General features: G+C 74.2%; 99 protein-coding genes, 2 pseudogenes and 1 riboswitch (2 of these 102 running past the window's edge). Of the genes and pseudogenes, 17 read left to right on the top strand and 84 right to left on the bottom strand.

All coding sequences use genetic code 11. The annotated features are described in order from the left end of the window. The 3 genes in view from CBP52_RS04635 to CBP52_RS04625 are tightly spaced (at most 9 nt apart) and all read left to right on the top strand, a layout consistent with a single transcriptional unit that may run on beyond the window. Positions 1 to 1,008, top strand: partial view of a ferric reductase-like transmembrane domain-containing protein gene (locus CBP52_RS04635; protein WP_094180020.1) — the 3' portion only. Its footprint begins 375 nt before the window's first position; the window shows 1,008 of its 1,383 coding nt (coding positions 376-1,383); the start codon falls outside the window, past its left edge; its stop codon occupies positions 1,006 to 1,008. Then, on the top strand, positions 1,005 to 1,547 hold the full coding sequence (locus CBP52_RS04630; protein WP_094180019.1) for an FMN-binding protein: 543 nt from the start codon (positions 1,005 to 1,007) through the stop codon (positions 1,545 to 1,547). Before CBP52_RS04635 ends, CBP52_RS04630 begins: the two co-directional genes overlap by 4 nt. Before the next feature lie 9 nt (positions 1,548 to 1,556). After that, the gene (locus CBP52_RS04625) at positions 1,557 to 2,291 is read left to right on the top strand and encodes an FAD:protein FMN transferase (protein ID WP_232514655.1); all 735 of its coding nucleotides are present in this window, start codon (positions 1,557 to 1,559) and stop codon (positions 2,289 to 2,291) included. On the opposite strand, the gene CBP52_RS04620 is transcribed toward CBP52_RS04625, so the two are convergent. Both CBP52_RS04620 and CBP52_RS04615 read right to left on the bottom strand, forming a co-directional pair. Beyond that, positions 2,254 to 3,498, bottom strand: coding sequence for a sensor histidine kinase KdpD (locus tag CBP52_RS04620; RefSeq protein ID WP_094180018.1), 1,245 nt, complete (start codon positions 3,496 to 3,498; stop codon positions 2,254 to 2,256). The two genes, CBP52_RS04625 and CBP52_RS04620, sit on opposite strands and share 38 nt — an antisense overlap. Next, the gene (locus tag CBP52_RS04615) at positions 3,495 to 4,169 is read right to left on the bottom strand and encodes a response regulator transcription factor (protein ID WP_198303526.1); all 675 of its coding nucleotides are present in this window, start codon (positions 4,167 to 4,169) and stop codon (positions 3,495 to 3,497) included. Before CBP52_RS04615 ends, CBP52_RS04620 begins: the two co-directional genes overlap by 4 nt. Before the next feature lie 148 nt (positions 4,170 to 4,317). Here CBP52_RS04615 and CBP52_RS04610 point away from each other — a divergent pair, with 148 nt between their 5' ends. From CBP52_RS04610 to CBP52_RS04595, 4 genes are all read left to right on the top strand, one after another. After that, positions 4,318 to 6,789 (top strand): FAD-dependent oxidoreductase, encoded by a 2,472-nt coding sequence (locus CBP52_RS04610; protein WP_094180017.1) that lies wholly within the window; start codon positions 4,318 to 4,320, stop codon positions 6,787 to 6,789. 139 nt (positions 6,790 to 6,928) lie between these two features. Beyond that, complete coding sequence (locus CBP52_RS04605) at positions 6,929 to 7,282, top strand: VOC family protein (protein WP_094180016.1); 354 nt, start codon at positions 6,929 to 6,931, stop codon at positions 7,280 to 7,282. Between the two features lie 18 nt (positions 7,283 to 7,300). After that, positions 7,301 to 7,816 (top strand): VOC family protein, encoded by a 516-nt coding sequence (locus CBP52_RS04600; protein WP_094180015.1) that lies wholly within the window; start codon positions 7,301 to 7,303, stop codon positions 7,814 to 7,816. A gap of 57 nt (positions 7,817 to 7,873) precedes the next feature. Beyond that, complete coding sequence (locus CBP52_RS04595) at positions 7,874 to 8,335, top strand: hypothetical protein (protein WP_094182149.1); 462 nt, start codon at positions 7,874 to 7,876, stop codon at positions 8,333 to 8,335. A 3-nt stretch (positions 8,336 to 8,338) separates the two neighbouring features. Here CBP52_RS04595 and CBP52_RS04590 read toward each other — a convergent pair whose 3' ends face one another. After that, the gene (locus tag CBP52_RS04590) at positions 8,339 to 10,618 is read right to left on the bottom strand and encodes a cellulose binding domain-containing protein (protein WP_094180014.1); all 2,280 of its coding nucleotides are present in this window, start codon (positions 10,616 to 10,618) and stop codon (positions 8,339 to 8,341) included. A 226-nt stretch (positions 10,619 to 10,844) separates the two neighbouring features. Between CBP52_RS04590 and CBP52_RS04585 the strand changes: the two genes are divergently transcribed. Together CBP52_RS04585 and CBP52_RS04580 are read left to right on the top strand one after the other, a co-directional pair. After that, positions 10,845 to 11,348, top strand: coding sequence for a hypothetical protein (locus tag CBP52_RS04585; RefSeq protein WP_094180013.1), 504 nt, complete (start codon positions 10,845 to 10,847; stop codon positions 11,346 to 11,348). A 193-nt stretch (positions 11,349 to 11,541) separates the two neighbouring features. Next, the gene (locus tag CBP52_RS04580) at positions 11,542 to 11,886 is read left to right on the top strand and encodes an RNA polymerase-binding protein RbpA (RefSeq protein ID WP_048341874.1); all 345 of its coding nucleotides are present in this window, start codon (positions 11,542 to 11,544) and stop codon (positions 11,884 to 11,886) included. An 80-nt stretch (positions 11,887 to 11,966) separates the two neighbouring features. On the opposite strand, the gene CBP52_RS04575 is transcribed toward CBP52_RS04580, so the two are convergent. The 10 genes from CBP52_RS04575 to CBP52_RS04530 form a co-directional block, all read right to left on the bottom strand. Continuing rightward, positions 11,967 to 12,758, bottom strand: coding sequence for a polyprenol monophosphomannose synthase (locus CBP52_RS04575; protein WP_094180012.1), 792 nt, complete (start codon positions 12,756 to 12,758; stop codon positions 11,967 to 11,969). Beyond that, on the bottom strand, positions 12,755 to 14,323 hold the full coding sequence (gene lnt, locus CBP52_RS04570; RefSeq protein ID WP_094180011.1) for an apolipoprotein N-acyltransferase: 1,569 nt from the start codon (positions 14,321 to 14,323) through the stop codon (positions 12,755 to 12,757). The genes CBP52_RS04575 and lnt overlap by 4 nt, the downstream gene beginning before the upstream one ends. A gap of 527 nt (positions 14,324 to 14,850) precedes the next feature. Beyond that, positions 14,851 to 16,467: an amidohydrolase gene (locus CBP52_RS04565; protein ID WP_094180010.1), complete on the bottom strand. Its 1,617-nt coding sequence runs from the start codon at positions 16,465 to 16,467 to the stop codon at positions 14,851 to 14,853. A 28-nt stretch (positions 16,468 to 16,495) separates the two neighbouring features. After that, positions 16,496 to 19,405: an RNA helicase gene (locus CBP52_RS04560; protein WP_094180009.1), complete on the bottom strand. Its 2,910-nt coding sequence runs from the start codon at positions 19,403 to 19,405 to the stop codon at positions 16,496 to 16,498. 29 nt (positions 19,406 to 19,434) lie between these two features. After that, complete coding sequence (locus CBP52_RS04555; protein ID WP_094180008.1) at positions 19,435 to 20,352, bottom strand: diacylglycerol kinase family protein; 918 nt, start codon at positions 20,350 to 20,352, stop codon at positions 19,435 to 19,437. Next, complete coding sequence (gene tatC / locus CBP52_RS04550; protein ID WP_094180007.1) at positions 20,349 to 21,134, bottom strand: twin-arginine translocase subunit TatC; 786 nt, start codon at positions 21,132 to 21,134, stop codon at positions 20,349 to 20,351. The genes CBP52_RS04555 and tatC overlap by 4 nt, the downstream gene beginning before the upstream one ends. 46 nt (positions 21,135 to 21,180) lie before the next feature. Then, entirely contained in the window at positions 21,181 to 21,519 is a 339-nt protein-coding gene (tatA, locus tag CBP52_RS04545; RefSeq protein ID WP_094180006.1) for a Sec-independent protein translocase subunit TatA, read from the bottom strand. An 87-nt stretch (positions 21,520 to 21,606) separates the two neighbouring features. Next, positions 21,607 to 21,942 carry a hypothetical protein gene (locus CBP52_RS04540; RefSeq protein ID WP_232514653.1) on the bottom strand — a complete coding sequence of 112 codons (336 nt, stop codon included), beginning with the start codon at positions 21,940 to 21,942 and terminating at the stop codon, positions 21,607 to 21,609. Further along, positions 21,935 to 22,936, bottom strand: a complete 1,002-nt coding sequence (locus CBP52_RS04535; RefSeq protein ID WP_094180004.1) for a YafY family protein — start codon at positions 22,934 to 22,936, stop codon at positions 21,935 to 21,937. Before CBP52_RS04535 ends, CBP52_RS04540 begins: the two co-directional genes overlap by 8 nt. After that, positions 22,929 to 23,951: a YafY family protein gene (locus tag CBP52_RS04530; protein ID WP_094180003.1), complete on the bottom strand. Its 1,023-nt coding sequence runs from the start codon at positions 23,949 to 23,951 to the stop codon at positions 22,929 to 22,931. The genes CBP52_RS04535 and CBP52_RS04530 overlap by 8 nt, the downstream gene beginning before the upstream one ends. A 35-nt stretch (positions 23,952 to 23,986) precedes the next feature. Here CBP52_RS04530 and CBP52_RS04525 point away from each other — a divergent pair, with 35 nt between their 5' ends. After that, positions 23,987 to 25,123 (top strand): DUF3866 family protein, encoded by a 1,137-nt coding sequence (locus CBP52_RS04525; RefSeq protein WP_094180002.1) that lies wholly within the window; start codon positions 23,987 to 23,989, stop codon positions 25,121 to 25,123. Between the two features lie 20 nt (positions 25,124 to 25,143). Here CBP52_RS04525 and CBP52_RS04520 read toward each other — a convergent pair whose 3' ends face one another. From CBP52_RS04520 to CBP52_RS04395, 26 genes are all read right to left on the bottom strand, one after another. Further along, the gene (locus tag CBP52_RS04520) at positions 25,144 to 25,569 is read right to left on the bottom strand and encodes a PH domain-containing protein (protein WP_369826293.1); all 426 of its coding nucleotides are present in this window, start codon (positions 25,567 to 25,569) and stop codon (positions 25,144 to 25,146) included. After that, positions 25,569 to 26,417 carry an ATP phosphoribosyltransferase gene (gene hisG, locus CBP52_RS04515; RefSeq protein ID WP_094180001.1) on the bottom strand — a complete coding sequence of 283 codons (849 nt, stop codon included), beginning with the start codon at positions 26,415 to 26,417 and terminating at the stop codon, positions 25,569 to 25,571. Before hisG ends, CBP52_RS04520 begins: the two co-directional genes overlap by 1 nt. A gap of 69 nt (positions 26,418 to 26,486) precedes the next feature. Continuing rightward, positions 26,487 to 26,750 carry a phosphoribosyl-ATP diphosphatase gene (locus tag CBP52_RS04510; RefSeq protein WP_094180000.1) on the bottom strand — a complete coding sequence of 88 codons (264 nt, stop codon included), beginning with the start codon at positions 26,748 to 26,750 and terminating at the stop codon, positions 26,487 to 26,489. Then, positions 26,737 to 27,489: a nicotinamide riboside transporter PnuC gene (gene pnuC, locus CBP52_RS04505; RefSeq protein ID WP_094179999.1), complete on the bottom strand. Its 753-nt coding sequence runs from the start codon at positions 27,487 to 27,489 to the stop codon at positions 26,737 to 26,739. The genes CBP52_RS04510 and pnuC overlap by 14 nt, the downstream gene beginning before the upstream one ends. Then, positions 27,486 to 27,962 carry a 6,7-dimethyl-8-ribityllumazine synthase gene (gene ribH, locus CBP52_RS04500; protein ID WP_094179998.1) on the bottom strand — a complete coding sequence of 159 codons (477 nt, stop codon included), beginning with the start codon at positions 27,960 to 27,962 and terminating at the stop codon, positions 27,486 to 27,488. The genes pnuC and ribH overlap by 4 nt, the downstream gene beginning before the upstream one ends. After that, the gene (gene ribB, locus CBP52_RS04495) at positions 27,959 to 29,314 is read right to left on the bottom strand and encodes a 3,4-dihydroxy-2-butanone-4-phosphate synthase (protein WP_094179997.1); all 1,356 of its coding nucleotides are present in this window, start codon (positions 29,312 to 29,314) and stop codon (positions 27,959 to 27,961) included. The genes ribH and ribB overlap by 4 nt, the downstream gene beginning before the upstream one ends. Next, positions 29,311 to 29,910, bottom strand: coding sequence for a riboflavin synthase (locus CBP52_RS04490; RefSeq protein WP_094179996.1), 600 nt, complete (start codon positions 29,908 to 29,910; stop codon positions 29,311 to 29,313). Before CBP52_RS04490 ends, ribB begins: the two co-directional genes overlap by 4 nt. 1 nt (position 29,911) lies before the next feature. Beyond that, complete coding sequence (ribD, locus tag CBP52_RS04485; RefSeq protein ID WP_094179995.1) at positions 29,912 to 30,964, bottom strand: bifunctional diaminohydroxyphosphoribosylaminopyrimidine deaminase/5-amino-6-(5-phosphoribosylamino)uracil reductase RibD; 1,053 nt, start codon at positions 30,962 to 30,964, stop codon at positions 29,912 to 29,914. A gap of 80 nt (positions 30,965 to 31,044) precedes the next feature. Continuing rightward, positions 31,045 to 31,186: riboswitch (FMN riboswitch) on the bottom strand. A 76-nt stretch (positions 31,187 to 31,262) separates the two neighbouring features. After that, positions 31,263 to 31,925 carry a ribulose-phosphate 3-epimerase gene (gene rpe, locus CBP52_RS04480; protein WP_094179994.1) on the bottom strand — a complete coding sequence of 221 codons (663 nt, stop codon included), beginning with the start codon at positions 31,923 to 31,925 and terminating at the stop codon, positions 31,263 to 31,265. A 57-nt stretch (positions 31,926 to 31,982) separates the two neighbouring features. After that, a complete protein-coding gene (locus tag CBP52_RS04475; protein ID WP_094179993.1) occupies positions 31,983 to 33,578 on the bottom strand; it encodes an RsmB/NOP family class I SAM-dependent RNA methyltransferase in 1,596 nt (531 codons plus the stop codon). Next, positions 33,575 to 34,564 carry a methionyl-tRNA formyltransferase gene (gene fmt / locus CBP52_RS04470; RefSeq protein WP_094179992.1) on the bottom strand — a complete coding sequence of 330 codons (990 nt, stop codon included), beginning with the start codon at positions 34,562 to 34,564 and terminating at the stop codon, positions 33,575 to 33,577. The genes CBP52_RS04475 and fmt overlap by 4 nt, the downstream gene beginning before the upstream one ends. A 93-nt stretch (positions 34,565 to 34,657) precedes the next feature. After that, on the bottom strand, positions 34,658 to 36,742 hold the full coding sequence (locus tag CBP52_RS04465; RefSeq protein WP_094179991.1) for a primosomal protein N': 2,085 nt from the start codon (positions 36,740 to 36,742) through the stop codon (positions 34,658 to 34,660). A gap of 82 nt (positions 36,743 to 36,824) precedes the next feature. Beyond that, entirely contained in the window at positions 36,825 to 38,027 is a 1,203-nt protein-coding gene (metK, locus tag CBP52_RS04460) for a methionine adenosyltransferase (RefSeq protein ID WP_094179990.1), read from the bottom strand. A gap of 37 nt (positions 38,028 to 38,064) precedes the next feature. Continuing rightward, positions 38,065 to 39,261 carry a bifunctional phosphopantothenoylcysteine decarboxylase/phosphopantothenate--cysteine ligase CoaBC gene (coaBC, locus tag CBP52_RS04455; protein ID WP_094179989.1) on the bottom strand — a complete coding sequence of 399 codons (1,197 nt, stop codon included), beginning with the start codon at positions 39,259 to 39,261 and terminating at the stop codon, positions 38,065 to 38,067. A gap of 11 nt (positions 39,262 to 39,272) precedes the next feature. Beyond that, positions 39,273 to 39,536, bottom strand: coding sequence for a DNA-directed RNA polymerase subunit omega (rpoZ, locus tag CBP52_RS04450; RefSeq protein WP_094179988.1), 264 nt, complete (start codon positions 39,534 to 39,536; stop codon positions 39,273 to 39,275). A gap of 62 nt (positions 39,537 to 39,598) precedes the next feature. Then, on the bottom strand, positions 39,599 to 40,168 hold the full coding sequence (gene gmk, locus CBP52_RS04445) for a guanylate kinase (protein WP_094179987.1): 570 nt from the start codon (positions 40,166 to 40,168) through the stop codon (positions 39,599 to 39,601). An 88-nt stretch (positions 40,169 to 40,256) separates the two neighbouring features. Further along, on the bottom strand, positions 40,257 to 40,568 hold the full coding sequence (mihF, locus tag CBP52_RS04440) for an integration host factor, actinobacterial type (RefSeq protein ID WP_094179986.1): 312 nt from the start codon (positions 40,566 to 40,568) through the stop codon (positions 40,257 to 40,259). 280 nt (positions 40,569 to 40,848) lie between these two features. Next, positions 40,849 to 41,724 carry an orotidine-5'-phosphate decarboxylase gene (gene pyrF, locus CBP52_RS04435; RefSeq protein WP_094179985.1) on the bottom strand — a complete coding sequence of 292 codons (876 nt, stop codon included), beginning with the start codon at positions 41,722 to 41,724 and terminating at the stop codon, positions 40,849 to 40,851. Continuing rightward, positions 41,721 to 45,047 carry a carbamoyl-phosphate synthase large subunit gene (carB, locus tag CBP52_RS04430; protein WP_094179984.1) on the bottom strand — a complete coding sequence of 1,109 codons (3,327 nt, stop codon included), beginning with the start codon at positions 45,045 to 45,047 and terminating at the stop codon, positions 41,721 to 41,723. Before carB ends, pyrF begins: the two co-directional genes overlap by 4 nt. Next, the gene (carA, locus tag CBP52_RS04425) at positions 45,047 to 46,270 is read right to left on the bottom strand and encodes a glutamine-hydrolyzing carbamoyl-phosphate synthase small subunit (protein WP_094179983.1); all 1,224 of its coding nucleotides are present in this window, start codon (positions 46,268 to 46,270) and stop codon (positions 45,047 to 45,049) included. The genes carB and carA overlap by 1 nt, the downstream gene beginning before the upstream one ends. Next, positions 46,267 to 46,815 (bottom strand): hypothetical protein, encoded by a 549-nt coding sequence (locus tag CBP52_RS04420; RefSeq protein ID WP_232514652.1) that lies wholly within the window; start codon positions 46,813 to 46,815, stop codon positions 46,267 to 46,269. Before CBP52_RS04420 ends, carA begins: the two co-directional genes overlap by 4 nt. Then, on the bottom strand, positions 46,812 to 48,128 hold the full coding sequence (locus tag CBP52_RS04415) for a dihydroorotase (RefSeq protein ID WP_094179982.1): 1,317 nt from the start codon (positions 48,126 to 48,128) through the stop codon (positions 46,812 to 46,814). Before CBP52_RS04415 ends, CBP52_RS04420 begins: the two co-directional genes overlap by 4 nt. After that, the gene (locus tag CBP52_RS04410; RefSeq protein WP_094179981.1) at positions 48,125 to 49,138 is read right to left on the bottom strand and encodes an aspartate carbamoyltransferase catalytic subunit; all 1,014 of its coding nucleotides are present in this window, start codon (positions 49,136 to 49,138) and stop codon (positions 48,125 to 48,127) included. The genes CBP52_RS04415 and CBP52_RS04410 overlap by 4 nt, the downstream gene beginning before the upstream one ends. Further along, positions 49,135 to 49,800, bottom strand: coding sequence for a bifunctional pyr operon transcriptional regulator/uracil phosphoribosyltransferase PyrR (gene pyrR, locus CBP52_RS04405; protein WP_094179980.1), 666 nt, complete (start codon positions 49,798 to 49,800; stop codon positions 49,135 to 49,137). Before pyrR ends, CBP52_RS04410 begins: the two co-directional genes overlap by 4 nt. 110 nt (positions 49,801 to 49,910) lie before the next feature. After that, positions 49,911 to 50,708: a putative protein N(5)-glutamine methyltransferase gene (locus CBP52_RS04400; protein WP_094179979.1), complete on the bottom strand. Its 798-nt coding sequence runs from the start codon at positions 50,706 to 50,708 to the stop codon at positions 49,911 to 49,913. 155 nt (positions 50,709 to 50,863) lie between these two features. Then, positions 50,864 to 52,615: a S8 family serine peptidase gene (locus tag CBP52_RS04395; protein ID WP_094179978.1), complete on the bottom strand. Its 1,752-nt coding sequence runs from the start codon at positions 52,613 to 52,615 to the stop codon at positions 50,864 to 50,866. Positions 52,616 to 52,732: 117 nt separating this feature from the next. On the opposite strand from CBP52_RS04395, the gene CBP52_RS04390 reads away from it, so the two are divergent. Further along, positions 52,733 to 55,060, top strand: coding sequence for a bifunctional diguanylate cyclase/phosphodiesterase (locus tag CBP52_RS04390; protein ID WP_232514651.1), 2,328 nt, complete (start codon positions 52,733 to 52,735; stop codon positions 55,058 to 55,060). Between the two features lie 94 nt (positions 55,061 to 55,154). Here the strand turns inward: CBP52_RS04390 and nusB are convergent, their stop codons facing one another. Then, positions 55,155 to 55,571, bottom strand: a complete 417-nt coding sequence (gene nusB, locus CBP52_RS04385; protein ID WP_094179977.1) for a transcription antitermination factor NusB — start codon at positions 55,569 to 55,571, stop codon at positions 55,155 to 55,157. Position 55,572: 1 nt separating this feature from the next. Then, positions 55,573 to 56,136: an elongation factor P gene (gene efp / locus CBP52_RS04380; RefSeq protein ID WP_094179976.1), complete on the bottom strand. Its 564-nt coding sequence runs from the start codon at positions 56,134 to 56,136 to the stop codon at positions 55,573 to 55,575. Positions 56,137 to 56,371: 235 nt separating this feature from the next. Here efp and CBP52_RS04375 point away from each other — a divergent pair, with 235 nt between their 5' ends. Further along, the gene (locus CBP52_RS04375; protein WP_094179975.1) at positions 56,372 to 56,815 is read left to right on the top strand and encodes a hypothetical protein; all 444 of its coding nucleotides are present in this window, start codon (positions 56,372 to 56,374) and stop codon (positions 56,813 to 56,815) included. A 10-nt stretch (positions 56,816 to 56,825) separates the two neighbouring features. Here the strand turns inward: CBP52_RS04375 and CBP52_RS04370 are convergent, their stop codons facing one another. From CBP52_RS04370 to CBP52_RS04355, 4 genes are all read right to left on the bottom strand, one after another. Next, complete coding sequence (locus CBP52_RS04370; protein WP_094179974.1) at positions 56,826 to 57,464, bottom strand: hypothetical protein; 639 nt, start codon at positions 57,462 to 57,464, stop codon at positions 56,826 to 56,828. Positions 57,465 to 57,513: 49 nt separating this feature from the next. Next, positions 57,514 to 57,954 carry a type II 3-dehydroquinate dehydratase gene (locus tag CBP52_RS04365; protein WP_094179973.1) on the bottom strand — a complete coding sequence of 147 codons (441 nt, stop codon included), beginning with the start codon at positions 57,952 to 57,954 and terminating at the stop codon, positions 57,514 to 57,516. Positions 57,955 to 58,015: 61 nt separating this feature from the next. Continuing rightward, positions 58,016 to 59,137, bottom strand: a complete 1,122-nt coding sequence (gene aroB, locus CBP52_RS04360) for a 3-dehydroquinate synthase (protein WP_094179972.1) — start codon at positions 59,135 to 59,137, stop codon at positions 58,016 to 58,018. Beyond that, the gene (locus CBP52_RS04355; protein ID WP_094179971.1) at positions 59,134 to 59,736 is read right to left on the bottom strand and encodes a shikimate kinase; all 603 of its coding nucleotides are present in this window, start codon (positions 59,734 to 59,736) and stop codon (positions 59,134 to 59,136) included. Before CBP52_RS04355 ends, aroB begins: the two co-directional genes overlap by 4 nt. A gap of 232 nt (positions 59,737 to 59,968) precedes the next feature. Between CBP52_RS04355 and CBP52_RS04350 the strand changes: the two genes are divergently transcribed. Beyond that, positions 59,969 to 63,892, top strand: a complete 3,924-nt coding sequence (locus CBP52_RS04350) for a fibronectin type III domain-containing protein (RefSeq protein ID WP_094179970.1) — start codon at positions 59,969 to 59,971, stop codon at positions 63,890 to 63,892. 115 nt (positions 63,893 to 64,007) lie between these two features. Here the strand turns inward: CBP52_RS04350 and aroC are convergent, their stop codons facing one another. From aroC to CBP52_RS04285, 12 genes are all read right to left on the bottom strand, one after another. Next, a complete protein-coding gene (gene aroC, locus CBP52_RS04345) occupies positions 64,008 to 65,195 on the bottom strand; it encodes a chorismate synthase (RefSeq protein ID WP_094179969.1) in 1,188 nt (395 codons plus the stop codon). 141 nt (positions 65,196 to 65,336) lie between these two features. Next, positions 65,337 to 66,179 (bottom strand): hypothetical protein, encoded by an 843-nt coding sequence (locus CBP52_RS04340; RefSeq protein ID WP_094179968.1) that lies wholly within the window; start codon positions 66,177 to 66,179, stop codon positions 65,337 to 65,339. Then, a complete protein-coding gene (locus CBP52_RS04335) occupies positions 66,179 to 66,937 on the bottom strand; it encodes a PilN domain-containing protein (protein ID WP_198303525.1) in 759 nt (252 codons plus the stop codon). Before CBP52_RS04335 ends, CBP52_RS04340 begins: the two co-directional genes overlap by 1 nt. Next, positions 66,934 to 67,998: a type IV pilus assembly protein PilM gene (gene pilM / locus CBP52_RS04330; RefSeq protein WP_094179967.1), complete on the bottom strand. Its 1,065-nt coding sequence runs from the start codon at positions 67,996 to 67,998 to the stop codon at positions 66,934 to 66,936. Before pilM ends, CBP52_RS04335 begins: the two co-directional genes overlap by 4 nt. 111 nt (positions 67,999 to 68,109) lie before the next feature. Further along, complete coding sequence (locus CBP52_RS04325) at positions 68,110 to 68,892, bottom strand: A24 family peptidase (protein ID WP_094179966.1); 783 nt, start codon at positions 68,890 to 68,892, stop codon at positions 68,110 to 68,112. A gap of 6 nt (positions 68,893 to 68,898) precedes the next feature. Then, positions 68,899 to 70,737 carry a hypothetical protein gene (locus CBP52_RS04320; RefSeq protein WP_157732495.1) on the bottom strand — a complete coding sequence of 613 codons (1,839 nt, stop codon included), beginning with the start codon at positions 70,735 to 70,737 and terminating at the stop codon, positions 68,899 to 68,901. Next, positions 70,728 to 71,411 (bottom strand): PilW family protein, encoded by a 684-nt coding sequence (locus tag CBP52_RS04315; protein WP_094179964.1) that lies wholly within the window; start codon positions 71,409 to 71,411, stop codon positions 70,728 to 70,730. Before CBP52_RS04315 ends, CBP52_RS04320 begins: the two co-directional genes overlap by 10 nt. Beyond that, positions 71,408 to 71,863, bottom strand: coding sequence for a hypothetical protein (locus CBP52_RS04310; RefSeq protein WP_094179963.1), 456 nt, complete (start codon positions 71,861 to 71,863; stop codon positions 71,408 to 71,410). Before CBP52_RS04310 ends, CBP52_RS04315 begins: the two co-directional genes overlap by 4 nt. Before the next feature lie 95 nt (positions 71,864 to 71,958). Then, positions 71,959 to 72,402 (bottom strand): prepilin-type N-terminal cleavage/methylation domain-containing protein, encoded by a 444-nt coding sequence (locus CBP52_RS04305; protein ID WP_094179962.1) that lies wholly within the window; start codon positions 72,400 to 72,402, stop codon positions 71,959 to 71,961. Positions 72,403 to 72,566: 164 nt separating this feature from the next. After that, positions 72,567 to 73,799, bottom strand: coding sequence for a type II secretion system F family protein (locus tag CBP52_RS04300; RefSeq protein ID WP_094179961.1), 1,233 nt, complete (start codon positions 73,797 to 73,799; stop codon positions 72,567 to 72,569). Then, positions 73,799 to 75,502: a type IV pilus twitching motility protein PilT gene (locus CBP52_RS18555; protein ID WP_304441733.1), complete on the bottom strand. Its 1,704-nt coding sequence runs from the start codon at positions 75,500 to 75,502 to the stop codon at positions 73,799 to 73,801. The genes CBP52_RS04300 and CBP52_RS18555 overlap by 1 nt, the downstream gene beginning before the upstream one ends. Before the next feature lie 124 nt (positions 75,503 to 75,626). Next, positions 75,627 to 77,306, bottom strand: a complete 1,680-nt coding sequence (locus CBP52_RS04285; RefSeq protein WP_094182144.1) for a GspE/PulE family protein — start codon at positions 77,304 to 77,306, stop codon at positions 75,627 to 75,629. A gap of 278 nt (positions 77,307 to 77,584) precedes the next feature. On the opposite strand from CBP52_RS04285, the gene CBP52_RS04275 reads away from it, so the two are divergent. Then, positions 77,585 to 78,211 carry an alpha/beta fold hydrolase gene (locus tag CBP52_RS04275; protein ID WP_094179958.1) on the top strand — a complete coding sequence of 209 codons (627 nt, stop codon included), beginning with the start codon at positions 77,585 to 77,587 and terminating at the stop codon, positions 78,209 to 78,211. An 88-nt stretch (positions 78,212 to 78,299) separates the two neighbouring features. Here the strand turns inward: CBP52_RS04275 and pyk are convergent, their stop codons facing one another. The 16 genes and pseudogenes from pyk to CBP52_RS04195 form a co-directional block, all read right to left on the bottom strand. Next, on the bottom strand, positions 78,300 to 79,727 hold the full coding sequence (pyk, locus tag CBP52_RS04270) for a pyruvate kinase (protein ID WP_094179957.1): 1,428 nt from the start codon (positions 79,725 to 79,727) through the stop codon (positions 78,300 to 78,302). A gap of 119 nt (positions 79,728 to 79,846) precedes the next feature. After that, entirely contained in the window at positions 79,847 to 81,316 is a 1,470-nt protein-coding gene (locus tag CBP52_RS04265) for a glutamate synthase subunit beta (RefSeq protein WP_094179956.1), read from the bottom strand. Continuing rightward, positions 81,309 to 85,868 (bottom strand): glutamate synthase large subunit, encoded by a 4,560-nt coding sequence (gene gltB, locus CBP52_RS04260; protein ID WP_094179955.1) that lies wholly within the window; start codon positions 85,866 to 85,868, stop codon positions 81,309 to 81,311. The genes CBP52_RS04265 and gltB overlap by 8 nt, the downstream gene beginning before the upstream one ends. Positions 85,869 to 86,045: 177 nt before the next feature. After that, the gene (gene lgt / locus CBP52_RS04255) at positions 86,046 to 86,984 is read right to left on the bottom strand and encodes a prolipoprotein diacylglyceryl transferase (protein WP_198303572.1); all 939 of its coding nucleotides are present in this window, start codon (positions 86,982 to 86,984) and stop codon (positions 86,046 to 86,048) included. Positions 86,985 to 87,034: 50 nt separating this feature from the next. Continuing rightward, positions 87,035 to 87,889, bottom strand: coding sequence for a tryptophan synthase subunit alpha (gene trpA, locus CBP52_RS04250; protein ID WP_369826334.1), 855 nt, complete (start codon positions 87,887 to 87,889; stop codon positions 87,035 to 87,037). 35 nt (positions 87,890 to 87,924) lie between these two features. Further along, entirely contained in the window at positions 87,925 to 89,211 is a 1,287-nt protein-coding gene (gene trpB / locus CBP52_RS04245; RefSeq protein WP_094179954.1) for a tryptophan synthase subunit beta, read from the bottom strand. Next, the gene (trpC, locus tag CBP52_RS04240; RefSeq protein WP_094182141.1) at positions 89,208 to 90,020 is read right to left on the bottom strand and encodes an indole-3-glycerol phosphate synthase TrpC; all 813 of its coding nucleotides are present in this window, start codon (positions 90,018 to 90,020) and stop codon (positions 89,208 to 89,210) included. The genes trpB and trpC overlap by 4 nt, the downstream gene beginning before the upstream one ends. A gap of 141 nt (positions 90,021 to 90,161) precedes the next feature. Next, positions 90,162 to 90,791 (bottom strand): DUF4190 domain-containing protein, encoded by a 630-nt coding sequence (locus CBP52_RS18550; RefSeq protein WP_094179953.1) that lies wholly within the window; start codon positions 90,789 to 90,791, stop codon positions 90,162 to 90,164. Between the two features lie 91 nt (positions 90,792 to 90,882). Next, positions 90,883 to 91,326 (bottom strand): DUF2752 domain-containing protein, encoded by a 444-nt coding sequence (locus tag CBP52_RS04230; protein WP_094179952.1) that lies wholly within the window; start codon positions 91,324 to 91,326, stop codon positions 90,883 to 90,885. Between the two features lie 8 nt (positions 91,327 to 91,334). Then, the gene (locus CBP52_RS17825) at positions 91,335 to 92,210 is read right to left on the bottom strand and encodes a DUF4190 domain-containing protein (RefSeq protein ID WP_198303524.1); all 876 of its coding nucleotides are present in this window, start codon (positions 92,208 to 92,210) and stop codon (positions 91,335 to 91,337) included. A gap of 4 nt (positions 92,211 to 92,214) precedes the next feature. Continuing rightward, complete coding sequence (locus CBP52_RS04220; RefSeq protein WP_094179951.1) at positions 92,215 to 92,520, bottom strand: HGxxPAAW family protein; 306 nt, start codon at positions 92,518 to 92,520, stop codon at positions 92,215 to 92,217. A 145-nt stretch (positions 92,521 to 92,665) separates the two neighbouring features. Next, positions 92,666 to 93,286, bottom strand: a complete 621-nt coding sequence (locus tag CBP52_RS04215) for a Trp biosynthesis-associated membrane protein (RefSeq protein ID WP_094179950.1) — start codon at positions 93,284 to 93,286, stop codon at positions 92,666 to 92,668. After that, positions 93,279 to 94,846: pseudogene (locus CBP52_RS04210) on the bottom strand (anthranilate synthase component I). The gene CBP52_RS04215 and the pseudogene CBP52_RS04210 overlap by 8 nt, the downstream one beginning before the upstream one ends. Next, positions 94,843 to 95,214 carry a phosphoribosyl-AMP cyclohydrolase gene (gene hisI / locus CBP52_RS04205; protein WP_094179949.1) on the bottom strand — a complete coding sequence of 124 codons (372 nt, stop codon included), beginning with the start codon at positions 95,212 to 95,214 and terminating at the stop codon, positions 94,843 to 94,845. Before hisI ends, CBP52_RS04210 begins: the two are co-directional and overlap by 4 nt. 92 nt (positions 95,215 to 95,306) lie before the next feature. Further along, positions 95,307 to 97,139, bottom strand: coding sequence for an ABC transporter ATP-binding protein (locus CBP52_RS04200; protein WP_094179948.1), 1,833 nt, complete (start codon positions 97,137 to 97,139; stop codon positions 95,307 to 95,309). Next, entirely contained in the window at positions 97,136 to 99,079 is a 1,944-nt protein-coding gene (locus tag CBP52_RS04195) for an ABC transporter ATP-binding protein (RefSeq protein WP_094179947.1), read from the bottom strand. The genes CBP52_RS04200 and CBP52_RS04195 overlap by 4 nt, the downstream gene beginning before the upstream one ends. 117 nt (positions 99,080 to 99,196) lie before the next feature. Between CBP52_RS04195 and CBP52_RS04190 the strand changes: the two genes are divergently transcribed. Beyond that, positions 99,197 to 99,844, top strand: a complete 648-nt coding sequence (locus tag CBP52_RS04190) for a TIGR03085 family metal-binding protein (protein ID WP_094182139.1) — start codon at positions 99,197 to 99,199, stop codon at positions 99,842 to 99,844. Between the two features lie 28 nt (positions 99,845 to 99,872). On the opposite strand, the gene hisF is transcribed toward CBP52_RS04190, so the two are convergent. The 6 genes from hisF to CBP52_RS04160 all read right to left on the bottom strand — a co-directional run bounded on the left by hisF (position 99,873) and on the right by CBP52_RS04160 (position 104,768). Further along, the gene (hisF, locus tag CBP52_RS04185; RefSeq protein WP_094179946.1) at positions 99,873 to 100,643 is read right to left on the bottom strand and encodes an imidazole glycerol phosphate synthase subunit HisF; all 771 of its coding nucleotides are present in this window, start codon (positions 100,641 to 100,643) and stop codon (positions 99,873 to 99,875) included. Next, complete coding sequence (locus CBP52_RS04180) at positions 100,640 to 101,518, bottom strand: FKBP-type peptidyl-prolyl cis-trans isomerase (protein WP_094179945.1); 879 nt, start codon at positions 101,516 to 101,518, stop codon at positions 100,640 to 100,642. Before CBP52_RS04180 ends, hisF begins: the two co-directional genes overlap by 4 nt. A 153-nt stretch (positions 101,519 to 101,671) precedes the next feature. Continuing rightward, positions 101,672 to 103,033 carry a Pup--protein ligase gene (gene pafA / locus CBP52_RS04175; protein WP_094179944.1) on the bottom strand — a complete coding sequence of 454 codons (1,362 nt, stop codon included), beginning with the start codon at positions 103,031 to 103,033 and terminating at the stop codon, positions 101,672 to 101,674. Then, positions 103,033 to 103,731, bottom strand: a complete 699-nt coding sequence (gene prcA, locus CBP52_RS04170; RefSeq protein WP_094179943.1) for a proteasome subunit alpha — start codon at positions 103,729 to 103,731, stop codon at positions 103,033 to 103,035. Before prcA ends, pafA begins: the two co-directional genes overlap by 1 nt. After that, complete coding sequence (prcB, locus tag CBP52_RS04165) at positions 103,728 to 104,570, bottom strand: proteasome subunit beta (RefSeq protein ID WP_094179942.1); 843 nt, start codon at positions 104,568 to 104,570, stop codon at positions 103,728 to 103,730. Before prcB ends, prcA begins: the two co-directional genes overlap by 4 nt. A gap of 6 nt (positions 104,571 to 104,576) precedes the next feature. Next, complete coding sequence (locus tag CBP52_RS04160; protein ID WP_094179941.1) at positions 104,577 to 104,768, bottom strand: ubiquitin-like protein Pup; 192 nt, start codon at positions 104,766 to 104,768, stop codon at positions 104,577 to 104,579. A 125-nt stretch (positions 104,769 to 104,893) separates the two neighbouring features. Between CBP52_RS04160 and CBP52_RS04155 the strand changes: the two genes are divergently transcribed. Next, on the top strand, positions 104,894 to 108,532 hold the full coding sequence (locus CBP52_RS04155) for an SCO7613 C-terminal domain-containing membrane protein (RefSeq protein ID WP_157732494.1): 3,639 nt from the start codon (positions 104,894 to 104,896) through the stop codon (positions 108,530 to 108,532). Positions 108,533 to 108,612: 80 nt separating this feature from the next. Here the strand turns inward: CBP52_RS04155 and dop are convergent, their stop codons facing one another. The 4 genes and pseudogenes from dop to CBP52_RS04135 all read right to left on the bottom strand — a co-directional run bounded on the left by dop (position 108,613) and on the right by CBP52_RS04135 (position 114,296). Then, on the bottom strand, positions 108,613 to 110,220 hold the full coding sequence (gene dop, locus CBP52_RS04150) for a depupylase/deamidase Dop (protein ID WP_094182138.1): 1,608 nt from the start codon (positions 110,218 to 110,220) through the stop codon (positions 108,613 to 108,615). A gap of 89 nt (positions 110,221 to 110,309) precedes the next feature. Continuing rightward, positions 110,310 to 111,943, bottom strand: a pseudogene (arc, locus tag CBP52_RS04145) (proteasome ATPase). A 139-nt stretch (positions 111,944 to 112,082) separates the two neighbouring features. Next, positions 112,083 to 113,114 carry a tRNA (adenine-N1)-methyltransferase gene (locus CBP52_RS04140; protein ID WP_141319125.1) on the bottom strand — a complete coding sequence of 344 codons (1,032 nt, stop codon included), beginning with the start codon at positions 113,112 to 113,114 and terminating at the stop codon, positions 112,083 to 112,085. 45 nt (positions 113,115 to 113,159) lie between these two features. Beyond that, positions 113,160 to 114,296, bottom strand: coding sequence for a site-2 protease family protein (locus tag CBP52_RS04135; RefSeq protein WP_094179938.1), 1,137 nt, complete (start codon positions 114,294 to 114,296; stop codon positions 113,160 to 113,162). A gap of 81 nt (positions 114,297 to 114,377) precedes the next feature. On the opposite strand from CBP52_RS04135, the gene CBP52_RS04130 reads away from it, so the two are divergent. Then, on the top strand, positions 114,378 to 115,310 hold the full coding sequence (locus CBP52_RS04130) for a PD-(D/E)XK nuclease family protein (protein ID WP_094179937.1): 933 nt from the start codon (positions 114,378 to 114,380) through the stop codon (positions 115,308 to 115,310). Between the two features lie 24 nt (positions 115,311 to 115,334). Here CBP52_RS04130 and CBP52_RS04125 read toward each other — a convergent pair whose 3' ends face one another. Then, positions 115,335 to 115,343, bottom strand: the end of a protein-coding gene (locus tag CBP52_RS04125) for an HAD family phosphatase (protein ID WP_232514650.1). Its footprint extends 714 nt past the window's final position; only the last 9 of its 723 coding nucleotides appear in the window; the start codon falls outside the window, past its right edge; its stop codon occupies positions 115,335 to 115,337.

The following is a 115,343-nucleotide window of genomic DNA, read 5'->3' as shown; positions in this document are numbered from 1 at the left end:
GCGCTGCTCGACCGGCAGACGCCGTGGGGCGAGGCCGTCTCGATCCTGACGACGCAGCCCGAGATGGTCAGCGCGTTCGTCGGCACCGGGCTGTTCGTGCTCGTCGGTGCGACCAGCGCGAGGCTCGCACGCCGCGTGCTGTCGTACGAGGCATGGTTCGTCGTGCACCTGTCGGTCTACGTCGGCATCTACCTGACGTTCGGCCACCAGATCGCCGCCGGCGCGCACTTCGTCGCCGACCCCGTGGCGCGCGCGGTGTGGACCGCGCTCTACGTCGCGACCGCGGCCGCGCTGCTCACGTGGCGGGTCCTCGTGCCGCTGCTCGCGCACCGCCGGATGCTCCTGCGCGTCGAGCACGTGGTGCCGGAGGCGCCCGGGGTCGTGAGCGTGTGGCTGCAGGGCCGCGCGGTCGACGAGCTGGAGGCGCGTGGCGGGCAGTTCGTGCTGCTGCGGTTCCTCGTGCGCGGGCACCTGACCACGGCGCACCCGTACTCGCTGTCGATGGTGCCGACCGCGCACCGGCTGCGGGTCACGGTCGCGGCGCTCGGTGACCACTCCGCCGACGTGGCGCGGCTGCGGACCGGGACGCGCGTGCTCGTCGAGGGTCCGTTCGGGCGGTTCACGGCGGACGCGGCGCGCGGCCACCGGTCGCTCCTCGTCGCGGGCGGCGCGGGGATCGGCCCGATCCGCGCGCTCGCGCAGGAGCTGGTCGCGCGCGGGCACGACGTCCAGGTCGTGCACCGCGCGCACGACGTCGCCGGGCTCGCGCTCGGCCGTGAGCTGACGGGCGTGCCGGGCCTGCGCTACCTGGCGCTCCCGGGACGCCGCGCCCGGCTCGGGTACGACCCGCTGGACCGCGAGCACCTCGCCGCTGCGGTCCCCGACATCGCCGGACGCGACGTGTTCGTGTGCGGTCCCGAGTCCATGACGGCCGCGGTCGTCGACGTCGCACGGACGCTGGGCGTCCCGCGGCGAGCCATCCACCACGAGGAGCTGAGCCTGGCATGAGTGCAGCACGCTGGCGCGGGACGCTGATCTACACGGGGACGCTGGCGACCATCGGGACTGTCGCGTTCGCGCGGTTCGGCCCGCTGGCGCAGGCCGAGGCGCCCGCCACGGCCGCTGGCGCGTCCAGCGGGAGCATCGGGGGAGCGGCGCCGTCCGTCGTCGGCGTACCCGGCTCGGCGTCGGTCGCGCCGGGTACGGGGACGGACCGGTCCGGCACGTCGGCGACCGACCCGGCGGACCCCCAGACCGGAACACCGCAGGCCGAGACCGTCACGGTCGTCGGGTCCGTCGCGCAGACCCGGTACGGGCCCGTGCAGGTCCAGGTGACGTTCACGGGGTCCCGCCTCGTCGACGTACGCACGCTGCAGGCCCCGAGCTCGCACCCCGAGAGCGCACAGATCTCGGCCAGGGCGACCCCGCTGCTGGCTCGCGAGGTCCTCGCCGCGCAGTCCGCGTCCATCGACACCGTGTCCGGCGCGACGTACACCTCCGAGGGCTACCGCGAGTCGGTCCAGTCGATCCTCGACCAGCGGGGCTGACCGGTGCGGGTGAGCGAGCACGTCATGGGCACGGTCTTCTCGCTCGACGTCCGAGCGACCGCGCCCGATGTCGCGGCGCGTGCGGCCGCGGACGCGTTCGCGCTGCTGCGCGAGGCCGAGGCACGGTTCAGCCCGTTCCTGGCGGACAGCGAGCTGCGCCGGTTCGAGCGGGGCGAGTGCGCGCCCTCGTCGGACCTGCGCGAGGTGCTCGCGATCGCGGAGCGCGCGTCGGCCGACAGCGGCGGCGCGTTCGACGTGCGGGCGCCGGACGGGTCCCTCGACACGAACGGCGTGGTCAAGGGCTGGGCGGCCCAGCGGGCGGCCGACGCGCTCACGGCCGCCGGCTGCGGCGCGTTCTGCCTGAACGCCGGGGGAGACGTCGTCACCCGCGGGGCCCCCGAGCCCGGGCGCGGCTGGCGGACCGGGGTGCGGGACCCGCACGACCCGCGGCGCATGCTCGCGGTGGTCGAGCTGGGTGACGGCGCCGTCGCGACGTCGGGCGTGTACGAGCGGGGCAGCCACGTGTGGGACGGCCGCACGGGTCGCCCGGCGACCGGGCTCCTGGCGGCCACCGTCGTCGCGGACGACCTCACGACCGCGGACGTGCTCGCGACGAGCGTGCTCGCGCTCGGGCCGGACGGCGTCGCATGGGCACTCGACCACGGCGCCCGCGACGCGTTCGGCGTGCGACCCGACGGCCGGCTCGTCACCGCCGCGCGCGCGGCGCCGTCGCCGGGAGCGTGAGCGTGACGGTCGTGCCGGGCCGCCCGTCGGCACGGGGACCGGCGTCGACGGCACCGCCGTGCTGCGCGGCGACCTCGGCGACGAGGGCCAACCCCAGGCCGTAGTGGCGCGCGCCGTCGTCGCTGCGCACGCGCCGCGACGCGAACCGCTCGAACACGTCGAGGGAGCCGCCCGCCGGCAGGCCGGGCCCGTCGTCACCGACCTCGACCGTCACCGATCCTCCGGTCGCGCGGGTCGTGACCTCGACGGTCGTGGCCGCATGGTCGAGCGCGTTGTCGACGAGAGCCGTGACGGCGCGCCGCACGGACGTGGGGGAGACCTCGGCGACCGGCCCGGTCCCGGCAGTCCCGAGGTGGACCAACGCCACGCCGCGTTCCTCGGCGGCGGCGGCAGCGGCGTCGACCACCCCGCGCACGAGGGCGTCCAGGTCGGTCGGCTCGGTCTCGGGAGCGCGCGTGTCGGCCGCGACGAGCATGTCCTCGAGGATCGCGGTCAGCGCGCGGGCGTCCGCCAGCACGCCGTCGACCGCCTCCGGGACGCGTGAGTCGCGCGCGAGCACCCCCTCGCCCTGCAGGCGGCGCCGGAGCAGCTGCACGCGGGTCGTCAGCAGCGTCAGGGGAGTGCGCAGCTCGTGGCTCGCGTCGGCGACGAACCGCCGCTGCAGCGCGAGCGCCTCGACGGTGGGCCGCACCGCACGCCGGCCGAGCCACGCGCCGCCGAGCCCCGCGAGCAGCACCCCCGCAGCGCCCGCGACACCGAGCGCGGCCACGAGCCGCTCGGTCTCCTCGTGCGCGGGACGCGGGTCCAGCACCGCCTGCGTCACGCCGTGCCGCGCAGGCGCCGTGAGCACGACGAAGGACCCGTCGTCGTCCGCCACGCGCGACCACTGCTCGGTCCCCGTGACTGCCGCCGCACGCAGCGCCGCCACGTCCGGGAGGGGGGAGGGCATGCCGTCGGACACCTCGAGTCCGCGCGGGCCGTCGATCGCGAGCCACACGCCGGCGGGTGCGTCCCGCACGTCGTCGGCGGTCCGGACGGCCGAGCGCAGCCGGTCCTCACCCGCACGAGCCTGCGTCGTCGTGACGACGGCCAGTACGACCGCCGCGACCAGCACGACGCTCGCGAGCACCAGGGCCGCGGTCTGCCACCCGAGCACGGCGGCCGTGCGCCGCAGGCGGGTCTGCTCGGCCGGCGTCAGCCCGCTCACGCGTCACCCAGCCGGTACCCGAGCCCGCGCACCGTCGCGACCGCCGACCGGCCGAGCTTGCGGCGCAGGTAGTAGACGTACGTGTCGACGACGCCCTCGTCGTCGACGCCGTCGAACACGTGGGCGAGGATGTCCGTGCGCGAGAACACCTGCCGTGGGCGGGTCGCCAGCAGCGCGAGCAGCGAGCACTCGCGCTCGGACAGGTCGACCGCCGTGCCGTCGGGGCCCGTGACCCGCCGCCCGCGGACGTCCAGCTCGCGCGACCCGAGGTGCAGGACGCCCGTGGGCACCGGACCGGCCGCGCGTCGGTGCAGCGCTCGCAGGCGCGCCGCGAGCTCGTCGAGGTCGAACGGCTTGCCCATGTAGTCCTCGGCGCCGGCGTCGAGCCCGGCGACCCGGTCGGCCGGGTTGCCGAGCGCCGACAGGACGAGTGCCGGGGCGGTGACGCCACGTGCCCGCAACCGCGTCAGCAGGTCGAGGCCCTCGAGGGCCGGCAGGCCGCGGTCGAGCACCAGGAGGTCGAACGGCCGGGTCAGGCCGAGGTGCAGACCACGCTGGCCGTCGCGCGCGAGGTCGACCCGGTAGCCCTCGTCCGTCAGGAACTCCTCGAGCATGCCCGCGAGCTCGCGGTCGTCCTCGACGAGCAGCACCCGGACCCCGTCGTTCGTCATCGGCACGCCTCCCGGCCCATCGTAGGCGCCGAGCGCCGCGCGGCCGTCACAGATACCACCGGGGGTATGCGACCTACGTCCCGCGTCGCCCGTCGGCACCCCACCTAGCGTCGGCTCCAGCAGCACGTCCAGGAAGATCGGAGCAGTCATGAAGGTCGTCGCCATCGGGGGCGTCGCCGCCGGGATGTCCGCAGCCGCCCGCATCCGGCGGCTCGACGAGACGGCGCAGATCACGGTGCTCGAACGCGGGCACCACGTGTCCTACGCCAACTGCGGGCTGCCGTACCACGTGGGGGAGGTCATCGCCGACCGGTCGCGCCTGCTGGTGCAGACCCCGCAGACCCTGCGCGCGATGCTCGACATCGACGTGCGCACCGGGGTCGAGGCCGTCGCGATCGACCGCGAGGCCCGGACCGTCCGGGTGCGCGACCTCGCGACCGGCGCCGAATACGACGAGCCCTACGACCGCCTGGTGCTCGCCCCGGGAGCCGAACCCGTGCGGCCGCCCGTACCCGGCGTCGACCTGCCGGCCGTGCACGTGCTGCGGCGCATCGGCGACATGGACGCCATCAAGCGGCTCGTCGACGGCGCCGGGGGAGCGGGCCGCGAGGGCGGGGCCCGGCACGCCGTCGTCATCGGCGCGGGCTACGTCGGCCTCGAGATGGCGGAGAACCTGCAGCACCGCGGCGTCACCGTGGCGGTCGTCGAGATGGCCGACCAGATCATGCCGTCGATGGACCGCGAGCTCACGACGACCGTCGAGAACCACCTGCGCGCCCACGGCGTGAGCCTGCACCTCGGCACCGCGGCCGCCGCGTTCACCGCGCTGCCCGACGAGCGGGTCCGGGTCGAGCTGCGGGACGGCTCCACGATCGACACCGACCTCGTGGTGCTCGCCGCGGGCGTGCGGCCCGCGGTCGGGCTCGCCGTGGACGCGGGGCTCGAGCTGGGGCCGCGCGGCGGCATCCGTGTGGACGCCCACATGCGGACGTCCGACCCGCACATCTGGGCCGCCGGAGACGCCGTCGAGGTCCCGCACACGGTTCTCGAGGGCAGCTGGCTGATCCCGCTGGCCGGACCGGCCAACCGGCAGGGCCGCGTGGCGGCCGAGAACGTCTGCGGCCGCGACACCACGTACTCGTCCACGCAGGGGACGTCGGTCGTGCGGGTGTTCGACATGGTGGCCGGGGGCACGGGAGCCTCCGAGCGGCAGCTGACCGCGGCCGGGATCCCGTTCCGTACGGTGAGCACGCACCCGCACGGGCACGCCGGGTACTACCCGGGCACGGCCATGATGCACGTCAAGATCCTGTTCACGCCCGACACCGGCAGGCTGCTCGGCGCACAGATCGCCGGCTTCGACGGCGTCGACAAGCGGCTCGACGTGCTCGCGACCGCGCTGCGCGCGGGCATGACCGTCGAGGACCTCGAAGGGCTCGAGCTCGCGTACGCACCGCCGTTCGGCTCGGCCAAGGACCCCGTGAACATGGCGGGCTTCGTCGCTGCGAACACGCTGCGCGGCGACCTGGAGCTCTGGCACGCGAGCGACTACCCGGACGCGACGCAGGGCGCGCGGATCATCGACGTGCGCGGGCCCGACGAGTTCGCGCTGTGGCATCTGCCCGGTGCCGAGAACGTGCCTCTCGAGCAGCTCCGTCAGGAGCAGGAGGGCTGGGAGCGGGGGACACCGCTGCGGCTCTACTGCGCCGTGGGCTTCCGGAGCTACCTCGCGTTCCGGATCCTGGTGCAGCGCGGCTTCACGGACGTGCGCACCCTCTCGGGAGGTATGGCGACGTTCCGCGCGTTCCACGACGTGACGCCGAGCGAGGTCGACACGCCCGCGCCGGTCATCTCCTACGCCGCGCCCACCGGCGCGCCCGCCGAGGGCACCGGCACGCTCGTGGACCTCGACTGCACCGGCCTGGCCTGTCCCGGCCCGATCATGAAGCTCCAGGAGCGCATGACGACGCTGTCACCCGGCGACGAGCTCCTGGTGCACGTCTCGGACGCGGGGTTCCGGCTCGACGCACCCGCGTGGGCCGCCCGCAACGGCCACACGGTGCTGGACCTCACGCCCGAGGGACCGGGATACGCCGCCCGCATCCGCAAGGGCGGTGCACCCGGCGACGTCCCTGCCCGACGCCCCGCGCGCGACAAGAAGTCGTTCGTCGTGTTCTCCGGCGAGCTCGACAAGGTCCTCGCCGCGTTCATCCTCGCCAACGGGGCGGCCGCGATGGGGGACGACGTGTCGATGTTCTTCACGTTCTGGGGGCTCAGCTCGCTGCGCCGCCAGGACCCGCCCCGACGCGAGCGGACCGTGCTCGACCGCATGTTCGCCGCGATGATGCCGCGGGGCGCCGACCGCCTGAAGCTGTCGAACCTCCACATGCTGGGGGCGGGGACGTGGCTGATGAAGAAGGTCATGCGTGACCACCAGGTCGCGACGCTGCCGGAGCTCATCGCCTCGGCGCAGGCGTCGGGCGTCCGCCTGGTCGGCTGCACGATGACGATGGACCTGCTGGGCATCGCGGTGGACGACCTCGTCGACGGCGTCGAGCTCGGTGGCGTCGCCACGTTCCTGGGCGACGCGTCCGAGTCGAACGCGGCCCTGTTCATCTAGCGCCGTCCATCTGACGGGGGATCCGGGCGGCCGCTCCTCGTCCGGCCGTCTGAGCCGGGCTGACATAATGTGCATTATCGGCGTTACGCCGTGATGCTCGCCCGGCGACGACGGACCGGGTCGCTGGCACGATGGCCCGATGGAACGCGTCCTCGGGATCGGTGGCTGCTTCGTCCGGTCGGCGGACCCCGACGCGCTGCTCGCGTGGTACCGCGACGCGCTCGGCATGGACCTCGGCCCGTACGGGGTGTGGCACCAGGACGACGGCCCGACGGTCGTCGCGGCGTTCCCGACGGACACCGAGTACCTCGGAGACCCGACTCAGCGCACGATGCTCGGCTTCCGCGTACGCGACCTGGACGCGATGCTCGAGCAGCTGCGCGCCCTCGGTGCCCGGGTGGACCCGCAGACGCAGGACATGGACGGCGTCGGCCGGTTCGGCTGGGTCACCGATCCGGACGGCAACCGGGTCGAGCTCTGGCAGCCGGCGTGACCGCTCCTGGCACGCCGGGTGTCGAACGGGTGTTCGACACCCGGCCGTGGTGTCACGGGACCGCATGACGCGGGACAGCGAGGACGTCAACCGGCGGCTGCTCCGCGCGCGGGACGACTACCGCACGCGCACGACGGGCGGACCCGAGCCCGGGTCGGGGACCTGGGCGATGACGCGGCGCTCGCGTTCTACGTCGACGTGCTCGGCCTCGAGGTCGGTGCGGACGTCGACTTCGGCCCGATGCGCTGGCTCACCGTCCGGGTGCCCGGCGACCGCAAGGAGATCCTGCTCGAGCGCCCCGGCCCGCCCGCGCACGACGAGCAGACGGCCGAGCAGGTGCGCGACCTGGTGACCAAGGGCGCGGGCGGGGGCTGGCTCGCGTTCGAGACCGCCGATGTCGACGGCACGTTCGAACGGCTGGCCGCGGCCGGCGTCGACGTCACGCAGGAGCCCATGGACCAGCCCTACGGCCGGGACTTCGGCATCCGTGACCCGTTCGGCAACCACATCCGCATCGGGAGCCTCAAGGGCTGAGCGACCGGACCGCAAAGCCGTTGAGCCGGTCCCGCTCACCGTGTCAGGGTGCTCGGCATGCGATGGGTCACCGCGGACGAGATCACGGCGGCACGCGACGCGTTCGAGCTCACGATCGACGGCTGGCGGCGGCCGCGCGCGCACGGGGTCGGCCTCGTTCCGTCGGACGCACCCTCGCCGCGGCCCGAGCACTTCCCGCTCGTGAACTCCCGCGAGCACATGCTGCCGGGCGTCGTCGTCGCGCACGTCGTCGGGCACGCGCGAGGCACCGCGGCCTACCGGCTCACCCGCGCCGGGCTCGAGCGCGCGGTCACGATGCTCGCACCGGCCGAGGCGTGCGACGTCTACCAGCACCCGAACCTGTGGACGTGGCGCGACACGTACCTGCCGAGCCTCGACTCCGACCCGGACGCGACGCTCGTCGCCGTCTTCCTGGACGACGAGGACGACGCGGACGACGCGACCACGGTGCCGGACCCGGCGGTCGCGGCGTTCCGCAGCGCGCTCGCGGCGCGCTGACGCTCAGGGCGTCCAGACCGCCGGCCAGGCGGGAGCGGTGAACCCGTCCCCGAGGAAGAACCCGGTGTGCGGCGGCTGGTTGTACGCGGTGTTCTGCCACGCGATCGCGACCCGGTACGTCTGGTCGTGCAGCAGCGTCGGCAGACGCAGGCTCGTCGCGATCGGCGTCGCGTAGATGCGCAGCGCGGAGTCGTCGCTCGTCGGCCAGACCACCTCCTCGCGCCAGTCCCCCAGCAGGTCGCCGGACAGCGACGGCGTGGCCTTCGTGCCGTTGTTCGAGTGCACGCCCGAGGCCGTGAGCAGCCGCGTGTCGCCGCTCGGGCCGTACTTGTCGACGCGCGTCTGGTCGAGCAGCTCGCGGACCGGGTCACCGTCCCACCAGGCGAGGAAGTTCGTCGACGAGGGCTTGCGGCCGATCTCCTGCCCGGACGTGCTGCGGAGCTGGGAGTCGGCCGACGACCAGGACTCCGCGCCGGGCGAGCCGGCCCACACGTCGTCGGACACCCCGCGCCCGTTGTCGGTGGTCGCGCTCGTGCGCCAGAGCAGCTGCCCGGTGCGGGCGTCGGCCATCCACGAGTCGGGCTGCGAGGTGGACTCGGTGACCTTGTAGTACTCGAGCCCCGGCCTGCTGGGGATCAGGTCGCCCACGTGCCCGGCGTCGCCGTGACCGGTGCCGTTGCTCCACAGGAACCGACCGTCGTCGTCGATCGCCGCGGCGCCGTAGAGGACCTCCTGGCGCCCGTCGGAGTCGACGTCCGCCACCGCGAGCGCGTGGTTGCCCTGCCCGGCGACCGACGCGTTGCCGCTGCTCGAGCTGTTCGAGTCGAACGTCCACCGGCGCGTCAGCGCCCCGCCGCGGTAGTCCCACGCGACGACGACGGCCCGCGTGTAGTACCCGCGCGCCATGATGATCGACGGGCGGACGCCGTCCAGGTACGCCGTGCCGGCGAGGAACCGGTCGACCCGGTTCCCGTACGAGTCGCCCCAGCTCGAGACCGTGCCGCGCGCCGGGACGTACGACGTCGTGGCGCCGATCCGCCCGTCGGAGCCCTCGAACACGGTGAGGTACTCGGGCCCGGACAGGACGTAGCCCGAGGAGTTGCGGTGGTCGGCGTTCGCGTCGCCGATCACCTGCCCCGTGCCCGAGCGCGTGCCGTCGGCGGTCTTGACCGCGACCTCGGCTCCCCCGTCACCGTCGAAGTCGTAGACCTGGAACTGCGTGTAGTGCGCACCGGCCCGGATGTTCCGGCCCAGGTCGATGCGCCACAGCCGCGTCCCGTCGAGCCGGTAGCCGTCGAGGTACACGTTCCCCGTGACGCCCGACTGCGAGTTGTCCTTCGCGTTCGTCGGGTCCCACTTCAGGACGAGGTCGAGGTCCCCGTCGCCGTCGAGGTCGCCGACGCTCGCGTCGTTCGCGGTGTAGTCGCTCCCCGGCTTGGAGATCGGCACGTCGAGGTAGCCGTTCGCGAACGTCAGGCTCGCCGCCGAGGACGCCTGCTCGCTGCCGCCGACGACCGCGCGGACCGTGTAGCGCGCGGACGACGACGCGCCCGCGTCCAGGTAGCTCGTGGTGGTCGTCAGCGGTGACGAGGTCAGCCGTGTGCCGTCGCGGTAGACGTGGAACGCGACGTCACGGGGGTCGGTGCCGAGCAGCCGCCACTGGACGAGGTTGCCGCTGCCGGAGCGGACGCTGATGACGCCGCGGTCGAGCCGCTCCGCCTGCCAGGCGCCGGCAGGCGGGACGGTGGGCGTGGGCGTGGGCGTGGGTGTCGGGGTCGGCGTTGCGCTCGGCGTCACCGAGGGCGTGCTGGATGCCGTCGGTGACGGGGTGCTCGTCGGCTCGCTCGTCGGTGCGACGCCGCCGGTGCACGCCGTCCCGTTCAGCGACACGCTCGTCGGGACGCGGTTCGCGGACTGCCACGAGCCGATGAAGCCGAACGACGCCGAGCCACCCGCCGCGAGAGCGGCGTTCCAGTCGACGTTGCGGGCCGTGGCCGTGCTCCCCGACTGGGTGACCGTCGCGTTCCACGCCTGGCTGACGGTCTGACCGTCGGCGAACGTCCACGCGACGGTCCAGCCCGTGACCGCGTCCCCGAGGTTCCTGACGACGACCTCGGCGCCGAACCCGCCCGACCACTGGCTGGTGACCGTGTAGGCGGCCGTGCAGCCGGTGACCGCCGCCGCCGGGCTCGCGACCAGCCCTGCCGCCGCGAGGGCGCCCGCCACGCCGAGCGCGGCCCCCGTCGTCGAGGGACGTGCACGGTTCGTCGCCGTCCGTCGCATGTCCCGAACGTACGGGAGGGCGCACGACGGACCGCAAGCCTCGTCGGGAAGCGCGCTCCCTCCCGAAACGATTCCGACGCCGCGTGCACGTGAACGCACCCCTCGTCGTCCGGCTGCTCCGGCACGACCGCTCGCGACCCGACCCCAGCCGTTCCCGGACGCGCCTCGTCCACAGCGGGCGCCGGCCACGGCCCGCGGGCGCTCGCGGGCGGGCACCGTGGCCCGCATGACGCCACGACACTGGGACGCGCACGGTCCCGACGACGACCTCGCCGACCTCGCCGGGCTGGCCGGCACCCCGATCCGCTCCCCCACCGAGGCGTCGCGCGTGCTGCGCCTGCTCGTCGGACCCGAGTCGCGCGGCCCCGCCGCGCTGTGGTGCGTGCTGCTGGACGCCGACGACCGGCTCCTGCCGTTCGTGCTGGCCATCAGCGACCGACCGCTCGCACCCGACGCCGGCTTCGCGGACCTGCTGTGCGACGACCTCGCGTCGCTGCTCGAGCACCACGCGGTGGGCGGGTCCGTCGTTGCCGCGCTCGTCGGGGACGCCGACGAGGACGTGTGCGACCAGCTCACGTGGTCGACCGCGCTCGAGCGGTCCGCGGAGCGCGCCGGGGTGCCGCTCGCCGCGGTCGTGACCGTGGGCCCGCACGGCCCCACGGTCCTGGTCCCCTGGACGCCGTCCGGCTGCTCGGGCGAACCGGACCCGGGCGGCTGGCCCGAGGGGTAACGTCGGGGTGCGCCGGGCCGGGGACGGGAGCCCGCGTGGGGAAGGTCACTGCCGGCGGAGCGAGCCTGTGCGGCCCGCTCCGCGTGCGTTCACGAAGCCTTCACGTCACGCTGGAACACTGAAGAGCTCCCCACCGTTGACGTCGGTGGAAACCCACACTCGACGGCCGCGATCCGGCACGGAGGTCACACCCATGGCGAACAGGTCCCTGCGCGGCATGCGCATCGGGTCGCAGAGCATGGAGACCGAGGAGGGCGTCGACTTCGCCCCTCGTCTCCAGGCGCACTACGACTGCCCCAACGGCCACACGATCATCCTCCCGTTCTCGGTCGAGGCCGACGTCCCGGTCGTCTGGGAGTGCCGCTGCGGCGCGGAGGCGCTCCTGCGCGACGCGTCCAAGCCGGAGGCGAAGGCCACCAAGCCCCCGCGCACGCACTGGGACATGCTCCTCGAGCGGCGCACCATCGGTGAGCTCGAGGAACTGCTCGACGAGCGCCTCGACCTGCTCCGCGCGGGCAAGCTGCGCCGCAGCGCCTGATCCCAGCGGCGCCTGATCCCAGCAGGGCCTGATCCCAGCAGCGCCTGGTTCGCCGGCCTCCCCCGCCGACCGCGACCGCGTCAGTGCCGCGCCGGGTGCTCCACGCCTCGGCCCGTCACCTTCCGGAACGCTCCCGCCACCTGGCGGGAGCGTTCTGCCATCCCCCACCCCGTGACCTTGAGCAGAGCCTCGACGACGATGTCGCGGCTCATCTTGGACGCGCCGAGCTCGCGCTCGACGAAGGTGATCGGCACCTCGACCACGCGGGCCCCGGCGCGCAGGGACCGCAGCGTCATGTCGATCTGGAAGCAGTAGCCGCGCGATGCGACGTCGACGAGCTGCAGCTCCCGCAGCAGGTCCGCCCGGTAGGCCCGGAACCCGCCCGTCGCGTCGTGCACCGGGATACCGAGCAGCAGGCGCGTGTAGGTGTTCGCGCCGCGGGACAGCACCTCGCGGTTCTTCGGCCAGTTGACGACCTCACCACCCGGCACCCAGCGGGACCCGAGCACGAGGTCCGCGTCGGGGACCGCGGCGAGCAACGCGGGGAGGTCCTGCGCGCGGTGCGAGCCGTCCGCGTCCATCTCGACCACGACGTCGTAGTCGCGCTCGAGGGCCCACCCGAACCCCGCGACGTACGCGGCGCCCAGCCCTTGCTTGCCGGAGCGGTGCAGCACCGTGACCGTGCGCGCGACGCCCGCCGCACGTTCGTCGGCCGCGATCTGCTCGACGAGCGGACCGGTGCCGTCGGGCGATGCGTCGTCGACCACCAGCACGTCGGCGCCCGGCACGTGCTCCAGCAGCCGGGCGAGCGCGCCCGGGATCGACTCCTTCTCGTTGTACGTCGGGACGACGACGAGCACTCGAGGACTCACGCGGGCTCCCCCCGGTTCGTGCCGCGCAGGCGCGCGGCTCCTACGACGCCGGACACCACGGCGGCCAGCGCGAGGGCGTCGATGACCCACGCCGGCCACCCACCCAGACGCGTCGCCCAGGTCTGCGACGTGCGCAGCGGAAGGCTAGCGATCATCTGGTCCGCCGTGAACAGCTCGGTGCGCCGGGTGACCGCGCCGTTGGGCTCGATGACCGCGCTGACACCCACCGTGGAGATCTGCACGGTGGCCCGACCGTGCTCGACGGCGCGGATGCGCGACATCGCGAGCTGCTGGGTCGACTCGTCGGACCAGCCGAACGTCGCGTTGTTGGTCTGCACGACGAGCACCTCGCCGCCGGAGCGGACCGCCGACCGCACGAGCGGGTCGTACGCGACCTCGAAGCAGATGACGTCACCGATCCCGACCGTGCGCCCCAGGCGCTCGGACTCGAGCGGGACGAAGCCGGGCCGGGTGCCCGGGAGCATGTCGCGGGTCACGCGGTCCACGGCGTCGGAGAAGATCCGTGCCACCGACCGCAGCGGGATGTACTCGGCGAACGGCGCCGGGTGCTGCTTGGAGTAGGACGCGACGACACCTTGTCCGGGCTCCCACAAGACCGAGGTGTTGTAGCGGCCGCCCGAGTCCGGGTACTCGACGGTGCCGACGAGCATGGGCGCACCCACGGCCTGCGCCGCGGCGTCGATCGCTGCGGCGGCGTCCTCGTCGACCTGCGGGTCGATGTCGGTGCCGTTCTCCGGCCACAGCACCAGGTCGAGCTGCCCTGACTCGACCTGGTCGAGCAGCGCGTGGGTCCCCCGCACGTGGTTGTCGAGCACCACCGCGCGCCGCCCGAACGCGTCGAGCCCCTGCCCCGGGACGTTCCCCTGCACCGCGCCGACGCGCAGCACGCCGCTCTGAGCGGAGGTCGGCAGCGGGATGGCGACGCCCAGGACGACGAGCAGGACCGCCGCCAGGCCCGCGCTGCCGGCCCGGACGAGCCGGGCGTGGCGCAGCGAGCCCAGGCTGATGCCGAGCAGCACGCCCGCGCCGACCGTCACCGCGCTGAGGGCGGGAACGCCACCGAGCGAGGCGAACGCGACGAGCGGCGAGTCCGACTGCGAGAACGCGAGCCTGCCCCACGGGAACCCGCCGAACGGCCAGGCGGCGAGGCCTTCCTCGAGCGCGACCCAGACGACCACGAAGACGGGCAGCTGCCACCACACGCTGCGCCACACGGCCTCGCCCCGGCGCGCCCAGGTCCAGGCCGCGCCGAACACGGCCACGTACGCCGCGCACGCGAGCGACAGCGCCAGCCACGGCACGGGACCGACCGCGTCGTCGGCCCACGTGATGAGCGCCGGGTAGAAGGACATCCCCCACACGAGACCGACGAGCGCGTTCCACCAGACCCCGTCGCGACGCAGCGCGAGGTAGAGCAACGCGATGCCGCCGAACGCGGCGGGCCAGACGCCCGGCTCGGGGAACGCGACCCGCGTGAGCAGCCCCCCGGCGACGGCGAGCAGCAACGTCCAGACGCGGGACGGCGGGGTGGCGGCGGCGGGCACCGCGCCAGCCTAGGCGAGAGAACCGGGTGCCCCGACGGACGTCGGGCCCGCGTGCGTTGTCGCCCGCGTCCTGCGTGCCGGCCGACCGACCGGCCCGCGTGTCCTTCGTACCGGTCGTGCGCCGCGGCGCGATGACCGTTGTCTACTGAACACGCGGGCCCGGTCGGAGCCAGCGAACCGCCTCGAGAGGCGTCCCCCGGACGGGCGTCGTCGGCTCGTCCAGGGCGGGACCTCGTCGTCGTCTGCATCCCCTTGGTCGGCGGGTCAACCGGAAAACTACCGCGCTGGAGAACGGTGTCAACCCCGGCGTCCGCGCAGGCCAGAGGACTCGCCGCAGGTCAGCACGCCCGGATTTCGGGTGGACCGGGCAGGTTGCCCGGCGTGTCGCCCCGCGTGTCGCGCCACCCGCGGTGGTCGACCCGCGTGCTACGCCGAACGGGTGACCCCCTCGGCCGCCGACCGACCGGGAGATTCCACCCTCCGCGCAGCCCGGTTTCACCCGGTCGCCGCACACGCCCCGGCTGGCCTCAGGCCAGCGTGTCGTACAGGACCACCCCGTCGCGCACGGTACGCAGGCAGCGGGGCGGCTCCTCGTCCGCACCCAGGAGCGGCAGCAGCGGCGTGCCCGCCTGGGCGTCCGGGTTCCATGCGGACAGCCGCCCGTCGGGCGCCTGCACCGCGAGGTGCTCGGCGCGCCAGACCGCGAGGTGCGCGGGTGAGCCCACCCGCAGCTCGCCCACCTGGTCGTGCCCCGCGAGCCGCCAACCCCCGCGGGTCGCCGCGCGGAACGCGGCGCGCGCCGAGAGCCGCTGCTCGACCGCGTGGTGCTCCACGGCCGCGCGTACCGCCGCCCACCCGTCGACGGGCGTCACGGGCGAGTCCGAGCCGAACGCGAGCGGCACCCCCGCGCTCGCCAGGTCCGCCAGCGGGTTCAGGGCCGCCGCACGGCCGGCCCCGAGACGCGCGGCGTACATGCCGTCCGCACCGCCCCACCACGCGTCGAACGCGGGCTGGACGGACAGCCGCACCCCCAGGAGCACGAGCGCCGCGAGCGTGGGCGCGTCGACCATCTCCGCGTGCTCGACCCGCACACCGGTGCGCGCGACCGCGGCCGGGCCGTCGACGTCGACCGCGGCGCGCAGCCCGATCAGGAGCTCGTCCATGGCGCGGTCCCCGATGACGTGGAACCCCGCCTGCACGCCCGCGCGGGACGCGGCCGTGATGTGGTTCGCGATGCGCTCGGCCGTCAGGTGCAGCACGCCGTCACCCGGGGCGTCCGCGTACGGTGCGCGCAGCGCCGCGGTCCGCGACCCGATCGAGCCGTCGACGTTGAGGTCTCCCCCGATCCCGGTGAGCCCCGGGATCGTGGCGAGCAGCTCGCGCGCGTCGTCGACCGTCACGCACGCCTCCCCGCGGTAGCCGACGAGGTGCGGCAGCCCGCCCTCGGCGTCACGCGTGAGCTCGAGGAGCTCGACCAGCCCCGCGCGCGTGTCGATGTGCGGCGCGGAGTGCTCGTGCACCGACACGACGCCGCGCGCGGCGGCCTCCGTCAGTGCGCGTCGGTACAGGCGTGTGCGGCGCGCCGGGTCCACGTCGCGCGCGGCGTCGCGGGCCACGTGGTGGGCCTCGCCCTCCACGCGACCGTTTGCGGACCAGCCCGGGAGCGTGTCGAGCGCAAGCCGCCGCGCGAACCCGGTGGAGACCACCGCGCTGTGCAGGTCGGCGCGTCCGAGGTACACCGCACGACCGCCGGCGGCGGCGTCGACCTCCGCAGCGGTCGGCGCGCGGCCCTCCGCCCAGGCGGTCTCGTCCCACCCGAAGCCCAGCAGCACCTCGTCGCGGTCGTCGTGCGCGTCCGCCGCGCGGCGCAGCGCGTCGAGGGCCTCGTCGAGCGAGCGCGTGCCGCTCAGGTCGACGGACTCGAGCGCGAGACCGGTCTCGAGCACGTGGACGTGCGCGTCCACGAAGCCGGGCGTGACGAGCGCGCCGTCGAGGTCGACGACCTCGTCGGCGCGGGACGCGAAACCGGCGGCGGTGTCGTCGGCCCCGAGCCACGCGACGGTGCCGTCCTCGACGAGCACGGCCTCGGCGAACGGGTCGGCGGGCGAGTGCACGACGCCGCCGCGGTAGAGGGTGGAGCTCACACGCGCACGATAGGGCACGCCGGGGGCGTCACACCGACGAGTAGGCGACCACCCCGCGGCGCAACGCGTCCACCGCACGGTCGGCGGTCGCCCGCAGCCGCGCGTGCGGGGCGGCCTGCGAGAGCTGGTCGAGCACGTCGATCACCTGCTTGCACCACCGCACGAAGTCTCCGGCCGTCAGGTCCCCGCCCCGCAGCACCGCGTCGAGGCTGCGGCCGGCCGCCCACCGGTGGACGGCCTCGACGAGACCCATGTCGAGCGGCTGGATGGTCTCCAGCCGGTGTGCCGTCTCGAGGTCGTCGAGCTCGGACCACGCCCGCACGGTGCCCTCGAGCGCGACACCCAGGCGCGACCGCGGGCCGCCGGGGACGCGCGGCTCGGCGTCCTCGTCGCGGCGCGAGCGGTACACGAGCGTCGAGACCGCCGCCGCGAGGGCGGGCGGGTCGAGCTCGTCCCACACGCCTCGACGCAGGCACTCGGCGAGCAGCAGGTCGTTCTCGGCGTACAGGCGACGCAGCCAGCGACCGTCGGCCGTGACCGCCAGCCCGCGCCGGGCCGCGCCCGACGGGTCCTGCGCGGGGTCGTCGGCCGGCTCGAGGTAGCCGAGCGTCACGAGCACGTCGCAGGTGCGGTCGAAGACCGCCGAGATCGAGCCGGTGCGGCCCTGGATCCGCCCGACGAGCGCGTCGTGCTCGGACGAGAGCCGGGACCAGCGCTCGGCCCACCGCGCGTGGTCCTCGCGGTCGGGGCACGCGTGGCACGGGTGCGCGCGCAGCCGTCGTCGCAGCTCGGCCACGTGCGCGTCCTCCTGGGCCGGGGACGGGCGGCGGGTGCGGGCCGCGCGCTGGGGCGCGACGTCCTCGACCGCGGCACGCAGCCGGGCGGCGAGGTCCCGACGCGCGGCAGGCACGCGCACGTTGAGGTCGCGCGGCACGCGCACGTGGCCGACGGTGCGCGCGCCCCCACCCACGTCGGCCGCCGTGAGCCGTTGCACCTGCCGGTCCGTCGTCAGGACGGTCGGGCGTGGCCCGTCGAACCCGCCGGCGCGGCCGGGGTCGACGACCACGACGAACCCGCTGCGCCGTCCGGTGGGCACCTCCAGCACGTCGCCGGGCCGCAGACCCTCGAGCGACGCGACCGCGCGTGCCCGCCGTGCCCCCGTCTCCTGGCGGGTGGCGTCCTTCTCCGCACGCGAGATCTCCCGGCGCAGCGCGGCGTACTCGGCGAAGTCCCCGAGGTGGCACCGCATCGCCTCGGCGTACCCCTCGAGCGCCTCGGTGTGCGCCTGCGCCTGCCGCGCGAGGCCGACGACCCCGCGGTCCGCCTGGAACTGCGCGAAGGACGTCTCGAGCACCTCGCGCGCCCGTTCCCGGCCGACCTGCGCGACGAGGTTGACGGCCATGTTGTACGTGGGCCGGAAGCTGGAGCGCAGCGGGTACAGACGCTTGGACGCGAGACCCGCGAGCTGCACGGGGTCCAGCCCCTGATGGGCCACGACGACCGCGTGCCCCTCGACGTCGATGCCGCGACGTCCCGCACGACCCGTGAGCTGCGTGTACTCCCCCGGCGTGATGTCGACGTGCCGCGAGCCGTCCCACTTGACGAGCTTCTCGAGCACGACGGACCGCGCCGGCATGTTGATGCCGAGCGCCAGCGTCTCCGTCGCGAACACGACCTTCACCAGCCCGCGCGAGAACAGCTCCTCGACGGTCTCCTTGAACAGCGGCAGCATGCCCGCGTGGTGCGCCGCGACGCCGCGGCTGAGCGCGTCGGCGAGCTGCCAGTAGCCCAGGACGTCGAGGTCCTCCGGAGGCACGGCCGCGCAGCGCTCCTCGACCACCTGCCGGATCTCGGCCTGCTCGGCCGGTGTCGTCAGCCGCACACCCGCCGCGAGGCACTGCTGCACCGCCGCCTCGCACCCGGCGCGGGAGAAGATGAACACGATCGCGGGCAGCAGCCCCTCACGGTCGAGCAGGTCGACCATCGCGAACCGCGGCACGGGCCGTACGCCCACGCCGGCGGGCCGCCCGCCGCCCGGTCGGTGCCCGCCACGCCCCCGGTAGCCGCGGTCCCCCGGACCGCGGCGCTCGTCGGGCGACCGGGTGGACAGCAGGCGCCGCAGGTCCGGGTTGATCGGGGGGTCCACGCCCGGGTCCGTCGGGTCCACGTGCCCGGCGTACAGCTCGAGCAGCTCGTCGCGTACCAGCACGTGCTGGCCGAGGGGCACCGGCCGGTGCTCGCTCACCACCACGGCGGTGTCGCCGCGCACCATCGCGAGCCAGTCGCCGAACTCCTCGGCGTTGGACACCGTCGCGGAGAGCGAGACGAGCTGCACGTCGTCGGGCAGGTGGATGATGACCTCCTCCCAGACCGGTCCGCGGAACCGGTCGGCGAGGTAGTGCACCTCGTCCATCACGACGAAGCCGAGCCCGACGAGCGTCGCGGAGCCCGCGTACAGCATGTTGCGGAGCACCTCGGTGGTCATGACGACGACCGGCGCCTCGGAGTTGATCGTGGTGTCACCCGTCAGCAGGCCCACCCGGTCCGGGCCGTAGCGGCGGACCAGGTCGTTGTACTTCTGGTTCGACAGCGCCTTGATGGGCGTCGTGTAGAACGCCTTGCGGCCCGCGCGCAGCGCGAGGTGGACGGCGAACTCCCCGACGACGGTCTTGCCCGCACCGGTCGGCGCGGCCACCAGCACACCGCTGCCGCGCTCGAGCGCACGGCACGACTCGAGCTGGAAGTCGTCCAGCTGGAAGCCGATCAGCTCGCGGAACTGCGCGAGCTCGCTCGCCTCGTCGTGCGCGCGACGGCGCGACGCCGCGTAGCGCTCGGCGGGCGACGGCTCGTCGGGCTCGCGCGGTGCGGACGTCGGGGCCGGGGCGGACGCGCCGGCGTCCGCGACGCTCTGCCTGCGGTGACGGGAACGGGAGGGCACGCCACCACCCTAGGCACTGCGGCACGCCCTCAGGCGAGCACCCGCAGCGCGCCGGGGACCACGTCGAGCTGCAGCGGGAGCGGTCCGACGCGCTCGCCGTCCGCGAACGCCGGCGGCGGCGGCGCCCCGAGCGCGGCCACCGGCTCGACCAGCACGCTGCGCGCGCGCAGGACCTGCACGGCCGGGTGCGCGAGGTGCGTGCCGCGGTAGACCGACGGCAGGACCCGCAGGACGCCCGGGCGCGCGAGCGGTCCGGCGACCACGACGTCGAGCAGGCCGTCGTCGACGCGCGCGTCGGGGGCGATCCGCACGCCGCCGCCGAACCATCCGCAGTTCGCGACCGCGACGACGGGGCTGCCCGACTCCCACACCTGGCCGTCGTACGTCACGCGGTAGCCGAACGGCCGGTACCGGCCGACCTCCGCGAGGAGCGCGCGCACGTACCGGCTCTCCCCGCACGGCCACGTGTACCCGTTCGCGCGTGCGTTCACCGCGGCGTCCAGGCCGCACGACAGCACGCCGACGTACCACTCGCGCGCCGACGTGCCCGGCGGTCCGACGCGCACCGCGTCGACGCACCGCGGGGTGCCCCGCAGCGCGCGGCCGATCGCCTCGACCGACGCGGCGACGTCCGCGCGTGGCAGCCCGAGGGTGCGCGCGACGTCGTTGCCGGTGCCGGCCGCGACGATGCCGAGCGGGACGTCCGTCCCCGCGACGACGTTCGCGCCGAGGTGCACCATGCCGTCACCCCCCACGACGACGACCGCGTCGAGACCCGCGATCGCGGCCGCGCGCGCCCGGTCCGTCGCCTGCGCGAGAGTCGGTGCCGAGAGGTCCGCCACGTCCAGCCCGAGCGCGCGCAGACGCGCGTGAGCCTCCCGTCCGGCCGTGGCGCCCCGTCCCTTGCCCGCGGTCGGGTTGACGACCAGCCCGACCCGGGCGGTCACGCGGGCGACCCCGGTCCGGACGGGAGCGTCCCGTCGAGCGTCGGCAGGCCCTGCGCGACGCGCCTGCGGTCGACGCGGCGGTCGTGCAGCGTGCAGACGCCGAGGGCGACGAAGTACAGCGCGCAGATCGGCAGCGCGACCGCGATCATCGTGAGCGCGTCGGGCGTCGGCGTCATGACGGCCGCGAACGTGAACGCGACGACGACCGCCCACCGCCACCCGCGGCGCCATGTCGCGGCGCGCCCGATGCCGGCGAAGTTGAGCGCGACCATGAGGACCGGCAGCAGGAACGCGAGACCGAACGCGAGCAGCAGCCGCATGACGAAGCTGAGGTACGTCTGCGCGTCGATGAGGTTGGTCGCGTCGTCCGGGGTGAACTCCGTCAGCAGCCGCACCGCGTTGGGCAGGGCCCAGAACGCGAGCGCCGCGCCCGCGAGGAACAGCGGGACGGCGGCGGCGAGGAAGCCGACCGCGTAGTGCCGCTCCTTGCGCGTGAGGCCGGGCGTCACGAACGCCCACAGCTGGTACAGCCACCACGGGCTGGAGACGAACACGCCGAGGAACAGCGAGACCTTGATCTTCATGTCGAACGACGTCGCGACGCCCGCGAAGTTCAGCGCGACGACCGAGTCGCGCTCCTGCGCGACGTCCCGCAGCGGCTGCTGGAGCAGGCTGAGCACCGGGTCGTAGAGGAACCAGCCTGCGACCGCGCCGACGACGAGGCCGAGCGCGGCGAAGAACAGCCGACGACGCAGCTCCAGCAGGTGCTGGCGCAGCGGCATCCGCCCGCCGGGGGCGGAACCGCGGCGATCGGTGGACACGCGGCTCTCAGGCGGACGTGCTCGGGCCGCTCTCGCCCGGCCGGTCCTGCGGCGCCGGGGCGGACGGCTCGGGTGCCACGTGCGGCTGCGCGGACGGCTGTACCGGCGGCTGACCGACGGGCGGTTCCGCCTGCGTGACGGGCGGCGCCGCCGGGGCGGTCGACGGCGAGGCGGGGGGAACCGGCGCCGGGGCGTCCGTCGTGAGGTCCTTCATCTCGCGCTTGAAGATCTTCATCGACTGGCCGACGCTCTTCGCCAGGTCGGGCAGTCGCTTCGCCCCGAACAGGAGCAGGATCACCACGACCAGGACGACGATGTGCCAGCCCTGCAGTGCATTCCTACCCATGACAGCCCCTCGACGGACGATGCGACCAGGCGATCCTAACCGCCGCCGCGCCGGGATCAGGTCGAGCCGGATCAGGTCCCGTCGGGATCAGGTCCAGTACGTGCGCCAGCCCCGCGCGACCTCGGCGTGCCGACGTGCCCGCTCCTCGCGCCGGTGCGCACGCTCCCGGCGCAGCCCGCGCACGGCGTCACGCAGCTCGTCGCGGTCCGCGAACAGCGTCGGGTCCGTGCTCGCGCGCCGCTGCGCGGCGAGGTCGGCCAGCTCGGCCGCCCGGTCCGCGAGCTCGGACGTCACCTCGCCGGCCCGGGCGAGCTCGCGACCGAGCGACACGAGCGAGCGCCACAGGCGCCGCGCCAGCAGGAACGCGCCCACGAGAGTCCCGACGACGAGCACCGACCACAGCGCGAACCACACGTCAGGCACCCCCGTCGTGGACGAGGGCGTCCGCCGGCAGGTCCGCGAGCGGGCCGTACGCGGCGAGCGCCGCCCGCGCGACCTGCGCCACGTCGGCGGCGACCGACGCCGGACGCACGTCGAGGACGTCGTCGGCGGCCTGCAGCACCAGGTGCCGCAACCACGCGGGGCTCACGATGCGCAGGTCGATCTCGAACGAGCCGTCCGGGAGGTTGCGCACCTCCTGCACGGGCGTGCTCTCGGCGACCCACCGGCCGTGGCTGGTGAGGTGCAGCGTCACGAGCGCGCCGTCGTCGCCCGGGACGAACTCTCCCCCGCCCGGCGGCACGGGGTGCTGCTCGGCGGGCACGTCGAGGACCCGCGCGGACAGGATGCGGTCCACGCGGAAGAGGCGCTCGCCCTCGACCGCGTGGCACCAGCCGAGCAGGTACGAGCGGTCCGTGTCGGTCACGAGGCGAATCGGGTCGACGTCGCGCTCCGAGGCGACGTCGGCCGCGTTGACGTAGCGCACGTGCAGCCGACGGCCCTCGCGCAGCGCGGTCGCGAGCGCGGACGCCACCGCGGGCGCGGCGGCGAGCGTGAGGGACACGTCGACCGTGCCGGCGGCGTCGCCCACGGCGGCGGTGAGCTTGGCGAGCGCGGAGCGCACCACCTGCGCGCGCTCGTCGTCCAGCGCGCCGCCGAGCCCCGCGTCGAGCGCGCGGAGCGCCGCGACGAGGGCGACGCCCTCGCGCGCGGACAGCCGCAGAGGACGCGTCATGCCCCGGGACTCGGTGAGCCGCACCACGCCGCGCTGGTAGGACGAGAAGTCGAAGTCGATGAGGTCGTACGGCAGGTAGCCGGGCGTCCCGCTCACCCACAGCGTGTCGACGTCCGCCATGACCTGCTGGGTCGACACGCCGAACTGCCGTGCGAGCTCGTCGACCGACGCGCCCTCGTGACGGTCGAGGAACGCGATCATGCCCAGGAGCCGCACGACGCGGTCGCTCGCGCGCTCAGCCACGGGTCACCTCCGGGGCGAGCTCGGCCGCGCGGCGCAGCAGGCTGAGCACGTGCCCGCGCACCTCCGGCGGGTCGATCACGAGCACCGCGTCGCCGTACCCGACGAGCTCCTCGGCCAGCTCCCACGCGTTGCGGTACTCGACGTGCACGACGTCGCGGCCCACCAGCACGGGCGCCACCTGCGGGTCGGCGGACCAGTCGACGGCACCCGCGGGGGCGTCGACCGCGCGCACACGCGTCGCCTCGGCCCGCTCCGGCAGCACGGCGAGCGTCGCGACCCGCGACGGCCCGGCCCGCCAGGCGGCCAGCGCCCGGTCGACGAGGTCCGGGTCGGGCGGCGGGAACGCGCCGGGCTCGCCCGTCACGCGGACCGAGCCCTCGATGCGGCTCAGCCGGAACGAGCGCGGCGCCTGCCGGTCCTGGTCCCACCCGACGAGCACCCAGCCACCCCGGCGCGCCACGAGCTGCCAGGGCTCGACGCGACGCTCGCGCACCTCGCCCGTGCTCGCCGCGCGGTACGTGAGGCGCACCACCTGCCGCGCCTGCGCGGCGTCCAGCAGCGGGGCGAATACGCTCCCGCCCGAGCGCACGCGCGGCGCCAGCCCCGCGACCAGGTCGGTCGCACCGGGGCCCTGCCCCACGGCGCGCAGCTTGGTCAGCGCGCGCGACGTGTCGCCCCGCATGGTGCGGTCCTGCCACGTCTGCGCGGCCAGCGTGAGCACGCCGAGCTCGGCCGCCGTGAGGTCGATCGGCGGGAGCGCGTACGCCTCCAGGTCGATCCGGTAGCCGATGTCGTCCCCGTGCCCCGCGTCCGTGACGGTGACGAGCGGGATCCCCAGCTCGCGCAGCGTGTCCTTGTCCCGCTCGAACATCCGCTCGAAGGCGTCGTCGGACGGTGCGTCGGCGTAGCCGGCGACGGAGGCACGCACCTGCTCCTTCGTCATGCGTCCGCGCGAGTTCACGAGGGCGATGAGGAGGTTGAGCAGGCGCTCGGCGGGGTCGATCGGGCTGGGCATCGGGTCCAACCGTAGTGGCCGGTAGCGTTGCGGACGTGATCACGTGGCGCGTCGGTGTCGTCGAGCAGGTCGGTACGTCGTGGCAGGGGGCCACCGAGCTGAGCGTCGCCCTGGACCAACCGTGGGCGGACCCGACGCTGCCCGCGCGGGTCAAGGCCCTCGCCTACCCCGCGCTGGTCGGCGAGATCGCCCCGGGTCGGCGCGTGTGGCTCAACGTCTCGGCCCTCGCGCGCGGGCTCGGCACGGGCGGGTACGCCCTGGTCATCGCGCCCGCCGACGGCCAGCCGGTGGAGCCGGCACCGTCCGCCGGCCACCTGGTCAAGGCCCGCTACACGCCGCTGCAGGCGATGGTGCTCGGGGTCGACGACCAGGAGTCCGAGCACCACGACACGATGCGTGACGCCGACGACCTCGAGGGTCTGCCCGTCGTCGTCGCGGACCTGCACTCCGCGCTGCCCGCGATCGTCGCGGGCGTCCGGCTCGAGGCCGCGCGGCTGGGCCGCCCGACGCCGCGCGTCGCGTACGTCATGACGGACGGCGGTGCGCTGCCCGCGTGGTTCTCGCGCGCGGTGGCGGGGCTGCGCGACGCCGGCTGGGTCTCGACGTGCATCACCGCCGGGCAGGCCTTCGGCGGCGACCTCGAGGCCGTGTCCGTGCACACCGCGCTCCTCGCCGCGCGCCACGTGGCCGGGGCGGACCTCGCCGTCGTCGTGCAGGGCCCCGGCAACCTCGGCACCGGCACACGGTGGGGCTTCTCGGGCGTCGCCGCGGGCGAGGCGGTCAACGCGGCCGCGGTGCTCGGCGGCCGTCCCGTCGCGTCGCTGCGCGTGTCGGGCGCGGACCCGCGCGAGCGGCACCTCGGGATCTCCCACCACTCGCTGACCGCGTACGGCCGGGTCGCCCTGTGCCCCGCGGACGTCGTCGTACCGCTCCTCGACCCGGACGACGAGGCGCTCGGCCCGCTGGGCGCGCGTGTGCGCGAGCAGGCCGCGTCCCTCGTCGCTCCCGCCGGGCGGCACCGTCTGGTGGAGGTCGAGGCTGGTGACGCGCTGCGTCGCGCGCTCGCCACGTCGCCCGTGCGTCTGTCGACCATGGGCCGCGGGCTCGACCAGGACCCCGCGGCGTTCCTCGCGGCGGGTGCCGCGGGCGTGCACGCGGCGACGCTCGTGTGACCGCCGCGGGGCGGCGGCGCTCAGTCGTCCCGGTCGGTGCGGGTCCTCGCCGCGACGAGGGTCGCCAGGCGGCGCGCCTGCGCCCGCGCGAGCTCCCCGTCCGCGCGCTGGATGCCCATCACCGCGAGCGTGTCGCCGTCCGCCAGGTCGAGCTGGACCCAGGGACTGTCCCCGAACCGCACGGCGACGACCTGCGCCCACGTGAGCCGCGTGGTGACGAGCAGGTTGCGGACCGTGAGGCCGTCCTCGTCGGGCACCGCGCGGACCGACGCCTGGCGCCAGCAGAACCACACGATCGCGAGCGCGAACACCGCGAAGCTCGCGACGTCGAGGGACGTCAGCCCGGGCATGAGGACGACGAGTACGACCGTCGCGGTCACGACGACTCCCGCGAGCACCAGCGACGCGGTGCGCGCGAGCCGGGGCCGGAACGGGGTCAGGTCCACTAGAGCCTGCAGGCGTGGATCGACGTGACGAGGATCGCGCGCGCGCCCAGGTCGTAGAGCTGGTCCATGACGCGGTTGGTCTGGTCGCGTCGGACCATCGCGCGCACGGCCGCCCACTCGCGGTTGTGCAGCGGGGCGACGGTCGGGGACTCGAGGCCCGGCGTGATCGCGACGGCCTGGTCGACGAGGTCGATCGGGCAGTCGTAGTCCATGAGCACGTACTGGCGCGCGGTCAGCACGCCCTGCAGCCGCCGCGTGAGCACCTCGAGCCCCGCGGGAGCCTCGACGTCCGAGCGGCGCACGAGCACGGCCTCGGAGTGCAGCAGCGCCTCACCGAACACCTCGAGCCCCGCGGCACGCAGGGTCGAGCCGGTCTCGACGACGTCCGCGATGACGTCCGCGACGCCCAGGCGGATCGCGCTCTCCACCGCGCCGTCCAGCCGCACGACGCCGCTCGGGGTGACACCGCGCTGCGCGAGCGTGCTGCGCACGAGCACCGGGTACGAGGTGGCGACGCGCTTGCCCGCGATCTGCGCGATGTCGCTCATCGCGCCCGCGGTCGTCGCGAACCGGAACGTCGAGCGCGCGAAGCCGAGCCCGAGGTGCTCGACCGCCGCCGACTCGGAGTCCAGCAGCAGGTCGCGGCCGGTGATGCCGACGTCGACCGTCCCTGCGCCCACGTACACCGCGATGTCCCGCGGGCGCAGGAAGAAGAACTCGACGTCGTTGTCCGGGTCGGGCAGGACGAGCTCGCGCGAGTCGCGGCGCTGGCGGTAGCCCGCCTCGCGCAGCATCTCGACGGCGGGCTCGGACAGCGAGCCCTTGTTGGGGACGGCGATGCGCAGCACGGGGGTTCCTTCGGCTCAGGACGACGGCTCAGGACGACGGCTCGGGACGACGACGGACAGCGGCGCGGTCTACAGGTGCGCGTAGACGTCGTCGAGCGCGAGCCCGCGCGCCACCATGAGCACCTGCAGGTGGTAGAGGAGCTGGGAGATCTCCTCGGCCGTGCGCTCGTCGCCCTCGTGCTCCGCGGCCATCCAGACCTCGGCGGCCTCCTCGACGATCTTCTTGCCGATCGCGTGCACGCCGGCGTCCAGCTCGGCGACTGTGCCCGAGCCCGCGGGCCTGGTCACCGCCTTCTCGGACAGCTCCGCGAACAGCGACTCAAACGTCTTCACGTCGCCCAAGGGTAGACGTTGCGACCGGCACCCCTGTCGCGGGTTCGGCGGCTGGGACGGGCGAGACGTGCTGCGGGGGCGCGCCCCGCCGCGCACGCCACCACACGACGAACCCGGACGTGACCACGCCGCCGTACACGAGGTAGAGCACGGCGGACGGGTAGTAGCCCGCCGAGAGCAGCAGGGGCACACCCACGACGTCCACGGCGATCCAGATGAGCCAGAACTCGATGTACCCGCGCGCCATGCCGTACGTCGCGAGCAGCGAGCCGGTGAAGATCCACGCGTCGGCCCACGGACCCCACGACCCGAGCTCCCGGAACACCCACGCCAGACCGACCGTCCCGACGACCGCCGCCGGGCCCAGGACCGCCCAGCCGCGCACACCCGCCCACCGCGGCTCGACGGCCGGCGCGTCGGGCAGGCCCGCGGCCTGCGCCGCGCGCCGAGTCCGGCTCCAGCGCAGCCAGCCGTACACCGACACGGCGACGAAGAACACCTGCCGGCCGGCCTGGCCGTACAGGTCCCGGTCCTGCGGGGTGCCGAACACCGCGCCGAGGAACACCGTGAACAGCAGCACGTTCCCGACGATGCCGACCGGCCACGCCCACACCTTCCGGCGCAGCCCGCCGACCGCGGACGCGAGCCCGAACAGGTTCCCGACGACCTCGCGCCAGAGCACCTCGTGGCCGGCGACGGTGAGCGTCGCGTCGAACAGCCAGCCGAGCGGTCCGCTCACCCGCGGCCCAGCCCGCGCAGCGCGGCCACGGTCGCGACCGCCGCCTGCGCCGCCTCGTAGCCCTTGTCCTCGCTCGAGCCGGGCAGCCCGGCGCGGTCGAGCGCCTGCTGCTCGTCGTCGCACGTCAGCACGCCGAACCCGACGGGCACGCCGGTGCTCACCGCGACGTCGGTCAGGCCGTTCGTGGCGCCCGCGCACACGTACTCGAAGTGCGGCGTGCCGCCCCGGATGACGACGCCGAGCGCGACGACGGCGTCGGCTCCCCCGCGCGCCGCGACGGCCGCGGCGACGGGCAGCTCGAACGTCCCCGGCACCCGCACGACCGTGAGGTTCTCCACGTGCGCCTCGGCCAGCGCGCGCATCGCGCCGTCGAGCAGCCCGTCCATGACGACCTGGTGCCACGAGGCGGCGACGACGACCACGCGCAGGCCGGTCCCGTCGACGGTGATGCTGGGTGCTCCGGCGCCGCTCATGCGAGCTCCTCCAGGGGTGCGTAGGTGTGGTCGGTGCGGTCCGCACCGGGGGTTGCCGGTGCCGCGTGCACCGGGTTGACCGGGATCGGGTCGCGCACGTCCGCCGGGTCGTCGAGGTGCAGCACGTGCCCCATCGAGCGCGCCTTGGTGCGCAGGTACTCCTCGTTCTGCGGCGTACGGCCCACCTCGAGCCCGCGCACCTCGACCACGTCGACGCCGTGCGCGCGCAGGCCGGCGACCTTCGCGGGGTTGTTGGTCAGGAGCTGGACCCGCTCGACGCCGAGGTCGCGCAGGATCGCCGCCGCGGCGCCGTACTCCCGCCGGTCCGCGGGCCAGCCCAGGTCGAGGTTCGCCTCGACCGTGTCCCGGCCCTCGTCCTGCAGCGCGTACGCGGCGACCTTCGCGAGCAGCCCGATGCCACGGCCCTCGTGGCCCCGCAGGTACACCACGGCGCCGCCCTGCTCGGCGGCGAGCCGCAGCGCGGCGTCGAGCTGCGGGCCGCAGTCGCAGCGCGCCGAGCCGAACGCGTCGCCCGTGAGGCACTCCGAGTGGACGCGCACGACGGGCACGGGCGCGAGACCGCGCGTGGGCACCAGCGCGACGTGCTCGTCGCCCGTGCGCAGGTCGCGGAAGCCGTGGATGCGGAAGTCGCCGTGCCGGGTCGGCAGGTACGCCGTGTGGGTCGCGTGCACGCGCGGGCGTCCGTCCCCGGGCGCCGCCGGCTCGACCGTGTCGTCGTGCTCGCGGCGCCACGCCACCAGGTCCGCGATCGTCAGCAGCACGAGACCCTCGTCCTGCGCGAGCCGTGACGCCTGGGTGAGCCGCACCATCGTGCCGTCGTCGTTCACGAGCTCGGCGATCGCACCCACGGGCCGCAGGCCCGCGAGACGGCACAGGTCGACCGCGGCCTCCGTGTGCCCCGCCCGGTGCAGCACACCGCCCGGCACCGCGCGCAGCGGAAGCACGTGCCCGGGCCGGATGAGGTCGCCCGGCCCGCTCGCCGGGTCGGCCAGCACGCGCAGCGTGCGGGCGCGGTCCGCGGCCGAGATGCCCGTGGACACACCCGTCGCGGCGTCGACCGTCACCGTGTACGCGGTGCGACGCGGGTCCTGGCTGTGCGGCACCATCAGCGGCAGGTCGAGCGCGTCGGCGCGGCCCGCGGGCATCGGCGCGCACAGGTAGCCCGACGAGTGGCGGATCGTCCACGCGACCCACTCCGGCGTCGCGGACTGCGCGGCCAGGATCACGTCGGCCTCGTTCTCGCGGTCGGGCGAGTCCGCGACCAGCACCGGCCGTCCGGCGCGCAGCGCCTCGAGCGCCTCCTCGACCGTCCCGGTGACGACGTCGCTCATCGCGCCACCGCCGTCAGCAGCCGCTCGGCGTACTTCGCGAGCACGTCCACCTCCAGGTTCACGGGCGAGCCCGGCTCGAGGGTGCCGAGGGTCGTGCGGGCGAGCGTCGTCGGGATGAGCGACACGCCGAACGACTCGTCGCCGACGTGCGTCACCGTGAGCGAGACGCCGGACACCGCGATCGACCCCTTCTCCGCGACGTACCGCGCGAGCCCGGCCGGCAGGCCGATCTCGACCTCGTCCCACCGCTCCCCCGGCTCGCGCCGCAGCACGGTGCCGACGCCGTCGACATGCCCCTGCACGACGTGCCCGCCGTAGCGCCCACCGACCGCCAGCGCCCGCTCGAGGTTGACCGGCGCACCGGCCCGCAGCGCGCCCAGCGCGGTGCGCCGCAGCGACTCGGGCATGACGTCCGCCGCGAAGGTCCCGTCCCCCGGCAGCCCGCTCACCGTGAGGCACACGCCGTCGACGGCGATCGAGTCGCCCAGGTGCGCGTCGGACACGACGAGCGGGCCGCGCACCACGAGGCGCGCGTCCTGGCCGCGGTCCTCGACGGCGACGACGGAGCCCAGCTCCTCGACGATCCCGGTGAACATGTCAGACCTCCCGGACGGGTGTGGCGACGACGAGCACGTCCGGCCCGAGCGGCAGCACGCTGACCGGCTCGAGCCGCACGGCGGCGGCGATGGACGTGATGCCGAGGTCGCCCACGGCGGACGGCCCGGCACCGAGCAGGACGGGCGCGACGTACGCGTGCACCTCGTCGACGAGGCCGGCGCGCAGGAACGCCGCGGCGAGCGTCGGCCCGCCCTCGACGAGCACGCGCCGGACGTCCCGCGCGGCGAGCTCGCGCAGCACGTGCGCGGGGTCGTGCGTGCGCACCTGGACGAGCGGGCCGCCGGGGCCGCGCAGCCGGGCGTCCCGGGGGACGTCGCGGTGCCCGACGACCACGCGCAGCGGCTGCGCGCCGGCGAGCGTGCCGTCCGCGGTCCGGGCCGTGAGCGTCGGGTCGTCGCGCAGCGCGGTGCCCGTGCCGACGACGATCGCGTCGACCTGGGCGCGCAGCTCGTGCGCGTGCCGACGCGCGACCGACGAGGTGATCCACCGGCTGGACCCGTCGGTCGCGGCGACGCGGCCGTCGAGCGTGGTCGCCGTCTTGAGCGTGACGAACGGGCGGTCGGCGCCCACGGCCGGCAGCCAGGCGCCCAGCAGCGCGCGACCCTCGTCGGCCAGCACGTCCGTGACGACCTCGACGCCCGCCGCGCGCAGGATCTCGACGCCGCCCGCCGCGACCGGGTTGGGGTCCCGCACCGCCACGACCACCCGCGCGACGCCGGCGGCGAGCAGCGCGTCCGTGCACGGGCCCGTGCGGCCGGTGTGCGAGCAGGGCTCGAGCGTGACGACCGCAGTGACGCCACACGTGTCCTCGCCCCGCGCGGCGGCGTCGGCGAGCGCCGCGACCTCGGCGTGCGGGGTGCCCGCGCCGCGGTGCCACCCCTCGCCGACGGTCGTCGGACCCGCCGTGCTCGCCGCCGGGCCGGGCCGCAGCAGCACGCACCCGACCCGTGGGTTCGGGTCGTGCTCAGGACCGCGCCGCGCGAGCTCGAACGCGCGCGTCATCGCCGCGCGCTCGTCGCCTGTGCTGGTCATGTCCACCTCCCGGCCCGTGCGGGCTCCGGGGGCGCGCGTGCGAGGCACCACGCGTCAACGGCACGCCACCGGGCGCGCCGCCACGTACTTCCTCCCATCCGGACTTTCACCGTCGGTCCTGGAGTTCCACCAGGTCAACCGCCTCGGCCGACTCTCGTCGCCCTGGGCGGGTCGCGGACTGTCACCGCCGGCTCGGACTTTCACCGACCCCGGAGCACGTGTACTCGACCCCGGCTGACGCCGTGGCCTTCTCCTGGATGATGCCACACCCCGCGGGGTGCATCGGCGAACGCGCTCGTCAGGCCCAGATCGTGGACGCGAGGTCGCGCAGCGCATCGACCTCCGCCGCGGCGTCGTCGGCACCGTAGACCGCCGAGCCGGCGACGAACACGTCCGCCCCGGCCTGCGCGACGCGCGCGATCGTCTCGCGCGAGATTCCACCGTCGACCTGCAGCCAGGTGTCCGTCCCCGCGTCGGTGATCGCCTGCCGCGTGCGGCGGATCTTCGGGAGCGTCCCGTCGATGAAGGACTGGCCGCCGAAGCCCGGCTCGACGGTCATGACGAGGACCATGTCGAGCTCCGGCAGCAGGTCGAGGAACGGCTCCACCGGCGACGCGGGCCGCAGCGCGACGCCCGCGCGGACCCCGAGCGCGCGCAGCTCGCGCGCCAGCCGGACCGGCGCCTGCGTCGCCTCCGCGTGGAACGTGACCGACGCCGCCCCCGCGTGCGCGAACTGCGGCGCCCAGCGGTCCGCGTCCTCGATCATGAGGTGCACGTCGACCGGGACCGGCGAGATCTCGGCGATGCGCCGCACCACCGGGAGCCCGAGCGTGAGGTTCGGCACGAAGTGGTTGTCCATCACGTCCACGTGCACGAGGTCCGCGTTCGCGATCCGCCCGAGCTCGCGCTCGAGGTTGACGAAGTCGGCGGACAGGATGCTGGGCGCGATCTTGGCGGGCACGCGGCCAGCCTAGTCAGCCGTCCCGGCCGGCGCCCCGCCGCGTCCGCCCACGGCTCCTCATCGGCGCCGCAGCAGGGTCAGGTGCATCGCGTCCGTGCCGTGCACGTGCGGCCACAGCTGCAGGTCCAGCCGGTCGCCCACGAGGTCCAGCGGCCCGGCGGCGACCTCGCGCGCCACGGCACGCGCGTCGAGCGTCTCGACCTCGAGCCCGGCCTTCGCCGCAGCGCGCAGCGCGTCGGTCACGACGAGCCGCGTCTCGGCCAGGTGGGGCGAGCACGTCACGTACGCGACGACTCCCCCGGCCCGCACGGCCCGCAGCGCCGAGCCGAGCAGCTCGCGCTGCAGCGCCGCGAGACCCACGAGGTCCGCGGGGGTGCGCCGCCACCGCGACTCGGGCCGGCGCCGCAGCGCGCCCAGCCCCGTGCACGGCGCGTCGACCATCACGCGGTCGAACGCGCCCGGCTCGGCCGCCCCGAGCTCGCGCCCGTCGCCCGTGCGCACCGACTCGACAGCGCTCGCCGGCACCGCCCGCAGCGACTGCTCGACCAGCCGCGCACGGTGGGGCTGGACCTCGTTCGCGACGAGCCGGGCACCGCGCTGCGCGGCCAGGGCCGCGAGCAGCGCCGCCTTGCCGCCCGGCCCCGCGCACAGGTCGAGCCAGCGCTCGTCGCGGCCCTCCAGCGGCGCCGCCGCGAGCGCGAGCGCGACGAGCTGGCTGCCCTCGTCCTGCACACCCGCCCGGCCGGTGCGCACGGCCTCGACGCCCGCGGGGTCGCCGCCGCCCGGCAGCACGGCCACGGGCGACACCCGGCCGGGCTCCGCCTCGGCACCGGCCTGCTCGCACAGCTCGGCGGTCGTCACCAGACCCGGCCGGGCGACGAGCGCGACGCGCGGCGCCGCGTTGTCCGCCGCGAGCAGGTCGCCGACGTCGTCGGCCGCGCGGCCGTCGCCCACGAGGGCCTCGCGCAGCGCCCGGACGACCCACTCGGGGTGGCTCTGCGTGACCGCGAGCCGCGCGACGGGGTCGGTCTCCTGCGGGTCCGCCGCGTCACCGACCAGCGCGAGCCACGCGTCCGGGTCCTCGCGCGCGACCGCACGCAGCACCGCGTTGACGAACTGCGACGCACCCGCGCCCGCGCGCTCACGCGCGAGCCCCACCGTCTGCGAGACGGCCGCGTGCGCGGGCACACGCATGCCGAGCAGCTGGTGCACGCCGAGGCGCAGCAGGTCGAGCACGGGCGGGTCGATCCGCGTGACGTCACGCGCGGCGGCCTGCTCGACCACGGCGTCGTAACGCCCGCGCAGCCGCAACGTGCCGTACGTCAGCTCGGTCGCGAACGCCGCGTCCCGGCCCCGCACCCCACGCTCGCGCAGCAGCGGAGGCAGCACGAGGTTGGCGTACGAGTCGCCCTCGTCGACCGCGCGCAGCACGTCGTACGCCGTCGCGCGCGCGACGTCCGCCGTCCGCGCACGCTGCGACGGTGCCTGCGCCGACCGCTGCCCACGCCCCTCGGCACGCGCCGCGCCACGCTGGCGGCCGCGCGCGTCACGCCGGTCGTCGGCGCCGCGGCGGTCCTGCGCACCCCGGTCGCCCGGACCGCGGCCACGGCCCTCGCCCCGGCGGGGCTGCTCGCCGCCGGCCTGCGGGCTCACGCCGCGCCGCCGGCGAGCCCGCTGCCGCCGCCGAGCACGCCGGCCCCGGCGACCACGGTGCCCAGCACCGTGCCCTCGGCAGGCCGTGCCCCGCGCGCCCAGTCCGCGGCGGGCATCGCCCGCTTGCCCGGTGGGGTCACGTCACCGAGCCGCACCGCGTGCCCCGCGGTCCCGACGAGCACGTCGTGCTTGCCCGCGCGCACCTCGCCGGGCGCGAGGTCCGTGACGTCGGGCACCTGCGTGACCGGACCGAGGCCGAGCCGCGAGCCGTCGGGCAGCGTCGTCCACGCGCCCGGGGCGGGCGTGCAGCCGCGGATGCGGCGGTCGACGACGTGCGCGGGCGCGCCCCACCGCACGCGCGCGTCCTCCACCTCGACCTTGGGCGCGTGGCTGACCCCGTCGAGCGGCTGGGCGACGGGCGTGAGGTGCCCGTCCTCGAGCGCGTCGAGGGTGCGCATGAGCAGCGTCGCGCCCGCGACCGCGAGCCGGTCGAGCAGGTCGCCCGAGGTGTCGCGGGGCCGGATCGTCTCGGTGAGCGTGCCGAGCACGGGGCCGGTGTCGAGCCCCTCCTCGAGCAGGAACGTCGTCGCGCCGGTCACCTCGTCGCCGGCCATGATGGCGTGCTGCACGGGCGCCGCGCCGCGCCAGGCGGGCAGCACCGAGAAGTGCAGGTTCACCCAGCCGTGCGCCGGCACCGCCAGCAGCGCCGGCGGCACGAGGGCGCCGTACGCGACGACGGGCGCCGCGTCGACGCCGAGACCGCGGATCTCCTCGACGACCGCGTCGTCGCGCAGCGTGCGGGGCGTCAGCACGGGGATGCCGGCCTCGAGCGCGCGCTCCTTGACGGGGCTCGGGGTGAGCGACCGTCCGCGGCCCGAGCGGGCGTCGGGACGGGTGAGGACGGCGACGACCTCGTGGCGGGAGGCGAGGAGGGCCTCGAGGCTCGCCAGCGCGGGCGACGGGGTTCCGGCGAACAGCAGACGCATGGGCTCGATCCTAGGAGCGCACGCGGCCGGCAGCCGCACGCGGTGACGACCGCGCTCGTCGGCGCACGCGACGGCCCGGACCTCGGCGGCCCCTCAGCCCAGGTCCGAGGGGTCGAGCTGGACGCGCACCGTGCCGCCCTCGCGCCGCGCCGACCGCACACCGAGCGACGCCGCGACGGCGGTGGCCAGCGCCGCACCGGCGCTGCGCGGCACCCGCAGCAACGTGCGCACGTCGGGCTCGAACGCGCCCCGCTCCGCGCCCGCGACCGGCACGGGACCGAGGACGTCGAGCGGTGCCGGCAGCGGCGCGGCCCGCACCCGCTGCACGACCGCCGTGACGGCCTCCCGCGTGCCGGTGACGGACGCCATGCGCACGCTCGGCGGGAGCCCGAGCACGGCCCTCTCGTCGAGCTCGCGCTCCGCGAGACCCGCGGGGTCCCAGCGCACGAGGGCCTGCGACGCGCGCGGCTCCGCATCCCCGACGAGCAGGACGACCCCGCCCTCGCCCACGGGGCGCACGAGCGCGGCCGCCGTGAGCCAGCGCCGCACCGCGTCGGGCAGCACACCGAGAGCCGAGCCGGCGGTCGAGACCGCCGCGTCCAGGAGCACGGCCGCGGCGTAGCCCGCGGGCGCGACCGGTTCCGCGCCGGGGGTCGCGACGACGAGCGCGGGGCGGTCGGGCACCTGCGCGACGACGCCGCTCGCGGCGCGTGCGCCGGACACGACCACGGGCACGCCCGGGAACGCCCGCCCGAGCTCCTCCGCGGTCCGCTCCGAGCCGACACGCACCGACCGCAGCGCGGACGCGCCGCACTCGTCACAGCGCCAGTCGGTCGCCATCCGGCCGCACCAGGCGCACGTCGGGCTGCCGTCCGCGCGGTGCAGCCCGAGCGGCCCGTGGCACGCGGTGCAGCGGGCCGACGCGCGGCAGCGCCCGCACGCCACCGCGGGCAGGTAGCCCGCCCGCGGGACCTGCACCAGCACGGGACCGTCCGCGAGCCGGTCGCGGATCGTGCGCCACGCGGGCGTGGGGAGGCGGGCTGCCGCGGCCGCGCCCTCACGCGCGAGCTCGGTGGACGTCAGAGCCTGCACGCGCGGCGTGCGGGCGCGGACCCGGGCGCGGTCCGCGCTCACGTCGCGCGCCCACCCCGACGCGACGAGTGCCTGCGCCTCGACCGTGCGCGCGTGCCCACCCACGAGGAGCGCCGCGCCCTCGAGGTCGGAGCGCAGCGCGAGGACCTCGCGCACGTGCGGGTACGGCGCACGCGGCTCGGCGTGCAGCGGGTCGCCGTCGTCCCAGCAGACGGCCAGGCCCAGGTCGTGCACCGGCGCGAACGCCGCCGCCCGCGTCCCGACGACGACGTCCGCGTGGCCCCGGACCGCGGCGAGGAACGCGCGGTACCGGGCAGCCGGCCCCTCCTCGGCCGTGAGCCGGACCGCGCCGCCGCGCACGCCGGGGCTCCAGCGCGGGACGTCGGCGGCGGCGAGCGCGTCGAGCACGCGGTCGACGTCACGTCCGTCCGGGAGGACGACGAGCGCGCCCCGGCCGCCCAGCACGGCGGCGGCGGCGGCCTGTGCGACCGCCGCCGGCCACCGCTCGTCGACCTCCCCGGGCAGCGCGGTCCACACCGCGCGCGGCGCTCCCCCGCCCCGGACGTGCTGCACGAACGCGGACCCGCCGCGGTAGTCCGCCCACGCGGTCGCGTCGGGTGACGGCGGCGGCACGAGCGCGGGCTCGGTGGCCTGCGCCTCGGCCTCGACCCGCGCGTGGCGCGGCGGGACGGCGAGGCGCAGCACGTCCGCCAGCGTCCCGGCCCACCGGTCCGCGACCGCGCGCGCGAGCCGCGCGACCTGCGGCGTGAGCACCGGCTCGGGCGACACGAGGCGACGCAGCGGGACCAGTGCCCCGTCGTGATCGGCCGTCGCGACGCGCTCGAGCACGTAGCCGTCGGCGTCCTGCCCGCCGAACCGCACCTTGACGCGCGTGCCGGGGACGGCGTCGTCGGACATCGTGGCGGGCACGAGGTACTCGAACGTGCGGTCGAGGTGCGCGGGCGGCAGGTCGACGCACACGCGCGCGACGGGCAGCGTCTGCGCGACCGCCGCCGTAGCGGCGCGCGGACGCCGGCGCGCCCGCGGTGCGGGCACGCCCTCGAGCGTCAGCTGCTCCGGGTCCACGGGGTCATCTCACCATCACCGGCCCACGCGGCGCGGTCGGCCCGTCACGGGCCTGCGCCGCCCGCGAGCACGACGGTCCGGGTCAGCCGACCGCCGCACGCAGCTCGTCGACGCGGTCCGTGCGCTCCCACGTGAAGTCCGGCAGCTCACGGCCGAAGTGCCCGTACGCCGCCGTCTGCCGGTAGATGGGCCGCTGCAGGTCGAGCGTGCGGATGATCGCCGCGGGCCGCAGGTCGAACACCTGCCGGATCGCCTCGGTGAGCCGGGCGTCGTCGACGACGCCGGTGCCGAACGTCTCGACGTACAGACCCACCGGGTGGGCCTTGCCGATCGCGTACGCGACCTGCACCTCGCACCGGCGTGCGAGCCCGGCCGCGACGACGTTCTTGGCGACCCACCGCATCGCGTACGCGGCGGAGCGGTCGACCTTCGACGGGTCCTTGCCCGAGAACGCGCCACCGCCGTGCCGGGCCCAGCCTCCGTACGTGTCGACGATGATCTTGCGTCCCGTCAGGCCCGCGTCACCCTGCGGACCGCCGACCACGAACTGGCCGGTCGGGTTGACGAACAGGTCGTACGACGACGTGTCGAGGTCCACCTGGTCCAGGACCGGGCGGATGACGTGCTCCAGGATCGCCGGGCGCAGCTGCGTGTCGAGCTGCACGTCCGGCTCGTGCTGGGTGGACAGCACCAGCGCGTCGAGCCGGACCGGGCGGTCCCCCTCGTACCCGATCGTCACCTGCGTCTTCCCGTCGGGCCGCAGGCCGGGGACCGTGCCCTCCTTGCGGACCCGGGCGAGGCGCTCGGACAGCCGGTGCGCGAGCCAGATGGGCAGCGGCATGAGCGACGGCGTGTCGTCCGACGCGAAGCCGAACATCAGGCCCTGGTCGCCCGCGCCCTGCAGGTCGAGCTCGTCGTGGTCGTCCGCGTCCTGGCGGACCTCGATCGACTTGTCGACGCCCATCGCGATGTCGGGCGACTGCTGGCCGATCGACACGGACACCCCGCACGACTCGCCGTCGAAGCCGATGTGCGACGACGTGTACCCGATCCCGCGCACGACCTGGCGGATGATCTGCGGGATCTCGACGTACGCCTCGGTGCTGACCTCGCCCGCGACGTGCACCAGACCAGTGGTCACCATGGTCTCGACCGCGACCCGGGCGACCGGGTCCTGCTCGAGGATCGCGTCCAGGATCGCGTCCGAGATCTGGTCGCAGATCTTGTCCGGATGCCCCTCCGTCACCGACTCGGACGTGAAGAGGCGCATCGCGGGAACAGTCATGGGACCAGCGTAATCGCGTGCGCGGGCGTCCCCGCGCTCACACCAGCGCGCGGACCGCGTCCCACAGCGCGTGCGCGACGTCGTCCTTGCTGCCGCGCGCGCTGGCCACGGGACGGCCCGCCGCGTCGAGGATCGTCACCTCGTTGTCCTCGGTGCCGAAGCCGAGCCCGTCACCCACGGCGTTGACGGCCAGCAGGTCGGCGCCCTTGCGCAGCGCCTTGGCGCGGCCGTGCTCGAGCACGCTGCCCTGCGCGTCCCCGGTCTCGGCGGCGAACCCGACGACGACCTGACCTGGGCGGACACGGTCACGCGCGAGCTCGGCGAGCACGTCGACCGTCTCGACGAGCTCGATCGTGGGCGCCGGGGCGCCCTCGCGCTTCTTGATCTTGGCGTCGGCCGGGCTGACCGGCCGGAAGTCGGCGACGGCCGCCGCCATGACGACGACGTCGGCGTCCTTCGCCGCGGTGCGCACGGCGTCGCGCAGCTGCGCTGCCGTCCCGACCGTCACCACGTCGACGCCCGCGGGCGGCGGCACGGCCAGGTTCGCGGCGACGAGCGTCACACGCGCACCGCGCGCGAGCGCGGCCCGCGCGAGCGCGACACCCTGCCGTCCCGAGGACCGGTTGCCCAGGTAGCGCACCGGGTCGACGGGCTCGCGCGTGCCCCCCGCGGACACCACGACGTGCAGCCCCGCCAGGTCGGCCGGGCGTGCGTCGACGAGAGCGAGGGCGGCCGCGGCGATCTCGTCCGGCTCCGGCAGGCGGCCGGGGCCGGTGTCCGCCCCCGTGAGCCGCCCCGAGGCGGGGTCGAGCACGTGCACACCGCGCGACCGCAGGGTCGCGACGTTGGCGACGGTGGCCGGGTGCTCCCACATCTCCGTGTGCATCGCCGGCGCGAGCAGCACGGGTGCGCGCGTCACCAGCAGCGTCGCGGTCAGCAGGTCGTCGGCCTGCCCGGTCGCGGCCCGCGCGAGCAGGTCCGCGGTCGCGGGCGCGACGACGACGAGGTCCGCGTGCTGACCGATCGCGACGTGCGCGACCTCGTCGACGTCCTCGAAGACGTCGGTGGTCACGCGCTGGCCCGACAGGGCCTCCCACGTGGGGCGCCCGACGAACTCGAGCGCCGCACGCGTGGGCACGACGCGCACCTCGTGCCCCGCCTCGCGCAGCACGCGCAGAAGCAGCACCGCCTTGTAGGCGGCGATACCGCCCGCGACACCCAGGACGATGCGCACGCGCGTGGGTCTCAGCCCTCGGTGGCCTCGACCGTCAGCAGGCCCTTGTCGATCTCGCGCATCGCGATCGACAGCGGCTTCTCCTGCGGACGCGTCTCGACGAGCGGGCCGACGTACTCGAGCAGGCCCTCGTTGAGCTGCGAGTAGTACGCGTTGATCTGGCGCGCGCGCTTGGCCGAGTACAGGACGAGCGCGTACTTCGAGTCGGCACGCTCGAGCAGCTGGTCGATCGGCGGGTCGGTGATGCCCGTGGGGGCGGCGACGGTTCCGGACACGGAGGACTCCCGAGTTCGAGGGGTGGGATCAGAGGACGAGCTGAGACGAGTCTACCCGCGGGTCACGCGGGGACCACGCCCATGACGCGCACGAGCTCGTCCGTGGCACGGGTCACGTCGTCGTTGACGACGACGTGGTCGAACTCGGACTCGGCCGCGAGCTCGACGCGTGCGGTGGCCAGCCGGCGCTCGCGCTCCTCGGCGTCCTCGGTGCCGCGGCCCACGAGGCGGCGCACCAGCTCGTCGAACGACGGCGGTGCCAGGAACACGAACCGCGCGTCCGGCATCGTCTCGCGCACCTGCCGAGCGCCCTGCAGGTCGATCTCCAGCAGCGTCGGCACACCGGCCGCGAGCCGCTCCTGCACGGGACCGCGCGGCGTGCCGTAGCGGTTGCGCCCGTGGACCACCGCCCACTCCAGCAGCTCGCCGTCGTCGACCATGCGGTCGAACTCCTCGCCCGAGACGAAGTGGTAGTGCACGCCGTCGACCTCGCCGGGACGCGGTGCGCGCGTCGTCGCGGACACCGACAGCCACACCTGCGGGTAGCGCGCGCGGACGTCGGCCGAGACCGTCCCCTTGCCGACGGCCGTGGGTCCCGCGAGCACGGTCAACCGCGCGGGCGTCGTGGTCATCGCGGCTGAGAACTCCTCGCTCGGGGGTGCGCGGCTGCGTCGCCGGACCGTCCGCAGGGGACGTCCGACGACGCAGCGCGACCCTACCTCAGCCGAACCGCTTGACGAGCTCGTCGACCTGGTGCGGGCCGAGCCCGCGCACGCGGCGGGTCTCGGAGATGCCGATGTCGGACATGATCGCCCGGGCCTTGACCTTCCCCACGCCCGGGAGCGACTCGAGCAGGGACACGACCTTGAGCTTGCCGATCGTCTCGTCCTGCTGACCCTGGGCGATGACCTCGGAGAGGCTGCCCTGCGAGTACTTGAGGCGGTTCTTCACCTCGGCACGGGCCTGCCGGGCAGCGGCGGCCTTCTGCAGCGCTGCAGCGCGCTGTTCGGGAGTCAGCGGAGGGAGTGCCACGCGCGTCACCTTCTCATCCAGAGCTTCACCAGCCCAGCTGCCTGAACGGAGCGGACCTGGGGCGAGAAGCCCGCCCCCTGACCGGACCGGCGCCCACGTGATCGCGGGCTGCACCTGTGAACCTAGCGACCGCCCCAGGGGTCGGCAATGTGAACACGCCCGACAAGACGGACCCGCGACCTGCGGGAACGGAGCGGAGCCGGGCACGCCGGTGGGCGGGGTGCGCGACCTCGCCCGGGCGCACCCCGCCCACGAACCGGTTCAGTCCCGTCCGGACGGGTCAGCCCAGCGCCGCTGCGGCCTCCTGCGCCGCGCGCAGCGCCGCCGCGCGCAGGGACGAGACGTCCGGGCCGGCACGCAGCACCCCGCGCGACGAGGATGCCAGCACACGCCCCCGCGCCTCGCCGAACACCGCGCGCAGCTCGTCGGGACCGGCACCCTGCGCACCCACCCCCGGGGCCAGCAGCGGGCCGTTGACGGCCACCAGGTCGGTCCCGGTGGACCGGGCGGCGTCACCGACGGTCGCCCCCACGACGAGCCCGACCGAGCCGAGCGGCTGCGCGCCCGCGTTGAGCGCGGCGGCCTGCGCGGCGACGGCGGCCGCGACCGAGCGGGGCGCGCCGGTCGTCGGGTCCGGCGCCACCGCGTGCTGCACGTCACGCCCCTCGGGGTTCGACGTGAGGCACAGGACGAACAGCCCGCGACCCGTGGTGAGCGCGAGGTCGACCGCGGGTGCGAGCGACCCGAACCCGAGGAACGGCGAGACCGTGAGCGCGTCACCCGCGAGCGGCGAGCCGTCGCGCAGGAAGGCGTCCGCGTACGCGCCCATCGTCGAGCCGATGTCGCCGCGCTTCGCGTCGACGACGACGAGCGTGCCGGCGTCGCGACCCGCCGCGACGACCTCCTCGAGCACCGCCAGCCCGCGCGAGCCGTGGCGCTCGAAGAACGCCGCCTGCGGCTTGACCGCCGCGACACGGCCACCGACCGCCTCCATGACCGTCAGCGCGAAGCGCCGCAGCCCCTCGGCGTCGTCGGGCAGGCCCCACGCGTCGAGCAGGCTCGCGTGCGGGTCGATACCGACGCACAGCGGGCCGTGCGCGGCCATGGCAGCGGCCAGCCGCGCCCCGAAGGGCGCCCGCTCTCCCGCCGCGCTCACGCGGTGACCGCCTCGCGGCGGGCCGCCGTCGCGCTCTCGTGCTCCTGCAGGCTCGTGACCGCGTACGGCCCCGCCTGGGCCGCCTCGATCGCCTGCACCGCCGCGCCGAGCTGCTGGACCGTCGTGACGAGTGCCTTGTCCGCGGCGACCGTGGCCGCCCGGATCTCGTACCCGTCCGCTCGCGCGCCCTGGCCGGACGGCGTGTTGACGACCATGTCGACGTCACCCGCGACGATCAGGTCGACGATCGTCGGCTCGCCCTGCGGGCCACGACCGGCCGAGTTCTTGCGCACCACGGTCGAGCGGATCCCGTTGCGCCGCAGCACGGTCGCGGTGCCCTCGGTCGCGAGGATCTCGAAGCCGAGCTCCGTGAGGCGCTTGACCGGGAACACGATCGAGCGCTTGTCCCGGTCGGCGACCGAGATGAACGCCTTGCCCGCGTCGGGCAGACCGCCGAACGCCGCGTCCTGGGACTTCGCGAACGCCGTCGGGAAGTCGGTGTCGAAACCCATGACCTCGCCCGTCGAGCGCATCTCGGGCCCGAGCACCGTGTCCACCACGTGGCCGTCGCCCGTGCGGAACCGCTTGAACGGCAGCACGGCCTCCTTGACCGCGATGGGCGCCTCGAGGTCGAGCACCGAGGCGTCCGCGGCCGGGAGCAGCCCCTGCGCCTTGAGCTGCGCGATCGTCTTGCCGGTCATGACGTGCGCCGCGGCCTTGGCGAGCGAGACGCCCGTGGCCTTCGAGACGAACGGCACGGTGCGCGACGCACGCGGGTTCGCCTCCAGCACGTACAGGACGTCGCTGACGAGCGCGAACTGGATGTTCAGCAGGCCGCGCACCCCGACCCCGCGCGCGATCGCCTCCGTCGAGAGCCGGATGCGCTCGAGCTCGGCGAGCGAGAGCGTCACGGGCGGCAGCACGCAGGCCGAGTCGCCCGAGTGGATGCCCGCCTCCTCGATGTGCTCCATCACGCCGCCGAGGAACAGCTCCTCGCCGTCGAACAGCGCGTCGACGTCGATCTCGATCGCGTCGTCGAGGAACCGGTCGATCAGCAGCGGCGAGAGCGTGCCCGTGCGACCGCCGTCGGCGGCGTTCTCGAGCGCGCGCTCGACGTACTCGGTGAGCTGCGTCTCGTCGTAGACGATCTCCATGCCGCGGCCGCCGAGGACGTACGACGGGCGCACGAGCACCGGGAACCCGATGCGGCGCGCGGTGTCGCGCGCACCGGCGAGCGTCGTGGCCGTGCCGAACGCCGGCGCGGGCAGGCCCGCGGCCTCGAGCACCTTGCCGAACTCGCCGCGGTCCTCGGCGGCGTCGATCGCATCGGGTGCGGTGCCGAGGATCGGCAGACCCGCGTCCTGCAGGCGCTGCGCGAGCGACAACGGCGTCTGGCCACCGAGCGTCACGATGACGCCGGCGACCGGTCCGGCCGCGAGCTCGGCGGTGTAGACCTCGAGCACGTCCTCGAACGTGAGCGGCTCGAAGTAGAGCCGGTCGGACGTGTCGTAGTCCGTCGAGACGGTCTCGGGGTTGCAGTTGACCATGACGGTCTCGTACTCGCCCTTGAGCGTCAGCGCGGCGTGCACGCACGAGTAGTCGAACTCGATGCCCTGCCCGATGCGGTTGGGCCCCGACCCGAGGATGAGGATCGCGGGACGCTCGCGCGGCGCCACCTCGGTCTCCTCGTCGTACGTCGAGTAGTGGTACGGCGTGAGCGCCGCGAACTCCGCGGCGCACGTGTCGACGGTCTTGTAGACCGGGCGCAGGCCCACCGCGTGCCGCGCGCCGCGCACCGCGTCCTCGGTGGTGCCGCGCAGCTGCGCGATCTGCGCGTCCGACAGACCGTGGCGCTTGGCGTGCTCCAGCACGTCGCGCGTGAGCGCAGCAGCCGTGCGGGTCTCCTCCGCGACCTCGTTGACGAGCACGACCTGGTCGAGGAACCACGGGTCGATGCCCGTGCGCTCGTAGACCGTCTCGACGCTCACGCCCGCGCGCAGCACCTGCTGGACGTCGATCAGACGCCCCTCGGTCGGGCGGGCGATGCTCTCCACGAGCGCGTCGAGCTCCGCACCCGACGCCACCTCGCCGGCCCAGTGGAACACCGAGCCCTTCTTGTCGATCGACCGCATGGCCTTGCCGAGCGCCTCGGTGAAGTTGCGCCCGAGGGCCATGGCCTCGCCCACCGACTTCATGGTGGTCGTCAGCGTCGGGTCGGCCGCCGGGAACTTCTCGAACGCGAACCGCGGGACCTTCACGACGACGTAGTCGAGCGTCGGCTCGAACGACGCGGGCGTCGAGCCCGTGATGTCGTTGGGGATCTCGTCGAGCGTGTAGCCCACCGCGAGCTTCGCGGCGATCTTCGCGATCGGGAAGCCGGTCGCCTTCGACGCGAGGGCCGACGAGCGCGACACGCGCGGGTTCATCTCGATGACGACGACGCGCCCCGTCGTCGGCTCGACCGCGAACTGGATGTTGCAGCCGCCGGTGTCCACGCCGACCTCGCGGATGACCGCGATGCCGATGTCGCGCAGCCGCTGGTACTCGCGGTCGGTCAGCGTCAGCGCGGGAGCGACCGTGACGGAGTCACCGGTGTGCACCCCGACCGGGTCGACGTTCTCGATCGAGCAGACGACCACGACGTTGTCGTGCTTGTCGCGCATGAGCTCGAGCTCGTACTCCTTCCAGCCGAGGATCGACTCCTCGAGGAGCACCTCGGTGGTCGGCGAGTAGTGCAGGCCCTGCCCGACGATGCGGCGCAGGTCCGCCTCGTCGTACGCGATGCCCGAGCCCAGTCCGCCCATCGTGAACGACGGGCGCACGACCACCGGGTAGCCGAGGTCGACGACCGCGGCGAGCGCGTCGTCCATGGTGTGCACGATCGCGGAGCGCGCGGACTCCCCGCCGCACACCTCGACGACCTGCTTGAACTGCTCGCGGTCCTCGCCCTTCTGGATCGCGGGGATGTTGGCGCCGATGAGCTCGACGTCGTACTTCTCCAGGACCCCGGCCTCGTCCAGCGCGATCGCGGCGTTGAGCGCGGTCTGGCCGCCCAGCGTCGGCAGGATCGCGTCGGGACGCTCCTTGGCGATGATCGAGGTCAGCACCTCGGTCGTGATGGGCTCGACGTACGTCGCGTCCGCGAACTCGGGGTCCGTCATGATCGTGGCCGGGTTGGAGTTCACGAGGACGACGCGCAGGCCCTCCTCCTTGAGCACGCGGCAGGCCTGCGTGCCCGAGTAGTCGAACTCGCACGCCTGGCCGATCACGATCGGGCCGGACCCGATGACCAGGACGCTGGAGATGTCGGTGCGGCGAGGCATCAGGCGGCGCCCTTCGTGGTCGAGTGCATGAGGTCGAGGAAGCGGTCGAACAGGTAGGCGGCGTCGTGCGGGCCGGCCGCGGCCTCGGGGTGGTACTGCACCGAGAACGCCGGCAGGTCGAGCGCCTGCAGCCCTTCGACGACGTCGTCGTTGAGGTCGACGTGCGACACGACGACGCGCCCGTAGCGACCGCCGTCGTGCGGCGCGACGGTCTCGCCGTCGAGCGGCGCGTCGACCGCGAAGCCGTGGTTGTGCGCGGTGATCTCGACCTTCCCCGTCGCCCGGTCGACGACCGGCTGGTTCACGCCGCGGTGCCCGTAGCCGAGCTTGTACGTCCCGAACCCGAGCGCACGCCCGAGCAGCTGGTTGCCGTAGCAGATGCCGAAGAACGGGATCCGCCGGTCGAGGACCTCGCGCAGCAGCTCGATCTCGTGCGTCGCGGCGCCGGGGTCACCGGGGCCGTTCGAGAAGAACACGCCGTCCGGGCCGGTCGCGAGGACGTCCTCGATCGTCGACGTCGACGGCAGCACGTGCACGCGGATGCCGCGCTCGGCCATGCGCTGCGGGGTCATCGACTTGATGCCGAGGTCGACCGCGGCGACGACCGCGCGCGGCTGCGCGAGCGGTGCGCCGTCCTCGTCGAGCGCCTCCACGACGTACGGCTCGCTCGTCGTGACCTCGCCCGCGAGGTCGGCCCCCGCCATCGCGGGCGCCGTCAGGACCTCCTCGAGCAGCTCGGAGTCCGTCTTGTCCCCCAGCGCCTCGCCCGAGAAGATCCCGGCCCGCATGACGCCCCGCTCCCGCAGGTGCCGCGTGAGGGCGCGCGTGTCGAGGCCGGAGATCCCGACGACGCCCTGCGCCGCGAGCTCGTCGTCCAGCGTCCGGCGCGAGCGCCAGCTCGACGGCACGCGTGCGGGGTCGCGCACGACGTACCCGGCGACCCAGATGCGCCCGGACTCGGGGTCCTCGTCGTTGACGCCCGTGTTGCCGATGTGGGGCGCGGTCATCACGACGATCTGGCGGTGGTAGCTGGGGTCGGTGAGCGTCTCCTGGTACCCGGTCATCCCGGTGTTGAAGACGATCTCGCCGAGCGTGGTGCCGCGCGCGCCGTACGCCTGGCCCGCGAAGCTGCGACCGTCCTCGAGCACGAGGCGGGCGGGCTCCCGGCGGGTGGCCGAGGTCGTCGTCGCGGCGGTGGTGGTGTCCGTGGTGGTGTCCGTCATGGCATCTCCTGGTTGCCGCCCGGGGCGGCGGGGGTCTGAGGTTCGAGGGCGGCGACCGCGGCCACCAGGGCCTCGCGGTCGGCCACGTGCCGGGGCAGCAGGCCGGTGTCCAATCCGCGGTCGTCCGCGGCGCCCGGCGGGAGCCAGCTCACGACGACGAGACCGTCGCGGCCGACGACCTTCCCGGCGATGCCGGGTGCCCGGGCGACGCCGCGCAGCGCGGCGCGTGGGACGAAGACGTCGTGCGCACCGGTGCGACGCACCAGCACACCCGTGTCGTGGACGCTCACCTGCGCCGGGCTGCGCACGCCCAGGTCGTTCGCGACGACCCGCTCGAGCCAGTCGCCCGCGAGGGTCGTCGAGACGTAGACCGCGTCGAACGGGCCCGCGAGCAGCGCACCGAGCTCGTCCGGCACCGCGGGGATCGTCGGTACCGCGGCCAGCGTGCGTCGTCGGCGGCGCTCCCACCCCACGCGCGCGCCCCACAGGGCCAGCACGAGCAGGACGAGCATCGCGCCGATCGTGACGGCCTGCCGGGCGGTCACCGCGCCACCGCCACGTCGTCGTCGCACGGCACGCCGTCCAGCACCGTCGCGCGCCCGCGCAGGAACGTCGCGACGACCGCGCCGGGCAGCTCGCGGCCGCGGAACGGCGAGTTCACCGACTTCGTGGCCTGCGCCTCGGGCCGGACGACGCGGCGCGCGGCCGGGTCGACGAGCGTGAGGTTGGCGGGCTCCCCCACCGCGATCGGACGCCCGTGCCGGTCGTCGACGCGGCCGATGCGCGCGGGCGCCGTCGACAGGACGCGCGCCACGTCAGCCCACGTCATCCGGCCGGTGTCGACCATCGCCTCCTGGACCACGGACAGCGCGGTCTCCAGACCGGTCATGCCGAACGCGGCCGCGGCCCACTCGCAGTCCTTGTCCTCGCGGGGGTGCGGCGCGTGGTCGGTCGCCACGATGTCGATGGTGCCGTCCGCGAGGCCCTCGCGCACCGCCTCGACGTCGGCCTGCGTGCGCAGCGGCGGGTTGACCTTGTAGATCGGGTCGTACCCGCGCGCGAGCTCGTCGGTCAGCATCAGGTGGTGCGGCGTGACCTCGGCCGTCACGTCGATGCCGCGCGACTTGGCCCACCGCACGATCTCGACGGACCCGGCCGTCGACAGGTGGCACACGTGCAGGCGCGAGCCGACGTGCTCGGCGAGCAGCACGTCACGCGCGATGACGGCCTCCTCGGCGACCGCGGGCCAGCCCGCGAGACCGAGCTCGGCGGACACGACGCCCTCGTGCATCTGCGAGCCGGCGGTCAGCCGCGGCTCCTGCGCGTGCTGCGCGACGACGCCGTCGAACGCCTTGACGTACTCGAGCGCGCGCCGCATGACGACCGGGTCGTGCACGCACTTGCCGTCGTCGGAGAACACGCGCACGCGCGCGGCGGAGTCGGCCATCGCACCGAGCTCGGCGAGCCGCTCGCCCTCGAGCCCGACCGTCACGGCACCGACCGGGAAGACGTCGACCCAGCCCGCGCGGCGTCCGAGGTGCCACACCTGCTCGACGACGCCCGCGGTGTCCTGCGTCGGCGTCGTGTTCGCCATCGCGTGCACCGCCGTGAACCCGCCGACCGCCGCGGCGCGCGTGCCCGTCGCGATGGTCTCGGCGTCCTCGCGGCCCGGCTCGCGCAGGTGGGTGTGCAGGTCGACCAGGCCGGGCAGCGCGACCAGGGCGCTCGCGTCGACGACGACCGCGTCGTGCGGTGCGTCGAGCCCGGTGCCGATCTGCGCGACCACGCCGTCGGCGAGGAGGAGGTCGGTGCGCTCGGCGCCCAGCGGTGAGACGTCGCGCAGCAGGTACGTGGTCACTCGGCACTCCTGTTCGAGGTGGGCTGCGGCGTCGCGGCGGGCGTCGTCGGCCCGCCCGCCAGCAGCAGGTACAGCACCGCCATGCGGACCGCGACGCCGTTCGCGACCTGCTCGACGATCACGGCGCGCGGGCTGTCCGCCGCGTCCGCGGAGATCTCCAGACCGCGGTTCATCGGTCCGGGGTGCAGCACGATCGCGTGCTCGGGCAGCGCCTCGAGGCGACGCGCGTCGAGCCCGTAGCCGCGCGTGTACTCCAGCGGGCTCGGGAAGAAGCCGCCGCCGGCGCTCGACATCCGCTCGCGCTGGACGCGCAGCATCATGACCGCGTCGGGCTTGCCGTCCGCGATCACGTCGTCGAGCCGGTAGCTCACGTCGCACGGCCACGCCTCGACCCCCACGGGGACCAGCGTCGGCGGCGCGACGAGCGTGACCTGCGCCCCCAGCGTGTGCAGCAGCTGGACGTTCGAGCGGGCGACGCGGCTGTGCAGGACGTCGCCGACGATCGCCACGTGCAGACCGTCGAGGTCGCGGCCCGTCGTGTCCCGCGTGCCGCCGGCGCCGACGAGGTGGCGGCGCAGCGTGTACGCGTCGAGCAGCGCCTGCGTCGGGTGCTGGTGCGTGCCGTCACCCGCGTTGACGACCGCGCCGTGCGTCCAGCCCGACGCCGCGAGCGTCTGCGGCGCACCGCTCGCCTGGTGCCGGATCACGACCGCGTCCGCGCCCATGGCCTGCAGCGTCAGCGCCGTGTCCTTGAGCGACTCGCCCTTGGACACGCTCGAGCCCTTGGCCGAGAAGTTGATGACGTCCGCCGACAGGCGCTTGGCGGCCGTCTCGAAGCTGATGCGGGTGCGCGTCGAGTCCTCGAAGAACAGGTTGACGACCGTCCGGCCGCGCAGCGTCGGGAGCTTCTTGATCTCGCGCGCCTGGGTCGCGGCCATCTGCCCGGCCGTGTCGAGGATCAGGACGGCCTCGTCGCGGGTCAGGTCGCCCGCCGAGAGCAGGTGCTTCACGCGGCACCCCCCGGAGTCGTCGGCTCGTCGGCCGAGCCCTCGATCAGCACCGCGTCGCGTCCGTCGCGCTCGCTGAGCAGCACACGCACGCGCTCTGACTGCGAGGTCGGCAGGTTCTTGCCGACGAAGTCCGCACGGATGGGCAGCTCGCGGTGGCCGCGGTCGACGAGCGCCGCGAGCTGGACCGCGCGCGGGCGTCCCAGGTCGGAGATCGCGTCGAGCGCCGCGCGGATCGTGCGGCCCGAGAACAGCACGTCGTCGACGAGGACGACCACCTTGTCCTCGAGGTCACCCGGCACCTGGGTCGTGCCGATGGACCGCGTGGGCTGCTGGTGCAGGTCGTCGCGGTACATCGTGACGTCGAGGCTCCCGACGAGCCGGTCGGCGTCCAGCCCCGGCTCGACGTCCGCGATGCGCGCCGCGAGCCGGTGCGCGAGGGGGACACCGCGGGTCGGGATGCCGAGCAGGACCACGTCCTGGCCGCCCTTGTTGCGCTCGAGGATCTCGTGCGCGATCCGGGTCAGCGCCCGGGCGATCTCGGCCTCCCCGAGCACGACGGTCGCCGTCGCGCTCTCCCGCTGCTCCGCGGGGGTGTCGGGGTGTTCCGGCGCGGGACCCGGTGCGGGGCCGCCGTCGGACGGTGTGGGCAGGGCAGCGTTCATGAGCGACTCCTTCCCCGCCTCACGGGACGGGAGTTAAAGGAAGGTCAGCGGTCCTCGCCACCCTACCGCCTGGGCCCCGTCGACCCGGGTGCGTGTCCGTGCGACGTGGCTCACGCAGAGCCCGGCGTGCGGCGACCGACCACCGCGGTGCCGTCGCGCTCGTCGTCGCGTGCCGTGCGGACCGCGAGCCCCGCCTCCCGCAGGAGCCGCGCGCTCGTCGAGGCCTGACGCGGGCTCGTCTCGACGACGACGTACCCGCCCGGCGCGAGCCAGCCGGCCACGTCGGCGGCGATCCGCCGCTGCAGGTCCAGGCCGTCCGCTCCCCCGTCGAGCGCGACGAGCGCCTCGTGGTCGCGCGCCTCGGTCGGCATCGTCGCGATCGCGTGCGACGGGACGTAGGGGGCGTTCGCGACGAGCACGTCGACCCGACCGCGCAGTGCGCCGGGCAGCGCGTCGAACAGGTCGCCCTCGTGCACGAGCGGGACGTTGCGCCGCGCGCACGCGACCGCGGCGGGGTCGACGTCCGCCGCTTGCACCTGCGCGTGCGGCCAGCGCGCGGCGACCGCCGCGGCGAGCGCGCCGGTCCCGCAGCACAGGTCCACGACGACCGGCGGGACCTGCGCGGCCCGGGCCTGGAGCAGGCCGTCGACGACGGCCACCAGCAGCTCGGTGCGGCGCCGCGGGACGAACACGCCCGGCGCGACCGTGACACGCAGCCCCGCGAACGACGCCCACCCGACGACGAGCTCGAGGGGCTCCCCCGCGCAGCGCCGCGCGACGAGCGCGTCGAGGGCCGGGACGTCCAGCCCGCCGTCGGCCGCGTGCGCGAGCAGCAGCACGGCCTCCTCCTCGGCGAACACGCACCCTGCGGCGCGCAGCCGTGCCACGACCTCGACCTCGCTCGTCACCCGGTCACCCTCCCACGGCGCCGCCGGCGCCCGCGGACACGGCGCCGGCGGCACCCGCGGACACGGCGCCGGCGGCGCCCGCGGACACGCCCGCGGACACGAGAAGGGCGGGTGCGTCGGTCGACGCACCCGCCCTTCTCGACCGTGGAGAGCCGTCAGCCGACGCGCGTCCCCGCCGAGTACTTCGGGATCGACACGTAGCTCGCCGTGCCCACCGGCGTGACGCGGACCTTGATGATCGCGCCCTTGTCGAGGGAGTTCAGCGTGCGCGTCTTGCCCGTGGCACCCGAGATCGCCTTGCCGTTGCGGTACCACTGGAACTTGTAGCCGTTCACCTTGCCGGTGAACGAGTACTTCGCGGTCACCGTCTGGCCGACCTTCGCGGTACCCGTGACCGTGACGGCGCCGACCGGGGCCAGCACCTTCTGCAGGTTCAGGTAGCCCGCACCGCACCGGCTGGTGGTGCAGTTGAAGTCGAGGCGCGTCCCGTACCTCGGGAAGGGCGAGGTCGCCTTCTTCAAGCCCGACTCGATCGCGGTACCGCGAAGGCCCAGCGAGTAGAGCATGGCCGCGGCCGCGGAGACGTGCGGCGCCGCCTGGCTCGTGCCCATCATGTAGCCCCACGTCTGCGTGCCCGGCGTGGTCGTGCCGGTGTTCCAGGTCGAGGCGATCGGCCGGCTGGTCTCCGAGTAGTCGCCACCGGGGGCGGAGAGCTCGACCGTGTTGCCGTAGTTCGAGTAGCTGGCGCGCTGGCCGTACTCGTCGGTCGCCGCGACCGTGACGACGTTGTTGCAGTTCGCGGGGCCGTACAGCGACGCGCTCTCCCCCGCGTTGGCCGCCGCGACGACGACGACGGCGCCGCGCTTGCGCGCGTTGTCGATCGCCCGCTGCGTCATGGAGCCGCACGGGTGCTTGCCGCCGAGCGAGAGGTTGATGACCTTCGCGGGCGTCTTGTTCCTCGACGTCCCGGAGACGACGCCACCCGACGCCCACGTGATGCCGGCGGCGATGTCGGCAGCTGTGCCGCCACCGGCGCCGAGCACGCGCACGTGCTGGATGCGGACGCCCGGCGCGACACCGACGCCCCTCGCACCGTCCCACTTCGCGGCGATGATGCCCGCGACGTGCGTGCCGTGCCACGAGCTCTGGTCCCGGCTGTCCCAGTCGCCCTGGTCCTGCGGGTTCGAGTCACGGGCGTTACCGTCCCGCGCCCGGGTCTTGTCGGAGATCATGTCGTAGCCCGCGACGGTCACGCCGTCGATCTGCGGGTGCGCCGTACGGCCCGTGTCGAGCACCGCGACGACCACGTTCTTGCCCTTGGTCGCGGGCCACAGCGCCGTGGCGTGGGTCGAGTAGCCACCCGAGGGCCAGGCGACTCCCCCGACGGAGCCCCGCGAGGAGTAGTCCCAGATGTTCCACTGGTACTGCTTCACGTACGGGTCCGTCGGGACGACCGGGCCCGCGGCCTGCGCGGTCGAGATGTAGTTCGGCTCGACGTCGCTGACGCCCGGGACGGACGCCAGCGCCGCGATCGCCGGCCTGGCTGCGGCGAGGGACAGCGGCGTGTCGAAGTCCACCGCCCACGTCGAGCCGGCGTCCACCGCCGTCGCGCCGTCCGTGACCGTGGCACCGGACCCCCGGAGCGCGGCCCGTACGGCCGAGCTCGCGGCGGTGCCCGCCGCGAGCAGCCGCGCACCCGAGGACACGGCGCCTGCGCCCTTGACGCTGTAGACCAGGCCCGCGACGAGAGTCTCCTGCTTCTCGACCGTCGGGCCTGTCGTGGGCAGGACGAGGTCGTCATCCGCCGCGTTCGCGGCCGGCGCGACGGCAGCACCCACGAGGGTCGCCGCTAGGCCGCTGCACGCGACCGCCGCGATCGCTCGTCTGGCGCGGGTCCAGGTCGTCATCAACTCATCTCCAGTCGTCGTCGCACCCGGGGCTTTTGTCCACCGGGCCCCAGGCAGCGTATTGCCTGAGTTGCCCGACGCACAGGCGTTGTCCGCGCCAGACGCACATTTCGCCCGATGGGGGCGGTGTCACCCGAATGCCAGGTCATGTCGAGCGGTGCGCACGCCGAAGCAACCATCGTGCTCGGGTCCGTTCCCACGTGGGTCTGCGCGGTCCAGCTGCTGGCGGCTGGTCTGGTGGCGGGCCTCCTGGTGCTGCAGTGGCTCTGGTGGCGCACCGACCGCCGCCCCGTGGGTGCCGTCTGGGGCCTCGCGTGGTCCGCGGACATCGGGCTGATGCTGCTGGTCGGCGCCGTCGCCGGCTACCTCGCCCCCGGCACCGTGCAGACCGTCCTGACGTTCGTGCACCTCCTGCTCGTCGCCGGCTTCCTCCTGCTCGCGCTCCCGACCACCCGCGCGTTCGCCCAGGGTCCGCGCACGGCGTGGTGGGTCGCCGGCGCGGCCGTGCCGCTCGCCGCGCACGCGATCGCGTGGCTCGTCCCCGAGGTCCGCGACGCCGGACCGCGCAGCGACCTCGCTGTGGGCTCGACGCTCGTCGTCGCGACCCTCGTCGTCCTGTCGTACGTCGTCGTCACGCTCGGGCGCCACTCGGTGACCGTGTGGGGCGCGCTGCTCGTGGCCGCCGGCCTGGAGTCGGTGAGCATGCTCGTCGCGAGCGGGTTCATGCCCGACCGCGACATCAGCTCGCTGCTCGCCGCGCTGTGGGCCGTCCCGATCGCGTTCGGCCTCGCGGCCCTCGCACTCGTGCGGGTACGCCAGTCGCAGGACGAGGCGAGCCGGCAGCACCGGATGCGGGACGCGGTCGCGCGCGTGTCCAACGCCGCGTGGTTCGCGCGCGACGCCGACACGCTCCTGCTGCAGGCGCGCGACGAGGCGCGCAAGGTGCTCGACGACCCCGCGGTCGAGGGCACGCTGCGGCCCATCGCGCACGGCCGGTTCGTGTGCGAGCTGTACAGCGCGCAGGTCCGCGACGGCCACGAGCGCGCGTTCCTCGTCGACGTCGCGCAGATCGTCTCGGCCGCCGCCGAGCGCTATGCGCTGACCCGGCAGCTGAACCGCACCGCGTTCGCCGACGCGCTCACGGGCCTGCCGAACCGCCGCGCGGTCCAGCAGCACCTGCACGAGGTGCTCGAGCGCGCCAACGTCGAGCGGACCCGCGTCTCGCTCGTGTACTGCGACCTGGACGGCTTCAAGCGCTACAACGACGTGCACGGGCACGCCGGCGGCGACGACATGCTGTGCCGCGTCGCGACCTACCTGCGCGGGGCGATCCCGGGCGAGGAGACGTTCGTCGGTCGCCTCGGCGGCGACGAGTTCGTCGTGGTCATCTCGCGTGCGCCGCTCGACCCCGAGCTCGTCGCGATCGCCCGCTCGCTGCGCGAGGGCTTCGTCGACCGCTCCCCCGGCAACCGCCCGTCGCGGCTCTCCGTCGGCATCGCGACCTGGCAGCCCGGTGACGTCGTCGACGTCGAGGCGCTCGTCCGGCACGCCGACACGGCGATGCTCGAGGCGAAGCGCTCGCGCTCCGGCTTCCGCGTGTTCGACCGTGCGCTGCGCCGCGCCGTCGAGGCCGAGCGCGTGCAGCGCTCCGCGCTCGAGGCCGCGGTCACCGACGGGCTGTTCACGGCGCACTACCAGCCGATCGTCGACGCGCGCACGCTCGAGGTCCTGCAGGTCGAGGCGCTGGCCCGGTGGGACCACCACGGCCGGCTGCTCCTGCCCGTCGACTGGCTGGAGCTCGCCGAGGAGACCGGGCTCATCGTGCCGATCGGGCTGTCGATGCTCAGCCAGGCGCGGCGTGCGCTCGACCGGTTCCAGATGCCCGTCTCGGTGAACCTCGCGGCGCGGCACCTGTCGGAGCCGGACGCGCTCGAGCAGATCGAGACCGCGTGGGGCTCGACGTACTGGGAGCACCTCACGCTCGAGATCACCGAGAGCGCGCTCGTCCCGACCGTCGCCGCGATCCCCGTGCTGTCCGAGCTGCGCGCGCGGGGCACGCGCATCGCCGTCGACGACTTCGGGACCGGCTACTCCTCGCTCGCGCGGCTCGCACGCCTGCCCGTCGACGTCCTCAAGATCGACCGCTCGTTCGTGCGTGAGGTCGACACCGAGCGCGGGGCGTCCGTGGTGCGCGCGATCATCGAGCTGGCGGCCGCGCACGGCCTCGACGTCGTCGCCGAGGGCGTGGAGCGCGCGGCCGACCTGGACGCGCTCGTGCAGCTCGGGGTCCGGCGGGTGCAGGGCAACTTCCTGGGGCGCGCCGCGCCGACGGTCCCCGTGCGGGGCCCGCGCCCCGGTTCGCAGTGGGAGGACACGCGTCCCCTGCGCGTCGTCCCGTCGCCGCGCACCGACGACCGGTTCGACCTGCGGCACCACCGCGCCTGACGGCCTCGGCCGGGCGGGGCCGCGACGACGCGTGTCACGACGACGAGGCGCGCCGCCCCCATGGGCACGGCGCGCCTCGTGACGTCTCGGCCGCTCAGGCCAGGAGCATCGGCTTGAGCTCGACGATCCTGCCCAGCAGGCCGTTGACGAACGTCGGGGACTCGTCGGTCGACAGCGCGCGGACCAGGTCCACGGCCTCGTCGACGGCGACCGCGTCCGGCACGTCGTCGTTGAACAGGACCTCCCACGTGCCGACGCGCAGGACGGCGCGGTCGACCGCAGGCATCCGCTCGATCGTCCAGCCGTGCGAGTGCGACGCGAGCACCTCGTCGATGCGTGCGAGACGTGCGACGACGCCCTCGACGATCTCGACCGCGTACTGCGGCAGCGCCGCCTCCGTGCCGGGCTCGGCGATGCGCTGCGCGAGCAGCGTCACCGGCTCGACGCCGCGCTGGTCGGCCTCGAAGAGGACGTCGACGGCCCGCTTGCGGGCCTTGGACCGGGCTCCCACGTCAGTCGTTCACGCGACCCAGGTAGGAGCCGTCGCGCGTGTCGACCTTGACCTTGGTGTCGGCCTCGAGGAACAGCGGGACCTGGATCTCGTAGCCCGTCTCGAGCGTCGCGGGCTTGGTGCCCGCGCTCGAGCGGTCGCCCTGCAGACCCGGCTCGGTGTACGTGACCAGCAGCGTCACGGACGGCGGGAGCTCGACGTACAGCGGAGCGCCCTCGTTCGTCGCGACCAGCGCGTTCTGGTTCTCGAGCATGAAGTTCGCGGCGTCGCCCACGGTCGCGGCCGGCACGTGCAGCTGGTCGTACGTGTCCGTGTCCATGAACACGAAGTCGTCGCCGTCCTTGTACAGGTACTGCATCTCGCGCTTGTCGACGTTGGCCGTCTCGACCTTCACGCCGGCGTTGAACGTGCGGTCGACGACCTTGCCGCTCAGGACGTTCTTCAGCTTGGTGCGCACGAAGGCGCCACCCTTGCCGGGCTTGACGTGCTGGAACTCGATGACGGTCCAGAGCTGGCCGTCGATGCGCAGCACGGTGCCGTTCTTGAGGTCGTTCGTGGTCGCCACGGTTCGTCGCTTCCTGTCGAGGGTGGATCGAGGCGGCTCGCGCGCCCCGCACCCGACGGGTCCCCCGGGTGGTCGCGTCCGGCCGCAGGCCGCCGACCATCGTACCGTCCCGGCACGCACCCCACCGTCCGCCCGCCGCACGCGCCGCCGCCGGCAGCCCTCGGGACGGTGGTGCCCGACGACCGGCCGGGACGAACCGGGGACGTGTGCGGGTGGCCTGTGGTTCGGTAGGCGCATGCTCGTTGTGCTCGCGGTCCTCGGCGCGCTCGTCCTCTCCGTCGGCGGCGGCTGGTGGTTCGTCTCCGGCGTCCTGCGCCTCGCGTCGCGGCCGGGCGCCGACCCCGTGGCCGGGGCGCGCGGCGCGACGGTCGACCCCGGGCCGGTGCCGCCCCCGCCCGCACCGTCGTCGTCCCTCGACCCCGCGGGACCGGACGGCCCGGCGGCCCGCGCGGCGCTGCGGGGCGGCACGTGGATCGGCTTCCTGGAGCGGGCCGCGGTCACCGCGTGCGTGCTGCTCGGCCAGCCCGCGGGGGTGGCGATCGTCGTGGCCGTCAAGGGTCTGGGCCGCTACCCCGAGCTGAAGGAGAACCCCGGCGCGTCGGAGCGGTTCGTGATCGGCACGCTCGCGTCGCTGATCTGGGCCACGGGGTGGGGTGTGCTCGCGTCGCTGGCGCTGTGAGGTCGCGCGCTCAGCCCTGGGCGGCCAGCAGGAGACGCGCCGCGGCGCCGGACGCGGCGCGCGCCTCGTCGTAGAGCGCCGTGCGCAGCCGCTGGCTGACGGCCTGCTGCGTGATGCCCATGGCGGCGGCCACGTCCTCCTGACGCGCGTGGGGTCCTGCCGCGTCAACCGCGTCGACGGCCTCCCAACCCGCCGCGGTGCGCCGCGCTGCGGTCGCGGCGACGAGCGTCAGCACGGCCTCGGCGTCGAGGCCCGCCTGGTGGTGCGCACCGCGGACAGCGAACGGGACCACGCGCTGGCGGCTCTTGGCGGCCTCGACCGCGTCCCGAGCCAGGACGAACGCGGTGCCCGACGCCGCCCGGGAGGTCTCCGCTAGCGGTTCGTCGACCCGTCCGCAGCCGATGCCGACGCTCCAGCCGCCGGCCCGCAGCACCCGCAGGACGATCGCGACGGCCAGCCCGGCGTCGTCGAGCGCGCCCTGCACCTCGTCCCCCACCGTGCGTTCGAACCCGAGCACGACGCCCTCGGGCCGCGGCACGGCAGACCCGGCGACCGCACCGGGCCACACGTCCTCGAACGCGGCGAGGAGCTCGGGCACGCGGTCGCCGTCGCGGCGGCTGCCTCGCTGGTCGATCGTCAGGACGAGCATGGCACCAGTCTGCCGGCTTGTTCAGTGCCGCACAAGTGTAGGAACTTGTTCAGTCCGTCGGGGCGAGGGCCGACAGCGCCAGACGGTACGAGTCCAGGCCGAAGCCCGCGACCGTCCCCGTCGCCACCCCGCCGACCACCGACGTGTGCCGGAACGTCTCCCGCGCGTACGGGTTGGTGATGTGCACCTCGACGAGCCGCAGGCGAGCGCCCGTGACCTGCGCGGCCGCGTCCCGCATCGCGTACGAGTAGTGCGTGAACGCGGCGGGGTTCAGCACGACGTCGCTGCGCGAGTCGACGGCCTCGTGCAGCCAGCCGATCAGCTCCGCCTCGTCGTCGGTCTGCCGCACCTCCACGTCGAGGCCGAGCCCGGCACCCCACCGCTGCACCGCCGACACGAGGTCGGAGAACGACGTGGAGCCGTACACCTCCGGCTCACGAGTGCCCAGGCGCGCCAGGTTCGGACCGTTGAGCACCAGCACTCGCGTCATGCGGGAAGCCTATCGACGGCCCCGCGCCACGCCCGCCGGACGGGCGCCGACGCGCCGCACGTCACAACGCGACCGCGGACGACGACGTCGCACCCTCGGCGACCTCGGCGTACGCCGCCGCGAGCAGCGTCGGGTCGGGACCCTCCAGGCGCGTGGGACGGCCGACGTCCTCGAGCACGACGAACCGCAGCAGGTCGCCGCGCGTCTTCTTGTCGCGCCGCATCGCGGCCAGCAGGCGCTCCCACCGGTCACCCGGGTACGTCGTCGGCAGACCGAGCGCCGTGAGCACCGCCCGGTGCCGGTCCACCACCTCGTCGGACAGCTTGCCGGCGAGCCGCGCGAGCTCCGCCACGTACACCATGCCGACCGACACCGCCGCGCCGTGGCGCCACTGGTACCGCTCCACCTGCTCGATCGCGTGCGCGAACGTGTGCCCGTAGTTGAGGATCTCGCGCAGGCCCGCCTCCTTGAGGTCCTCACCCACGACCTGCGCCTTGACGACCACCGCCCGCTCGACCAGCTCGAGCAGCACGTCCGAGCGCGCCGCCGCCACCGGGTCCTGCAGCAGCGCCACGTTCGACTCGACGAGCTCGAGGATCCGCGGGTCCGCGATGAAACCCGCCTTGACGATCTCCGCGAGCCCGGCGACGAAGTCGAAGGGCTGCATGGACTCGAGCGCCGCGAGGTCGCACAGCACCGCCGCCGGGGGGTGGAACGCCCCAACGAGGTTCTTGCCCTCGGCCGTGTTGATGCCGGTCTTGCCGCCGACGGCCGCGTCGACCATCGCGAGCACCGTCGTCGGGACCTGCACCACGCGGATCCCCCGCAGCCACGTCGCGGCGACGAAGCCGCCCAGGTCCGTCGTCGCGCCGCCGCCCACCGCGACGATCGTGTCGGACCGCGTGAAGTCCGCCTGACCCAGGACGCCCCACAGGAACGCGGCGACCTGCGCGGTCTTCGACTCCTCGGCATCGGGCACCTCGGCGCCGAACGTCTCGTAGCCGTGCGCCCGGAGGTCCTCGATGATGACGTCCGCTGTGGTCGCGAGCGCCGCGGGGTGCACGACGAGCACGCGCCGGACCGCCTCCCCCAGCGTCGCCGGCAGCTCCGCGAGCAGGTTCCGGCCGATCACCACGTCGTACGGGCGCTCCCCCGTGACCGTGACTCGTCGCACGTCGCTCACACGTCCCCCTCGTCCGTCGGTGCCGGTGCCTGCGCCGGCTCGCCCGTCGCGCGCGCCGTCCGCAGCGCCGCCAGCTCCACCTCGACCGCCTCCGCCACGTCGGCGGGGCGCAGCCCGTCCGTGAGGACCCGCACCGTGCTCACCCGCTCGTAGACCGGGCGCCGGGCCTCCATGAGCGCCTGCCACTGCGCGCGCGGGTTGCCGAGCAGCAGCGGCCGTGACTGGTTGAAGCCCACGCGCGGCGCGGCGTGCGTGAGCGTCACGTCGAGGAACACCACGTCGCCACCCGAGGCCACGTAATCCGCGAGGACGCGCTGCGTGCCCGCGTCGAGCACGGCGCCCCCGCCCAGCGCGAGCACCCCGTCGTGCTCGGCCACGGCCGCGGCGACCGCGTCGCGCTCGAGCGCGCGGAACGCCGGCTCGCCCTCGTCGAAGAAGATCTCCGGGATGGTCCTGCCTGCACGCGCCTCGACGTCACCGTCCGTGTCCCGCAGCGCGAGGTGCCACCGCTCGGCCAGCGCCGCGCCGACCGTGGACTTGCCGGAACCCGGCGGTCCGACGAGGACGATGCGGGGTCCGGGGCGGTCGGTGGAGGGCACGGGCGGGAGCCTAGTCCAGCCACGACCCGCATCCCGATGGTGTCCGTGCCTGCCTGCGCGACTCACGCTTGACCTGGGCGGACGCCACGTGCGGGACGGCGACTCAGCCTCCTGCGCCGTCCGGTGTGGGCCGTTCGGGTCCTTCTTGCCCCAATTCCTGGATCCGGTCTCAACTCGACGCGGCCAGATGCCGAGTAGCCGACTGACTCGTCGGCCCTAACCCGGAGGAACCGTGCTGCGTCGCACGCTCGCCGTCCTCGTCTCCACCACCTTGATCGTCTCGGCGGTGGCCGCCACCGCCCCCGCCGCAACCGCCGCACCCGAGGCGCCTGCCACGTCCTCCACCGCGGTCGACCAGGACGGCGACATCACGCTCACCTGGGCACCCGCGGACGGCGCGAGCGCCTACTCGCTGCAGGTCGCGACCGACCCGAGCTTCGTCTCGGGCTCGATCCTGACGACGGTGGCGACGTACAACGTCAGCTGGGTGATTCCCACGTCGTGGAGCACCACCGAGGACCGCACGCTCTACTGGCGGGTCGCGTCGTACGGCACCGGCACCACGAGCTCCACGCTCGGCGCGTACTCCGCGCCGACGCAGCTCGACATCACGGCGGGAGCCGTGCCGACGCTCCTCGGACCCGGCAGCGCCACCGGCGGCGTCGTGACCTACCCCGACCCGGTGGTCTTCTCCTGGGAGCCCGTCGCAGGGGCCCAGCTCTACCGGCTGCAGTACGCCTCCGACGCAGGCTTCACGACGGACCTCAAGACGTACACGACGACGGGGACGACCTACACACCCGCGACGCCGCTCGCACGTGAGTCGGGAGGCTTCCCGATCACGTGGCACTGGCGCGTGCAGGCGGTCCTCTACACCGGAGTCACGGCCGGGACGACCGGTCCGTACTCGCAGCCGTGGGAGTTCCGAGTCGAGTGGCCCGCGTCCGCCTCGCAGCCGACCCTCACGTCGCCCGCGAACTGGGTCGCCGGAGCCCCCGGCGTCTCGGACGTCAAGCTCACGTGGACGCCCGTCGCCGGGGCCTCGAGGTACGAGGTCGTGATCGGGACGTCGCGCAGCGACGACGGCACGAGCGTCACGAGCCGGATCCAGGAGGCGAGCGGCACGACGCCCTTCACCACGTGGGTGCCGACGATCGCGTTCGCCGACCGCAACTTCTTCTGGCAGGTCATCCCGTACGACCTGGCCGGCAACCCCGGGACGGCATCGGAGGTCCGGCAGTTCCGCAAGCTCTGGGGCGGCCAGACCGGCCCGCAGACGGCGCCCGCCGCCGACGCGACGTACCCTGCGCCGCTCGTCGGCGGACCGCAGTACGCGCCCACGCCGGTGTCGATCGACGACTTCGAGCTCTCGTGGGACCCGGTGCCCCGCGCGACCCTGTACGAGGTGCAGGTCGTGCCGCACAACGGCGACCCGCGGCTGACCTGCCGCACCGCGTCGACCTCGGCCACGATCGTCGGGTACGTCGCTGCGGGAGCCGGCACGCCCGGTGCGCTCGTCGGCCAGAGCCAGTGCCTCTGGAACGGCGATGCCGCCAAGCGGATCGCCCCGGGCAGGACATACACGTGGCGTGTGCGGGCGATCGACTACTCGGGCAAGGACACGACCGCGCTCAGCGCGTCGACGAACCCGGTCGGCACGCTCGTCAGCGCGTGGTCCGACCCCGAGGAGAGCGGGGCGAGCGACCGGGAGCGCTGGATCGAGGTCACCTCGCCCCGGGACACGAGCGCGCTCGACGTCGAGCCGGACACCACCGCCTGGGCCACCGGCACCGCCGTCGCCGGCCAGCCGTCCCCGACCTTCTCGTGGAACACCGCCCGGTACTGGAAGAAGGTCGGCGGGACGGATACCAACCCGGAGCTGGAGCTGACGCCCGTCGACGGGTACGAGGTCACGGTCGCGCTCAACCCCGACATGACGAACCCCGTCTCGGTGACGCGCACGCCGTCGACGCGTCTGCGGATCAACGGCGTCTTCGGCGACAACGAGACGGGCATGCCGTACTACTGGCAGGTCCGTCCCTTCTGGACGCAGAACTGGACGGCGGTCACGTACACCGCGCTGGGATCCGCGACGAAGCCGAGTTGGACGAAGACCAGCACGGCCACGTCGTTCTTCGACGACGAGACGACGCGCACCGTGAGCGCCGACGGCACGATCGTCTTCGCGTGGCGCCCCCAGGCCGACACCGCGCCCGCGGACGGCGGCTCACGTGGGTACCAGGTGACGCTCACCACGAGCGGCGGCACCCTCGTCGGGACCCAGAAGATCGAGTACCCGTACTTCGTCGCGGTCAACCCGAAGACCGAGCAGCCCCTCGCGCCCGGTTCCTACAAGCTGACGGTCGCGCCGCTCGACGCGAACGGTTCGCCCGGGCGTCCCAGCAGGACGATCGAGTTCAGCACCGCGACGCCCGCCCCCCACACACCGACGAGCCGGACGACCGCGGCGGGCGCCACGCTGTCCTGGCAGACGAGCGCGACGGCGTCCCGGTACGAGGTCCAGTACTGGGCTGCGGCGGGCAGCGAGATCACGGTCTCGAAGCTCGGTACGGAGTCGCTCGCCCAGGGTGCGCTCTCCCTGACCGACCTCTCGGCCGGGACGTACGGCTGGCGCGTCCGCTCGATCGACACCGCCGGCAACGCGTCGCCCTGGAGCACGGGTGCGACGTTCGCCGTCGGGGAGCGTCGGCCGACCCTGCGCACGCCCGTCGACGACGTGCTGACCACCTCGACGCGCGTGCTCGACTGGGCGCCGGTCGAGGGTGCGTCGCGCTACCTCGTGCAGGTCGCGACCACCTCGGGCGGTCTGGCGAGCGCCGCGGTCGTCGAGACGATCGCGAGCGCGTACGCCCCGACGACGGTCGCGTCGTACGGGACGACCTACTACTGGCGGGTGCGGGCCGTCGGCGAGAAGTACGGGAGCGCCTCGCGCCCGGTCCTCGGCGAGTCCACGGAAGGCCGGTACTTCACCCGCACGGCACCTGCCGCTCCGGCGACGACGACGCCGACGCTGAGCACCGGCGGGCTGACGTACGCGTGGACGCCCCTGACGGGCGCCGCGGCGGGTTCGGACGACACCGTCGAGTACGTCGTGCGCTACCGCGTGAAGCAGACGCCCGAGGCGACGTGGACGTACCTGGACGCCATCACCGGCTCGAACGTGGCGGTCAGCGGGCTCGCGTCGAGCACGACCTACCAGTTCGAGGTCGCGGGGCGCACGAGCGAGGGCCAGGGGCCCTGGTCCAGGACCAGCGAGAAGACGACGGCCTCGGTGCCGTCGGCACCCGCGACTCTCACGCTCACGTCCAAGCTGCGTTCGCTGGACGTCGCCTGGGCGAAGCCCGTGACGTCGGGTGCCTCGCTCACCGCGATCACGCTGCGCTACCGCCTGACCACCTCGTCGACGTGGACGACGGTCGCACTGCCGGCCTCCGCCACGAAGTACACGATCACCGGCCTGTCCGCGCTCAAGAAGTACCGGGTCGAGGTCGCGGGCCAGAACGTCGTCGGTACCGGCCTGCCGGCGACCGGGGAGCAGATGGCGCTCGGCACCGCGAGTGCTCCTCGCTCCCTCGCGGCCAAGTCCGGTGACCGCAAGGTCACGCTCACCTGGAGCGCCCCGAGCTCTCTCGGTGGAGACTTGCTCAGCGAGTACGTCGTGCAGATGCGCTCCTACTCGGCCACGACGAAGACGTGGTCCGCCTGGGTCACGAAGACGACGACGCCGTCGCGATCGGCCACGATCTCCTCGCTCGTCAACGGTGCGAAGTACCAGTTCCGGGTGCTCGCTCGCACGCTCGTGGCGAAGGACGGCACGGCCTCCTCCGCCGTCTCGGTGGTTCCCGCCGGCAAGCCGCTGGCGCCCACCGGCGTGAGCGCACTGGCGACGGGCTCCAGCAGGATCAAGGTGAGCTGGGCCAAGGCCAACGCGAACGGCTCGACGATCTCCGGCTACACGGTGCAGTACTCGACGAACGGCACGACGTGGAGGTCGCTCAAGACCACGACGGCGAGCACGACGAGCTGGACCTGGTCGAGCGCCACGAGGGGCAAGACGTACTACTTCCGCGTCATCGCCAAGAGCAACCTCGGCAACAGCCCGGCGAGCTCGAAGGTGCGCGTCGTCGCCCGCTGACCCGCGCCCGGCGACAGACGTCCGACGACGAAGGTCCGGCACCCCTCGGGGTGACCGGACCTTCGTCGTTCAGGAGCGCGCGCCGTGCCGTGCGGGCCGGCGCCGCCGCCGGGGCTCAGCGCAGCAGCTCGGGGATCGCGTCGAGGTACGCCTCGAGGTTGCGCCGCACCTCGCCCACCGAGTCCCCTCCGGTCTTCTCCAGCAGCGCGTCCGCGAGGACGAGCGCCACCATCGCCTCGGCGACGACCGCCGCCGGCGGGACCGCGCACACGTCCGAGCGCTGGTGCTGCGCGGTGGCCGGCTCGCCCGTGCTCGTGTCGATCGTCGCGAGCGCGCGCGGGACCGTCGAGATGGGCTTCATGGCCGCGCGCACGCGCAGGATCTCGCCGTTCGTCATGCCGCCCTCGAGGCCACCCGCACGGTTCGAGCGGCGCTGCACGCGCCCGTCGACGCGGTCGATCTCGTCGTGCGCCTGCGAACCGCGGCGTGCCGCGGTGCGGAAGCCGTCACCGACCTCGACGCCCTTGATCGCCTGGATGCCCATGAGCGCGCCGGCAAGGCGCGAGTCGAGCCGCCGGTCGCCGTGCACGTGCGAGCCGAGCCCGGACGGGACGCCGTACGCGAGGACCTCGACGACGCCGCCGAGCGTGTCGCCGTCCTTGTGGCACTCGTCGATCTCCGCGACCATCGCCGCCGAGGTCTCGCCGTGGAAGCAGCGCACGGGGTCCGCGTCGAGCGCGGCGACGTCGTCGGGGCCGGGCAGCTCCGCGTCGTCCGGCACGGCGACCGGGCCGATCCCGACGACGTGCGAGACGAGCCGGATGCCCGCCGCCTGCTCGAGCAGCTTCGCGGCCACGACCCCGAGCGCGACGCGCGTCGCGGTCTCGCGAGCCGATGCGCGCTCGAGCACGGGACGGGCGTCGTCGAACGCGTACTTGCGCATCCCGACGAGGTCGGCGTGCCCCGGGCGGGGCCGCGTCAAGGGGGCGTTCCGGGCGCGCTGCAGGACCGCCGGGTCGTCCACGGGATCGGCGGACATGACGTCGACCCACTTGGGCCACTCGGTGTTGCCCACCTCGATCGCGACCGGACCTCCCTGGGTCAGGCCGTGCCGGACGCCGCCCAGCAGCCGCACCTCGTCCTGCTCGAACTTCATCCGTGCGCCCCGGCCGTAGCCGAGGCGGCGACGCGCCAGGGCGTCCTGGACGTCCTGGGTACGCACCTCGACCCCCGCAGGCACGCCCTCGAGGATCCCGACCAGTGCGGGGCCGTGAGACTCCCCCGCCGTCAACCAGCGCAGCATGCGGTCATCCTTCCATGCAGGTGCCGGCCACTCGTCCGTCGTCTGCGACGTGGACGCGCCGTCCGGCCGGGCCCCTCACGCGACCCAGGGCCGCCCCGCACGCGGGACGGCCCTGGTCGGCCTGACGGGTGGCTGCCGTCCTCAGTCGGACGAGGCCGAGTCGGAGCCCTCGATCGGGTAGAACGGGTTGCGGTCGGAGCCCGGGGTCGGCAGCGGCGGCTCCTCCTCGCCCTCGCCGACCGGTGCGGCGCCGAGCGTGCCGTCGGGCAGGACCCAGATGAAGCCGTCGACGGTGAGCTCGAGGTCGGCGAGCTCGGTCGCGGGCCTGCCGTCCTGCTGCGCGTTCTCCTCCTGTGCCTGCGCGTTCATACCGCCGACGAGGAAGAGCCGCTCGGTCTTCTGCAGGCCGTCGAGGAAGGCCAGCGTGTTCTGGTAGGTGCCCATCACGATGACCGACACCGGCACCGCGCTCATGCCCGCGGGGACCGCGGGTGCGGCAGGCTGCGCGGGCTCCGCCGTCGCGTCCCCGGCACCCGCGGACGCGCTCGGGCTCGGCGTGGGGTCGCTCGCGGGCGCCTCGGTCGAGACGCCGCCCGACGCGTCGGCCGGGTTGGTGCCGACGGGCGTCGCGAGCGTGATCGCCTGCGGGTTCGAGGGCGTGAGCTGCGTGACGACGACGCCGTACGCGGCAGCCACGTCGTTGAGCTGACGCAGGTAGGACGAGAGCTGGACGGTGGTGGGGATGCCCTTCTGGAGGCCGGCGAGCTCCGCCTTGTACTCCTCGAGGTGCGCGAAGTCGGCCTTCAGCTCGTCGACCTTCTGGCGCAGGACCACGTTCTGCTGCTCGGTCTGCTCGGTCTGGGCCTTCGTCTCGTCGGCCCGGCTGAGAACCGGCGAGACGAGCAGGAACCAGGCCATCGCCATGAGGACGACCGCGATGAACGCCGTGCCGCCGATCCAGGTGGACTTCTTGCTGTTCCCCATCACTCGCCCTCGTCCTTCGCGTCCGCGTCGGCGTCCGCAGCCGCGTCAGCGGCGGGGTCGGCAGGCTCGAACCGCCCCGACAGGACGCTGGGCTGGATCTGCACGCTGCCGTCGATCTTGTAATACACGCCGAAGCCCTCGGTCTCCGTGATCGTCACAGCGGTCACGAAGGAGTCGGCGAAGCCCGGGATCGAGTCGAGCGCGTCCATGAGTGCGGCGACATCCGGGACGGTCACGGACCGGGCCGCGAACGTGAGGTTGCCGATGCTCGGGGCCTGCAGGAGGTTCGCCGGCGCGGCCGCACCCTCCATCGGGGTCGCGCCGGCCACGATGAACGAGTCGATGCTCGCGCCCTCGGGCAGCACGGCCGTGATCGCGTCGATGTACGGCTTCCAGACGACGTCGGTCGAGCCGGCGATCTGCCGCGCGCGCTCCGCCTGGGCGAGCTGCGCCTGGACGCGCGGGACCTCGGCGTACTTCGCCTGCTCCTGCGTCAGCCGTGCGGTCTCCGCCTGAGCCGCCTCGAGGTCGGACTGCGCGTTCGCGGCGATGGTCTGCGCGAGCAGCCAGACGAGCGCGCACAGCACGAGGACGGCGAGCAGCGCGATGACGAGCCAGCGCTTGATGCTCTGCAGCCCGCGCGCGGCGCGCACCTCGGGCGGCAGGAGGTTGACCTGCGGGAGGCCGGTGATGATCGACTGGGGGGCCTTGGCCTTCGTCGACTTCGACTTCGTCGGACGATCCAGCAACGAGGTCATGCGGCAACTCCGTACGCGAGACCGACGGGAAGGGCGATGAGCGACTCACGTCCCGCGAGGCGCTCACGACCGGCTGACTTGGCCGCACGCAGGCCGGCGAGCGGGTCGCCGAGCGTCACGGCGATGCGGCTCGCGCTCGACAGGTACTGCCCGAGGCCCGGCAGGTGCGCGCCCCCGCCGGTGAGGACGACGAGCTCGATCCCCGCACCGGGGTTGTTGCCCGCGTAGTACACGAACGTGTTGCGCACCGACTCGACGAGCTGGCGCACGACCTCCGCGACGTTCTCGGCGGCCTGCTGACGCTCGGGGGCGACCGCGTAGCCGACGCCGATCTCACGCTTCGCCGTCTCGGCCTCCGCGGCGGAGATGCCGAGCGCGCTCGCGACCGCGGTGGTGACCTGGTGACCGCCGAGGGGAAGGGCGCGCACGAGACGCGGCTGACCCTGCGCGGCGACCACGACCGTGGTGATCTGCGCGCCGATGTCGACCAGCGCGACGGTGCGGTGCGCGTAGTCGCCGCGCGCGAGCGCCCGCACGAGCGCGAAGGCGTTGAGGTCGACCATGGTCGGACGCAGGCCGGCGCCCTCGACGGCGAGCACGTTGGCGTTGACCGTGTCGCGCTGTGCCGCGACCAGCAGGCCGTGCACCATGCGACCGTTGGGACCGTCGACCTCGAGGGTCGGGCAGTAGTCGAGCAGCGCGTCGTTGGTGGCCATCGGCAGAAGATCGCCGACCTGGTACGCGAGCGAGTCGGTGAGCTGCTGACGCGGCATCCAGGGCAGCTCGGTCTCGCGCACCAGCACGCGCTGGTTCCCGACGCCGATCACGACGTCCTTCGTCGGGAACTTTGCCTTCGACCACAGCTGCTTGAGCGCGTTCGCGACGATGCCCTGCTCGACGACCTCACCGTCGCGCACGGCGCCGAGCGGCAGCGGGACCTCACCGAACCGCGCGAGCGTGGGCGGGTTCTTCCCGCTAGGACCACCGGAGCCGAACTCGAGCTCGGCGGCGCGTACCGCGCCCGCGCCGATGTCGAGTCCGATCACACGTGTGCTGGCCACAGGCCGACCTCCGTCAGTAGAGCGGTTCCGACAGTCCTATCGGGTGACCACTCGTCCGACTTGAGGGCGAATGCCGCGCTCTTTCTCCTGGTCGCACGGCGTCCCGAGGGCCTAGATGAGCGACAGGTACCACGAACCGATCTGGTCCCCCAGGACGATGCCGACCCATGCCCCGAGCACCATCCACGGACCGAACGGCACCTGCGTCTTGCGCCCCGCGCGACCGCCGACGAGCAGGGCGACCGAGAACAGGCCACCGAGCAGGAAGGCCGCGAACCAGCCGACGACGAAGCTGGCCCAGCCGTAGTACCCGAGGTACAGCCCGAGCACGCCCGCGAGCTTGACGTCGCCGAAGCCCATGCCGGACGGGTAGACGACGAGCAGCACGAAGTAGACGACGAACATCACGGCCGCACCGATGGCGGCGTGCACGAGCGCCGACCACTGCGCCGTCCCGCCCGGGTTCCAGGCCGCCAGCGCGAGGAGCGCCGCGGCCACGCCGTACGACGGCAGCACGATCGGGTCGGGCAGCCGCTTGCAGTCGAGGTCGATCAGCGCGAGCGCGATCGAGACGGCCGCCAGGTAGAGCAGAGCCGGCAGGACCCACGAGACGCCCGCGAACCACGTCACGAGCGCGAACGCCACCCCCGTCCCGGCCTCGACCAGCGGGTAGCGCGCCGCGATCGGCTCACCGCAGTCGAAGCACCGGCCGCGCAGGACGAGCCACCCCAGCACCGGGACGTTGTGCCGCGCGCGGATGCGGTGGCCGCACCGCGGGCACGCGCTGGGCGGCGACACGACCGACTCGCCCCGCGGTACGCGCCACACGACGACGTTGAGGAAGGACCCGACCGCGAGGCCGAGCAACCCGGCGAGGAGGACGACGATGATCACGAGGGCTCAGGGTGCAAGCGAGAGCGCCTGGTTGTCCATCCGGAAGCGCTCCGAGACGACGAACGCGCGGCCCGCGGAACCGCCGCCCGACGTCGCCGCCGAGTAGATGAGCTTCATCTGGGTGTCGAGCGTGACCGAGCAGCCGTACAGCTGGCCCGTGAGGCTGAGCATGGGGCTGCCGCCGGTCGTGTTCTTCACCGTCCCCGGCGTGTAGACCATCACCTGCGTGTTCGGGCCCTGCGAGAACCCGGTCGTGTTGAAGGTGATGCCCTTGCCGGCGCTGCCGACGGCCGCGCAGTCCGCCTTGCCCGACGGCCACGGCTCGACGAGGTAGAGGCTGTGCTTGTTGCCGTCACCCGACTCGACGCGGAACGCCGTCTTGACCGTGGCGCCCGACATGAACAGCACCGCGTCCGCGTAGAGCTTGATCGTCAGCCCGCCTCCGAGCCCGACGGACGACGTCCCGCAGCCGCCCGAGGCGGTCGGCTGCTGCAGGTCGTAGATCGTCGGGGTCGCGATGACCAGTGGACCGCTGAAGTTCGAGGACCCGCTGACCCAGTCCTGCGAACACTCGTCCGCGAGGTACGGGCCGGTCTTGAGCGCGGCGAGGTCCACGCGCCACTTGCGCTGGATCCAGCCGCTCCACCGCGCGTCCGTCTTGGTCAGCTTGGGGTACTCCAGGCTCGGGTCGCCCGGCGGGAAGTAGACGCTCATGTCCGGCGCCGCCGGCGCGGACACCGACGAGTCGGGGATCGTCTTGGAGGCCGCCGTCACGTTCGCGGCGGTGAAGCCGCCGGTGAGCGAGCCCTTGATCCGCACCGTGCCCGGCGTCGTGATCGTCACCGAGCTGTTCGCGTTGACGCCGTTCGCGATCGTGACGTTGCCGTTCCACGTCTGGGGGTTGGACAGCTTGAGCTGCCCGCCGATCTGGATGTTGCCCTTGAGGTTGCAGGGCGACGAGATCTCGACGTTGCCGACGACGACGAGGTCGCCCAGCACGGTCGCACCGGAGGTCGGGCAGTAGAAGTTGCCGCCGACCCACATCTTGCCGTTGACCTTGCACGTCGTGTTCCACGTGACGTCGCCCGCGACGATCACGTCGCCGCCGACGAAGCCGTCGGCCGGGCACGTCAGGTTGCCCTTGCTGATGAAGCTCCCGTCCATCTTGCAGACGGTGTTGATGATCGACGTCTCGGACAGCGACGAGTTCACGAACACGCCGCCGTCGGTGTCCATCGCCGACGAGCAGTCGAAGTGGTCGGTGACGATGTCGCCGTCGGCGCCGACGAGCGTGAGGTTCGTCTTGGCCTCGGTCTTGACGTCGCCGAAGATCGCGGAGTCGAACTCGGGCGAGGTCGGACGCGACACGACGGTGAACTGGCCGACCATCGTGCGGATGTCGCCCGAGTCGTTGCCGGTGCCCGGCGTGCCGCTCCACCCGGTGGAGATCACCCGGAACGGCGTCGGGGTGCCCCCGGGTGGGGCCGCGACCGGGCAGCCGTTCGTCCACGAGGCCTCGAGTGCCGGGTCGGCGCCGCCCGAGACGAGGCGCTGCACCTGCGCGCGCCAGGCCGGGCTCGTACCCGACCCCGTGCCACCGGACCAGCACGTCCCGCTCGCGACGTTCGCCGCGGCGGTCTCCATGCCCGCCTCGGCGGCCGACTTCGCGTTCACCGACGAGCGCGATGCCGTCGTCTGCCCGATCGCGAACACGACCGTGCCGACGAGGGCCACCATGAGGACCGCGATCACGGCGCTCACGCCGATCACGGCCACCAGGGACGCACCCTCGTCGTCGCGACGGGCGCGACGCACGAGCGACATCACGCGGCTCTCTACACGCACGGCATGCCTCCGGGGGTCTCGCCGTCGAGCTGCAGCTGACGGCGCGGGACGATCGTGGACGAGAGGTCGACGGGGACGCGCGAGTCGCCCTCGCGGAAGGTCAGAGCGGCCTGGATGCTGCCGGGGTACCAGGCCTCGGCGTCGACCGCGGGCTCGAGCGCGACGAACGGGCTCGCACCGCTGATGGCGGCCACACCGCGCGCGACGATGGGCCACGACGCCGGGTTGACCGAGGTCGCTGGCGTCCCACTCGCCTGCGCGGGTCGGGTGATCTTGTGCAGCTGGTCGTCGGCGTCGAGGTACCAGGCGACGCACCGCCACGTACCCGTGCTCGCGACCTCGCCCTGGTTCTGCCGGGTCTTGAGGATCAGGACGTCCCCGCGGCCGTCGGTCGGCTCGACGGCCATCGACGTCGACGAGCGCACGTCGGTCTCGACCGCGAGGCGCACCGCCGCCTGCAGCTCGTCGAAGACGACCTTCGCGTTGTTGCTCGTCGTGGTCGTGTCCGTGACGGCACCCTGGGTCTGCAGGGTCTTGATGAACAGCGACCCGATGATGCCGAGCATGATGATCGACATCATGCTCGCGACGATGAGCTCGACCATCGAGAAGCCCGCGTCGGCGCGGTCCTCACGCACGGCGCGGCGCACGCGGGTGCGCAGGCGGGCGATCACTCGAGCCCCAGCGCGATGCGCGTGGTGCTCGTGGCGAGCACCTTGCTGGTGTCGGACGCCTCGACGACCGTCACCGTGTAGGTGACGACCGGCGCGTTCGACGAGGTGGTGCAGTTGGCGGGCGCTGCGCCCGCGGAGACGATCATCTTGAGCGGGAGCCCGCGACCGTCCATGCGGTTCGGCGGAGCACCGGCCGAGACCACGTCGGCCCACTTCGGGCACGCCTTGACCGAGTCGAGGCCGGCGACAGAGGCGTGCACCGTGTCGACCTGCTCGGAGGCCCACTGCGTCGCGGACTCGATCGCCGAGTTCCGCGCGGAGGCGTTGATCGCCGAGAACAGCAGCGCGATCGTCGTGATCAGGAGGAGCGCGAACAGCAGCATCGAGACCATGACCTCGACCAGGCCGAAGCCCTCGTCGCCCCCACGCCAGGCCGGCAGCCACCGCGCCACGTCAACCTCCTCCGAGACACCGCTGTGGGGCACCACGTGCGTGGTGCCCCACGGCGGGACTGTCATGACTGGAACCAGTCCCAGCGGGGACCAGATCAGCAGGTGGTCGAGCCCGAGAAGATCTCGCCGCTCATGTTGGTCGAGAAGTCCTCGACCTTGCCACCGTCGACGTGGGCACCGATGCACAGGTCGTCGAGCGAGGTGCTCGCGATCGTGATCGTGACGCCCGGGCTCGCCTGGAAGTCCTCGGGAGCGGCCGTGGCGGAGCCACCCGTCGCCGTGAAGGTGTAGGCCGGGGCCGTGCCACCGACGGTGACGCCGGTCGCGTCGGGCGCCTCGGTCAGGACCGAGGCGACCGCGATGCGGGCGTTGCCGAGGTCCGTCTTGGCCGCGGAGTCCTTGGCCTTCTTCTGCTGGTCGAGGTACACCGGGATCGCGATCGCCGCGAGGATGCCGATGATGATGATGACGACGAGGAGCTCGACCAGCGTGAAGCCCTGGTCCTTCTCGTTCATCGCCTTACGGATGCGAGCCATCATGATGATGTCCTCTTCGTTCGAGCGGAGTCTGTCGTTGTCAGAATCAAAGCCCCAGCCTGCGGGGCCGGTTCGGGTGATGCATCCGGTCTATCGTCCGGGTCCGACTCGGCCTTGAGCGGCGGTTCCACCCGGGATCCGAATTCACCCGAACGGCCGCTGAAAGGTCAGCCGATGAGGTCGAAGACGTTGAAGATCGGCAGGTACAGGGCGACGATCATGCCGCCGACGACGAGGCCGATACCGAGGATCATGATGGGCTCGATCAGGCTCGTGAGCTGCTCGGTCGTCGCCTCGACCTCTTGGTCGTAGAACTCCGAGATCTTCTCGAGCATCGTCTCCAGCGCACCCGAGTCCTCACCCACGGCCATCATCTGGGTCACCATCGACGGGAACACCTCGTGCTTGCTCAGCGGGCCGGTCAACGACTCGCCTCGGCGCACGGATTCCTGGACGTCCTTGATGGCGGCCTCGATGACCCAGTTGCCCGAGACCTCGCCGACGATGTCGAGGGCCTGGAGCAAAGGGACGCCGGAGGCGATCATGGTGCCGAAGTTGCGCGAGAAACGGGCAATTGCGATCTTCTTCGACAATGCGCCGAAGACGGGAAGTCGAAGGCGCCACGGATCGACCCGCTGACGCACGCTGTCGTCGTTCTTGTGCTTCTTCCACCACGACATGAAGACGATCGCGGCGACGATCAGCACGGGTCCGAGCCAGCGCATGAGGTTTGAGAGCCACACGAGCATCTGGGTGGGCAGCGGCAGCTCGCCGCCGAGCCCCTCGAACATGTTCTTGAAGACCGGGACGATGAAGATGAGCATGACCGCGACCGCGATGATCGCGATGCAGAACACCACGGTCGGGTAGGCCATTGCGGACTTGATCTTGCCGCGCAGCTTGACCTCGGCCTCGTAGTTCTCCGCGACGGAGACGAGCGCCTGCTCCAGGAAGCCGCCGACCTCGCCCGCCTTGATGATGTTGATCATCAGCGGCGGGAAGACGTCGCGGTGCTTCTGCAGCGCCGACGACAGCGAGCCACCGGTCTCGACGTCGGCGCGCACCGCGCCGAGCACCTTGGCCAACGGCTTGCTCTCGGTCTGCTCCGCGAGGATCGACAACGTGCGCAGCAGCGACAGACCGGCCGAGATCATGGTCGCCATCTGGCGTGACATGACGGCGAGGTCCTTGAGCGTGACCTTCTCGCCCATGCCGGGGATCGTGATCTCGCGCTGCAGACCTGAGGTCGAGACCTCGTTGATCGAGACGGCCGCGAGGCCCATCTCGCGCAGGCGGTTCGCGACCGCGGCCTGGTTGCTCGCCTCGACGCGTCCCTTGATGATCTTCCCGGACTTGTCCCGGACCGCGTACTCGAAGGTCTTGCCTGCCGTCGTCGCCATCACAGGGCCCCGAACTGCGCGTCGGCCAGCGCGGCTCCGCCCTGCGGGCCACCGGAGAACCGGCCGGTCAGACGGTTGAAGTCCTCGACGTGGTGGCACTTCTCGAGCCCGACCTCGTACGAGATCGTGCCCTTCTTCACGAGCTCGGACAGGTGCTGGTCCATGGTGTGCATGCCCTGCGACGCGCCGGCCTGCATCGACGAGTAGATCTGGTGCGTCTTGCCCTCACGGATCAGGTTGCGGATCGCGGGCGTCGCGACCAGCACCTCGGTCGCGACCGCGCGGCCCGGCCCGTCGGCGCGCTTGCAGAGCGTCTGGCAGACCACCCCCTGGATCGCGCCGGCGAGCTGCGTGCGCACCTGGGACTGCTGGTGCGAGGGGAACACGTCGATGATGCGGTCGATCGTCTGAGCCGCGTCCTGCGTGTGCAGCGTCGCGAAGACCAGGTGCCCGGTCTCGGCGGCCGTCAGGGCGACGGAGATCGTCTCGAGGTCACGCATCTCGCCGACGAGGATGATGTCGGGGTCCTGGCGCAGCACGTGCTTCAGCGCGTTCGCGAACGAGAGCGTGTCGGCGCCCACCTCACGCTGGTTGACGAGCGACTTCTTGTGCCGGTGGAGGAACTCGATCGGGTCCTCGACCGTCATGATGTGGTCCTCGCGCGTGCGGTTGGCGAGGTCGATGATCGACGCGAGCGTCGTCGACTTGCCCGAGCCGGTCGGCCCCGTGACGAGCACCAGCCCACGCGGCAGACCGGCGAAGTTCCCGACGATCGCGGGCACCCCGAGGTCCTCGAGCGGCTTGATCTCGTACGGGATGACGCGGAACGCGGCGCCGATGGACTCGCGCTGCTGGTAGATGTTCACGCGGAACCGGGCCAGCCCGCGCACGGCGTAGGAGAAGTCGAGCTCGAGGTTCGCCTCGAACGTCTCGCGCTGCTTCTGCGTGAGGATCGCGTACAGCGCACGGCGCAGCGGCTCGGGCGACATCTGGCCGAAGCCCTCGAGCGGCTTGAGCGAGCCTGAGATGCGCACCATGGGCATCGCGCCGGTGGTCAGGTGCACGTCGGACGCCCCGAGCTCGACCATGCGCGTGAGCACCTTGTCGATCGGCAGGTCGCCCTCTTGGGCCTCCTGCGCCATGCCGACGCGGGCGACCGGGGCGCGGTCGCGCGGACGCTTGTCGTCACCGGCCGGCGCCGACGCGGCGGGACGGGCGGGCGCGCCGGGGGCGGGGGCCGCCGCGGGAGCGGCTGCGTAGCCGGCCGGGGCTCCGGGGGCCGTCGGTGCCGCGGGGCCCGGCGTGAACGTCGCGGGTGCCGTCGGCGCCCCCGCGGGCGTGAACGTCGTCGGGGCCGGGGTCGGCGTGAACGTCGTCGGCGGGCCACCCGGGACGAACGCGGGCTGCGCGCCCTCGGCCGCCCGGGCGTACGTCGGGTGCGCGGGCGAGCCGCCGGGCGCGAAGGCCGGCTGCGGGAACTGGTCCCGCACGGCGGCGACGGACAGCGGCGTGCTGCTCGTCGGCGGCGCCGACGGGGCGGGCGCGGCCGGCATGACCGGCGCACCGGTCGACTGCGACGGGATCGGCGAGAACATCGTCGGTGTCGCGGGCGGTACCGGCTCGCCCGCCTGCGGCCCCGCGGGGCGGAACGGCGGCAACGGCCGAGCAGGCTCGCCCGCCGCCGGCTGGTAGTACTCGCTCACGTCATTCCCCTCTCGGGTGCCGCGCGGTGCGCGACGCCAGGCCGACTGGTCCCGGAGCGTTCATCGGCGGACGTCTGACCCGACTTGAGGTGATCGCTCCGGCTTCTTCACCCCTTCGCGCAGGTCAGGCGACGACGCGCAGGATCTCCTCGATGGACGTCTGCCCGAGTGCGACCTTGTGCCAGCCGTCGTTGCGCAGCGAGGTCATCCCCTGCTTGACGGCCGTCGACGCGATCTCCGCGGCGGACGCGTGCGCGACGGCGAGCCGCTCGATGTCCTCCGTGACCCGCATGACCTCGTGCAGCGCGAGCCGGCCCTTGTAGCCGGTCTTCGAGCACGCGGTGCACCCACCCGGGCGGAACAGCTCCGGGACCGGCTCGCCGGGCATCCAGGGGAACCGGGCCGCCTCCATCTCCTCGGGGCTCGGCTGGTACGGCACCTTGCACTTCGGGCACAGGCGGCGGGCGAGCCGCTGGGCGACGACGCAGTCGAGCGCGGAGCCCACGAGGAACGGCTCGATGCCCATCTCCGTGAGACGCGTGACCGCCGAGGGTGCGTCGTTGGTGTGCAGCGTCGAGAGCACGAGGTGGCCCGTCAGCGCCGCCTCGATCGCGATCTGCGCGGTCTCGTGGTCACGGATCTCACCGAGCAGCACGACGTCCGGGTCGGAGCGCAGGATCGAGCGGAGGGCCGCGGCGAACGTCAGGCCGGCCTTCGGGTTCATCTGGACCTGGTTGATGCCCGCGAGCCGGTACTCGACCGGGTCCTCGACCGTGATGACGTTGATCTCGGGCTTCGACACCGCGTTGAGCGTCGCGTACAGCGTCGTCGACTTGCCGGAACCGGTCGGACCCGTCACCAGGATCATCCCGTACGGCTTGGTGTACGACTCCTTGTACGTCTCGTAGTTGTGGTCGAGGAACGACAAGTCGCGCAGGTCGAGGCTCGCCGTGGAGTTGTCGAGGATTCGCATGACGATCTTCTCGCCCCACACCGTCGGCAGCGTCGCCACGCGCAGGTCGATCTTGCGACCGTTGTGCACCACCGACATGCGGCCGTCCTGCGGCTTGCGCTTCTCGGCGATGTCGATGTCGCTCATGATCTTGACGCGGCTCGTCACGCCACCGGTGATGTTCTTGGGTGAGCGCTGCATCTCGTGCAGCACGCCGTCGATCCGGTACCGGACCCGCAGGTCGTGCTCGGTCGGCTCGATGTGGATGTCCGACGCCCGGTCGGTGATCGCCTGCGTCACCAGCAGGTTCACGTAGCGCACGATCGGCGCGTCGTCCTCGACGAAGTCGCCGAGCTTCGACAGGTCGGCGGCCGCCTGCTCCTCGGCCTGCGACTCCTCGAACGCGTTGGACAGGTCCTCCATCTCGCCGTCGGCACGCACGAACCGGTCGATCGCCCGCAGCACGTTGTCGTACGTCGCGATGACCGGCATGACCTGCATCCGCGAGACGGTGCGCACGTCGTCGATCGCCATCACGTTGCCGGGGTCGGCCGTCGCGACGACGAGCGCGCCCTGGTCGATCCGGATGGGCAGGACGGTGTACCGGCGGCACAGTGCGGCGGGCACGATCGCCACCGCGGCCCGGTCCACGGGGTACTCGTCGAGGTCGACGAACGGCATGCCCGCCTGCGCGGCGAGCGCCTGGACCAGCTGTCCCTCGGTGAGCACACCGAGCTCGACGAGCGTGCGTCCGAGCGAGGACCCGGCGGTCATCTGCTCGTCCAGCGCGGACAGCAGCTGCGCCTCGGTCACCAGGCCTTCCTCGAGCAGGATCTCGCCCAGCTGCTTCACGGCACCTCCCATGGCACGACGGTCGTCATCGCACCTATCGGCACCCGGTGGCCCGCGCCTGAGGTGATCGGGCCGATCGCGACGATCCCGGCCGGCACTCCCCCGCCGTGCCCAGGAACGGCGCGTATGCTCACCGCACCTCGCGACCCGGGAGACCCACCATCAGCTCCGTCCCGCACCACCCCGCACCGACCGCCACACCCGCCGTCACACCCACCGCGGTCGTCGCTGCGGCCACCGCGGCCGCGCACGACGAGTCGGGTGCACGGCCGATCGTGATGGTGCACGGGACCCGCACCTCGTCGGCCATCTGGGCGCCGCAGGTCGCCGAGCTCGAGCGGCTGGGGCACCCGGCGCTCGCGATCGACCTGCCCGGGCACGGGGCGCGCGCCCACGAGCGGTTCACGCTCGCCGGTGCGCTCGAGGCCGTCGACGCGGCGGTCCGCTCGTTCGACACGCCGCCGCTGCTCGTCGGTCTCTCCCTCGGCGGCTACGTGAGCCTCGCCTTCGCGGGCCGGCACGAGCACACCATCGCCGGCGTCGTGGCCGCGGGCTGCTCGACGCAGACCCGCGGGCCGCTGCTGCGCGCCTACCGCCGGCTGTCCACGTGGGTCACGAGCGCGCTGCACCTGGGCGGCGGGACCTGGCACGTCGTGACCGACATGCTCGCCGCGCTCGCCATGTGCTCGCCGCTCACGGACCTGCGCCGCCTGAGCCTGCCCGTGTGGCTCGTCAACGGCCGGCGGGACCCGCTGCGCCTCGAGGAGCGCCGCTACCTGCGCGCGCACGCCGGCGCGCGGCTGACCGTGGTCCCCCGCGCGGGGCACGACGTGAACACGCACGCGCCCGACGAGTTCAACCGCGTCCTCGTCGACGCGCTGCGGGAGCTCGCGCCCCGCTCCTGACCCGGCGGCGCACCACCGCGCACGACGAAGGCCCGCCGCGACCACCCGTGAAGGGCGGCGCGGCGGGCCTGCGTCAGGCTGCGACCGGTCAGGCGACGCGGTCGGACTCGTCGCCGATCTTGTGCACGACGATCGAGTTCGTCGACCCGACGACGCCCACGGGCGCCCCGGAGACGACCACCACGTAGTCGCCCGTCTCGGCGAGACCCTGCGCCTGCAGCGTCTTGTCGACCTGGTCGACCATCTCGTCGGTGCTCGCGACCTGCGGCACCTGGTACGTCTGGGTGCCCCACGACAGCGACAGGACGTTGCGCACCGACTCGACCGGCGTGAACGCGAGCAGCGGGATGGGCGAGCGCAGGCGCGACATGCGACGCGCCGAGTCGCCGGACTGCGTGAACGTCACGAGGTACTTCACGCCGATCCGCTCGCCGATCTCGGCGGCGGCGCGGGTGATCGCACCACCACGCGTGTGCGGCGTCGAGCCGAGGGGCGCGATGCGCTCACGGCCGAGCTGCTCGGTCGCCTCGATGATGCGCGCCATGGTGCGCACCGTCTCGATCGGGTAGTCACCCACGCTGGTCTCGCCCGAGAGCATGACCGCGTCGGCGCCGTCGAGCACGGCGTTGGCGCAGTCGGACGCCTCGGCGCGGGTGGGCCGCGGGTTCGTCGTCATCGACTCGAGCACCTGCGTCGCGACGATGACCGGCTTCGCGTTGCGGCGGGCGAGCTCGACCGCACGCTTCTGGACGAGCGGCACCTGCTCGAGCGGCAGCTCGACGCCCAGATCACCGCGGGCGACCATGATGCCGTCGAACGCCTGGACGATCTCGGCGAGGTTCTCGACCGCCTGCGGCTTCTCGATCTTGGCGATGACCGGGGCGACCCGGCCCTCCTCCTCCATGATCTGGCGCACGCGGTCGTAGTCCGCGGCGTTGCGCACGAAGGACAGCGCGATGAAGTCCGCGCCCTGCGCCAGGCCCCAGCGCAGGTCGGTCTCGTCCTTCTCGCTCAGCGCGGGCACCGACACGGCGACGCCGGGCAGGTTGAGGCCCTTGTTGTTGGAGACACGGCCCGGCACCTCGACGCGCGTGACGACGTCCGTCCCGTCGACCTCGACGACGCGCACGAGCACCTTGCCGTCGTCGATGAGGATCGGGTCGCCCGGCTTCACGTCGCCCGGCAGGCCCTTGAACGTCGTGGAGACGCGGTCCTTGGTGCCCTCGACGTCGTCGGTCGTGATGACCAGCGTGTCGCCGACGGCCACGTCGTGACCGCCCTCGATGAAGCGGCCGAGACGGATCTTCGGACCCTGCAGGTCCACGAGCACGGCGACCGACCGGCCCGAGGCCTGCGCGGCGGCGCGGACGTTCTGGATGACCTTGGCGTGCTCCTCGGGCTCGCCGTGGCTGCGGTTGATGCGCGCGACGTCCATGCCGGCGTCGACCAGCGCCTGGATCATGTCGAGCGACTCCGTGGCCGGGCCGAGGGTGCAGACGATCTTTGCTCTACGCATGAAGGCGAGCCTATGCCTTTCGGGTATGTCTGGCCGGTCCGAACGTCCTGACAGGCCAGGGCGGCGTCCCGGTAGTGGACCCGGCGTGTCTGGACGACTCGCCGGGCTGGGGGTGGGGTTCAGGGTCGCAGCGCCACCGTGTCGGCCTCGACGGGGCGCGGCAGCTCGGTCGCACCGGACAGGTACGTGTCCACCGCGGCGGCCGCGGCGCGGCCCTCCGCGATCGCCCACACGACGAGCGACTGGCCGCGGCCCGCGTCCCCCGCGACGAACACGCCCGGCACGGCGGTCGCGAAGTCGTCGGTCCGGGCGAACGCGCCGCGCGGCGTGATCTCGACGCCGAGCTGCTCGACGACGGCCTGCGTCTCGGGGCCGGTGAAGCCCATCGCGACCAGCACGAGGTCCGCCGGGATGTCCCGCTCGGTCCCGGCCGTCGGGACGCGGCGACCGTCGGGCAGGTACTCCGTGGTCGCCAGGCGCAGGCCCGCGACGCGCGTGCCCGTCTCGTCGGGCAGGAAGCCGACCGTCGACGCGAGGTAGGCGCGCTCGCCACCCTCCTCGTGCGACGACGACACCTCGAACAGGATCGGGTCGGTGGGCCACGGCTGGTGCGCGGGTCGGTCCGTCGGCGGCTTCTTGCCGATCGCGAGCGTCGTGACCGACGCGGCGCCCTGGCGCAGCGCGGTGCCGAGGCAGTCCGAGCCCGTGTCGCCGCCGCCGATGATGACGACGTGCTTGCCCTCGGCCGTGACCTGACCCTCGACGGTCCTGCCCGCCGCCGCGGCGTTCGCCGGGTGCAGGAAGTCCATCGCGAACATCACGCCGTCCAGCTCGGTGCCCGGCACGCGCAGCTCGCGCGGCACGGTCGCGCCGGTGGCGATGACGATCGCGTCGTAGCGGGCCTGCAGCTGCGCCCACGTCACGTCGCGGCCGATCTCGACGTTGGGCCGGAACCGCGTGCCCTCGGCCTCCATCTGCGCGACGCGACGGTCGATGTGGACCTTCTCGAGCTTGAAGTCGGGCACGCCGTACCGCAGGAGTCCGCCGACGGCGTCGTCGCGCTCGTACACCGCGACGGTGTGACCGGCGCGTGTGAGCTGCTGCGCGGCGGCCAGACCCGCCGGTCCGGACCCGACGACCGCCACCGTGTGACCGGTCAGGCGCTGCGGCACCTGCGGCGTCACGAGCCCGCGCGCGAAGGCCTCGTCGATGATCGAGACCTCGACGTTCTTGATCGTCACGGGCGGCTGGTTGATGCCCAGCACGCACGACGACTCGCACGGCGCCGGGCAGATGCGCCCGGTGAACTCCGGGAAGTTGTTGGTCGCGTGCAGGCGCTGGATCGCGTCCGCCCACTGACCGCGCCACACGAGGTCGTTCCACTCGGGGATGAGGTTCCCGAGCGGGCAGCCGTTGTGGCAGAACGGGATGCCGCAGTCCATGCAGCGGCCGGCCTGCTCCTTGAGGAACGGCTGGCCGTCCTGCAGGTGGGCGTGCACGTCCTTCCAGTCGCGCAGGCGCACCTCGACGGGACGGTTCGGCGGGAGCTCGCGCTCGCGCACCTTCAGGAAGCCACGGGGGTCAGCCACGCGCCACCTCCAGGATCTGGTCCCACACGCCGGGCGCCGTCGGGTCGAGGCCGTCGGCCTCGGCCTGCGCGAGCGCACGCCGGACGCGCGAGAACTCGGTGGGCAGGACACGGGTGAAGCGCGAGCGCCAGTCACCCTCGAGCAGCTCGGCCGCGACCGGCGAGCCGGTCTCCTCGGCGTAGCGGTGCAGCAGGTCGCCGACGACCGCGGCGTCCTCGTCGTCGAGCGGCGCGAGGGAGAGCTCGCCCGTGCGGACCGCGTCGGTGTTGACGAGCTCGGTCTGCAGGTCGACCACGTACGCGGTGCCACCCGACATGCCGGCGCCGAAGTTGCGGCCCGTGCGTCCGAGCACGACCACGGTCCCGCCGGTCATGTACTCGCACGCGTGGTCGCCCACACCCTCGACGACGAGCGTCGCGCCGGAGTTGCGCACCGCGAACCGCTCGCCGGTCAGGCCTCTCAGGAACACCTCGCCGGACGTCGCGCCGTAGCCGATCACGTTGCCCGCGATCACGTTGTGGCTGGACGAGAGCACCGCGCTGCGGTCGGGCCGCACGATGATGCGACCACCCGACAGGCCCTTGCCGACGTAGTCGTTCGCGTCGCCGAACAGCCGCAGCGTGATCCCCCGCGGGACGAACGCGCCGAACGACTGGCCGGCCGACCCCGTGAGCGTGACGTCGATCGTGTCGTCGGGCAGGCCCTCACCGCCGAAGCGGCGCGTGACCTCGTGCCCGAGCATCGTGCCGACCGTGCGGTTGACGTTGCGCACGGGCAGCGAGATCCGCACGGGCTCGCGGCGCTCGAGCGCGTCCGCCGACAGCGCGATGAGGCGGTTGTCGAGCGCGCGCTCCAGGCCGTGGTCCTGGTTCTTGGTGTGGTGCAGCGCCGAGCCCGGCTTGGGCTGAGGCACCGCGAGCACGGGCTCCAGGTCGAGGCCCTCGGCCTTCCAGTGCTCGATCGCCGTGCGCGTCTCGAGCAGCTCGACGTGGCCGACTGCCTCCTCCAGCGTGCGGAAACCGAGCGCGGCCAGGTGCTCGCGCACCTCGGTCGCGATGAACTCGAAGAACGCCTCGACGAACTCGGGCTTGCCCGTGAACCGCGCGCGCAGCTCCGGGTTCTGCGTCGCGACGCCCACCGGGCAGGTGTCGAGGTGGCAGACGCGCATCATGACGCAGCCGGACACGACGAGCGGAGCGGTCGCGAAGCCGAACTCCTCCGCGCCGAGCAGCGCGCCGATCACGACGTCACGGCCGGTCTTGAGCTGCCCGTCGACCTGGACGACGACGCGGTCACGTAGGTCGTTGAGGACGAGCGTCTGCTGCGTCTCGGCCAGGCCGATCTCCCACGGCGTCCCCGCGTGCTTGAGCGACGTGAGCGGGCTCGCACCCGTGCCACCGTCATGACCCGAGATGAGGATGACGTCCGAGTGCGCCTTGGCGACGCCCGCGGCGATCGTGCCCACGCCGAACTCGGAGACGAGCTTGGTGTGGATCCGGGCGCGCGGGTTCGCGTTCTTCGCGTCGTGGATGAGCTGCGCGAGGTCCTCGATCGAGTAGATGTCGTGGTGCGGCGGCGGAGAGATGAGTCCGACGCCGGGCGTCGAGTGCCGCGTCTTGGCGACCCACGGGTACACCTTGTGACCCGGCAGCTGACCGCCCTCGCCGGGCTTCGCACCCTGGGCGAGCTTGATCTGGATGTCGTCCGCGTTGGTCAGGTACTCCGACGTCACGCCGAACCGGCCGGAGGCGATCTGCTTGATCGCGGAGCGCCGCTCGGGGTCGTGCAGCCGCTCCGGGTCCTCGCCGCCCTCGCCCGTGTTGGACTTCGCGCCGAGGCGGTTCATGGCGATCGCGAGCGTCTCGTGCGCCTCGGCCGAGATCGAGCCGTAGGACATCGCGCCCGTGCTGAACCGCTTGACGATCGCGCTGACGGGCTCGACCTCGTCGAGCGGCACGGGCTCGCGCACACCCTCCTTGAAGGCGAGCAGGCCGCGCAGCGTCATCAGCCGCTTCGCCTGGTCGTCGACGCGCTGCGTGTACTGGCGGAACACGTCCATCTGGCGCGTGCGCGTCGAGTGCTGCAGGCGGAAGACCGTCTCCGGGTCGAACAGGTGGTCCTCGCCGTCGCGACGCCACTGGTACTCGCCGCCGACCGCGAGGCGCTGGTGCGGCTGGCGGTTGCCGGACGCCGGGTACGCGTCGGCGTGCCGCGCGGCGACCTCGGCCGCGATCACGTCCAGCCCGATGCCGCCGAGTCGGCTCGTCGTGCCCGTGAAGTACCGGTCGACGAGCGCCTGGGACAGACCGATCGCCTCGAACACCTGCGCACCGCGGTAGGACGCGATGGTCGAGATGCCCATCTTCGACATGACCTTCAGGACGCCCTTGCCGAGCGCCTTGATGAGGTTCTTGACGGCCTTCTCGGGAGTGACCTCGCCGAGGTAGCCGTGCCGCGACAGGTCCTCGACCGTCTCCATCGCGAGGTAGGGGTTCACCGCGGCCGCGCCGAACCCGATGAGCAGCGCGACGTGGTGCACCTCGCGCACGTCGCCCGCCTCGACGACGAGCGAGATCTGCGTGCGCGTGTGACGGCGCAGCGTGTGGTGGTGCACCGCGCTCAGGAGCAGCAGCGACGGGATCGGCGCCAGCTCGGCGTCCGAGTTGCGGTCGGACAGCACGACGAAGCTCACGCCCTCGGCGACCGCGCGGTCGACCTCGGCGAAGATCTCCTCGAGGCGGGCCTCGAGCGCCGCTCCCCCGCCGGACGCCCGGTACAGGCCGCGGATCGTCGTCGTGCGGAACCCGTGCCGGGGCTCCTTGTCGACGTGCACGATCTTGGCGAGCTGGTCGTTGTCCAGCACCGGGAACGGCAGGACGAGCTTGCGCGCGTGCTCGGGCCCGTCGGCCAGCAGGTTCGGCTCGGGGCCGATCGCGCCGCCGATCGCGGTGACGAGCTCCTCACGGATCGCGTCCAGCGGCGGGTTCGTCACCTGCGCGAACATCTGCGTGAAGTAGTCGAACAACATCCGCGGGCGCTGCGAGAGCACCGCGACCGGCGTGTCCGAGCCCATCGCGCCGAGCGGCTCGGCGCCCGTCGCCGCCATGGGCGTCAGGAGGATCTTGAGCTCCTCCTCCGTGTACCCGAACGCGCGCTGGCGGCGGCGCACCGAGGCGGCCGAGTGCGCGACGTGCTCGCGCTCCGGGAGCTGCTCGAGGTAGACCGAGTTCTCCTCGACCCACTGCGCGTACGGCCGCTGCGCGGCGAGCTGGGACATCACCTCGGCGTCCGCGATGATCCGGCCCTGGCCGGTGTCGACGAGGAAGAACAGCCCCGGCTCGAGGCGCCCCTTGGCGACGACCGACGCGGGGTCGATGTCGAGCACGCCCGACTCCGACGCGCACACGACGAGCCCGTCCTCGGTCACCCAGTAGCGACCGGGACGCAGACCGTTGCGGTCCTGCACCGCGCCGATGAGCGTGCCGTCGGTGAACGTCATCGCGGCGGGGCCGTCCCACGGCTCCATCAGCGTCGAGTGGTACTCGAAGAACGCCCGCGTCGCGGGGTCCATCTGCGCGTGGTTCTCCCACGGCTCGGGGATCATCATCATCACCGAGTGCGGGAGCGAGCGGCCCGACAGGTGCAGCAGCTCGAGCACCTCGTCGAAGCTGCCGGAGTCCGAGCCGCCGGGCGTGCACACCGGCAGCAGCGGCGTCAGGTCGCCGAGCTCGTCGGACGCGAGCATGCCCTCGCGCGCCGCCATCCAGTTGCGGTTGCCGCGGACGGTGTTGATCTCGCCGTTGTGCGCGATCATCCGGAACGGCTGCGCGAGCTCCCACGACGGGAACGTGTTCGTCGAGAACCGTGAGTGGACCAGCGCGATCTCGGAGGCGTAGCGCGGGTCGGACAGGTCCGCGAAGAACGGCTCGAGCTGCGCCGTGGTGAGCATGCCCTTGTAGGTGATCGTGCGCGCCGAGAGCGACGCGAAGTACACCCCGTGCTCACGCTCGGCCCGCTTGCGCAGGCGGTACGCCCGACGGTCGAGGTCGATGCCGGCGAGCTCGCGTGACGGGTCCGCGACGACGAGCTGGCGGAACACCGGCATCGACGCGCGCGCCGTGGGACCGACCAGGTCCGCGGTCACGACGACGTCGCGCCACGCCAGCACGTCGAGCTTCTCCTCGGCGGCGACCGCCTCGATCGCGGCGACCGCCGCGGTGCGCTCGGCCTCGTCCTGCGGCAGGAACGCCATGCCGATCGCGTAGTAGCCGACCGGGGGCAGCTCCGCGTCGACGACGTCCCGCAGGAACGCGTCGGGGATCTGGGTGAGGATGCCGGCGCCGTCACCGGAGTCCTCCTCGGCGCCCACGGCGCCGCGGTGGTCCAGGTTGAGCAGGGCGGTCAGCCCGGCGTCGACGATGTCGCGCCCGGGCGTCCCGCGCAGCGTCGCGACGAACGCGAAGCCGCAGGCGTCGTGCTCGGCCGACGGGTCGTACAGGGGGTACGCCGCGTGGTCGAGCGACGTGCTCGGCAGACCGCTGGGCGACGTCATCGCTACCGTCCTCACAGTGCCCCGGCCGGACCGGGGCTCGCACGAACTTGGGGGATCGGGACGTCGTCGGCCCTTGTGGTGGGCGACGATACAACCCGCCTCGACGGGTGGCCGCATCGCCCTGTGTGACTCGGATCATAGAGATCGGCCACGTGCGGGGCCGGTCCGGTCCCGTCGTCAACGGGCCGGATGACCGTCCTCGTCGTCCACAGGGACGGTCGCCGAGTCGGTGCCCGCGTCCTGTGGGACGTCCTCCTGCTGGGAGATCTGCTGCTCGGAGGGTTCCGGCGACGGATCCAGCAGGACGGTCGTGTCGCGTCCGGGATGCCGACGCCCGACCACCACGAACGCTACCAGCGCTCCGACGCCCACCAGGATGGACGTCCATACGTTGAGGCGCAGGCCGAGGAAGCCGTGCGCAGGGTCGATGCGCAGCGCCTCGATCCAGACGCGGCCCGTGGTGTACACGACGACGTACAACCAGAACACGCGCCCGTGCCCGAGACGGAACCTGCGGTCCGCCCACACCAGCAGCGCGGCACCGGCCAGGTTCCAGAGCAGCTCGTACAGGAACGTCGGGTGGAACAGCGTCCCCGCCGCGTACCCCGCCGTCTCGGCGACCGAGTCGTCGACGCGCAGGCCCCAGGGCAGCGTCGTCGGTCCGCCGAACAGCTCCTGGTTGAACCAGTTGCCGAGCCGCCCGATGGCCTGGGCGACCAGCAGACCGGGGGCGAGCGCGTCAGCGAACGGCGCGAGCCGCACCCCCTGACGCCGGCACCCGATCCACGCGCCGACCGCACCGAGCGCGACGGCACCCCAGATGCCGAGCCCGCCCTCCCAGATCGCGAACGCCTTCCACGGGTCGCCGCCCTCGCCGAAGTACGCGTCGGGCGACGTCACCAGGTGGTAGATCCGGCCGCCGACGATCCCGAACGGCACGGCCCAGAACGCGATCTCGACGACCTGGTCCCGGTCGCCACCGCGCTCCTCCCACCGGCGCTGCGTGAGGAGCACCGCGGCGACGATGCCCAGCAGGATCGCGATCGCGTACGCGCGCAGCGGCAGCGGCCCCAGGTACCACACGCCCTGCGACGGGCTCGGGATCGCGGCGCGCACGCCGTCGACGAGCCCGCCCGCGGGCGCGGCCAGGACGAGCGACGCGGCGCTCACCGCGACGCCCCGGCGGGACGCTCGGCCGAGCGCACCCCCGCGGCGAGGGCGGCCGTGACCTCCGCGAGCCGGTCCAGACCCGTCGCCTCGTCGGGCACGTCCAGCAGCGAGCGGACAAGTGCCGAGCCGACGATCACACCGTCGGCGTACGAGGCGACCTGGGCCGCCTGCTCCGGACGCGAGACACCCAGGCCGACGCACACGCGGTCCGCACCCGCCGCGCGCGTGTCCGCGACGAGCTGCTCGGCGCGCGAGCCGACCGTGGCGCGCTCCCCGGTCACCCCCATCGTCGAGGCCGCGTAGACGAAGCCGCGGGAGGCGGCCACCGTGCTCGCGAGGCGCTCGGGCGTCGAGCTGGGGGCGACCAGGAAGACCCGGTCCAGACCGTGCTCGTCGGATGCCGCGATCCACGCGCCGGCCTCGTCGGGCACGAGGTCCGGCGTGATGAGGCCCGCGCCGCCCGCCGCCGCGAGGTCGCGTGCGAACGCCTCGACGCCGTAGCGCAGCACGAGGTTCCAGTACGTCATCACGAGCACCGGGGCGCCACGGCCCGCGACCTGCTCGACGGCCGTGAGCGTGTCGCGCACGCGCGTCCCGCCGCGCAGCGCGTGGTCGACGGCGCGCTGGATGACCGGGCCGTCCATCACGGGGTCGGTGTACGGCATGCCGAGCTCGACGACGTCGGCACCCGCGTCGACCATCGTGCGCACCGCCTCGACCGAGCCGGCCACCGACGGGTAGCCGACCGGCAGGTAGCCGACGAGCGCCGCGCGCCCCTGGGCCGCGAGACCGTCGAGCAGCGGCCCCGTCGTGGCGCCCGCGCTCGTGGGTGCCACGCTCGTGGGTGCCACGCTCGTGGGTGCCGCGCTCGTCGTCCGTCCGCCGCTCACCGGTCTCCCTCGCCCTCGTCGCCCGCGTCCAGCAGGCCGAACCACCGCGCGGCCGTGGCCACGTCCTTGTCGCCGCGCCCCGACAGGTTCACCAGGAGCACGGGCTCGTCGGACCACTGCGCCGCCTGCGCACCGAGCTGGATCGCGCCGGCCAGGGCGTGCGCGGACTCGATCGCGGGGATGATCCCCTCGGTGCGGCACAGCAGCCGGAACGCGTCCATGGCCTCGACGTCCGAGACCGGCAGGTACGTCGCGCGGCCGATGTCGTGCAGCCACGAGTGCTCGGGGCCGACGCTCGGGTAGTCGAGGCCGGCGGAGACCGAGTGGCTGGGGACGGTCTGCCCGTCCTCGTCCTGCAGCAGGTACGAGCGCGCGCCGTGCAGCACGCCCGGGGCCCCGCCCGAGAACCGCGCCGCGTGGTCGCCGGGGCCCAGGCCGCGTCCGCCCGCCTCGAAGCCGAACAGCCGCACGTCGGCGTCGTCCAGGAACGCGTTGAAGATCCCCATCGCGTTCGACCCGCCCCCCACGCATGCGACGACGGCGTCGGGCAGCCGCCCGATCTCGCCGAGCAGCTGGGCGCGCGCCTCCTCGCCGATGACCTTGTGGAAGTCGCGCACCATCTCCGGGAACGGATGCGGGCCCGTGACCGTGCCGAGCAGGTAGTGCGTCGTCTCGACGTTCGCGACCCAGTCGCGCAGCGCCTCGTTGATCGCGTCCTTCAGCGTGCGCGTGCCGATCGTCACCGGGACGACCTCGGCACCGAGCAGCCGCATCCGGGCGACGTTGAGCGCCTGGCGGCGCGTGTCCTCCTCGCCCATGTACACCGTGCACTCCAGGCCCAGGAGCGCCGCGGCGGTCGCGGTGGCGACGCCGTGCTGCCCGGCACCCGTCTCCGCGATCACGCGCGTCTTGCCCAGGCGCTTCACGAGCAGCGCCTGGCCGAGCACGTTGTTGATCTTGTGCGAGCCGGTGTGGTTGAGGTCCTCACGCTTGAGGAACACGCGGGCGCCGCCACCGACGTGCGCCGCGAACCGCGGCACCTCCGTCAGCGGGCTGGGGCGTCCGGTGTACGTGCGGTGCAGGCGCGCGAGCTCGGCACCGAACGCCGGGTCGGCGAGCGCCTTGTGATAGGCGGTGTCGAGCTCGTCGAGCGCCGCGATGAGCGCCTCCGGCACGTACCGCCCGCCGAAGTCACCCCAGTACGGGCCGACGTGCGTCGCGAGCGACCCGAGCCGGGGCTCCTGGCCGGGGACCAGCGGACGGCCGCTGTCGAGGCCGGTCACTGGCGCACCGCACGCAGGGACGGGTGGGCGCCGGCCGCGACGAGGTCCGCGACCGACTGCCGCGGGGCGTCGTCCGTCACGAGGGCCTCGCCGACGAGCACCGCGTCGGCGCCGGCGCGCGCGTAGTCGACGACGTCGTGCGGGCCGCGCACGCCGGACTCGGCGATCTTCACGATGTCGGACGGGATCCGGGGCGCGACGCGGGCGAACGTGCCGCGGTCCACCTCGAGCGAGCGCAGGTCACGGGCGTTGACGCCGATGACCCGGGCGCCCGCGTCGACCGCGCGCGCGACCTCGTCCTCGTCGTGCACCTCGACCAGCGCCGTCATCCCGAGCGAGTGGACCCGCTCGACGAGCGACTCGAGCACGGTCTGCTCGAGCGCCGCGACGATGAGCAGGCACACGTCCGCCCCGTGCGCACGCGCCTCCCACACCTGGTACGGCGTGACGATGAAGTCCTTGCGCAGCACCGGGATGTCGACCCGCGCCCGTACCGCGTCGAGGTCCGCGAGCGAGCCGTTGAAGCGACGCTCCTCGGTCAGCACCGAGATCGCGGCCGCGCCACCCTTCTCGTACTCCGCCGCCAGCGCCGCCGGGTCGGAGATCTGCGCGAGCGCACCCTTCGACGGGCTCGAGCGCTTCACCTCGGCGATGACGGTCACCGCGTCCTCGACGCGCAGACGCGCCACCGCGTCGACCGCCGACTCGCGGCGCGCCGCGAGCTCCTTGACCTCGGCGAGCGGAGTGCGCGCCTCCCGGGCCGCGAGGTCCTCCCGGACCCCCGCGACGATCTCGTCGAGCACGCTCATGGCCACCACACCCCTCGTTCGCGTCCCGGGTGGACCCGCCGCCGCACCGCCGTGCGAGGCCCTCCCCCGGTCATCGTAGAGGCGCCGCGGAGTGACCCGGACCACGGCCCGACTGGTGGACCGGGTCCCCCGCGGGCGTGGTCAGTAGGTCCGGACCGTGCTGTCGGGCGCCGCGATCACGAGGAGCAGGAAGAACGCGACCCCGACCACGGAGAGGATCGTGCCGATCCAGCCCGTCGCCACGCCCCCCGTCGCGAGGCTGGCGTTGTCGGCCTCCCCCGCGGCGACCGCGCGCTTCGCGTTGTTGCCGATGATGATCGCCGGGATGCCCGAGAAGAGGCCGCACAGCACGATGCTCGCGATGCCGAGCACGAGCGACCACACCCCGAGGCTGTTCTTGGGGTAGGCGCCCGGGGCGTACCCGGGGTACCCCCCGTACGCCGGAGCCTGGCCGTAGGGCTGCTGGCCGTACGCGGGAGCCTGGCCGTACGGCTGCTGGCCGTACGCCGGAGCCTGCCCGTACGGCTGCTGGCCGTATCCCGGAGCCTGGCCGTAGGGCTGCTGGCCGTACGCCGGGGGCTGCCCGTACGTGGGCGGCTGGTCCGCGGGCGGCTGCCCGTAGGCCGGCGGCTGCCCGTACACCGGCGGCTGGTCGGCGGCCGGCGTGGGCTGCGACGTCTGCTCGCCCGACGACCCCGCGGGCGGGGGCGCGTACGGCGACGCCGGCTCGCTCGGCTGCTGCGGCTCGGTCGGCTGGTCGGGCGTGCTCATCGCGGTGCTCCAGTCGGTCGTGGTGCGGGTGTCGGACGTGCTGGGGTAACTCTGCCAGGCCGGACCCCGTTCTCCGCGCAGGACGAGGCGGTCAGGGGGCGAGCGCCTCGAGGCCCGGCAGGTTGCGCAGCACGCCGAACACGGCGAGCAGCGTGAGGAACAGCCACGCCGACCAGGACGGCAGCAGGGGCGCCGCCCGCCCGCGCGCGACGCGCACGGCCCACCAGACCCACAGAGCCACGACGACGGGGACGAGAGCGACCCACAGCGGGTTCATGGACCACGCGGCCGCGAGGTCGCCGTGCGCGAGGTCGTGCGTCGCGCGCAGCCCGCCGCAGGCCGGGCAGAACAGGCCCGTGGCCGCGTAGAGCGGGCAGTACCCGTAGCTCCCGGACACGTGCGGGTCCCGCAACGCGACGGCGGCGGTCCCGACGAGCACGACCCCGGCGGCCAGCGCGGGCCCCCGCCAGGCGCGCTGACGACGCGCCGGAGCGGGTGTCGCGGCGACGTGGGGATCGACGACCGGCGCGTCCATGGCGACCGCTACATCGAGTTCTGGGTGAAGGAGGCGAGGTAGCCGAGCGTGCGCAGGAGCGCGAGACCCACGCCCACCCAGCCGAGGATCACACCCGCGCGCGCGGCCGAGACGTTCGCGACGACGAGGCCGCGCGCCGCGTCCGACTTGGCGCGGTTGCCGAGCAGGATCGCGGGCACCGCGGCGGCGAGGCCGACGAACGAGCACCCGCACGCCAGGACGATGCCGAGGATCCCGAGCACGAGCGACCAGGTCGCCTGTGGGCTCGACGTCCGCGGCGGGGTCGCGTAGGGGTCGGTGGGCCACGCCCCGTACGGGCCCTGCGACGCACCGTACGCGGGGCCCGCCGGCGGGGTGCCGTAGGAGGGTGCGCCGCCGTAGGCGGGCGGTGCGGCCGGCGGCGTGCCGTAGGCGGGCGGTGCGGCCGGCGGCGTGCCGTACGCGGGCGGGGCCGCATAGGGGTTGTCCGCGGGCTCCGGCGGCGTGCCGTACAGCGGTACCTCCGGCCCGTCCGACTGCGCAGCCGGGGGGACGGGCGCGCTCACGGCCGGCGTGCCCGCGTCCGGCGTGCTCCCTGCCGGCGTGCCCTCGGCGGGGCCATCGGGCTCGTCGGACGACGAGGGCGATGCCGCGGACGCGGGGGTCGCGCCCGAGGGCACGCCGAACGTCGCGGGCGGTTCGTAGGCCGGCCGCGCGACGTACGCGGGCGGGGCCTCGTACGACGGCGGGGTGTACCCCGTCGCGTCCGGCTCGCTCGCGGCCGTGCCGCCGCCCTCCTGCGCCGACGACGGCGCGTGCGCACCCGGCTCGGCGGGCGCGGACGGCTCGAGCGGCTCGGACGGGTCGCGCGGCTCGTCGGGCGCGGGCGGCACGGAGGAGCTCATCGGGTCAGTGGCCCCCGCGCGCCTTCTGGCGAGCGAGCGTCGCGGCACCGCCCTGCCCGTAGCCGAGGACCTGGAGGACCTTGCCGCCGACCAGGCCGAGCAGGCACACACCGAGACCGACCCAGAAGAGCCACACCTGCGCGAAGACCATCGCCAGCGCGGCGATGACGGCACCACCGACCACGACCCACGTGGTGGTCCAGGCCGCCACGGTGTGGCCGTGGTTCGTCGGCGGGGCCGTCGGCGGCAGGTGCACCGCCTCGGTGGTCGTGGGGTTCTGCGCGCGGTGCGCCAGGGTGTTGTCGGCCATCGTCGACCCTTCCGTACGAGGTTCGCCGCTCACCCTAGCGTGCGCCCGACCTCGCGCCCCGGCACGTCCGCTGCGACGCGGACCACAGCCCGGCAGTCACCCGGCGGAGGCGTGCGGACCACGCGACGAGGCCCGCCGCGCGGCGTCAGGGGCCTTGCCGCCCGGGCCCGTCCGGAGCGTCGGTCGGGTCGTCGCCGCGGGTCAGCGCGTCCCACTGGTCACGCTCGTCGAGCGGCGCGGGCGCGGCACCGCCGGCGGGCACGGTCGTCGACGCGCCCTCGTGGCGGCGGCCGACGGCCCACGAGGCGCTCGCCCGCGCGAGCCAGACCGCGAGCAGCACGACCAGCACCCCGACGACCACCGCGACCCACGGCCAGGCCGAGACCGCGACGTCCTCGACCACGCGCTCGACCCCGAGCTCGTCGGCGACGCTCGGGGCGGCCGCAGAACCGGGCGACCGCAGCACCCCGACGCCGTCGACGACGACGAGCGCACCGGCCAGCGCGACCACGCCCACCACGACCCACCGTCCGGCGCGCCCGACGAGCGCGGCGGCACCCGCGGCCGCGAGCAGCACGAGCGTGACCGCGACGAGCGACGGCGCGGCCGACGAGCCGGCGACCGTGACGGTGCGGGGCTCGCCGAGCACGGTCACGGTCTCGACGGTGAGCCACGGGACGAGCGCGGTGAGACCGGTCAGCGCGGCCGCGAGCAGCAGGAGCACGGCGGCGCGCCCGCGGCCCGGACGACGGGGACGGTCAGACATCCGCGCGTCGCAGGCGGGACGCGATCTGGACGGCGCGCACCGCGGCCTGCGCCTTGTTCCGGGACTCGAGGTACTCGAGCTCGGGCACGGAGTCCGCGACGATCCCGCCGCCGGCCTGCACGGACGCGCGCCCGTCGCGGATCAGCGCGGTGCGGATCGCGATGGCCATGTCCATGTTGCCCGCGAAGTCGAAGTACCCGACCGTCCCGCCGTAGATGCCGCGGCGGGCCGGCTCGACCTCGTCGATGAGCGCGATCGCCCGGGGCTTGGGCGCGCCCGAGAGCGTGCCCGCCGGGAACGTCGCCATGAGGGTGGCCAGCGCGGTCGCCCCGGCACGCAGGCGCCCGACGACCGTGGAGGTGATGTGCATGATGTGCGAGAACCGGCGCACCGCCATGAACTCCACAACCTCGACGCTCGTCGGCTCGCACACCTTGACCATGTCGTTGCGCGAGAGGTCGACGAGCATGATGTGCTCCGCGCGCTCCTTGGGGTCGGCGAGCACCTCGTCGGCCAGCGCGCGGTCCTCCTCCGGCGTCGCGCCGCGCGGCCGTGAGCCGGCGATCGGGAACGTCGTGACGTGCCCGTCGTCGACCTTGACGAGCGTCTCGGGGCTCGACCCGACGACCGCGAAGTCGTGCCCGTCCGCGTCCTGCAGCTGCAGGTAGTACATGTACGGGCTGGGGTTGATGGTGCGCAGCACGCGGTACACGTCGAGCGGCTCGGCCGGGCAGTCGAGGTCGAGGCGCTGGGAGATGACGACCTGGAACACCTCGCCGTCGCGGATCGCGTCCTTGCCGAAGCGCACGGCCTGGTCGAACTCCTCGCGCGTCGTGCGGAACCGCAGCTCGGGCTCGGGTGCGTCGGTGAGCACGGCGACCGCGGACGGCGCCGGGTGCAGCAGCGAGCCCTGCATCGCGTCGAGCCGCGCCACCGCGTCCGCGTACGCCTCGTCGACGCGCTCGTCGGTGTCGTCGAAGTTGATGGCGTTCGCCACGAGCCACACCGACCCGTCCTGGTGGTCGACGACCGCGAGATCGGTCGCGAGCAGCAGCGTGACCTCGGGGACGTCCAGCTCCTCGGGGCCTTGCGCGGCAGCGTCGGCTCCCAGTGGTGCACCACGTCCCACCCGAGCGCGCCGACGAGCCCACCGGTCAGCGGCGGCAGGCCGGGCAGGACCGGTGTGCGCAGCACGTCGAGGGTGTCTCCGAGGACGTCGAGCACATCGCCGCTCGTCGGGACACCGACCGGGACGTCGCCCGTCCACACCGCCTGGCCGTCGCGCACCGTCAGCGTGGCGCGGGACCGCACGCCGACGAACGACCAGCGCGCCCACGTCCCGTCCGCCTCGGCGGACTCGAGGACGAACGTGCCGGGGCGCCCGGCCGCGAGCGTGCGGTAGAGGCCGACCGGCGTCACGTCGTCCGCGAGCAGACGGCGCACGACCGGCACCACGCGCCGGTCGCGCGCGAGGTCACGGAAACCGTCGAGCGTCGGCCAGGTGGTGCCCCACGGGACCTGCGGGGCGATGTCCGGCGTCGGCGGCGTCCCGGCGCTCATCGGCCGTCCTCCGCCTCGTCGACCGTCACGGGCAGCGGGCCACCCGCCTCGAAGCACGTGCGCGCGCCGGTGTGGCACGCGGCGCCGACCTGGTCGACCTCGACGAGCAGCGCGTCGCCGTCGCAGTCGATGCGCACCCCCCGCACGTGCTGCACGTGGCCGGACGTGTCGCCCTTGCGCCAGTACTCCTGGCGCGAGCGGGACCAGAAGGTCACGCGACCGGACGTGAGCGTGCGGCGCAGCGCCTCGTCGTCCATCCAGCCGAGCATGAGCACCTCGCGCGTGTCGTGCTGCTGCACGATCGCGGCGACGAGGCCGTGGTCGTCGCGCTTGAGACGCGACGCGACTGCGGGGTCCAGGGTGGGCACCGGAGAATCCTGCCACGCCCGGGCCTGCGGCCCGGGGCCGCGTCCACCGCGCCGCACGCCGTCGGCTGTGCGTCCACGGGCGTCGGGACGCGTCAGCGCGTCTGCGAGACCCACGCCCCGTGCATGGTCGCGTACAGCCCGCCGGCGACGAGCAGCGCGTCGTGCGGGCCGTGCTCGACCACCCGCCCCGAGTCGACGACGAGCACGGCGTCCGCGGCCTCGGCCGTCGACAGCCGGTGCGCGATCGTGATGGTCGTGCGCCCCGCCGTCAGGCCGGCGAGCGCGCGCGCGAGCCGCACCTCGGTGGCCGGGTCGACCGCCGAGGTCGCCTCGTCGAGCAGCAGCAGGTCGGCGTCGGCGAGGTACGCCCGCGCGAGCGCGACGAGCTGGCGCTCACCCGCCGACAGGGACTCGCCGCGCTGTCCGACGGGCGTGCCGAGCCCGGCGCCCAGCTCGTCGACCCAGGGCCCGAGCCCGAGCGCGTCGACGGCGTCCCGCACGCGGGGGTCGTCGGCCGGCGGCGCCCACGCGGGGTCGTCGTCGCGACGCAGGCCGTACGCGATGTTCTCCGCGAGGGTCCCGTCGAACAGGAACCCTTCCTGCGGCACCAGCACGACGCGGCGGCGCAGGTCGGCGTGCCGCACGGCGCGCAGGTCCGTGCCGTCGAGCAGCACCTGGCCGTGCGTCGGGTCGACGAGCCGCGCGACGAGCCGCGCGATCGTCGTCTTGCCCGAGCCGGTGGCACCGACCACGGCGAGCGACGTCCCCGCGGGGACGGTCACGTCCACGCCGTGCAGCACCGGCGGGCCGTCCGGGTACGCGAAGCCCACGCCGCGCAGCTCGACGTGCGCGGGACCGCGCGCGCTCGTCGCGCCGTCGACCGGGTCCGCGATCTCGACGGGCGTCTCGAGCACGCCGAGCACGCGCCGCCAGCCCGCGACCGCGTTCTGCAGCTCGTTGAGGATCTCCGTGGCCATCTGCACCGGCCCGGTGAACAGCTGCACGAGGAACAGGAACGCGAGCAGCCGGCCCGGCGTCAGGTCCCCCGCGACGCCGAGCGACGTGCCGGCGACGACGACGACAGCGAGCACGAGGTTGGCGGTCAGGACACCCGAGGAGAACACCGCCGCGACGAGGGTCTGCGCCCGCACCATCGCGCGCCGTGTCGCTCGGATCGCGGCGTCGGTCGCCCGCTGCGTGCGCGCCGCGACGCCGTACGCACGGATCGTCTCGGCCCCGACGACGGACTCGGACACCGCACCGAGCATCGCGCCGTACTTCTCGCGCACGGTCGAGTAGCGCGCGTTCACGCGCTTCTGCAGCGGCTGCAGCGCGATGACGAGCGGCACGAAGCCGAGCCAGACCAGAAGCGCGAGCTGCCACGAGTAGACCGCCATGAGCACGGTCGCGACGATGATCTGCAGCACCGAGACGAGCAGCATGATCCCGCCCCACTGCACGAACAGCGAGATCGTGTCGACGTCCGAGGTGACCCGCGAGACGAGGCTGCCCCGGCGCTCCGTGCCGCGGGTGAGCACCGACAGGTCGTGCACGTGCCGGAACGCGCGCGTGCGCAGCTGCAGCAGGCCGGCCTCGCTCGAGCGGAACAGGCGGATGTTCACCGCCGCCGAGCACAGGGCACCGAGCACGAGCCCGAGCGCCGCGACGGCCGCGAGCACCGCGACCCGCCGGACGTCCGGACCACCCTCGGCGAGGATGCCCGTGTCGATCGTCTGCTGCACGGCCACGGGCACGAGCACCCGGCCCACGGCCGCGAACGTCGCGAGCACGACGGTCAGGCCGAGCCCCTCGACGAGGCGCGGCGAGACCTCGACGCCGCGCCGCAGGGTCGCGAGCACGCCCAGCGTGGAGGCGGGCGCCATCGCGTGCCCGCGCGTCGGGCCGTCAGCCTGAGCCGTCGTCATCGTGCGTCCACCTCGTCGAGCTCGTCCCGTCTGGGAGCCGGTGCCGACCGGCCGTCACCCTGCTCGTCGTCGGGTGCGTCGTCCCAGTCCTGCGCGGCGCGCCGCTCGCTCTCGCGCTCGTACGCGGTCGCGAGGTCGCGGTAGCCCGGGTCGCGCGCCAGCAGCTCCGCGTGCGTCCCGCGGTCGAGGACCCGCCCGCCGTCGAGGTGCACGACCTCGTCGGCCAGCAGCACCGAGGACATGCGGTACGCCACCAGCAGGACGGTCGGTCCCTGACTGCCGGCCGCGCCGCGCAGCCCGCGCAGGATCTCCAGCTCGACCCGGGGGTCGACGGCAGAGGTCGCGTCGTCGAGGACTAGCACACGCGGCCGGCGCACGAGCGCACGCGCGAGCGCGAGCCGCTGCCGCTGGCCGCCGGACAGGTTCGCGCCGCGCTCACCGAGGTGCGCGTCGAGCCCGCCGGGCAGCTCGCGGACCACGCCGTCGACGCGCGCGACGCGCAGCGCGTCCCACACCTCGTCGTCGGAGGGCGCCGCGGGGTCGTCGGCGTCCGCGAGCGTCACGTTGCCACGCACGGTGTCCTCGAACACGAACGCGTGCTGCGCGACGAGCGCGACGTGCGCGGCCAGCGCGTCGGGCGCCAGGTCCCGCAGATCCACCCCGTCGACGCGCACCGCGCCGACGTCCGGGTCCGCGAGCCGTGACACGAGCGCGACCAGGCTCGTCTTGCCCGCACCCGTCGGGCCGACGACCGCGACCACCCGCCCGGGCTCGACGTCGAGGTCGACGTCGTCCACGAGCGTGAGCGGTCCCTGAGCGGTCTCCACGCGCCGCGTCACGTGGTCGAACGTCACGCGCGCGCCCGCGCCGGTGCCGGCCCAGGGGGCGTCGCCCTCGGGCAGCGCGCCACGGCTGTCGACCACGCGCGCGACACGGTCGTAGCCGACGAGCGCGCGGGGCACCTCGCCCAGCACCCAGCCGAACGCGCGGACCGGTACCGCGAGCAGCGTCAGGAGGTACGCCGCGGCGACCACGTCGCCCGTGCCGATGTCGCCCTCGGCGACGCGCCACGTCCCGACGACGAGGACCGCGAGCGTCCCGACGTTCGGCAGCAGGTCGATCACCGGGTCGAAGAACGCACGCACCACGCCGACCCGCACGTTCGCGTCGGCGAGCGCGCCGGACCGCTCCGCGAAGCGCCGCTCCTCACGCGCCTGCGTGCCGAGCGACGTGACCAGCAGCGCGGCCTCGAAGCTCTCGTGCGCGACGTCCGCGACCTCGGCACGCAGCTGCTGCGCGTGCGTGATCGCGGGCGACATGCGGCGCTGGAACCAGGCGTTCGCGACGATCGCGAGGGGCACGACCAGGAGCGCCGCCAGCGCGAGCCACACGTCGGTGCGCAGCAGCGCGACGGTCGCGACGACGAGCATCACCACGACGCCGAGCGCGAACGGCAACGGGTTGAACACCGACGTCGCGGCCTCGACGTCCGCACCTGCGTTGGACAGCAGCTGGCCCGTCGGGTGCCGGCGGTGCCACGACATGGGCAGCCGCAGGTACTGGCGGGTGACGCGCAGGCGGTGGTCCTCCTGGATCTGCGCGTAGCCGATGCCGGCGAAGATGCGCCGGCCCGCGACACCGAGCGCGAGGGTCACCGCGACGAGCGCGACGACGCCGCCCGCCCACCAGATGCGCCCCTGCGCGGCCTCGTCGCCGGCGAGCGCGGGGACCACCACGTCGTCCGTCGCCCAGCCGAGGGCGCGGCTGAGCACGACCGTGGTGGCACCGAACACCGCCGACGTGCCCACGGCGGCGACGTACGTCCACGGGTGAGCCCGCATCCCCCGCCAGACGAGCGTGACCGCACGCCGCGAGGTCGACCCCGTCAGGCGCATCGCCCCGGACTGCGTCGGCGTCGACGACGAGCGGGGCGCAGGCATGGCGAAGACCTTCCGGTGGGGAGGAGGGGGACGGTCATCGTCTCACGGACGTCCGACAGCTTGCCCGGGGCGACGCTCACCACGCGAGGCGCCCGGACCGGTGGCACGATGACGCGCATGACCTGGCATCCCGTGCTGCGCGCCGACCTCGTCGAGGCCCTGCGGGCCGTCCCGCCGGACGCGCCGACGCTGTGCGAGGGATGGCAGGCCCGGCACCTGGCGGCGCACGTCGTGCTGCGTGAGAGCTCGGCGCGCGTCGGCCTCGGGATCGCCGCGCCGCGACTCACGGATGTGGCCGAGCGCGCGGTCGCCGAGCTCGCCGACACCGCGACGGACGACGCCGGCTACGCCGCGCTCGTCGACCGCGTCGAGGCGGGGCCGTCACGCTGGCACCCCCTGGCCCTCGCGGGCGACGCCGCGAACCGGGTCGAGCTCTACGTGCACGGCGAGGACGTGCGCCGCGGCGACGGCGTGGCGCACGAACGCCCGCTGGACCCCGCCCTCGTCGACGCGCTGTGGCACGACGCGACCCGGTTCGCCCGCGCCCGCACGCTGCGCGTCCCCGTCGGGCTCGTCCTGGTGCGCCCCGACGGCCCGCGCGCCCGGGTGCGCAAGCCGCGCGGCGACCACGGCACGGTCGTCGTCCGGGGCGGCGCGGGCGACCTGCTGCTGTGGGTCTCGGGACGCGGTGCCGCGACGGACCTCGTCGTGCAGGGCGAGGAGGCGGACGTCGCCGCGCTCGCGCGGGCGCTCCCGCTCCCCTGACGACCCGGCGTCCGCGCGCCCCGACGCGTCAGCGGACGGTGATGCCCGCCTCGCGCAGCGCCTGCTTCACGTCACCGACCGTGAGCGTGCCGAAGTGGAACACGCTCGCGGCGAGCACCGCGTCGGCACCCGCCCGCGCGGCCTCGACGAAGTGCTGCGGCGTGCCCGCCCCGCCGCTCGCGATGAGCGGCACCCGGACCTGGGCCCGCACGTCACGCAGCATCTCGAGGTCGAAGCCCGACGTGGTGCCGTCGGCGTCCATCGAGTTGAGCAGGATCTCCCCCGCGCCCAGCTCCGCGGCGCGCGCGGCCCACGCGACCGCGTCGATCCCGGTGCCGCGCCGGCCGCCGTGCGTGGTGACCTCGTACCCCGAGTCCGTACGCACGTCACCGGTCACCCGCCGCGCGTCGACCGACAGCACGAGCACCTGCGAGCCGAACCGGTCGGCGATCTCGCCGATGAGCTCGGGGCGGGCGATCGCCGCGGTGTTCACCCCGACCTTGTCCGCGCCCGCGCGCAGCAGCCGGTCCACGTCGTCGGCCGAGCGCACGCCCCCGCCCACGGTCAGCGGGACGAACACCTCCTCGGCCGTCCTGCGCACCACGTCGTACGTCGTCTCGCGGTTGCCCGACGAGGCGGACACGTCCAGGAACGTCAGCTCGTCGGCACCCTCCGCGTCGTACCGGTGCGCGAGCTCGACCGGGTCACCCGCGTCGCGCAGGTTCTCGAAGTTCACGCCCTTGACGACGCGGCCGGCGTCGACGTCGAGGCACGGGATGACGCGCAGGGCGAGGCTCACGGGGCGGTCCCTCCGGGGGTGCGGGCGTTGAGGATGTCCACGACGAACACGACGGTCTGACCCGAGAGCTCCTCGCTCTGGGTCACACCGAGCGCGTACGACGGCGGCACGATGAGCATGACGCGGCTGCCGACCGGCTGGTCGACGAGGCCCTCCTGCCACGCCGGCACGTCCTGCAGCGAGAACGACAGGGGCAGGCCGCCCGACGACCACGTCGAGTCGAACTCCTCGCCCGTCGTCCACGCCCAGCCGGTGAACTGCACGGTCACCGTGTCGCTCGCGACCACCTGGCGACCGGTGCCCCGCAGCACGGGCTGCACGCGCAGGGTCGCCGGCGGCTTGGACTCCACGGGCGTGAACGTCGGCGCGCCGCTCTTCGTCTCGCCCACCGCCGGGAACCCCTCGAGCGGCTCGACCGCGCTGCCCTCCGCGCGGGTCGGCAGCACGTCGACGACCGTCGCGGTCGGGTACTCGTCACCGCGCTCCGACGCGGGCGCGACCTGCAACAGCCGCGCCCCGACGCGTTGACCGCTGAGCGTCTCGTACAGGTCCGCGCCCAGGTCGGCGCGCGTGAGGACCTGCGAGCGGGGGCTGCCCGAGAAGCTGTCGCGCACGAGCGTCGCGTCCGAGGCGTTCTCGAGCCAGTAGTCGATGAGGATGGGGTCGCCGTCGACGAGCGCGGGTCCGGTCCCCTGCCACACGGTCTCGCGGTACGTGTCGGTGACCTGCAGCGGTGCGACGTACGTCAGCGTGGGCGCGACACCCGCGTCACCCGTGACGACGACGTCCGGCGGGACCTGCTCGGGGTCCGAGCACCCGGCCAGGGCGAGCGTCGCCACGCACGCGGCGGCCAGTGCGCCTCGCAGTCCTCGCACCTGCCGTCGTCCTCTCGTCGTCGCCCGTCCCCTGCAGTGCCCAGCAGCCCCTGCCGCCCCTGCTGCCACCGCGTTGCGCCCGCGGCTCACCCGGCGGTGGCCGGCCGACACTCTACGGCGTCCACCCTGCGGGCCAGACCAGCGCGCGGCACGTCACATCGACTCGATGAGCCTCTCGACGCGCTCGTCGACGTTGCGGAACGGGTCCTTGCACAGCACGGTGCGCTGCGCCTGGTCGTTGAGCTTGAGGTGCACCCAGTCGACCGTGTAGTCACGACGCGCCTCCTGCGCGGCACGCACGAAGTCGCCGCGCAGCTTGGCGCGCGTCGTCTGCGGCGGGACGCTCGTCGCCTCGAACACCTCGAGGTCGGTCGTCAGCCGCTCGACGAGCCCCTTGGCCGCCAGCAGGTTGTACAGACCCTCGGTGCGCGAGATGTCGTGGTAGGCCAGGTCGAGCCGTTGCACCCGCACGTCCGACAGCGGCAGGTCGTGCTTCGCCCGGTAGCGCTCGATCAGCCGGTACTTGATCACCCAGTCGAGCTCGCGCTCGACGAGCGACAGGTCGCCCGTGCGCAGCGCGTGCAGCCCGCGACCCCACAGCTCGAGGACCTGCTTGTCCTGCGGCGACCCGCCGCCGCGCTGCGCGACGAAGTCGCTGACGCGCGCCAGGTACTCCTCCTGCAGGTCGAGCGCGGTGACCGTGCGCCCGTTCGCGAGCGTGACCGGTGCGGCGCCCGTCATGTCGTGGCTGATCTCGCGGATCGCGCGGATCGGGTTCTCGAGCGACAGGTCACGGATCGGGATGCCGGCCTCGATGAGGCGCAGGACGAGGTCGGTCGCACCGACCTTGAGCATCGTCGTGGACTCCGACATCGAGGAGTCGCCGACGATCACGTGCAGGCGCCGGAAGTGCTCGGCGTCCGCGTGCGGCTCGTCGCGCGTGTTGATGATGGGGCGCGAACGCGTGGTCGCGCTCGAGACGGCCTCCCAGATGTGGTCGGCGCGCTGCGACAGGCAGTACACCGCGCCGCGCGGGGTCGCGAGGACCTTGCCCGCGCCCGTCAGCACCTGGCGTGTGATGAGGAACGGGACCAGCACGTCCGACAGCCGCGCGAAGTCGCCCTGCCGACGAACGAGGTAGTTCTCGTGGCAGCCGTAGGAGTTGCCGGCCGAGTCGGTGTTGTTCTTGAACAGGTGGATGGTGCCCGGCAGCCCCTCGTGCTCGAGCCGCTGCTGCGCGTCCGCGACGAGCCCCTCGAGGATGCGCTCACCCGCACGGTCGTGCGTGACGAGCTGGCGCACGTCGTCGCACTCCGCGGTCGCGTACTCGGGGTGCGAGCCCACGTCCAGGTACAGCCGCGACCCGTTGCGCAGGAACACGTTCGACGAGCGTCCCCACGCCACGACCTTGCGGAACAGGTACCGCGCGACCTCGTCGGCCGACAGCCCCCGCCCGTCCGTCGCGGCGCACGTGACGCCGTACTCCGTCTCGAGGCCGAAGATCCGCTTGTCCATCAGCCCTCCAGCAGGTCCTCCAGCAGCGGCCCCGCCAGGCGGCGGAACGCGCGGCGCGGACGGGTCCGGTCCAGCACGGCGACCTCGAGCTGTGCCGCGGGGATCGCGCGCTGCTCGCCGCCGTCGTCGGCCGGCGAGCCCAGCGCACGCACCGCGAGCTGCAGCACCTGCGGCAGCGTCATCCCCGGCCGCCACGCGTCGCCCACGAGCGTGCCCAGCCGCTCGGCCTGCCCACCCATGACCACCCAGCCGTGCTCGTCGGCGACCGAGCCGTCGTACGTCAGGCGGTAGATCTGGTCGCCCTCCGCGGTGCGGCCCACCTCGGCGACGACGAGCTCGACCTCGAGCGGCTTCGACTCGGTGGTGAACACCGTGCCGAGCGTCTGGGTGTACGCGTTGGCGAGCGCGCGGGCCGTGACGTCCTCGCGGTCGTAGGAGTACCCGCGCAGGTCGGCGTACCGCACACCCGCGACGCGCAGGTTCTCGAACTCGTTGTACTTGCCGACCGCCGCGAACGCGATGCGGTCGTAGATCTCCGAGACCTTGTGCAGCGCGCGTGACGCGTTCTCGGTCGCGAACGCGATGCCCTCGTCGTACTGGACCACGACGACGCTGCGCCCGCGCGCGATGCCCTTGCGCGCGTAGTCCGCGCGGTCCTTCATGAGCTGCTCGGGCGAGACGTAGAACGGCATGCTCACGCGCGCTCACCCCCTCGTGCGTGCAGTGCGCGGCGTTCCGCGACGACGGCCTCGGCGACCTGCTCGAGCTCGGCGTCCGGCACCCGCAGGTAGCCGGACTCGGTCACGGTCGCGACGACCGGCCAGATGCGGCGGGTCGTGTCCGGACCGCCGGTCGCGGAGTCGTCGTCCGCGGCGTCGACGAGCGCCTCGACCGCGACGCGCACCGCCTCGGCCGGCGCCAGCCCGGGCCGCCACAGCTTCTTCAACGAGCCGCGCGCGAACACCGAGCCCGACCCGACCGCGTGGTGGTCGTGCTCCTCGTACCGGCCGCCCGTCACGTCGTACGAGAAGATCCGGCCGATGCCGCGCTCGAGGTCGAACCCGCCGAACAGCGGCACGACGGCCAGGCCCTGCAGCGCCAGGCCCAGGTTGCCGCGGATCATCGTCGACAGCCGGTTCGCCTTGCCGTCGAGGGACAGGAGGCTGCCCTCGATCTTCTCGTAGTGCTCGAGCTCGAGCTGGAACAGCCGGACGAGCTCGACCGCGAGGCCCGCGGTCCCGGCGATGCCGACCGCCGAGTACTCGTCGGCCGGGAACACCTTCTCGATCTCGCGGCTCGCGATCATCGAGCCCATCGTCGCGCGACGGTCGCCCGCCATCACGATGCCGCCCGAGCACACGACCGACACGATCGTCGTGCCGTGCGGCGCGTGGACCTGCTCGGCCCCGACGAGCGGACGGTTGCCGGGCAGGAGCGAGGGTGCGTGAGCCGCGAGGAAGTCGACGAACGACGACGAGCCCGGGGTCATGAACGCGGCCGGGAGCCGGCCCGACGCGAGCGGGTCAGGGTGCGTCATGGGCGTTCACTGACCACCCTTCTGGACGAAGCCCCGCACGAACTGCTCCGCGTTCTGCTCGAGCACGTCGTCGATCTCGTCGAGCAGCGCGTCGACCTCGGCGTCCCGGCCCTGCGCGGCGGGTGCGACCGGCTCGGGCGCGTCGTCGACCGGCTCGTCGTCGTCCCGGCGCGGGTTGATCCGCTCCTGACCTGCCATGAGGACCTCCTCGGCGTCGCTTGGTGCTCCTGCGCCCACCCTAGGCCCAAGCCGGAGGCGACTGCCCCGGGTGACGCGTGCGCGAGACGCGCCCGGCGCCGACGACTGCTGTCATGATGCCCGCCATGACCCAGCCGCCCGTGCCCCGACCGCGTGCCGACGTGCTCGCGCAGGCTCGCCACCTGCTGCTCGACCCGTCCCGCTGCCCCGGGTGCGGGAGCGGGCTCGCGGGAGCCCGATGCCCGGGGTGCGGTCTCGACCTGGCGGGCGCGGCCGGCGCCACCGTGTGGGAGGCGTCCCGAGCGGCCGCCGCGGCGCTCGCCCATCAGCGCACCGTGGTCGACGGCGTGCGGCGCGCCGGCGCGGTGCCCACCGGCGCCGCGGTCGAGGCGCGCGTCCACGGCCCGGTGCCGAGCCCGGGCGAGCCGTACCGCGTCCCGGACGGCCCCCGCACGGTCGCCCCTCCGCCGCCCCCTGCCGCTCGACCCGCGCCGCCCGCCCACCCGCCGCGGCCGACGCGCGCCGCATGGCCCGTGCAGACCGTGCTGGTCACGCTCGGTGCGGCGCTGCTCGCGGTCGCGAGCCTCGTGTTCCTCGTGTTCACCTGGGACCTGCTGACCCTCGCAGCACGTGCGGGCGTCGTCGCGCTCGGCACCGCGGGCGTCCTGACCCTCGCGGTCGTGCTGCGCCGACGCGGGCTGCGGGTCTCGGCCGAGGCGGTCGGCGCCCTCGGTTCGGCGCTGCTCACGCTCGACGTGTGGGCGGTGTGGGCCACGGGACTGCTCGGTACGGCTCCCGGGTGGCTCGTCGGCGGGCTCGGGCTGCTCGCGTGCGGCGCCGTTCTCGCGCTCTACGGCGCGCGCGCCGACCTGCGCAGCGCGACCGTCGCCGCGGCGCTCCTCGTGCCGGCCGCTCCCCTGCCGCTCGCCGCGGCCTCCCGCACGGCCGCGGGGGCGCTCGGCGCGCTGCTGCTGGCGTTCGCGCTCACGTCCGCGCGACACCTGCCGACGGTCCGGGCGCGGGTCGCCGAGCGTCGCGTGCTCTCGGGCGCCGCCGTCGCGCTCGCCTCGCTGCTCGCCGTCGTCCAGCTGGTCGCGCTGCGGTCCGCCGCGCACGGCGGTGGCGCCGCGGGTGGCGCGCTGGTCAGCGCGCTCGTGCTCGCGTGCCTCGTCGCGCTCGCCGCGCAGGCCGTCCTGACCCGCGGCACCCCGGCACGTGCCTGGGCCGGCGCGTCGGGCGCGCTCGCGGCGCTCTCGGCCGCGGTCGCCGTCCCCGCGGTCTCGGGGTCGGTGGTCGTGTGGTCGGCACCGGCCGCTGCGGCCGTCGGCGTCGTGGCCGTCCTGGCGGTGGCCGTGCTGCGGGCGGACGTCCTGCCGTCGGCCGTGCGGGCACCTGCCGAGCAACCCGCGCCCGGTACCGGCGCCACGGCGGCCCGGGTCGTCCCGACGGCGACCGTCGCCGCGGTCGCGGCCGCGGTGACCGCGGGTGTGCTGGCCGTGCCGGAGTGCGGCGTGCTCGCGGTCGCGGCCACGGCGGCCGTGCTCGACCCCACGCGGTTCACCGACGGCTCCGTCGCGTCCGCCGCGGTGACGATGCTGAGCACGGTGCTGCTCGCCGCCGCGCTCGGCGTGCGGATCGCACGCCCGCTGCGGCACGTCGCGGCCGCACTGACGTGCGTGGCGGCGCTCGAGGGTGTCGCGCTGCTCGCCGACGACGTCCAGAGCGCGGTCGGTGGGTTCGTCGCCCTCGCTCTCGTCGCGCTCGTCGTCCCGCTGCCGCGCCCCTGGCGCACCCACACCCGCACGCTCGCCGTGGTCGCGGCGTCCGCGGCGCTCGTCGCGGCGCTGCCCGGTGCCGCGGGTGCGGGGACGTCCGGCGAGCGCGACGCCGGGCTGGCCGCGCTCCTCGTCGCCCTGCTCAGCTCGGCGGTCGTCGTCACCGTGGTCGCGCGGGCCGGCGGGCGCGTCGTACGCGCCGCGGTCTCGTGCGTCACGGCCCTGCTCGCGACGGGAGCCGCCGCGACGGCCCTGCGACTCGGCGGGGCCGACGCTCGCGACGCGGCGCTCGTCGCGGCGACCCTCCTGGGCGTGGTCGTCGTGACCCTCGTGCTGCTGCGTGCCGTCCCGCGCCCCCACCGCGCGGCGCTGCTCCCCGTCGCCGCGACCGTCCAGGGACTCACCTGGCTCGCCGCGTTCGCGTCGTGGCCCGACGAGGGCGCGCGCGCCCCGTTCGTCGTCCTGCCCGCGGTCGCCGCGGTGCAGGCGCTCGCCCTCGCCGCGCTGGGCCGCGGCCGCGTCGGCGCGCTGCCCCGGGTCGCCGCCGCGACGCTCGTCCTGCCCGCCGCGTCCGCCGCGGTGGTCGCCGCCCACCTCGCCGCAGGCACGCCCGGCCGCGGCACGACCTCGCTCGTCGTGTGCGTGCTCGCGTGCGCCGGGGCGCTCGTCGCGCGGGCGCTGGACGGTGGGCGGATCGGCTTCCGGCTGGCGGTCGAGGTCAGCGGCGCGGTGGTCGCGGCGCTCGCGCTGCTCTCGGCACCGACCCGGGGCGTCGTCACGCTCGAGCTCGCGCTCCTCGCCGCGACGGCCGGTGTCGTCGCCCTCGCACCCGACCGGCGTCCGCTGCGGTGGTGGGCGCTGGGACTGGCCGTGGTCGCGTCCTGGACCGGACTCGTGGCGCGCGAGGTCGGCGTCCCCGAGGCCTACGCCGCGCCGCTGGGCCTCGTGCTCGTCGGCGTGGGAGCCCGCCGGCTGCGTCGCGTGCAGCGGCACACGCCGACGCGTCCCGGCGAGGACACGCGCTCGGGCGCCGCGCTCCTCGCCGCCGGCGTCCTGCTGGTCGGGCTGCCGCCCGCGCTCGTGCCGGACCCCGTGGTCGTGGGGTCCGTGCGCCTGGACCGCACCGCGTGGCTGACGCTCGCGCTCGCGGGGGTCGCCGCGCTCGCGTGCCACCTCGCGCGCGGCGCCACGGGTGCACGCACCGCGGCGCGCACGCTCGCGGGCTGCGTCGCGCTGCTCGTCGTGCTCGGGCCCGTGCGGCGCGCCGCCACGGCGCTCGCCGAGGGCGGGGGCGCGGAGGTCTGGGGCCTGGGCGCGGCGCTCGCGCTCGGCCTCGCGGCGTTCGCGGGGCACCGCGCGGGCGCACCGCGTCCCGCCGTGCTCGCCGGTGCGTGGGCCACCGTCCTCGTCGCGACCTGGCCGAGCCTGGTCGTCGCCGCCACGGCCCTGGCCGACGCCGTGACGCCGGTCGCGGTCCTGCGCCTGGTGGTGGTCGCGGCGCTCGGCACCGCGCTCGCGCTCGTCGGCGTCCGCCGGGGACGTGCCGTCGCGACCGCGCAGGGACTCACGCTGCTCGGGCTCGCCACTCTCGCCGGCGTGGCCGGCGCGGGGCCGCTGCCCGTCGACGGCGTCCTCGCGGTCGGGGGGCTGCTCGCGGGCTGCGTCGGCGGCACGTGGCTCGCGCACGACGAGCGAGCGCGGTCCTGGCCCGCGCTCGGCGGCCCGTGCGCGCTCGTCCTGGCGCCCGCGCTCGTCGGTCTGCAGGTGGCCCCCGCCCCGTGGCGGTGGGGTGTCGTCGTCCTCGGCGGGGTCGCGGCCGTGCTGCTCGGCGCGAGCCGGCGGCTGCAGGCGCCCCTCGTGGTCGGCGGCGTCGTGCTCGCGGCCGAGGTCGCGCTGCAGCTCGTCGCCGCGGGTGCGTCCGTCGTGTCGCACGTCGGCTGGTGGCCGCTGCTGTTCGTCGGGGCGTCGCGCTCACGGTCGTGGGCGTGACGTACGAGCGACGGCTGCGCGACGCGCGCGAGGCGACCCGCTACGTGGCTCGCCTGCGCTGACCGACCGCGACGCGGCGCTCAGGCGCCGAGGGCCGCCAGCAGCGACGCCGCGTCCGGGCTCGCGTCGAGCAGCGCGCCCACGTGCGCCTGAGTGCCGCGCAGCGGGTCGCGCATCGGGACCCGCTGGAGCGTCGGCGCACCCGGCACGTCGAACACGACGGAGTCCCAGGACGCGGCCGAGACCTGGTCGCCGTACCGCGCGACCGCCTCGCCTCGGAAGAACGCGCGCGTGTCCGTCGGGGCGTGCGCGACCGCACGCTCGACCTCCTGCGGCGTCACCAGCACCTCGACCGCGCCCGCCGCGCGCAACCGGTGGTACAGCCCGCGCTCGGGGCGCACGTCCGACCACTGCAGGTCGACCGCGGCGAGCCGGGGGTGGTCCCAGGGCAGGTCCTCGCGCCGGCGCATGCCCTCGAGCAGCCTCACCTTGGCCAGCCACTCGACCTCGCGCGCGCACGACGACGGGTCCGTCCCGAGCCGGTCGAGCAGCGACTCCCAGCGCGTGAGCACGTCACGCGTGTCGTCGTCGAGCGGTGCGCCCACGTGGTCGAGCGCCGTGCGCACCGCACCGAGGTACTCGCGCTGCACCTCGAGCGCGGTGAGCCGGCGTCCGTCCGCGAGCTCGACGCGCGCGGTCAGCGTCGTGTCGTGGCTGACCTGGTGCACCGCCGCGACCGGGTCCCGCAGCGCCAGCCGGTCGACCGCCGCGAGCGCCCCGCCCGCGCCGCCCTCGGCGACCGCGCGCTCGACCAGCCACAGCACCAGCGACGTCGTGCCCAGCCGCACGTACGTCGCGGCCTCGAGCATCGTCGCGTCCCCGACGATCACGTGCAGGCGGCGCCAACGCGTCGGGTCCGCGTGCGGCTCGTCGCGCGTGTTGACGATCGGGCGGCGCAGCGTCGTCTCCAGGCCGATCTCGGCCTCGACGTAGTCCGCGCGCTGCGACAGCTGGAAGCCCGCGCGCTCGCCCCGCTGCCCGATGCCGACGCGGCCCGCCCCGGTGAACACCTGCCGGGTCACGAAGAACGGGATGAGACGCGCCGCGAGGTCCACGAACGGCACCGCGCGGTCGACGAGGTAGTTCTCGTGCGTGCCGTACGTCGCGCCCTTGCCGTCGACGTTGTTCTTGTACAGCGCGACGTCGGGCAGCGCCGGGACCGACGCGAGCGCGCGCACCGACGCGAGCATGACCTGCTCACCCGCGCGGTCCCACACGACCGCGTCGCGCGGGTTGGTGACCTCGGGCGAGGAGTACTCGGGGTGCGCGTGGTCGACGTACAGGCGGGCGCCGTTCGAGAGGATGACGTTCGCCGCGCCCGGGTCCTCGTACTCCTCGACCTCGGGCCGTTCGAGCTCCTGGGGCCCGTCCCCCGACGGCGCCGGACGCGCCGGGTCGTCCGTGAGCAGCGAGGGGTGCGCCGCGGCGCGCTGCAGGTGGAACCCGCGCGCGTCCATGAGCGGGTCCTCGTCGTCGTAGTCCCAGCGCGCCTTGGTGCGGCCGGCCCCGCGCGCCGCGGCGTGCACCGCGACGACGTGGCTCGACAGGAGCATCGGGTTGGCCATGGGCTTGCCCGGCTGCAGCACGCCGTACTCGGTCTCGATCCCCATCACGCGGCGCACGGTCACGCCGCCCACCCTAGGACGGCGCGCGCCGGCCGGACGACCTGGTCCGCGGACCGGGCCGCCCGGCCGGGCGCCGTGCGAGACCCGCTCGCCTAGAGGTACTGCCCCGTGCTGGTGACCGTCTCGATCGTGCGCGAGCCGTCCGTGCCCTTCTTGCCCTGCACGATCGTCCGGATGAAGACGATGCGCTCGCCCTTCTTGCCGGAGATGCGCGCCCAGTCGTCGGGGTTCGTCGTGTTCGGCAGGTCCTCGTTCTCCTTGAACTCGTCGACGCACGCCGCCAGGAGGTGCTCGACCCGGATCCCCCGCTGGCCCGTCGCGAGCAGGTCCTTGATCGCCTGCTTCTTGGCGCGGTCCACGACGTTCTGGATCATCGCGCCCGAGTTGAAGTCCTTGAAGTACAGGACCTCCTTGTCGCCCGAGGCGTACGTGACCTCGAGGAACCGGTTCTCGTCGGACTCGGAGTACATGCGCTCGACGACGCGCGCGACCATCGCCTCGACCGCGGCCGCCTTGGAGTCGCCGTGCTCGGCCAGGTCCTCGGGGTGGATCGGCAGGTCGGGCGTCAGGTACTTGGAGAAGATCTCCTTGGCGCCCTCCGCGTCCGGCCGCTCGATCTTGATCTTCACGTCCAGGCGGCCCGGCCGCAGGATCGCGGGGTCGATCATGTCCTCGCGGTTCGAGGCGCCGATGACGATGACGTTCTCGAGCCGCTCGACGCCGTCGATCTCGGCGAGCAGCTGCGGCACGATCGTCGTCTCCACGTCGGACGACACACCCGTGCCGCGCGTGCGGAACAGCGACTCCATCTCGTCGAAGAACACGACGACCGGGTGCCCCTGCGACGCCTTCTCGCGGGCGCGGGCGAAGATCAGGCGGATGTGCCGCTCCGTCTCGCCGACGTACTTGTTCAGCAGCTCGGGACCCTTGACGTTGAGGAAGTAGCTCTTCGCCTCCTGCCCCTCCTCGCCGCGAGCCCGCGCCGCCGTCGCGGCCAGCGAGTGCGCGACGGCCTTCGCGATGAGCGTCTTGCCGCACCCCGGGGGGCCGTACAGCAGCACGCCCTTCGGCGGACGCAGGCCGTGCTCGCGGAACAGCTCGGGTGCAGGAACGGCAGCTCCACGGCGTCCTTGATCGCCTCGATCTGCGGCCCGAGCCCTCCGATGTCCTCGTACTCGATGTCCGGGACCTCCTCGAGGACGAGCTCCTCGACCTCGGCCCGCGGGATCACCTCGAACACGAACCCGCTGCGCGAGTCGATCGTCAGCGCGTCGCCCACGCGCACGCCCGCGTCGGACACCTGCCCGGCGAAGCGCACCACGCGCTCCTCGTCACCACGCCCCACGACGAGCGCGCGGCCCTGGCCGAGCAGCTCCTTGACCGTGACGATCTCGCCCACGTTCTCGTACCCGCCCGCCTCGACGACGGTGAGCGCCTCGTTGAGCATGACCTCCTGGCCGGGCCGCAGCCGCGTGAGGTCGACCGCGGGGCTCGCGCCCACGTGCATCTTGCGCCCGGCGGAGATCACGTCGACCGAGCCGTCCCGGCGGGCGCCGAGGAACACGGCGTACGTGCCCGGGGGCTTGGCGAGGTCGTCCACCTGACGCTTGAGCTCGACGATCTGCTCGCGCGCGGCCAGAAGGGCGTCCGAGAGACGCTCGTTCTTGGCCGCCAGCAGCGCGAGCTCGCGCTGCAGGTCTCGTCCCGTCGGTGCCGGTTCGGTCATGTCGGCCTCCTCGCGTCGTGCCTCGGCTGGCGTACCTGCCGTGGGGTCGCCACCCTAACCACCAGTCTGTGCCCGTGGCAGGCCGAATGCGGCCGTGTCCGCATCCCGTGACGTAACCGACACCGAGCGGGACGCGCCGTCAGGGGCGCGGGCGCTCGGGGTGCGCGTCGCGCTGGGCGCGCCGCACCTTCTTCGCCGAGGTCTCCCGCTCGCCGAGCGCGTCGGGCGTCCAGAGCGCGGGGTCCTCGACGGGCGCACCGTCCTCCGCGACCGGGTAGGAGCCCTTGGCCGGGCGGCGCTTGCGCAGCGGCGCGTCCACACCGTCGGCGAGCCGGCGCGTCGTGAGCAGGAACCCGGTGTGCCCGATCATGCGGTGCTCGGGACGCACCGCGAGGCCCTCGAGGTGCCACCCGCGCACCATCGACTCCCACGCCGACGGCTCGGTGTAGCGCCCGTCGGCGCGCACGTCCTCCGCGAGCCGCGACAGCTGCGTCGTCGTCGCGACGTAGCAGACGAGCACGCCACCGGGTGCGAGCGCGTCCGCGACGGCCGCCAGGTTCTCCCACGGGGCGAGCATGTCGAGCACGACACGGTCGACGCTGCCGGGCTCCGCGACCTGCGGCAGGACGTCCGCGAGGTCCCCGATGGACAGCTGCCAGGCGGGGTGCGGCCCGCCGAAGAACCCTTCGACGTTGCCGCGCGCGATGTCCGCGAAGTCCTCGCGGCGCTCGATCGAGTGCAGCGAGCCGCCGTCCCCGACGGCGCGCAGCAGCGACATCGTCAGGGCGCCCGAGCCGACGCCGGCCTCGACGACCGTCGCACCCGGGTAGATGTCCGCCATCGTGACGATCTGCCCCGCGTCCTTGGGGTAGACCACCGCGGCGCCACGCGGCATCGAGAGCACGTGGTCCGCGAGCAGCGGGCGCAGGGCGAGGTACTCGACCCCGCCGCTGCTCACGACGACCGAGCCCTCGGGGCTGCCGATCAGCTCGTCGTGCCGGAAGTAGCCCTTGTGGGTGTGGAACGTCGCGTCCGGCGCGAGCGTGATGGTGTGCAGCCGGCCGCGCGGGTCGGTGAGCTGCACGCGGTCGCCGGTGCGGAACGGCCCGCGGCGCAGGTCGGCACCCGTCGGCCGAGGGGCGGGGGCGGAGGGCGCGGGGGTCGTGGTCACGGCGGTCGAGTCTAGGTGCGCGGGGTCGCGCAGCGGGACGTCACGTCACGCACGGATCGCGGCGACGACCTCGTTCGCGTGCAGCAGGCTGGTGACGCGGCCGTCGACGAGCGCGACGACGACGGGCGACAGCCGCGTGGCGCGCGCGAGGTCCCGCAGGAGCTCCTGCCCGACGAGCGTGCCGTCGACCGTCGCGCCGACGGGGAGCGGGACGCTCACCGCGGTCACCGGCGTCGTGCCCGCGGCCTGCGGCGGCACGCTCGCGGCCGCGGCGCGGTCCACGTACGCCGCGGGGCGGCCGTCGGGCGCGAGCACGACGACGTCGGTCACGCCGGCGGCCGCCGCCATCGAGCCCGCGTGCGCGAGCGAGTCGGCGTGGCCCACGGTCACGGCGCGGTGCCCGACGGACTCGACGGTCACACCGTCGACGTTGCGCTGGGCCCGCGCGCCACGGATCGCGCCCGACGCGCCCGCCCACAGGAACGCGCCGATGAGGACGGCCCACATGACGTCGAGCACGTCGCCCCCGCCGCCGCTCACGGGCACCCACAGGGCCCACACGACCACGCCCGCCGCGACGAGCCGGCCCACCCAGCCGGCCGCGACCGTCCCGGTGTACCGGCTGCCGGTCACGGCCCAGACGACCGCCTCGAGCACCCGGCCGCCGTCCAGCGGCAGCCCCGGCAGCAGGTTGAACAGGCCGACGAACCCGTTCGTCACCGCGCCCGACCACAGCAGCGCCCACACGACCGTGCCGCGCGGCGCGACGTCCAGCGCCAGCAGGACGCCGAACAGCGCTCCCAGGGCGAGGTTCACGGCGGGCCCGACGATCGCGACGAGCGCGTTGGTCGCGGGCGTCGGGGCGGCGCCGCCGAACGCGGTGTGCCCGCCCCAGAGCGTGAGGACGAACTCGTGCGGCTGCTGCCCCCGGGCGCGCGCCACGAGCCCGTGCGCGACCTCGTGCAGGAAGACGGAGACGAACAGCAGCACGACGAACGCGAGTGCGACGACCCAGACCGCGGACCCGTCGAGCCCCGTCAGGGCGCGGGCGGCGGGCACCGACAGCGCCGTCAGCACGGCGACCGCGAGCAGCCAGCTCGGCGCGAGGATCACGGGTGCGCCCGCGACGTGCCCGATGACCCAGCCCTGGGTGGTGCGACGAGGCGGTGCGGGGGTGCTCACCGCACCAGCCTAGGCGGACCGGGCGCGCGGTCCGCCCGCGCGTCGTGCGGCCCTGTCGGCGCCACGACCTAGCCTGGCCGGGTGACATCTGCTCCGTCCGCGCTCGCCCCGCCGTCGCTCGCCCCGTCCGCGCCCGCCCCGGCCGACGAGGCGCCCCCCGCGCGCCCCGCGACGCGACCGGGCCTGTCGCCGTCACGTGCGGGCGACTTCCTGCAGTGCCCGCTGCTGTTCCGGTTCCGTGTGGTCGACCGTCTGCCCGAGCCGCCCAGCAGCGCTGCCGCGCGCGGCACGCTCGTGCACGCGGTGCTGGAGAACCTCTTCGGCCTGCCCGCCGTGGACCGCACGCTGGAGGCCGCGCACGGGCTCCTGCCCGAGCAGTGGGCGCTGCTGCGTGAGCGCACACCCGAGGTGGCCGAGCTGTTCGCCGACGACGGTGCTCTCGCCGGCTGGCTCGAGTCCGCCCGTGCCCTGCTGGCGACGTACTTCACGCTCGAGGACCCGCGCCGGCTCGAGCCGACCGAGCGCGAGCTGTACGTGGTCACCGACCTCGAGGACGGACCGCAGCTGCGCGGCATCGTCGACCGGGTCGACGTCGCCCCCAACGGCTGGGTGCGCGTCGTCGACTACAAGACGGGGAAGTCGCCCCGCGCCGGGTACGAGAGCTCGGCGCTGTTCCAGATGCGGTTCTACGCGTACGTCCTGTGGCGCACACGCGGGGTGCTGCCCAAGCGTCTGCAGCTCGAGTACCTGGGCGACGGGACGATGCTGCAGCACGAGCCGACCGAGCCCGAGATGCTGACGTTCGAGGCCCGCATCCGTTCCATCTGGGCGGGCATCCAGGAAGCCGCCGCGGCGGACGACTGGCGCACGCGCCGCTCGCGGCTGTGCGACTGGTGCTCGTTCCGTGCGCACTGTCCCGAGTACGGCGGCACTCCCCCGCTGGTCGACCCGGACGCCGTCGAGCGCGCCACCGGCGTGCGGCCGCATGCGGTGGCCCCCGAGGTGGCCGGCTGACCCGCGTCGCGTCCGTCCCGGCGGTCAGCGGGT

The sequence above is a fragment of the Cellulomonas sp. PSBB021 genome, from assembly GCF_002240455.1.
Classification (GTDB): domain Bacteria; phylum Actinomycetota; class Actinomycetes; order Actinomycetales; family Cellulomonadaceae; genus Cellulomonas; species Cellulomonas uda.
The sequence above is the reverse complement of the archived record's forward strand: the minus strand, read 5'-3'. Positions and strand labels throughout refer to the sequence as shown.

What these genes read in the sequence shown, in the direction of transcription:
- CBP52_RS04630 (WP_094180019.1), top strand. Translation starts at nt 1,005, where the DNA reads ATGAGTGCAGCACGCTGGCGCGGGACGCTGATCTACACGGGGACGCTG.
- CBP52_RS04615 (WP_198303526.1), bottom strand. Translation starts at nt 4,169, where the DNA reads ATGACGAACGACGGGGTCCGGGTGCTGCTCGTCGAGGACGACCGCGAG.
- CBP52_RS04610 (WP_094180017.1), top strand. Translation starts at nt 4,318, where the DNA reads ATGAAGGTCGTCGCCATCGGGGGCGTCGCCGCCGGGATGTCCGCAGCC.
- CBP52_RS04605 (WP_094180016.1), top strand. Translation starts at nt 6,929, where the DNA reads ATGGAACGCGTCCTCGGGATCGGTGGCTGCTTCGTCCGGTCGGCGGAC.
- CBP52_RS04595 (WP_094182149.1), top strand. Translation starts at nt 7,874, where the DNA reads ATGCGATGGGTCACCGCGGACGAGATCACGGCGGCACGCGACGCGTTC.
- CBP52_RS04590 (WP_094180014.1), bottom strand. Translation starts at nt 10,618, where the DNA reads ATGCGACGGACGGCGACGAACCGTGCACGTCCCTCGACGACGGGGGCC.
- CBP52_RS04585 (WP_094180013.1), top strand. Translation starts at nt 10,845, where the DNA reads ATGACGCCACGACACTGGGACGCGCACGGTCCCGACGACGACCTCGCC.
- CBP52_RS04580 (WP_048341874.1), top strand. Translation starts at nt 11,542, where the DNA reads ATGGCGAACAGGTCCCTGCGCGGCATGCGCATCGGGTCGCAGAGCATG.
- tatC (WP_094180007.1), bottom strand. Translation starts at nt 21,134, where the DNA reads ATGCCGCTGCGCCAGCACCTGCTGGAGCTGCGTCGTCGGCTGTTCTTC.
- tatA (WP_094180006.1), bottom strand. Translation starts at nt 21,519, where the DNA reads ATGGGTAGGAATGCACTGCAGGGCTGGCACATCGTCGTCCTGGTCGTG.
- CBP52_RS04530 (WP_094180003.1), bottom strand. Translation starts at nt 23,951, where the DNA reads ATGCCCAGCCCGATCGACCCCGCCGAGCGCCTGCTCAACCTCCTCATC.
- ribH (WP_094179998.1), bottom strand. Translation starts at nt 27,962, where the DNA reads ATGAGCGGCGCCGGAGCACCCAGCATCACCGTCGACGGGACCGGCCTG.
- ribB (WP_094179997.1), bottom strand. Translation starts at nt 29,314, where the DNA reads ATGAGCGACGTCGTCACCGGGACGGTCGAGGAGGCGCTCGAGGCGCTG.
- CBP52_RS04490 (WP_094179996.1), bottom strand. Translation starts at nt 29,910, where the DNA reads ATGTTCACCGGGATCGTCGAGGAGCTGGGCTCCGTCGTCGCCGTCGAG.
- ribD (WP_094179995.1), bottom strand. Translation starts at nt 30,964, where the DNA reads ATGACCAGCACAGGCGACGAGCGCGCGGCGATGACGCGCGCGTTCGAG.
- fmt (WP_094179992.1), bottom strand. Translation starts at nt 34,564, where the DNA reads ATGCGTCTGCTGTTCGCCGGAACCCCGTCGCCCGCGCTGGCGAGCCTC.
- metK (WP_094179990.1), bottom strand. Translation starts at nt 38,027, where the DNA reads ATGACTGTTCCCGCGATGCGCCTCTTCACGTCCGAGTCGGTGACGGAG.
- gmk (WP_094179987.1), bottom strand. Translation starts at nt 40,168, where the DNA reads ATGACCACGACGCCCGCGCGGTTGACCGTGCTCGCGGGACCCACGGCC.
- carB (WP_094179984.1), bottom strand. Translation starts at nt 45,047, where the DNA reads ATGCCTCGCCGCACCGACATCTCCAGCGTCCTGGTCATCGGGTCCGGC.
- carA (WP_094179983.1), bottom strand. Translation starts at nt 46,270, where the DNA reads ATGACGGACACCACCACGGACACCACCACCGCCGCGACGACGACCTCG.
- pyrR (WP_094179980.1), bottom strand. Translation starts at nt 49,800, where the DNA reads ATGAACGCTGCCCTGCCCACACCGTCCGACGGCGGCCCCGCACCGGGT.
- CBP52_RS04395 (WP_094179978.1), bottom strand. Translation starts at nt 52,615, where the DNA reads ATGACGACCTGGACCCGCGCCAGACGAGCGATCGCGGCGGTCGCGTGC.
- CBP52_RS04390 (WP_232514651.1), top strand. Translation starts at nt 52,733, where the DNA reads ATGGGGGCGGTGTCACCCGAATGCCAGGTCATGTCGAGCGGTGCGCAC.
- CBP52_RS04375 (WP_094179975.1), top strand. Translation starts at nt 56,372, where the DNA reads ATGCTCGTTGTGCTCGCGGTCCTCGGCGCGCTCGTCCTCTCCGTCGGC.
- CBP52_RS04370 (WP_094179974.1), bottom strand. Translation starts at nt 57,464, where the DNA reads ATGCTCGTCCTGACGATCGACCAGCGAGGCAGCCGCCGCGACGGCGAC.
- CBP52_RS04365 (WP_094179973.1), bottom strand. Translation starts at nt 57,954, where the DNA reads ATGACGCGAGTGCTGGTGCTCAACGGTCCGAACCTGGCGCGCCTGGGC.
- aroC (WP_094179969.1), bottom strand. Translation starts at nt 65,195, where the DNA reads ATGCTGCGCTGGTTGACGGCGGGGGAGTCTCACGGCCCCGCACTGGTC.
- CBP52_RS04340 (WP_094179968.1), bottom strand. Translation starts at nt 66,179, where the DNA reads ATGGGGAACAGCAAGAAGTCCACCTGGATCGGCGGCACGGCGTTCATC.
- CBP52_RS04335 (WP_198303525.1), bottom strand. Translation starts at nt 66,937, where the DNA reads ATGACCTCGTTGCTGGATCGTCCGACGAAGTCGAAGTCGACGAAGGCC.
- CBP52_RS04305 (WP_094179962.1), bottom strand. Translation starts at nt 72,402, where the DNA reads ATGATGGCTCGCATCCGTAAGGCGATGAACGAGAAGGACCAGGGCTTC.
- CBP52_RS04300 (WP_094179961.1), bottom strand. Translation starts at nt 73,799, where the DNA reads ATGGCGACGACGGCAGGCAAGACCTTCGAGTACGCGGTCCGGGACAAG.
- CBP52_RS04275 (WP_094179958.1), top strand. Translation starts at nt 77,585, where the DNA reads ATGGTGCACGGGACCCGCACCTCGTCGGCCATCTGGGCGCCGCAGGTC.
- pyk (WP_094179957.1), bottom strand. Translation starts at nt 79,727, where the DNA reads ATGCGTAGAGCAAAGATCGTCTGCACCCTCGGCCCGGCCACGGAGTCG.
- gltB (WP_094179955.1), bottom strand. Translation starts at nt 85,868, where the DNA reads ATGACGTCGCCCAGCGGTCTGCCGAGCACGTCGCTCGACCACGCGGCG.
- trpC (WP_094182141.1), bottom strand. Translation starts at nt 90,020, where the DNA reads ATGAGCGTGCTCGACGAGATCGTCGCGGGGGTCCGGGAGGACCTCGCG.
- CBP52_RS18550 (WP_094179953.1), bottom strand. Translation starts at nt 90,791, where the DNA reads ATGAGCACGCCCGACCAGCCGACCGAGCCGCAGCAGCCGAGCGAGCCG.
- CBP52_RS04230 (WP_094179952.1), bottom strand. Translation starts at nt 91,326, where the DNA reads ATGGACGCGCCGGTCGTCGATCCCCACGTCGCCGCGACACCCGCTCCG.
- CBP52_RS17825 (WP_198303524.1), bottom strand. Translation starts at nt 92,210, where the DNA reads ATGAGCTCCTCCGTGCCGCCCGCGCCCGACGAGCCGCGCGACCCGTCC.
- CBP52_RS04220 (WP_094179951.1), bottom strand. Translation starts at nt 92,520, where the DNA reads ATGGCCGACAACACCCTGGCGCACCGCGCGCAGAACCCCACGACCACC.
- CBP52_RS04215 (WP_094179950.1), bottom strand. Translation starts at nt 93,286, where the DNA reads ATGTCTGACCGTCCCCGTCGTCCGGGCCGCGGGCGCGCCGCCGTGCTC.
- CBP52_RS04200 (WP_094179948.1), bottom strand. Translation starts at nt 97,139, where the DNA reads ATGACGACGGCTCAGGCTGACGGCCCGACGCGCGGGCACGCGATGGCG.
- CBP52_RS04195 (WP_094179947.1), bottom strand. Translation starts at nt 99,079, where the DNA reads ATGCCTGCGCCCCGCTCGTCGTCGACGCCGACGCAGTCCGGGGCGATG.
- CBP52_RS04190 (WP_094182139.1), top strand. Translation starts at nt 99,197, where the DNA reads ATGACCTGGCATCCCGTGCTGCGCGCCGACCTCGTCGAGGCCCTGCGG.
- pafA (WP_094179944.1), bottom strand. Translation starts at nt 103,033, where the DNA reads ATGGACAAGCGGATCTTCGGCCTCGAGACGGAGTACGGCGTCACGTGC.
- prcB (WP_094179942.1), bottom strand. Translation starts at nt 104,570, where the DNA reads ATGACGCACCCTGACCCGCTCGCGTCGGGCCGGCTCCCGGCCGCGTTC.
- CBP52_RS04160 (WP_094179941.1), bottom strand. Translation starts at nt 104,768, where the DNA reads ATGGCAGGTCAGGAGCGGATCAACCCGCGCCGGGACGACGACGAGCCG.
- CBP52_RS04155 (WP_157732494.1), top strand. Translation starts at nt 104,894, where the DNA reads ATGACCCAGCCGCCCGTGCCCCGACCGCGTGCCGACGTGCTCGCGCAG.